Below are 115,343 nucleotides of genomic sequence, written 5' to 3'. Positions count from 1 at the left end.
CAGCCGGCGCATGACGGGGCCGATCCAGCTCCTGACGCAGGGCGCGCGGCGCATCGGGAGCGGCGATCTCGGCCTGCGGCTCGCGATCAAGACCGGTGACGAGCTGGAAGCGCTCGGCGACCAGTTCAACCGGATGGCCGCGCAGCTGCGCTATTCCTACGCGACGCTCGAGCGCAAGGTGGTCGAGCGCACCTCCGAACTGGAGAAAGCGCGCGATCAGGCCCTTGCCGAGCACGACGCCGCCGAGCGCGCGCGCAGCGTGGCGGTGGCGGCCAACGAGACAAAATCGCGTTTCCTCGCCGTCGTCAGCCACGAGCTGCGCACGCCGTTGAACGGCGTCATGGGCGTGCTGCAACTGCTCGACGACGGCAGCCTTGGCGAAGCGCAGCGGCGCCATCTCACGACCGCAGCCGCATCGGGTGAGACGCTGATCGCGCTGGTCGACGCCATCCTGGAATATGCGCGGCTTGAGGCCAGCACCGAGGCGCTGGAGCCGCGCAGCTTCCGCCTCGACCAGCTGATCGAGACGGCCGCCGACCTGATGCGTCCGCAGGCCCTCGGCAAGGGTCTGACCTTCGACCTTGCCTGCGATGTCTCGGTCGACACCTCCGTGCACGGCGACCCGGTCAGGCTCAATCGCATCCTGCTCAACCTCATGGGCAACGCCATCAAGTTCACGCCATCGGGCGGGATCGCCGTGAACGCGACCGCCGAGCGGCATGACGAACATATCCTGCTGCGCATCACCGTTCGCGACACCGGCATCGGCATCGCCCCCGACATGCACGAGCGGATCTTCGAGGACTTCGTCCAGGCCGACGACAGCATTGCACGACGGTTCGGCGGCACCGGCCTCGGCCTTGCCATCGCGCGCCGCCTCAGCCGCTTGATGGGCGGCGAGCTGACGGTGGAGAGCACGCCGGGCGCGGGCAGCACGTTCACGTTCGAGGTGCCGATCTGCGTGGCCGCGAGCGGTGTCGCGCAAGGTACGGTCGCGCCGCCATCGCGACCGCTCCGCGTGTTGCTGGTCGATGACGATCCCGTCAATTGCGAGGTCGGCGAAGCGATCCTGAGGCGGCTCGGCCATCATCCGACCATCGCGAGGAATGGCGCCTCCGCCATTGCTCTCGCCCGTGAGCAATCGTTCGACGTCATCTTGATGGACCTGCACATGCCCGACATGGACGGCGTCGAGGCGGCATCGCGGATCGGCAAGCTCGAGCTGCCGAGGATGCCGCGCATCATGGCCGTGACGGCGGACGTATCCTCCAGCGCGCGCGAACGGCTCACGGACGCAGGCATTGTCCGGGTCGTCAGCAAGCCGATCCTGATCAACGCGCTCCGCGAGGCGATCGAGGACGATCCGAAGGTCGAGCCGGCAGCCGTGCAACTCTCCGCGGGCGCACTGATCGACCGGCGCTTCCTCGACGACCAGCGGGAGCTGCTGGGGTCCGCACAAATCGCAAAGCTCCATCATTTGCTCGGAGAGACCAGCGAATGCCTTATCGACGACATCGCGAAGGCCGCGACATCCGGCGATCGGAAGCAACTCGCGCGATCCGCGCATCAGCTCGGCAGCGCAGCCAGCGCGCTCGGCCTCGTCCGCCTGTTCGAGCGCTGCCGCGAGGTCGAGCTTGCGGCGCCTTCGATGTCGCCGGCGGAGTACCAGAGTGCGGCTAATGAACTTGCAGCGCTTCTGCACGCATCGATATGGGCGCTCGGCGAGCTGCTCGCGTCAGCCGAGCCGCGGTCCGCCGGTTAGTGTGAGCGCGGCCGCATAAGCACACTCGCCTCATCCTCCCTCCCGAACCGCTCGACCAGAAAATCGATGAAAAGCCGCACCTTCACAGACAGATGCCGCGTCGGCGGATAGACCGCGTAGAGCGCGAGCGGCGGCGCGGAATAATCATCCAGCACCGTGCGTAGCTCGCCCTTCCTCAACGCATCTGCCGCGATGAACTCCGGCAGCAGCGCGATCCCCCTGCCCTTGATCGCGACATCGCGCAGCACCTCGGCGTTGTTGACGCAAAGCGACCATGCCGGCTGGATCCAGTGGTCGCCGTCCGCGCCGGTCAGCTTCCACTGGTTGCCGGTCAGCAGGAAGCCGTAAGTCAGCGAAGCATGCTCGCGCAGATCCTGCGGGTGCTTTGGCGTGCCGTGCCGCGCGAGATAGTCCGGCGAGGCGCAGATGGCCCGCCCCACCGGCATGATCTTTCGCGCGATCAGGCTGGACGATTCCAGTTCTGCGATCCGCAGCGTGACATCAAAACCGTCCTGCACGGGATCGAGCAGGTCGTCGCTGAGCACGATCTGGAGCTGAAGCTCGCCGTGACGCGCCATGAAATCGGCGAGCACCGGACCTAACCGCATCGTTCCGAACGACATCGGTGCGTTGACGCGGAGCAGCCCGCGCGGCGCCGACTGGGCCTGCGTCACCGCCTGATCGGCGGCCTCGATCTCCGAGAGGATGACGAGCGCGCGCTCGAAATAGCGCTTGCCGCTCTCGGTCGGGCTCGCATGCCGCGTAGTCCGGTTCAACAGCTGGACGCCGAGGCTCTCCTCGAGGTCGGCGACGTACTTGCTGATTGCCGAGCGCGACAGCCGCAACTGGCGACCCGCCTCGGCAAAGCTGCCGCTTTCGACCACCTTCACGAAGGCCCGCAGGCTGCTGAGCTTATCCAAGAGCGGCTTCCGCCGATTGTTTCCAAATCGTAGACATAGTCGTCATATTTGCATGGATTGTCTCCAATCCAAAGCGGAACAATATTTCCGACCAGAGCAAGACGCTCCCCGAACTTTGGAGGACGACAATGTCTGGACTGCACCATGTGACCGCGATCGCCGGCGACCCCATCCGCAATTTCGGCTTCTACACCCGGGATCTCGGCCTGCGCTTCGTCAAGAAGACGGTCAATTTCGACGATCCCGGCACCTATCACTTCTATTACGGCGACGAGACCGGCCGGCCCGGCACCATCCTGACCTTCTTCCCCTGGGCCGGCGTTCCGGCGGGGCGCCGCGGCGTCGGCGAGACCCATCAGACCGCGTTCCGCGTGCCGCAGCGCTCGCTCGGCTACTGGACCCAGCGCTTCACCGAAAAGGGCATTGCCTATGAGGCACTCGAGAAGCGCTTTGGCGAGTCCGTGCTGCCGTTCACCGACCCCGACGGCATGGCCCTCGCGCTGGTTGGAATTCCCGGTGCCGAAAGCGAACCCGGCTGGAGCAATGGCGACGTTCCGGCCGAGCATGCGATCCGCGGCTTCCACGGCGTGACGCTGCTGCTCGACAGTGCGGCGAAGACGGCCGCTGTCCTCACCGATGTGTTCGGCTTCAAGGAGACCGGCCGCGAAGGCTCGGTGATCCGCTTCAAGGTATCAGGCGATGCCGAGGGCAGCGTCGTCGACATCTACGAGGCCAAGGGCTTCTTGCGCGGGCATCAGGGCGGCGGCTCGGTGCATCACATCGCCTTCCGCGCGGCGGACGATGCCGAACAGGGCAAGATGGCGCAAAAGCTCGTGAGCAATCACGGCCTGCATCCGACCGAGCAGCGGGACCGCAACTACTTCCGCTCGATCTACTTCCGCGAGCCCGGCGGCGTGCTGTTCGAGATCGCGACCGACATCCCCGGCTTCGCCGTCGATGAACCCGTCGCGACGCTGGGACGAGACCTCAAGCTGCCGGGTTTCCTCGAAGCGCAGCGCAGGCAGATCGAAGCCGTATTGCCGAGCCTGGAAGAGAGCGTGTCATGACCGAGAGTACCTTCATCCATCGCTTCGAACCCGCGATCAGCGCAGGCTCCCCTCCGCTCCTGCTGCTGCATGGCACCGGCGGCGACGAGAACGATCTGCTCGGGCTCGGCAAGATGATCTCGCCTGGCTCGGCGCTGCTCTCGCCGCGCGGCCGCGTGCTCGAGCACGGCATGCCGCGCTTCTTCCGCCGTCTCGCCGAAGGCATCTTCGACGAGGACGATGTGCGGCGGCGCGCGCTCGAGCTCGACGATTTCGTCAGCGGGGCACGGACGCAATATGGAATCGCAGCGCCTGTCGCGGTCGGCTTCTCCAACGGCGCCAACATCGCAGCCGCGCTGTTGCTGCTGCAGCCGGAGGTGCTGGCCGGCGCAATCCTGCTGCGCGCGATGGTGCCGCTGTCGGATCCGCCCACGGCCGATCTTGCAGGCAAGCCGATCCTGCTACTGTCCGGGCAGACAGACCCGATCGTACCGCCCGGCAATTCGGCCAAGCTTGCCGCTCTGCTCGCGCAAGCGGGGGCGAGCGTGACCCACAGGGTCCTGCCGGCGGGCCATCAACTGTCGCAAGCCGACGTGACGCTCGCCCGCGACTGGATCGGCAAGGTCGACGCCAAGGCAGCATGAACCACGAGCGGCGCATCGTTACGAACGATGCGCCGCTCTTTTCACTCGAACCAGCCGCGCCGCTTGAACCAGATCAGCGGCAGAACGCCGCTTGCGATGATCGCGAGGCATGCCAGCGGATAGCCGAAGGTCCAGTCGAGCTCCGGCATGTGCTTGAAATTCATGCCCCAGATGCCGACCAGGATGGTTGGGGGGACGCCGACGACGGACACGATCGTCAGGATCTTGAACAGCTCGTTCTGCTGGATGTTGATGAAGCCAAGCACCGCATCCAGCAAAAGCTGAATCTTGTCCGACAATCTCGTCTCGTAATCGTTGAGCGAGGCGACGTCCTTCGACACCGCCTCGAGGCGCTTCTTCGAGGCTGCGGTGATCCACTCGCTGCCGACGTCGCCAGCAAACGACGCGATGCGGCCGACCCCAAGCAGAACGTCCCGCGCCTTGGCCAATCTGTCGGCCAACTCACCGATGTTTTCGAGCGCTTCCCGCATCCTGCGACTGGAATGGGCCAGCCGTTTGGTGCGAACGAGGCCGCCCTTGAAAACGCCCCGCGAAAGCCCGTCGACTTTCGCACCAAGATGCTCCAGGACATCGGCGCCGCGATCGACCATTGCTTCGAGCAAGCTGGTGAACACGCACATGCCGTTCTCGAGACTGTCGTCGGAGCCGATTCGCTCGCCGATGGCCTCGAAGATTGGCAGTTGGGCGAAACGCACCGTCACCAGCACGTGGGGACCGATGACGAAGCCCACCGGCGTGATCTCGGCCTCGCCGCCCTCGTCGGGCTGGACTGCAGGGGCGCTGAGATAAAGCGTGCCGTGGTCGAAGATCAGTCGGCTCGATGCTTCGATCTCGCTAAGGGAATCCTGGGACGGAATCCGTATTCCCAGCAGCCGTTCGACAAACTGTTTTTCCTCGTCGGTCGCGTTCAGCAGGTCGGCCCAGATGATCTCCGAGGGCATTTCCGTGCTGATGCTTCGCCAGTCATTTGACGGCCATCGATACAGTTTAAGCAAGAAACCGAACTCCGTGTGCCCCCCGGCGGCGGATCGCGCGGCAAGCTGCCATCCTGCGTCAAGCTAACGCATGAGGATTTCGATCGTTCAATGTCTGGAAATCGACGCAGAGCTGCGCTCGAAGGAAACGTGGCGACGTTGTTATAATGCTGCCATCGTGCCGGTGTTTTGCCCGACGCATCAAGGCCTCAGCTGTGGCGCATGATGCCGAGCGACCCCGCAACCCATTGAAATAGCTGGCCCCGTCTACTGTGCATGGGGTTGTTTTCGCGTATTTTGCTTGGCGTAGTCAAACCAATGGCCTCTTCCCGATGGAAGAGGCCATTGTCGAGGCGAACCTTCGATCTGTTCGAGCGCCCCTATTCCCAGGACCACGCCGAGAAATCGTTCTCGAACTGCGGGACTTCCTTCCAGACGCCCTTCAGCTTCTTGTTGATGACGGTCGGCCATTGCGGCTGGAACAGGTAGGCGGAGACAGCGTCGGTGGCCAGCATGCGCTGGGCGTCGCCGAGCAGCTTGGTGCGGGCGGCTTCGTCCGGCGTCGACACGATCTGCTTATAGAGCGCGTTGAAGGCCTCGTTGTTGTAACCGATGTAGTAGTCCGGCTCGGTGAGCTTGACGAGGTCGAACGGCTCGACATGACTGACGATGGTCAGGTCGAAATTATGCGGACCGTTGGGCGCGAACACCTGCGAGAGCCACTGCGCCCATTCGACGTTCTCGATCTTGGCGACGATGCCGACCTTGGCGAGCTGGGCCGCGACGATCTCTCCACCCTGCCGCGCGTAGGGCGGCGGTGGCAGTTTCAACGACAGCTCGAGCGGCGCGGTGACGCCGGCCTCCGTGAGCAACTTCTTGGCCTTCTCGGGGTCGTAGGGATTGACGCCGGTGGTGTCGACATAGCCGAGCGATCCCGGCGTATAGAAGCTGCCGATCGGCGTACCGAAGCCCTCGACGGCGCCGTCGATCAACGCCTTGCGGTCGATCGCGGCGAGGATGGCGCGGCGAACGCGGACGTCGTCAAGCGGCTTCTTGCGATGGTTGATACCGACGATGGTCTTGGCCCGGGAGCCGCCGATCAGCACCGTGAAGCGCGGATCGGACTTGAACTGGGCAACGACGCGGGTCGCGATGCGCGGGAATGCGTCGACGTCGTTCGAGAGCAGCGCCGCGGCCTGGGCGGCCGGATCAGAGATGAAGCGGATCGTCACCTTCGAGAGCTTGATCGCGGAGGCATTGCGATAATCGGCCCATTTGGTCAGCGTGATCGACGAGCCCTTGGCCCAGGCGCCAAGCTGATAGGGTCCGGTCCCGACCGGCTGGGTGACGTTGGTCGCCGCGCTCTTCGGCTCGACGATCGAGCCGCTCGCCTGTCCGAGCAGGAACGGCAGGTTCGGCTCGGAATATTTTAGCGCGATGACAACGGTGTCGGCATCGGGCGTCTCGACCTTCTCGAAAGCCTGGAACAGGCTCTTGTCCTTGTTGGTGCTGGTCGCGGCCGCGTTGCGTTCGAACGAGAACTTCACTGCCGCTGAATCAAACGGCTCGCCATTCTGGAATTTGACGCCCTTGCGCAGCTTGAAAGTGTAGGTCTTCAGGTCGGGCGATGCGGTCCAGCTCTCCGCCAGCAGCGGCGAGGTAGAACCGTCCTCGTTGATCTTGGTCAGCGTCTCGTAGATGTTGTAGAGCGTAACCTCGGCGATGGCAGCGGCGGCGGCATTGGTGGGGTCGAGCCCCGGCGGCTCCAGCGTCATTCCCATGACGACGCTGTCCTTCTTGCTCTGCGCCAGCACGGGCAAAGGCGCTGCCACCAGCGCGGCGACAAACGCGACGATCGATAGTTTCCTCAACATGCGTAACTCCCCGGCCTGTTCTATTCTTAAGCTCAACGCCAATCCGGCTCTGGACACTAACCTTCCACGACTGCCTGCGGCAACGCCATCACGGCCTCGGTCCTGTGGCAGGCGGCAAGGTGCCCCTCGCCCACCTTGCGTAACGCAGGCAGGGCTTCGCGGCAATGCTGGTCGGCGAGCGGACAGCGCGCGACATAGGGGCAGCCGGCCGCGGCCACCGATTGCGAGGCGATCGCCTGCCCCCCGCGCCTCCGCCGGCCGCCGCCGCCGGCGCGCGCCCGCGGCACCGCCTCCAGCAGCGCCCGCGTATAGGGATGGGCGCAATGCTCGAACAGGTCTTCGGGGCGGCCCTGCTCGACGACCCTGCCGAGATACATCACCGCGACCTCGTCGCAGAGATAGTCGACGACGGCGAGGTCGTGGCTGATCAGGACATAGCTGAGGCCGAACTGCTCCTGCAGATCCTGCATCAGGTTCAGCACCTGCGCCTGCACGGAGACGTCGAGCGCCGAGACCGGCTCGTCGGCGACGATCAGCTTCGGCTGGGTGATCAGCGCACGCGCAATGGCGATGCGCTGGCGCTGGCCGCCGGAGAATTCGTGCGGGTATTTGTCCATGTCGGCATCGCGCAAGCCGACTTGGCGCAGCGCCGCGGCGACACGTTCACCGAACGTGGCGCGATCGGCCCCCTCCAGCACCGTCAAGGGTTCCGCGACAATGCGCGCGATGGTCTGCCGCGGATCGAGCGAGCCGTAGGGGTCCTGGAACACCATCTGGAAGTCACGGCGGGCACGGCGTAGCTCATCGGCGGAGATGCGATTGAGATCTCGGCCGAGCAGCGTGACCTGCCCCGACGTCGGCCGCTCCAGCGCCATCACCAGCCGCGCGAAGGTCGACTTGCCCGACCCGGATTCGCCGACGATTCCGAGGCTCTTGCCCGCGGCAACCTGCACGTTCACGCCATTGAGCGCACGCACCTGCCCCGGCGGGCGAAACAGGCTTTCGCGCGGCAGGGCGTAGCGTTGCTCGAGATCCTTCACGTCGAGAAGCGGCGCAGCGGTCATGCGGTCAGCACTCCCTCGCGTTCCGACATCGAGATATCGGTCCTGATGCATCGGACGAAATGCCCGGGTCCAACGTCGATCATCGGCGGAAGTGCGGCGCGGCACCGGTCGATCACCAGCGGACAGCGGTCTGAAAAGGCGCAGCCGGAGGGCAGATCGGCAAGCTCCGGCACGGTGCCCGAGATCGTCTTCAGCCGCGTGCCCTTGCGCGCGCCGAGCTTCGGCCGGGCACGGAACAGACCCTGCGTATAGGGATGACCCATGCGGCGGAATACCTCGTCGGTCGGCCCACTCTCGACGACGGTGCCGCCATACATCACCATCATGCGCTGCACGTTCTCGGCGATGACGCCGAGATCGTGCGAGATCAGGATCATCGACATGCCGCGCTCCTCGACGAGATCGGCGATGAGATCGAGGATCTGGCCTTGGATGGTTACGTCGAGCGCCGTGGTCGGCTCGTCGGCGATCAGCAGATCCGGCTCGCAGGCGAGCGCCATCGCGATGGTGATACGCTGGCGCTGGCCGCCGGAGAACTGGTGGGGATAGGCATCGATGCGCCTGACAGCATCGGGCAGCCCGACGCGGTCGAGCAAGGCGATCGCCTCTTTGCGCGCTTGCGCGGCCGAATGGTTCCGGTGACGCCGCAGCGGCTCGGCGACCTGATGACCGATCGTATGCATCGGATTGAGCGCGGTCATCGGTTCCTGGAAGATCATGCTGATGCGGTTGCCGCGCAGCCTGCAATAGTCCGCGTCCGCAAGCCCGGCGAGCTCGTGGCCATCGAGCTTGATGCTGCCGGAGATCACTGCGCTATCGGGCAGCAGCCCCATCAGGGACAGCGCGGTGACCGACTTGCCGCAGCCGGACTCGCCGACCAGCCCCAGCGTTTCGCCGCGCTTCAGGGTAAAGCTGACACCGCGCACGGCCTGCGCAGGCCCGCGGCTGGTGTTGAGACCGACGCCGAGGCTATCGACCTCGAGCAGCGGCACGGCCTCTCGCTCGCCCATACTCATCGCTCCCGCGCCAGCCGGGGATCGAGCAGGTCGCGCAATCCGTCACCGAGCAGATTGAGGCCGAGCACCGCGATCGCGATCGCAGCGCCCGGATAGACCGCGAGCATCGGCGACTGGAACAGCAGCGTCTGCGCATCGTTGAGCATCCGTCCCCAGGACGGTTGCGGCGGCTGCGTGCCGAGGCCGAGATAGGACAGCGCGGCCTCGGCGAGAATGGCAAGCGCGAACTGGATGGTAACCTGCACGATCAGGATTGACAGGATGTTCGGCAGCACGTGCTCGATGGTGATGCGGAATGCGCCCTTCCCCGCGGCACGCGCGGCCAGCACGAATTCGCGCGCCCAGATCGCGTTGGCCGAGCCGCGCGTCAGCCGGGTCAGCGTCGGGATCTGGAAGATGCCGATCGCGACGATCGAGGTGACCATGCCGGGCCCGAACACCGCGGCCAGCATGATCGCGGAGAGCACGGCGGGAAAGGCGAAAGTGAAGTCGGAGAAGCGCATGATGATCTCTTCGGTCCAGCCGCGCCGGGCCGAGGCGAGCAGGCCCAGCGTGACGCCGAAGCTGAGACCGATGCCGACGGCAATGACACCGACCAGGATCGTGGATCGAGCGCCGGCCAGCAGTAGCGAGACGATGTCGCGGCCGAACGAATCGGTGCCGAGCCAGTGCGCGGCCGAAGGCGGCCGCAGCTTGGAGGCGATGTCGATCTCGTAGGGCGACCACGGCGTCCAAACCAGCGAAAGCAGCGCAGAGGCTAGCACCAGCAGGCTCAGCGAACCGCCGAGCACGAAGCTGCGATGGCGCAGCGCGCGGGCCCAGAAGGTCCTGGCCGGCAATCGGCGCGTCGCCATCGGCGCGTCAATCGGAGTGGTCAGGGGCGCACTCACAGGTCGTGCACCTTGATGCGGGGATCGATGAAGGCATAGAGCACGTCGACGATAAAATTGACGATGACGACCATGGTCGCCAGCAGCATCACGCAATTGCGCACCACGATCAGGTCGCGGTTGGCGATTGACTGGAAGATCAGGCGGCCGAGACCCGGCAGGTAGAACACGTTCTCGATCACGATGGTGCCGGCGAGCAAATTGGCGAATTGCAGCCCCATCACCGTCATGACCGGAATCATGGCGTTACGGAGCACGTGGCTCCACAGCACCTCCCTTTTGCCGAGCCCCTTCGCGCGCGCCGTTCGAACAAAATCCTCGCGCAGCACCTCGAGCACCGCCGAGCGTGTGACGCGCGCAAGGATCGCCGCCTGCACCACCGCGAGCGAGATCGCCGGCAGCAGCAGCGACTTGACGCCGAGCCAGATGCCATCCTCCCAGCCGGAAAATCCCCCCGCCGAGAGCCATTGCAGCCGCACCGCGAACAACAGCACCAGCAGGATCGCGAACCAGAAATTCGGCAGCGCGATGCCGATCTGCGTCAGCGACATCACGCCGACATCGCCGAGCCTGTTGTGGTTGGCGGCGGTATAGATGCCGGCCGTGAGCGCCAGCGTCACGGTGATCGTCATCGCCATGATCGCGAGCGGAACGGTCAGCACCAGCCGCTCCGCGATCAGGCTGGCGACCGGCGTGCCGTAGACATAGGAGTTGCCGAGATCGCCGACGACGAGCCCTTTGATCCATTGCAGATAGCGAACCGCCAACGGCTGATCCAGCCCGAGCTTGACCGTGAGCGCGCGCACCGCATCCGCCGAGGCATCGGCGCCCATCAGCATCTGCGCGGCGTTGCCGGGCAGCGCATCGAGCACGAGGAAGATGATCAGCGAAGCGCCGACCAGCGTCGCCAGCAAGGTCACCACTCGTCGGAGGACAAAGACGCTCATGCGCGCTCAGGCTCGAAGCTCACTTTGGGCACGATCAACACGTCCGGAAGCCGGAAGCAAGCCCGTTGCTGCGTGGGCGGGGCGTCATTCCGGCCAGCGGGACAGGAGATCGCTTGAAGCCTCGAACAGTGCGCTGACGCGCAGCAATTCGGCATCGGCACGGAAGTGCCCGACGAGCTGAAGCCCGATCGGCAGGCCGTCGCGGCCGAAGCCAGAAGGCAGGCTGATTGCGGGATGGCCGGTCATGTTGAACGGCATGGTCCAAGGGAACCAGTGAGGCCGGACGCTGTCGAAATGCGCTCCGTCGATCTCGATAGTTCCGAACAGATCCTGCTCGATCGGCAGCGCGGTGCGGGTGAGCGTCGGCATCGCCAGCAAGTGTCCCTGCGCAAGCAGCGATTGCACGCGGCGGAACAGCGCGGTGCGCGCGAACATCGCCTGCTGATAGTCGACGCCGCTGACCTCGGTCGCGAGCGAGAGTTGCCTGAGGAAGGCCTCGCTCAGTTCGTCGCTGTGCTCGGCCGCGAGTTTCGCAAAGCGCGTACGCCAGACCGTGTGGTTGATGGCGCGCCAGATCGGCTCGATGTCAAAACCGTCGCCGGAGAATTCCTCGAGCTCGGCGCCGAGCCCCGCCAGCCGGTCGAGGCTCGCCTTGAAGCTGGCTGCGACCTCGGCTGACGCCGGACGGCCCGGCGGTGTCAGGCAATAGAGGATCCGTCGCCCGCGCAGATCGCCGCGCGGGGCAGCCGTGCCGATGAAATCCGGCACGGGGACGCCGATCGACCAGGGGTCGCAGGCATCCTCACCTGACATCACCTGCATCATCAGCGCGGTGTCGGCGACGGTGCGGGTCATCGGCGTGACATAGGTCTGGTTGCCGAACACATCCAGCGCCTGGCTGTGCGGGATCACACCGTTGCTCTGCTTCAGACCCACCACGCCATTGCAGGCAGCGGGAATTCGCGTCGAGCCGCCGCCGTCGGTCGCGATCGCGAGCGGCGCGATGCCGCTGGCCACCGCGACCGCCGCGCCGCCGCTGGAGCCGCCGGACGAACGTCCGGCGTCCCAGGCGTTGCGGGTGCGGCCGAACAAAGGCGAATCCGTCAGGCACTTGCTGCCGAATTCCGGCGTCGTGGTCTTGCCGATCAGGATCGCGCCTTGGCTGCTCAACCGCGCCACCGCGACGGCATCCTCGGTCGGCACATTGTCCTTGTAGGGAACCGCGCCGAAGGTGGTCTTGACGCCCTTGGTGTTGACGATGTCCTTGACGGTGACGGGGATGCCGTGGAGCAGGCCGAGCTCCTCGCCGGCCATCACCTTGCGTTCGGCTTCGCGCGCGGCCGCCATCGCCTCGTCACCGCAGATCGTTATGAAGCAGTTCAGCTCGGGCTGGAGCGCCTCGGCGCGGGCGAGCACGGTACTGATGATCTCGACCGGCGAGACCCTCCTGCTGACAATGCGTTCGCGCAGCTCAGTGGCAGATAGGAAGCAGAGGTCGTTGCTCATGAGGACCGGCTCGCGTGAGGATGCGCGGGACCTTGCCAGCGCGGACCTGCCCTGTCCATTTCGGTGGACGCATGGAGGCAGTCCGCCGGGACATCTCAGGAACGACGTAAGCCGACCGTACGGCCTACCAATCCCCCCCGACGTCGTGGCTCCAAGGCGGATCGGCACCGGGACGGGTGCAGGTCAGCACGGCGCAATTGGCGGCAAAGGACAGCGACCGGCGGAGCTCGTCCGCGCCGATGCCCCCCAGTTTCTCTCGGGCAAGGCGTCCCTGCTTGTACAGGGCAAAGAGCAGCGCCGCCTGAAAGCTGTCACCCGCGCCGATCGTATCGGCGACCTCGACCTTTGGCGCGGCGACCTCGATGCGCCCTGTCCCCGCATGCCATGCGACGGCGCCATCGCGGCCGCGGGTGATGACAACGAGGCTCGTCCCCCGCCTGAGCATCGCGTTCGCCCGCTGCTCGTAAGGCTCCTCGCCGAAGAGATAGGCAAAGTCGACGTTGGACATCTTGATGAGATCCGCACGGCCAGCGAACTCGGCCATGCGCGCGAGATAGGCCGGCTTGTCCTTGATTAGATTGGGCCGGCAGTTCGGATCGAAGGAGATCGTCGATGACGCCCGCGCGTCCTCGATCAGCGCCATCGTCTCCGCCGCGCCGCGATCGTTGACGAGCGTGGTCGATCCGACATGAACGGCTTCCACATGCGCGAACGGAACAGTCCCACGCCGGTAGGTCCAGTTCCGCGTCGCGGTTTCGGAGTCGTAAAAGGCGTAATGCGACTCGCCCTCGACGATGCGGACGAAAGCGAGCGTGGTCTGGTGATCACTGCGGGTGGCGAGGTTGAGGTCGACGTCGGAGGCCGCCGCATGATCTGCGATCATCCGCCCGAACATATCGGTCGAGATGCCGCCGACGAAGCCGGTGGGCGCACCCAGCCGAGCCAGGCCGATGGCGACGTTGAGACAGGAGCCGCCAACCGCCGGCATCACCGCCTCGCGTCCTTGCGCATTTCGCGTCGGCACGAAATCAACCAGCGCATCGCCGCAGGATATCAGCATTCGCTTCGGCCTTCGGCAATCATTCCAGCGCAGAGTTGCTTCATCAGTCTGAGGCAAGCCTATCAGCAAGGGTGGCCACCATCCAGGGGCACCATGGGCCCCATCCGCGCCGGCTCAGTGCGCGACCTGCCGATAGATCGCCGGCAGCGCCGCGGGCAACCGCCTGATGTTACCGACGATGGCATAGCCGCCGCGCCCGAACAGGGTCGGGAAATAGGATTGCGCGGTTGCGTCCACCGTGACGCCGAAGGCGGCGATGCCGAGCCGGCGAGCCTCTTGAACCGATTTGCGGGTGTCTTCGAGCGCGAAGCGGCCCTCGTAATGATCGACGTCGTTCGGCTTGCCGTCGGTGAGAACGAGCAGCAGCTTCTTGCGCTGCGGCTGGCGGGCGAGCTCGGCCGCGGCGTGGCGCACCGCCGCGCCGATCCGCGTGTAATAGCCCGGCTTCAGCGCGCCGATGCGACGCTCGACTGTCGGGCTCATCGGCTCGCCGAAGGCCTTGACCGTCTCGAGCCGCACCCAGGACCGCCGGCGCGAGGTGAAGGTGAGGATGCTGTGGTGGTCGCCGCAAGCAGAAATCCCGTGGGCGAGCGCCAGCAGCGCCTCTTTCTCGACGTCGAGCACGCGGTAGCCGTCGACCCAGGCGTCCGTGGACAGCGAGACGTCGACGAGCAGCGTAACCGCAAGATCGTGCCCTTGCGGGCGCATCGCGACATGGATGCGATCGAGACCGCTGCTGCTGCCGGCGCGGAGATCGCACTGCGCACGCACCAGCGCGTCGAGATCGAGATCATGTCCGTCGACCTGGGCGCGCATCAATTCGTGGCGCGGCCGCAGCACCTCGAACCGGCGGCGCACTTGGCGGATGTGCCGGCGCATGGCGTCGTCGGGCCTCCAGCTCTCACCTTGCTCGGAGGCCGCACCCGCCAGCACGCGGCAATGATCGGGCAGATAAGATCGGCTGCGGTAATCCCATTCGGGGTAGGTGAGGTCCGCATTCAGCCGCGATTCATCGAGGGCCTCGGGCGGCAGGTCGAGATCGAACTTGAACCGGCTCGCCGGCTTGCCGGTGCGCCGGCTGAGCGTGATCTCCTCGAGATCGTCGGCCGCCTTCTGCGCGTCCTCGTCCTCACTGTCGTCCGAGGGACGGTCGACGTTGACCATCTCGGCCATGGCGAGGATCTTCTCGAAGCGGTTGAGCACGAAAGGATCGCGGCGATTCGCATCGTCCTCGCGCTCGCGCACCGCAAAGCGCTTGCGATCGTCCTGGGCCTCTGGCTCGGCACCCGGGGCACATTCGTCTTCGCCGGCATGCGCGGGCGAGAGCTCGCGCGTCCAGCAATCCCCCCATAGCGGGCACGGCAGGATCGAATGATAGCCCGGCGGCGCTTTGTCCGGCAGCGGACCCGTCCCCATCATCGCCGGCCACAATGTGCCCGCGGGCGACTTTCCAGCGCCAAGCAGGGCCAGCACGATCTGCTCGACCTCCTGCTCGATGCGCGGCAGGGGGCGGCGAGGCCGGGCCACGGCCGTTGCCGCGGCGAGCTGGGCGTAATCGGCGACGAGGCCGGGAAATTGCGTGAGCACGAACACCGCCGTCTCGCTCGCCCGGCGCAGGACCAGAAGATCCCGCCGCAGCGGATCGGCTTCCGTGATCGTCTCGATCGGCGCGGCTGCGAACCAGGCCGCAAGCCAGCGATAGAGCGCCGCATTCAACGCGCGGTCGGGAAAGATCGAGATGCGATCGGGGAGGAAGATGGCCGCAGCGTCACGGCCGGGCTGCTCCAATCGTTCGTCGCCGAGGCCGATGCGCTGGCGCCAGCCGAGACGGTGCCCCGATTTTCGCGCGCCTGCGCTTGCAATCTGCACCCCACTCTCACCGCCGAGTGCGCGGAACATCACCGCGAGCCGGCCCTTCACCTCGGTCAGTGCAATGGCGTGATCATCGTGAACCGGATAGCTCGCGGTGCCGCCGACCATCCGGTGCCAGGCGCGACCGACCGTCTCTTCCAGTTCGAGAAAGTCGAGCATGGCCGTGGCCTCACCCGATGACGGCGCGCGCGACGTCCAGCAGCGCCGCCTTCACGTCGGAATCGTCGGTAAGCGGCTCGATCATGCCCGCCAGCACGGCGTCGGCGATCGGCGTGCCCGCGGCGATCAAGGTCGCGCAATAGACCACGAGCCGGGTCGAGACGCCCTCCTCCAGATCGTGGCCCCTGAGCGCACGGAGCCGGCCAGCCAGCCCCACCAGCGGCCGCACACGCTCCGGTGACAGCCCGCTTTCGGCGGACACGACGGCGATCTCCTGCTCGGGCGGCAGGAAGCCGAATTCGATGGCGATGAAGCGCTGGCGCGTCGATGGCTTCAGCGCCTTCAGCAGCGTCTGGTAGCCGGGATTGTAGGAGACGACGAGCATGAAGCTGTTCGGCGCCACCAGTTCCTCGCCGGTCCGCTCCAGCGGCAGGATGCGGCGGTCGTCGGTGAGAGGATGCAGCACGACGGTGACGTCCTTGCGGGCCTCCACGACCTCGTCGAGATAGCAGATGCCGCCCTCGCGCACGGCGCGCGTCAGCGGACCATCGGTCCACACGGTGTCGCCGCCCCTGAGCAGATAGCGGCCGGTGAGATCGGCGGCAGTAAGATCGTCATGACAGGCAACGGTGTGGAGCGGCAGGCCCAGCCGCGCCGCCATATGCGCAACGAAGCGCGTCTTGCCGCAGCCGGTCGGCCCCTTGAGCAGAACCGGCAGACGACGTCGCCAGGCATGTTCGAAAAGCTCGCATTCGTTTCCGGACGGAACATAGGCCGGCAACGTGGGCGCCGAGGTCACCGTGTGAAAGGCAGCTTTCATGAGGTCTCTCCGGATTTTCCAGGAAGCAGGCGGCCGCGGCAAACGCGGCCGCCCTTTCTCGTTTACTCGGCCGGCTGCAGCGCGGCGGGAATGGTCGCCTGCTTCTCGCGGCCCGGCACCAGCACGGCCCAGACGAACATCAGCGCAGAAATCGCGACGAACACACCGGAGCCGAGTCGGACCCAGTAGAACATCGCGAGCTGGTCCTGCACGTCCATGTACCCCTGACCGAGCACGCGCTGGAGATGGACTTGGACCACGCCGGCAAAGGTCAGCGCGAAGGTCATGGTCATCATCGCCGTGCACATGATCCAGAAGCTCGTCATGGAGAGCCACTGGTTGTAGGGCGCGCGTCCCTTGAGTTGCGGGATCGCATAGGCCATCACCGACAGATTCAGCATCACGTAGGCGCCGAAGAAGGCGAGATGGCCGTGCGCCGCGGTGACCTGCGTGCCGTGGGTGTAGTAGTTCACCGAGGACAGCGTGTGCAGGAAGCCCCAGACGCCGGCACCGAGGAACGCCATCACCGAGCAGCCGACCGACCACAGCAACGCGGCGCGGTTCGGATGCTTGCGGCCGGCCTTCCAGGTCATCTGCACCGTGAAGAGCACCATGGTGAAGAACGGCGCAACCTCGAGCGTGGAGAACAGCGAGCCGATCCACTGCCAGTAGCCGGGCGCGCCGATCCAGTAGAAATGGTGGCCGGTGCCGAGAATGCCCGAGAACAGGGCAAGGCCGATGATGACGTAGAGCCACTTCTCCACGACCTCACGATCGATGCCGTTGAGCTTGATCATGAGATAGGCGAGCACGGAGGCCATGATTAGCTCCCAGACGCCCTCGACCCAGAGATGGACGACGTACCACCAATACATCTTGTCGACGGCAAGGTTCGCCGGGTTGTAGAAGGCGAACAGGAAGAAGATCGCAACGCCCCACAGGCCGAACAACAGGATGTTGGTGACCGTGGTCTTGCGGCCCTTCAGCGCCGTCATCGTGACGTTGAACAGGAACATCAGGCAGACGACGACGATGCCGACCTTGATAATGAAGGGCTGTTCGAGGAACTCGCGGCCCTCGTGATAGTGGAAGAGATAGCCGACCACGGCGACGCCGGCTGTGCCGAAGAACATCCAGAACTGGATCTTCGCCAATAGCGGGCTGTACAGCTCGGTCTCGGTCTCTTCCGGCAGCAGGTAATAGGTCGCCCCCATGAAGCCGATCAGCGACCACACGATCAGTGCGTTGGTGTGGATCATCCTGACGATGTTGAACGGCAGGAGGGTCGACAGTGTGTTGGGCAGGACGTAGATGGTTCCGGCGAGGAGGCCGAACAGGACCTGGGCCAGGAATAAGGTCAGCGCGCCGTAGAAATACAGCATCGCGACTTTCTGGGTTTGATATTTCATCTCGGGTTCTCTGTCTTGAAAGAGGAATTCGGCGGGCTCAGCCGGCCTTGTTCGGCGGCCAGCTCTGACGCTTGATCGTGCTGGTCCATTGCAGGAAATCGGCGAGATCGTTGAGTTCCTGATCGGTCAGGTTGAACTGCGGCATCTGCCGCCGGCCCTCTGCGCCCGAGGGCTGCGATTGCATCCAGGCCTTCAGCGTCTCGCGTGCAGCGGCCGGATCCTCCTTGCCGCCCCAGCGATCCCAGACGTTGCCGACCTCAGGCGCGAAATAGGCGCCCTCGCCCAGCAGCGTGTGGCAGTTGATGCAGGAGTTCTTCTCCCAGACGTGCTTGCCGCGGGCGACCGCGGACGTCAGCGTCGTGGCGTCCGTGGACGTCGTGGCCATGTAGTAATGGCTGTGCGCCGTCAGCCCTATGAAAATGGCGAAGAAGAAGGCCGAGCCGCCGTAGAAGACGTTCCGAGCGGCCGACTTGGTCAGGCGTTCAGCCATTGCCAATCCTTTCCGTGTGATTCCCGCGAAATAGCGATGCTGTGATTTATTGCCGAATGGCGCGGATCACTCTTTGTCGAGGCGCAAGGAACGCGTCAGATCAGGGCAACGACGGCCGATGCGAGCCAGGCGAACAACACCACGATGACAACCCAGGCGCTGACGATGCCGCGCCAAAGTACCGGCGCCGAGCGGAGATCGAGGAAATCGAGCACGATGCGGCGGCCCTTGACGGCGGCGAACGTCAGCAGCAAGGCATTGGCGAGCAAGGGACGCGACACCAGCGGCGGGACCAGAATGGTCGCGAGCGCGAGGCCGACCAACATGATCCAGGCGATGTCGAGACGATCCGGAATCACGGGTGCACCAGATAAATGATCGGAAACATGACGATCCAGAGCAGGTCGACCATGTGCCAGAACGCGGTTCCGGTCTCGACGCCGGCCGCCCGGGCACCCCGCGAAACTACGGCCAGGATCACGATGCCGAGGCCGACATGCAGGAGATGGAAGCCGGTGAGGAGGAAGTACAGCGTGAAGAATGGGCTGGTCTCCAGGCCGTTGCCCGACGCGATCTCGCCGGCATATTCGAACAGCTTGACCGCGATGAAGACACCGCCAAGGGCCATGGCGCCGAACAGCCAGCCGCGTGCACGCCCCCTTTCGCCCGCCCGCGCAGATGCCGTCGCGCGTGCGGCGGCCCAGCCGCTGGTCACGAGGACGATGGTGTTGATTCCGGCCAGATGCGCATCAAGCGTGGCCTGACCGGCGGCGAAGACCGCCGGGTGAAGTGCGCGCGCGACGACGAAAGCACCGAGGAACAATCCGAACGCGGCGAGTTCGCTGAAGATTAGCACCCAGATCATGGGATCGCCGGGAAGATCTTCCAGGATTCCCCAGCCGCTGTCCCGTCGTTCGCAATCCGTCGCCGACATCTGTCTTCCGCATCAAGTTCGCCGAACAGATATCCCACTTGTCCGGGCCCAACTTTGTCGCCGGACAAATAGTGCAACCAGTCAGAAGCGCGTTTGTGCTGCCGCAACGTTCCGCCCGGCCCGCCGTCATAGGGTGGATGTATCCGGCGGTTCCGCAAAACGGCGAGCGATTCGATGAGCGATGCACAAATCGGGCTGATGACCGCGACACCGATCATCATCGTCTTCGCCATCGTGCTTCGGCGAATGGGGGTGCTGTCGACCGTGGCAACGGTGTCAGCCGTGAGCCTCTCCGTCGCGATCGCGACGGTGCTGTTCACGACGCAATAAATTTGGGGAATGACGTCTCGCGCCCCGGGCGCAACGCAGCCGTAGGGTGGGCAAAGCATCCGCCATAAGCGGACGCGTGCCCACGTCTCGGTCCTCGATCGCGGACGCATGGTGGGCACGGCGCGTTGCGCCTTTGCCCACCCTCCGAGACCTTCAATGCGGCTAACGCCGCTGGTTGTACACGTCGATGCACACCGCCCCGAGCAGCACCAGACCCTTGATGACCTGCTGGTAGTCGATGCCGATGCCGAGGATGGACATGCCGTTGTTCATCACACCCATGATCATGGCCCCGACCACGGCGCCACCGACGCGCCCGACCCCGCCATAGGCCGAGGCACCGCCGATGAAGCAGGCGGCGATGACGTCGAGCTCGAAGCCGAGGCCGGCCTTCGGAGTCGCCGTGTTGAGGCGCGCCGCGAAGACGAGGCCGGCAAGCGCGGCGAGCACGCCCATGTTGACGAAGGTGAGGAAGGTCAGCCGCTCGGTCTTGATGCCCGACAGCTTTGCCGCCTTTGCATTGCCGCCGACAGCATAGACCTGCCGGCCAATCACGGTACGCCGGGTGACGAAGCCATAGAGTGCGATCAACGCGGTCATGATCACAAGCACGTTCGGCAGGCCGCGATGCGAGGCGATCAGATAGGTGAAATAGAGTACCGCACAGGCGAGCAGAACGCTCTTCCCCAGGAAGAACGCATACGGCTCGACCTCGATGCCGTGCAACTGCTCGCGCGAGCGGCCCTTGGCGCCGGCGTAGACCAGGCCGAGCGCCAGCACTGCACCGATCAGCATGGAGGTCGGATGCAGCGTGCCGGCCTCGGGCAGCAGTTCCGGAATGAAGCCGGACGACAGCTTCTGGAAGGTCGCCGGAAATGGCCCGAGTGATTGACCCTGCAGCACCGCCAGCGCGAGGCCCTTGAACACCAACATGCCCGCGAGCGTCACAATGAAGGACGGAATGCCGAAAAAAGCCACCCAATAACCCTGCGCCGCACCGATCGCCGCTCCCAGCACCAGGCAGGCAATGAAAGCGAGCGTGTAGTCGACCTTGTACGTCACCATCAGCACGGCGGCCACTGCGCCGACGAAGCCGGCGACCGAGCCGACCGACAGGTCGATATGGCCGGTGACGATCACCAGCAGCATGCCGAGCGCCATGATGACGATGTAGCTGTTCTGGAGCACCAGGTTCGTCAGGTTCAGTGGCTGCAGCAGCGTGCCGCCGGTCATGACCTGGAAGAACAGCATGATCGCGACCAGCGACATCAGCATGCCGTAGTTGCGCAAATTGTTCTTGATGAAGCTGCCGTGCCGGCGGTCCTCGGGCAGCGATACCGTCTTGTCGGTCATGGCTGCATTCCTCCCATTTCCGCCGCCGCGGACGCGGCGTTCCCGATGTTTCGTTCGTTGCGCATGATGGCACGCATGATCTTTTCCTGCGTCGCGTCGGCGCCGTTGAACTCGCCGACGAAGGCGCCGTCGTTCATGACGCAGATGCGATCGCAGATGCCGAGCAGTTCGGGCATCTCCGAGGAGATGACCACGACGCCGCGGCCGGCCTCCGCCAGCTCGTTGATGATACAGTAAATCTCGTATTTGGCACCGACGTCGATGCCCCGCGTCGGCTCGTCCAGGATCAGGACCTTGGGGTCGGTCATCAGCCATTTCGACAGCACCACCTTCTGCTGGTTGCCGCCGGAGAGCTGGCCGGTCTCCTGGTAGACGTCGGAGCAGCGGATGCGCATGCGCGTGCGATAGTCGCTTGCGATCTTCAGTTCCGCGATGTCGTCGATCACGCGTTTCGGTGCGACCTGATCGAGGCTGGCCAGCGTGATGTTCTTGCGGACGTCGTCGGCCAGGATCAGGCCGAGCTGCTTGCGATCCTCAGTGACGTAGGCAAGGCCCGCGTCGATCGCCGCCGCGACGCTCGGCAGCACCATGTCTCTGCCCTCGAGCCGGATACTGCCGCTGATATTGGTGCCCCAGGAGCGGCCGAACAGGCTCATGGCGAATTCGGTGCGGCCGGCGCCCATCAGCCCGGCAATGCCGACGACCTCGCCGCGCCTGACGCCGAAATTGACGTTCTTGATCACCTGCCGCTCGGGATGGATGGGGTGATAGACCGACCAGTTCGCGACCTCGAGCACGGGCTCGCCGATCTTCACGCTGCGCTCCGGGAAACGGTGGGCCATATCGCGATTGACCATGCTGCGGATGATGCGATCCTCCTGGATCGGCTCGGCGCGGCAATCGATGCTGTCGACGGTGCGGCCGTCGCGCAGCACGGTGATGTGGTCGGCGACCTTGGCGACCTCGTTGAGCTTGTGCGAGATCAGGATCGAGCCGATGCCCTGCTCGCGGAACGCCATCAGGCGTTCGAGCAGCGCGGCGCTGTCGGCCTCGTTGAGGCTCGCGGTCGGCTCGTCCAGGATCAGCATCCGCACCCTCTTCGAGAGCGCCTTGGCGATTTCGACCAGTTGCTGCTTGCCGACGCCGAGATCGGTGATCAGCGTATCCGGGGATTCCTTCAGACCGACCTGCGCCAGCAGCTCACGCGTGCGCCGGTAGACCTCGTCGCGGTCGATCACACCGAACTTTGAGGGCGGATGCGACAGGAAAATGTTTTCCGCGATCGACATCAGCGGTATCAGCGCCAGCTCCTGATGGATGATGATGATGCCGAGCGCCTCGGAATCGTTGATGTCGCGGAAGCGCCGCTCCTCGCCGTCGAAGACGATGGTGCCTTCGTAGCTGCCATAAGGATAGACTCCGCTGAGCACCTTCATCAGCGTCGACTTGCCGGCGCCGTTCTCTCCGACGAGCGCGTGGATCTGCCCGGCGTGAACCGAGAAATTGACGTCGCGCAGCGCCTGGACGCCGGCAAAGCTCTTGCTGACGTTGCGCATTTCCAGCATGGAGGTCATCGGATCACGTCCTCAGAGTATAGCGGCATCGTCATTGCGAGCGCAGCGAAGCAATCCAGACCGTTTCCGCAGCGGCAGACTGGATTGCTTCGCTGCGCTCGCAATGACGAAGTGCATAACCGATACTGCCCGTGTTGAAAGAGCCCCTCACCCCAACCCTCTCCCCGCAAGAACGGGGAGAGGGAGAGGAAAGAGAGCCTACTGGAACTGCGACTTCTTGTAGTAGCCGCTCTCGACTAGAACCTTCTCCCAATTGTCCTTGTAGACCACGACCGGCTTGAGCAAATAGGACGGCACGGTCTTGACGCCGTTCTCGTAGGTCTTGGTGTCGTTGACCGTAACCTGCTTGCCAGCAAGCGCGGCGTCGACCATGTCGGCGGTCACCTTGGCGAGGTCCCGGGTGTCCTTGAAGATGGTCGAATACTGATCGCCGCGCAGCATCGCCTTGATCGAGGGCACCTCGGCGTCCTGACCCGAAATGATCGGCATCTTCTGATCGGCGCTGCCATAGCCGACGCCCTTCAGCGAGGAGATGATGCCGATCGAGATGCCGTCATAGGGCGAAAGCACGGCGTTGAGCTTCTTGTTGCCGTAGTAGGCGCTGAGCAGATTGTCCATGCGGGCTTGGGCGGTGGCGCCGTCCCAGCGGAGCGTCGCAACCTTGTCCATGCCCATCTGGCCCGAGGCGACCACCAGCTTGCCGCTGTCGATATAGGGTTTCAGCACGCTCATGGCGCCGTTGTAGAAGAAGTAGGCGTTGTTGTCGTCGGGCGAGCCGCCGAACAGCTCGATGTTGAACGGACCCTTGCCGTCCTTGAGACCGAGGCCCTGCTCGATCGACTGCGCCTGCAAGACGCCGACCTGGAAATTGTCGAAGGTCGCGTAATAGTCGACGTCGGGCGTGCCGCGGATCAGGCGGTCGTAGGCGATCACGGTGATGCCCTTTGCCTTGGCCTGCTTGAGCACGTCGGACAGCGTGGTGCCGTCGATCGCGGCGATCACCAGAGCCTTCGCGCCCTTGGTCACCATGTTCTCGACCTGCGAGAGCTGGTTCGGGATATCGTCCTCGGCATATTGCAGGTCGGTGTTGTAGCCGCGCTCCTTCAGCACCTTGACCATGTTGTTGCCGTCGTCGATCCAGCGCGCCGAGGACTTGGTCGGCATCGCGATGCCGACGGTAGCCTTGTCCTGGGCGGAGGCGGTGAGGCCTGTGGCCATCGTCGCGGCGCCGGCCAGGGCCAGCGCGAGGAATGTCGTCTTCAGTTTCAGCATGTTTCACTCCCTTGGGTGCCAGATTGTTTCTTGATGTCGTCGAGAACTTGGTCGTAGACGGCTATCGTGTCTCCTATGCGAGCTTGACGTCAGGCTCCGCGCGACCGCGCGCGGATGCCTCTAGTAGAAAGGTGCAACCGGCTTGCGGATCGGCGGCGCGTGCGGCCGCATCCATATCCTGCCAGGCCGACGTGACGAGGAGACGCGACAGATCGGGGCCGACGAAAGCGGGGCAGCTCGCCTGTGTCGCCGGCACACTCAGTGAGCGCAGACGCTCGCCATGCGGAGAATAGACATCGACCCGGCTCGCGCCCCAGCAGGCACTCCAGATGTTCCCGTCGGCATCGCACACCGAGCCGTCGAGGCCGCCGATGCCGGTGTGGCGCAGCAACACCTCCGGCTCGCCGCGCGGCAGACCGGTCGCGGGATTGAGCGGCACGGCGTAGAGCACGGCGCGCGTTGTGTCGGTGAAATAGCCAATGCCGCCATCCGGCGAGAAGCAGATTGAATTGGGGATGCTGATGCCGGGAAACAAAGTCGAGATCTTGCCGCGATGGAGCGCGTAGATTGCGCCTGCCTTCGGCTCGGCCTTCTTGCCCATGGTCCCGATCCAGAACGTGCCGGACTGGTGCACGCGGCAATCATTGGAGCGCGTGTCGGGATTGTCCGCCTCGAGCGGAAGGAACGGCGTCATCGCGCCGTCGGCGAGCGTGCGGATATAGAGCCCGTCCTCGGCGACGATCAACTGCCGTTCGGCGTCGATGCGCCCAAGTGCGCTCGCCATCCGGCCGAGCGCGTGGACGCGGATCGCACCACTGCCGAGCTGCGCCTCGAACAAACGTCCCTCGCGAATGTCGAACCACCAGGCAGTATTGGTGGTCGCGTCATAAGTCGGCCCCTCGCCGAGATGGCAGGGATCTTTCGAGAGAATTGAGGTTGGGACCTGTTCCATCAGGGCGTCCTCACTGCAATGCGATAGACCGTGTGGTGACGATAGACCTGGCCGGGATCGAGGCGCGGGCTCGGGAAATCCGGCCGGTTCGGCGCGTCGGGCCAGATGTGCGGCTCGAGGCACATGGCGTCCGACTGCCGGATCAGCTTGCCGCCCTTCCCCGAGATCGTGCCGTCGAGATAATTGCCGGAATAGACCTGCAAGCCGGGCTGGTCGGTGAACAGCTCCATGATCCGCCCGGAGCGCGGCGCCTCCAGCCGCGCCGCGAGCGTGAGCTTGCCGTCGCGGGCAAGGCAGTAGGTGTGGTCGTAACCTCTGCCGTTGCGCAATTGCTCATCGCTTTGCCGGATCCGTTCGCCAACAGCCCGAGGCTCGCGGAAGTCGAACGGCGTGCCGGCAACGCTGCGCGGCGGTCCAGGCAGCGGAATGGCGGTAGGGTCGATGGCGAGGAAATGCTCGGCGGCGACCGTCAGCGTGTGGTCGAGAATGGGCGTACCCGACGTCGCGCCTTCGAGATTGAAGAAGCTGTGATTGGTCAAGTTGACGATGGTGGGACGGTCGGTCCGCGCCTCCATGGTCAGAGACAGCTCGGTCGGGCCGGTGACGCGATAGCTCAAGCACACGTCGAGCTTGCCGGGATAATTCTCCTCGCCATGCGGGCTCGTGTAGGTGAGCGTCACCGCGGGCGCCGCACCATCGTCGATCTCCGCGACCTGCCATAGCTTGCGATCGAATCCATCGAGCCCGCCATGCAGCGCATTCGGGCCGTTGTTGACGGCAAGCTGCACCGTCTCGCGCTCGAGCGAAAATTGTCCTTTCGCGATGCGGTTGGCGTAGCGGCCGACGGTGGCGCCGAAGAACTTTCGTTCCGCAAGATAGCCTGCGAACGCGTCATGCCCGAGCACGACGTCGTCGTGGCGGCCCTTCGCATCAGGCGCGATCAGCGCCTGCAACACCGCGCCATGGGTGATGATGCGCGCCTCGAAACCTCCCTCGCCGCGCAGCACGATGCGCTCGACCTCGCGGCCGTCGGGCAGCGTTCCAAAGACGTCTTTCGTGATTTTTGATGCGGCCATGTCTAATCCACAAACGGTTCGACGACGGTGCGCTTGCCGAGCAAGAAGGCGTCGGCGACGAGTCGAAGCGGTGCCAGATCGACATCGCTTGCGCCGGTCGCGGCGAGCGCAACGAAGCGCCGGTAAAGCTCCCGATATTCCTCGTCGGGCGCCTCGGCAACGGTCTTGCCCTCGATCGCCATGTGCCTGCCGCCGCCGGACAGCGTCATCCGGCCCTGCTCGGTTTCGACAGCGATATCCCAGCTCTGCGGCCCGGTCTGGCGGAAATCGAACTCGGCGGTGACAGGCAGGCCGTCGATGTCGGTCAACGTCAGGCTCGCTGCGATCGGAGCCTGGCAATTGGCGGGAAACGCCAGCTCGGCTGCGGTGACGAACACGGGCTTGGGCAGGATTTTGGTCAGGATCGACAGCGCGTTGATGCCGGGATCGAACACGCCGAGGCCGCCCGGTTCCCAGATCCAGCTCTGGCCGGGATGCCAGACGCGAACATCTTCCTTCCAGCTGATGTGCACCGATTTGACGCGTCGCGCCGCGAGCCATTCTCGCGCGGGCTCGACCGCCGGCGCATGGCGCGAATGCCAGGTCGCAAACAGCGTTCGCTTTGCCGCTGCCGCCATCGCGATCAGCGGATCGAGCTCGGCAACACCGATGCCGGGCGGCTTCTCCAGCATGACATGCTTGCCGGCAGCGAGCGCCGCGGCGGCTTGGGCGCGCCTCACCTGCGGCGGCGTGCAGAGCGAAACCGCATCGATCGGCGGCCCCTTTTCCAGCAGTTCCTCGATGGTGGCGAAATGCGGCAGCCCCGGCAGCGAGGCGTTGCGGCTGGCAATTGCGGTCAGCGTCGCGCCCGGCACCGCGGCGATCGCACCGACATGCTGGTCGCGTGCGATCTTGCCGAAGCCGACGATGGCGATGCGAAGTTCGGTCACGATCTCTCTCCGGACTGCACGGATGGCAACGCCGCGGCCGGAACGGTGTCGGTCACCGTACCATCGTGGCGGCGCATGCCGTTGTGAATGACATGGACCATCGCCTCCGAGGCGGCGTCGGCATCGCCGGCCGCAATCGCATCTACGATCTTCTGGTGCCAGAGCAGCACCGTGTCGCGGTCCTCCAATTCGACCGGCGCACTCAGCAGGAACGAGGCACGAAGCGCGGCCTCGATGACGTGCCCGATCGAGCGCATGAACAAATTGCCGGAGGCTCCCGCCACGGCGACGTGAAGCGCGAGGTCGGCATCGGCAAAGCCGACCGAGTCGGACGCTTCGAGCCGCATGCGCTCCATGCTGCGCCGAAGCTCGGTCAGATCCTCCTCCGACCGCTGCGCGGCCGCCAGCATCGCCGCGCGCGGCTCGACCGCGAGACGGATCTCGGCGAGGTCGTTGAGGAAACGCTTGTCGATGCCGGCATCCAGATGCCAGGCCAGCACGTCCGCATCGAACATGTTCCAGGCGCCGCGCTCGCGCACGACGGTGCCGACCCGCGCCTTGGTGGTGAGCAGCCCCTTAGCGACCAGCGTCTTCACGCTCTCGCGCAGCACTGGCCGCGACACGCCGAACATCGCGATCATCTCGGCGTCACCCGGCAGGCGCGTGCCCTCCGCATAACGGCCGGCGATGATGTCGACGCCGATCGAGCGAGCTACCTCCGCATGGTTGGAGTGGGCCCGCCGCGTCGGGATGACGACGATGCGCGAGGTCATGAGGCAGCTCCCGCGCGCTTCGTCAACGGCCGACGGGCCAGCGCGACCAGTCCCTGCTGCAAGGCAATAAAGCCGAACAGCAGGATTCCCGTCGCGATCTTGGTCCACCAGCTCGACAACGTGCCGTCGAAATTGATGTAGGTCTGGATCAGGCCCTGGATCAGCACGCCGAGGAAAGTTCCGATCACCGAGCCCTGCCCGCCCGAGAGCAGCGTGCCGCCGATCACGACGGCGGCGATGGTGTCGAGCTCGACGCCGACGGCCGAGAGCGAATAGCCGGCGCTGGTGTAGAACGAGAAGACGATGCCGGCGATACCTGCGAGCAGGCTCGACAGCATGTAAATCTTCACCGTCATCGTGCCGACGGCAACGCCCATCAGGCTCGCGGTCGCCCGGCTGCCGCCGAGCGCATAGACGTTGGCGCCGAACCGGGTGAGATGCAACAGCAAGGCGCCGCCGGTCACGATCACGAGCATGATGATCGCGATCGCCGTCAACCGTCCTCCACCCGGCAATCGCAAGGCGAAGTCCGACACGGTGGAATAGAGCGGCGCGGTGATCGGTATGGATTCGGTGGAGAGCAGGAAGCTTGCCCCGCGGGCCAGGAACATCCCCGCCAGCGTCACGATGAACGGCGGCAGATCGAAGACATGGATCACCGCGCCCATCGCAGCACCGAAGGCCGCCGAGAGTGCGAGGACGGCGACGAAAGCAACCAGCGGCGGCATGCCCCAGCGCTCGATCGCGAGCGCAACGAAGACGGTGGTGAAGCCGATCACCGAGCCGACCGAGAGATCGATACCGCCGGAGATGATGACGAAGGTCATGCCGGCCGCGACGATGCCGAGGAAAGCGTTGTCGGTGAGGAGATTGCCGACGACGCGGGTCGAGGCGATGTTGGGAAACTGCACCGCGCAGGCTGCGAAGCCCGCAACGAGCACGATCGCCGTGATGAGGGCAGGCGGCAGGCCTCTCATGCCTTCGTCCTCCGCAGCCGCGCGGCGATGCCGGCAAAACCGGTCAGCTTCGGCGATTGCAACAACAGCACCGTGAGCACCACCACCGCCTTGACCAGCAAGTTGAATTCCGGCGGATAGCCGGACAAAAGGATGCCGGTGTTCATCGTCTGGATGATCAGCGCGCCGAGCACCGCGAGCACGAGGCTGAAGCGGCCGCCGAACAGCGAAGTGCCGCCGATCACAACGGCCAGGATCGCATCGAGCTCGAGCCAGAGGCCGGCATTGTTGGCGTCCGCCCCCATGATGTCGGCGGCCGCGATCACGCCGGCCAGCGCGGCGCAGACGCCGCACCAGACATAGACCGACAGGATCATCGCACGGGTGCCGACGCCGGCAAGCTCGCTCGCACGCGCATTGCCGCCGGTCGCCTCGACCAGCAGCCCGAGCGCGGAGCCGCGCACGACCGCGCCGGTCAGGATGAGCATGCCGAGCGCAATCGCGACCGGCACGGGCACGCCGAGAATGGCACCGTTGCCGAGCCAGACCAGATCGGGCGACGAGAAGGTCACGATGCGCCCCTCGGTGATCAGCTGGGCGATGCCGCGTCCCGCCACCATCAGGATCAACGTCGCCACGATCGGCTGCATGCCGAGCACCGCGACCAGGAAGCCGTTCCACAGGCCGCAAATCAAGCCCGCGCCGAGCGCTGCCGCCAGAACCACGGCCAGACTGTGAGTGTCGGCGAGGCTCGCCGCGATCGCACCCGCGATTGCCATGATCGCACCGACCGACAGATCGATGCCGCGCGTCGCGATCACCAGCACCATGCCGAGCGAGAGCAGTGCCACCGGCGTGCCGCGATTGAGCACGTCGATCAGGCTGCCGAACAGACGCCCGTCCTGGAGGCGCAGGTCGAAGAATTGCGGCGACACCACGCGGTCGACCGCAAGGATGACGATCAATGCGAGGATCTGGGCGAGACCGCGGCGCGGCAACAGCGCTGTCATGTGTGGGCCTCAAGCGCAACAGCGACGCTATCGGCGGCAATGGCCGCGAGGATGTTGCCGACATCGACCGCCTCGCCCGCGAGTTCCTCGACATGGGCGCGGTCGCGCAGCACCACGACGCGGTCGGAATAGGTCACGATCTCGTCGAGTTCGGAAGAGATCACGAGCAGCGACAAGCCGTCGTTGCAGAGATCGCGGATCAGGCGGATGATCTCGGCATGCGCGCCGACGTCGATGCCGCGGGTCGGCTCGTCCAGCACCAGGAGCCGCGGCGAGGTCGCGAGCCAGCGCGCCAGCAGAACCTTCTGCTGGTTGCCGCCGGACAACAGGCCGACGGGGCGCTCGGGATCGGGCGGACGGATGTCGAGCATCTTGACGTAGCGGCGCGCGATCTCGTCCTGCTCGCGGCGCGACAGCGGGCGATGCAGGCCGCGCTTGGCCTGGAGCGCGAGCACGATGTTCTCGCGCACCGTGAGCTCGGCGACGATACCGTCGGTCTTGCGCTCCTCCGGGCAATAGCCGAAGCCGTGGCGGACGCCATCACGAGGCGACTGCAGCCGCACGGGCGCCCCCTCCACCCTCGCCTTCCCGCCATCGGCGCGCTCGGCGCCGAACACTAGCCGGGCCGTCTCGGTGCGCCCCGAGCCGAGCAAGCCGGCGAGGCCGACGACCTCGCCATGGCGCAGCTCGAGATTGAACGGGGCGACATAGCCGGCCTTGCCGTAATTCTCGAAGCTCGCGCAGACCTCGCGCACTCTGTGCTCGCCCGCCGATGCGCGCGCGCTGGTGGTCTCGGCCAATTCGCGGCCGAGCATCAGCCGGATCAGCTCGAGCCGCGGCAGCGAGGCGGTCTCGCGCTCGCCGACCAGGCGGCCGTTGCGCAATACCGTGATGCGATCGGATATCTCGTAGACCTGGTCGAGGAAATGGCTGACGAAGACGATGCCGATGCCGCGTTTCGCGAGCTGGCGCATGATGCCGAACAGGATCTCGACCTCGTGACGGTCGAGGCTCGCGGTCGGCTCGTCCAGGATCAGCACGCGCGCGGAGAGATCCACCGCGCGGGCAATCGCCGTAACGTGCTGGATGGCCACCGAATAATTGCCGAGCGGCGCGGCGACGTCGATATCGAGGCCGAAATCCGCGAGTAGCGCCTTGGCGCGACGGCGCATCTCGCCCTCGCGCACGATGCCGAAGCGCATCGGCTGGCGGTCGAGAAACAGGTTCTGCGCCACCGAGAGGTTCGGCAGCAGATTGACCTCTTGATAGACGGTGGCGATGCCCGCAGCCACCGCCGCCTTCGCCGAACGCGGCGCGATCGCTTCACCGCGGATCCTGACGATGCCGGCATCGCGCGGAAACACGCCGGTGACGACCTTGATCAGCGTGGACTTGCCGGCGCCGTTCTCGCCGAGCAGCGCATGGATCTCGCCGGCGCGCAGCGTGAAGTCGACCTCCTGCAGCGCGCGGGCAGCGCCGAAGCTCTTGCTGATCCCGCGTACCTCGAGAAGGGGCAGAGCAGGATCGGGGCTGTTCTGCATGGCAAATTCACTCCCACGGGTGCCCGCCTTTGAAGCGGACACCCAGCCTAGTCGTTCGTGCAGCGGTTTCGAAGGGGGATCGATCGCCTCAGTAACCGAGGCCCTTCTTGCTGTCGTAGATCTTCTGCGGATCGTCGGCTGCGGTATAGAGCTTGGACTCGGTCTGGATCCATTTCGGCGGAACCGTGCCCTTGCCCTTGAAGGCTGCGACGGCATCGAGCGCCGGGCCCGCCATGTTCGGCGTCAGCTCCACCGTGGCGTTGGCTTCGCCGGCAACCATTGCCTTGAAGATATCGGGGACCGCGTCGATCGAGACCGTGAGGATATCCTTGCCGGGCTTGAGACCGGCTTCCTTCATCGCCTGGATCGCGCCGACCATCATGTCGTCGTTGTGTGCGTAGACGGCGCAGAGGTTCTTGCCGCCGCCCTCGGCCTTGATGAAGCTTTCCATCACCTCCTTGCCCTTGGCGCGGGTGAAGTCTCCGGTCTGGCTGCGCACCACCTTCAGGTTCGCGTGCTTGGCGATCGCGGTGTCGAAGCCTTTCTTGCGGTTGGTGGCGACGCTGGCGCCGACCGTGCCCTGCAGCTCGACGATGTTGCAGGCCTTGGCCCCGACTGTCTTGGCCAGCCAGTCGCCGGCGACCTCGCCTTCATGCACGCTGTCGGAGGTGACGGCGGTGAGATAAAGCTCCTTGCCGGAGGGATCGATATCGCGGTCGAGCAGCACGACCGGGATCTTGGCTTCCTTGGCCTCCTTCAGCACCGAGTCCCAGCCGGTCGAGACCACGGGGGCGAGGAAGATCGCATCGACGTTCTGCGCAATGAAGGAGCGGATCGCCTTGATCTGGTTTTCCTGCTTCTGCTGCGCGTCGGCGATCTTGAGATTGACCTTGCGCTTGGCGGCCTCTTGCTTGGAGACCGACGTCTCGGCCGCGCGCCAGCCGGACTCCGATCCGATCTGCGAGAAGCCGATGGTGAGCTCGGCAGCATTCGCCGGCAGCGCGAGCAGCAAGGCGACCGTGGCGCTGGCCGCAAAGAGGGCTTTGAGGATCATCAGGCGAGTCTCCCAAGATGTTATCCGGGGCGCCGATTGGTAGCATGGCACCCTCAGGCCTGCCTTTGAGGCGGCGGAAGAGACTATTTCATGGAAGATGAGTTCCGACTAGTCATATTATTTGACTATTCGGAGCAAGACGCGCCAAGCAGCAGGGAGCGTTTCTAAGACACGCCAGGCGCGATTTTGTTCCAGCGATGCAACGGGAAGATGAGAGAGATTGCAGGTGGGTGCAGACACGGACACCGTCATGGCCGGGGGCCTGTCCCGGCCATCCACGCCTCACCTCGCGTGACAAAAAACGTGGATGCCCGCGCCCTTCGCCTCGCCGAAGCGGCTTCGGCCGCGCAGGCGGCACAAACCAGGGCGTGACGCCTCATAGACCTTCGCGTGGGAGGTCAGAGCCGGACGTAAAGCGTTAAATCAGCTTCCGCTGCGCCAGGTTCTTCATCAGCGCACCGATGCCGAAGGTCCAGGGTTCGCACTCGTCGCTGGTGCGCATGCGGTTGACGAGCTTGCCGAGTTGAGGCGCTGCGATCGTGACGATGTCGTCGCGCTTGTGGGTGAACCCCTGCCCCGGCGCATCACGATCCTTGACCGGCGCGAACATCGTGCCGAGGAACAGCACGAAGCCATCGGGATATTGATGCACCTTGCCGATGGTCTGCTCGACCAGATCGGTCGGATCACGGCTGATCTTGCTGATCGAGGAATGGCCGTCGAGAACGAAGCCGTCCGCTCCTTTCACGTTCAGGCTGATGTCGAGCTTGCGCGCGTCGTCGAGCGTGAAGCTGTCGTCGAACAGGCGCAGCAGCGGTCCGATCGCACAGGAGGCGTTGTTGTCCTTGGCCTTCGACAGCAACAGCGCCGAACGGCCCTCGAAGTCGCGCAGATTGACGTCGTTGCCGAGCGCGCCGCCGACGATCTTGCCGCGGCTCGACACGAACAGCACGAGCTCCGGCTCCGGGTTATTCCAGGTCGATTTCGGATGCAGGCCGGCATCCATGCCGGTGCCGACCGAAGACAGCGTCGGCGCCTTGGTGAAGACCTCCGCATCGGGGCCGATGCCGACCTCGAGATATTGGCTCCAGGCGTTCTGATCGATCAGCACCTGCTTCAAATGCATCGCCTGGTCGGAGCCTGGCTTGAGCTTGGAGAGATCATCGCCGATCAGCCGCGTCACTTCCTTGCGGATCGCTTCGGCCGAGGCCGGATTGCCCTTCGCGCGCTCCTCGATCACGCGCTCCAGCATCGAGATGGCAAAGGTGACGCCGGCAGCCTTCAGCGTCTGCAGGTCCACGGGCGCAAGCAGCCACGGTTTTTGGCGATCGCGCCGGTCCGGCGCCGTGTTGTCCACGATGGCGTCGAGATCGCCGATCCGCTCGCCCTTGGTCAGGCCAAGGGCCTTGGCCGGGTTGTCCTCTTCGCAGAGCGCGCTGATGGTCGGAAATCTTGCGGTAACGTCGAACAAGCCGTCGCCACGGACGGCGACCACGGCCGGACCGTTCGCCTGCGGCAGCCAGACGCGACCGGCGAGTGTGCCGCGTGTTCCGTCCTCGGGGAGAAGGTCTTTCACCGACAATGTCGTCATGGCCGCGCGCCCTCGTTGTTTCTCAGATCAGCCGCAGCCGATCACATTAGCGAAGACCAATAAACGTCTGGCAGGGGAAGTCCAGAGACCGCGGCGCTCACTTGAACCAGTGCACCAAGGCGATGCTGATGCCGAGCAGCAGCATCAGGGACAGCGTCACCGCGGCCGTCACCCGCCCGCCAACATTGGCAAGCACGCGGACGTCGACGCCGAGTCCGAGGGCCGCCATCGACACCACCGTGAGAAAGCTCGTGATCTTGGTCACCGGACCGACCACAGTCCCTGGCACGATTTCGAGGGAACGCAGGGTCGCCAGCGCCAGAAAGCCGAGGATGAACCAGGGCACGAGTCGGAAGAAGCCGACATTGGTCTTCTTGGCATCGCCCTGCCAGCGTGACGCCGCGAGCGACAGGCCGACGACGACCGGCCCGAGCATCAGCACGCGCATCAGCTTCACGAGCGTGCCGATCTGCGTCGAGACGAGCCCGGCCGGGACCGTCGCGGCCAGGACCTGCGGCACCGCATAAACCGTGAGGCCGGCGAGGATGCCGTATTGCGTGGCAGACAATTGCAACAGCGGAATCAGCAGCGGCAGGCCGAGCACCATCATCACGCCGAGGATTGCGGTGAAGGAGATCGAGGATGCGATCTCGTCATTGGTGGCACCGATGATCGGGGCCACCGCGGCGATCGCCGAATTGCCGCAGATCGAGTTGCCGCAGGCGATCAGGATCGACAGCCGCGTCGAGAGGCCCAGCATCCGGCCGAGACCGAAGGAGACGCACAGCGCAATCACCACGACAGCTGCGATCGACGCCAGCAGCGCGACGCCGGAAGCCGCGATAGCGGCGAAGCTGATCGAGGCCCCCAGCAGCATGACGGCGACTTCGAGAAGCTGCTTTGCGCTGAAGGCAATGCCGGCTTGCCAGCGAGGCGCGGGTTTCCAGAAGCTACGCAGGGCCATCCCGAGCAGGATCGCCATCACCAGCGCCTCGACATAGGGATGCTCGAAGACGCCAAGCTCCGCCCTTTCGAGCAGAGCGGAGACGCCCGCGACGGCGATACAGAGGAGGATGCCTGGAATCAGCGCGAAAATGCGGCTCGCGGCGGTGGCCGGCTTCGCATCGGCCGGGCTGGATGCTTGATTCTGCGACACAAATCTCTCCCAAGGGAGAAAGATTTATACGCAGCGCCGGCCCAATGGGGAATAAGTTTTCGACATATCAGGGCCGAGAGAAGTTCTGTCCTCAACCCGGAATAATCGGCCTCAGAAGATCAGGCTCTTGGCAAGCGAGGCCACCCGGCTGAACCCGTCATAGACGCCTGGCTCGAAGAATGCCGCACGCGCCAGCACGATTCCGGCCACCAGCGACCAGAACAGCCCGGTGCCGACCCGCAGCAGCAGCTTCGACGCACGCGACTTCGGCTGGTTATCCGCCGTCGCGGACACCAATTGCTCGCCGAAAGGCTCAAATCCAGTGCGTTCCATGACCGTCAATCCATCAATTTCTGATGGGAATGTCGTCGTTTCCCGTTCAAACGGCAATGGAAGCGATTGGCGTTTTTGCTCCTGCGCAGGGAAACTCCTTCCGCCGGAAGGACCCCAGACAACAGTTTTCTTCTTCTCGACTATTCGGACTCCGCCCGCCAGGCTCAGAGGGCCAGATAACGCCGGCGGATCGCCTCATTGGCTTTCAGCTCGTCGATTCCGGCGGCGTAGACGATCTGGCCCTTGTCGATGATCGTGGCGTGGCTCGCGAGCCCCAGGCAGAAATGCATGTTCTGCTCGGCAATCAGCACGGTCGATCCGATGCCCCGAAGCTGCCGCAACAGCTCGCCGATCCGCTGCACGATGATCGGCGCGAGCCCCTCGCTCGGCTCGTCCAGCAGCAGCAGTGCGGGGTTACCGATCAGCGTGCGCGCGATCGCCAGCATCTGCTGTTCGCCGCCAGAGAGACGCCCGGCGATACGATGGCGCAGCGGCTCCAGCAGCGGGAAGACCTCGTAGATGCGCTTGATCGGCCATTCGTCCTGGCCCTCCGGCCCCTTCTTGCGGCCGATGACCAGATTGTCCTCGACGCTGTGCTCCGGAAAGATCTGGCGGTCCTCCGGCACGAAGCCGAGACCGGCGCGCGCGATATGATGCGGCTTCCGGCCGGAGATCACGGCACCACGCAGGCTCACTTTGCCCCGCCGCGGCGGCGCCAGCCCCATGATCGCCTTCATGGTGGTGGACTTGCCGGCGCCGTTGCGGCCGAGCAGCGCCATGGTCTCGCCCTGCCGCACCGAGAGGCCGACGCCAAACAAGATCTGGCTGGTGCCGTAGTAGACGTCGAGATCGGCGACCTCGATGACGACAGCATTCATGCAGCCGCCCCCGCGTGCTCAGTACCCAGATAAGCCTCGATCACAGCGCTGTTGTTGCGGATCTCGTCGGGCGTGCCGGTAGCGAGAATGCGGCCATAGCAGAGCACGACGATTTTGGGCGCGATCTTGAACACGATGTCCATGTCGTGCTCGATGAAGACGACGGTGATTTTCTGGGTCTCCCAGAGTTCGCGCACCTTGTCGATCATGCGCCAGCGCTCTTCCGGCCCCATCCCGGCGGTGGGCTCGTCCAGCAGCAGCACTTTTGGTTCGAGCACCAGCGCCAGCGCGATGTCGAGGAGCTTCTGATCGCCATGCGAGAGCGTTGCGGCGGTGCGATTGCGCTTTTCTGCGAGTCCTAGCAGCTCCATCACGTGCTCAGCGCGGTCACACGTCTCGGGCAACGGAAAGCGCCTGTGCAGCACAGCGGAGGAGCGCTGGTCGGCGCTGACGGCGGCGAGCATGGTCTCCTGCACCGTCAGCGATTTGAAGATGCTGGCGACCTGGAAGGCGCGGCCGATGCCGTGGCGCACGATCTCCGGCGGCGAGCGGCCGGCGAGATCGACGCCGTCGAGTAGCACCTGGCCGGTGTCAGGCTTCAGGGCGCCGGTGATCAGATTGAAAAAGGTGCTCTTGCCGGCGCCGTTCGGACCGATCACCGCGGTGAGCGAACCGTCGGGGAAGTCGAGCGAGACATCGTTGGTTGCCTTCACGCCACCAAAGGATTTTGCGAGGTTGCGGATCTCCAGCATGGCTAGCGCCCCTCGCCTGCATCGCGCCGCTGCACAAACCATTCGGCGACGAAATCGAGGAGCCCCTTCCGCAAGCCGAGCGCGAAGAACAGGATGACCACGCCGAGCACGATGCCATGGTACTCGGTGAACCGCGTCACGGTGTCGTTGAGCAGCAGCAGCAGCACGGTGCCGACCATCGGCCCGAGGAAGGTCGAGACGCCGCCGAGCATGTTGATGAAGATGCCTTCGCCCGAGATGGTCCAATAGGCGAACTCCGGATAGGCGCCGGAGACGAACAGCGCCATCACCATGCCGCCCATGGATGCAAACACCGCCGCCAGCACGAACACGGTGAGCTTGGTGCGCCAGACGTCGATGCCGAGAAAGCTCGCGCGCGCGGCATTGTCGCGAATCATCCGCAGGGTGTAGCCGAACGGCGATTGCGCGATCTGGCGCATCGCGAGCAGGCCGAGGATCAGCAGGGCGCAGCTCGCGATGTAGAGATGGACGTGGTTGGCGAGATTGATCCCGAGGAATGCGGGACGCGGAATGCCGCCGCGCAGGCCCTGGTCGCCGCCGGTGAAAGAGGCCCACGACAAAATGGTCGAATGGATCAGCATCTGGAAGGCGAGCGTGACGAAGGCGAAATAGATCTCCTTGAGCCGCACGCAGATCGCGCCGATCACGGCCGCGATCACCGCCGTGATCGCCAGCGTCGCCACGAAGGCCACGGGAATGGGCACGCCGAGCTTCTGCATGATCAGGCCGAAACTGTAGGCACCAAGGCCGAAGAACATGCCATGGCCGAAAGAGGTCAGGCCGGTGTAGCCGACGAGCAGATTGAGCGAGGTCGCGAACAGGCCGTAAGCCGAGCAGCGGATGACGAAATCGAGCAGCGCCTTGCTGCCCGTGAACAGCGGCAGGCTCGCCAGCACGGCAAAAGCGATCAGCGCGATCAGGATGTCGCGATAGCGCCCAAGCGCGGCACCGCCGCGCACAGGCGCCAGCGTCCCGGCGCGTCCGGCCTCGAGCTCGGTCATGCCGCCTCCTTGCCGAACAGGCCGGTGGGTTTCGAGACCAGCACGATCACCATGAAGAGATACATCAGGCCTTCCGTGAACAGGGGAAAGCCGAGCGAACCGTAGGACCTGATCAGGCCGAGCAGCAAAGCGCCGATCAGGGCACCCAGGATCGAGCCCATGCCGCCGATCACGGTGACGATGAAGGATTCGATCAGCACCGAAAATCCCATCCCTGGGGTCAGCGAGCGCACCGGCGCAGCGAGCGCACCCGCGAGCCCCGCCAGCATGCCGCCGAGCGCGAAAACGCCGCCATAGATCAGGCCGGTGTTGATACCGAGCGCCGAGACCATGCCCGGATTATGCGCAGCAGCGCGGATCACCTTACCGATGCGCGTGCGCGACAGGCCCGCACCGAGCACGATAGCCGCAACGAGCGCGACGCCGATCAGCAGCAGGTAATAAGGCGGCACCACGCCGCCGGCGATGAACAGCGGCATCACCTGGAAGGCCGCCGGCATGCCCATCGCCTTGAATTCGGGCCCCCAGATCAGGCGCACGACATCGTCGAAGATCAGCACGAAGGCGTAGCAGACGAGGAGCTGCATCAACACGTCCGCACCATAGACACGGCTCATGAAGACGCGCTCGAAGATCAATCCGAGAATGGCCGTGCCGGCCGCCCCGGCCAGCATCGCGAGGGCAAAGCTTCCGGTGAACTGATAGGCCGTCATCGCGAAATAGGCGCCGAACATGTAGAACGCGCCGTGGCTGAAATTGACCACTTTGAGCACGCCGAAAATCAACGTCAGCCCGACCGCGACCAGGAACAGCAGCATGCCGATGATGAGGCCGCTGGTGGTTTGCGTCACCAGGCAGGCTGAGCTGGAGAGGCAACCGGCAAGCGCGTCGAGATCCACGGGAGCACTTTCATTGCGGCGCGCCCGATACGGCGCGGAAAACGAGACGGCGGAGACGGTCGCCCGTCTCCGCTGCGCATTGGATCAGGTGTAGCCCTTGCTCTTCTTCCACTCGGCCTCGAGCTCGAAGATCGTCTTCCAGTCGCCGGCCTTGACCTCCGGCACATACGGCTCCTGCGGGATCGTAGTGCCCCAGCCGATGGCGTAGCCGACCAGCGTGTGGTCGTCGCCGCGCATCGTCACGGTGCCGTCGGCGCCGAACGGGCACTTGATGGTGAGGCCCTTCAACGCCTCCGCGATCTTCTTGCCGTCGGCCGAGTTCGCCTTCTTGGCGGCCTCGGCGAGGAACATCACCGCGGTCGCGTTCTGCCACGACCAGTTGGTCGGATACTCGTTGTACTTCGCCTTGTAGGCATCGCCCCAGGCCGCGTTCTCCGGCGTGGTCGGAAACGTCTTGATGTAACGGTTGCCGGAGTGGATGCCCTTGGGCAGGTTCTTCACCACGGTGAGCGCGGTGTAGTCGGCCATGTTGACCGCGAACACCTCCATCTGGCTGAACATCGCGTAGATGTTGGCCTGGTCGATATAGGAGGTGAGATCGCCGCCCCACAGGCAGGAATAAAGCGCCTGCGGTTTGGCTTGCAGGATCTTGGTGACGACCTCGGTATAGTCGGGCTGGAACAGCTTTGGCCAGGATTCGCTGATGATCTCCACATCAGGCGCGAAACGCTTCAAATACAGCGTGAACTCGCCGGTGGTGTCGCGGCCATAGGCATAATCGGGCGAACAGGTCGCCCATTTCTTCAAGCCCTTGGTCTTGGCGATCGCGGCGGCGTAGCTGCCGCCGACGATGGAATCGTGGATGCCCTGGCGCACGCAGCGGAACGCGTTCGGGATGTGTTGCTTGGGATCGGCCGTCAGCGAGGACGCTTCCGAGCAGGTGTGGATGCAGAGCACGCCGAGATCGCGCGCGACCTCATGCACCGCGAAAGAACCCGAGGACGCCTCGCCGTCCAGCAGCAGCTCGCAGCCGTCGGTGTTGACGAGCTCGCGCGCGACACGCGCGGCTTCCTGCGGCTGGCCCTTGGAATCGCGGATCACCATCTCGATCTGCCGGCCGGCAAGGCCGCCGGCAGCGTTGACCTTCTCGACCTCGAGCATAACCGCGTTGCGCGAGGACGTGCCGAGCTGCGCCACGCGGCCCGACAGAATCGTCGGCATGCCGATCTTGATGGTCTTGGCTTGCGCACGCGCCACCCAGGGCGCGGCAACACTCATCGCACCGGCGCCCATCAGCGCCAGCGTTGAACGGCGGCTGATGCCCGGCGTGCGGGTTCTCGTCATTTTCCCCTCCCTCTGTCGGGTCGGCGTTTCCAAATCCCTGTCGGAGATCGTGTCGTCTCCGTAGCCTCAAGGATTTCAGAGGGTGGGGGGTGACGTCAAGCCAAAGATGAATTACGAGTCAGAATTCATCGAGTAGGCAACGAGGCCGCAAGCGGCCCAAAATCCGCGCAATGATCAATCTTTCGAGCTTCATCGCCTTTCATGCCCGGCGCTCGCCGGACCGGCCTGCGCTGAAATATCGCGGCGAGGAGCTTTCCTACGCGACGTTCGATGTGCGTGTCCGGACGGTGGCAGGCTGGCTCGCCGCGCAGGGCATCGGCGCCGGCGATGTCGTGGCGGTGCTGATGAAGAATAGCGCCGCATTCCTGGAGGTCGTCTTCGCCACCAGCCATCTCGGCGCGGTGTTCTTGCCGATCAACTTCCGCCTCTCTCGCGACGAGGTCGCCTACATCACCAGCAATTCCGGCGCACGGCTTCTGATCGTCGACGAGGAATTGGCCGCGAATGCCGCGGGCACAAGAATTGTCGTGCTCGACGAGGCCGCGCAGCAGAGTCTTACGCGTCTTGCAGGCGATGCGCCGCCCGCGCTGATGCATGTCCGCGCACCATCCGACCTGATGCGGCTGATGTATACCTCGGGCACGACCGACCGCCCCAAGGGGGTGATGCTCACATACGATAATTTCTACTGGAAGTCCGCCGACCAGACGATCGCGCTCGGCCTCAGCGCCGAGACGCGCCTGCTCGTCGTCGGCCCGCTCTATCACGTTGGCGCGCTCGATTTGCCCGGCATCGCCGTGCTCTGGCATGGCGGCTTCATCCGCATCGAACGCAATTTCGAGCCGGAGAGCGCGCTTGCGGCGATTGCCGAGGACAAGCTCAACGCCGCCTGGTTCGCACCTGTCATGACCAGTGCGATGCTCACCTGCCCGACGCGTGATCGCTACGACGTCTCCAGCCTGCAATGGGCGATCGGCGGCGGCGAGAAGACGCCGGAGCTGCGCATCCGCTCCTTCTCGGAATATTTCCACAATGCGCGCTACATCGATGCCTATGGCCTCACCGAGACCGTCGGCGGCGATACCTTCATGGAGGCCGGTCGCGAGATCGAGAAGATCGGCTCGACCGGGCGCGCCATCGCCCATGTCGAGATCGAGATCCGCGACGAGGACGGCGCCACGTTGCCGGCCAACGTCGACGGCGAGATCTGCCTGCGCGGCCCGAAGATCACGCGCGGCTACTGGAAGGATCCGGACAAGACGGCCGCCGCCTTCTTCGGCGACTGGTTCCGCAGCGGCGACGTCGGCTATCTCGACGAAGACGGCTTCCTGTACCTCACCGACCGCAAGAAGGACATGATCATCTCCGGCGGGGAGAACATCGCCTCCTCCGAGGTCGAACGCGTCATCTACGAGCTATCTGGGGTGCGCGAGGTCGCCGTGATCGGTCTGCACGACGCCCGCTGGGGCGAGCGGCCGGTCGCGATCGTCGTGCTGGCGGAAGGTACCAGCCTGGAGTTCCCTGCCCTCACCGAGCATTGTCGCGCCCGGCTCGCGAGCTTCAAAGTGCCGAAACAGCTGGTCATCCGCGACAGCCTTCCGCGCAACCCATCCGGAAAAATTCTCAAGCGCGTGCTGCGCGCCGAATTGGAGACCGTGGCATGACGCAAGGCCCAGCCACCGCGAAAGTCACAAAACTCAACCGCGTCGAGCGCAACGCCTGGACCAAGCAGAAGATCTTCGAGGCCGCCACCAAGGTCGTCGGCAAGCATGGCTATGCCGAAGCCTCCGTCGCCCGCATCACCGAGCAGGCCGGCGTCGCGCAAGGCACCTTCTACAATCATTTCGAGAACCGCCAGGAGCTGCTCGACCAGTTGCTGCCGAAGATCGGCCTCGACATGGTGGGTTTCATCCGCGCCCGCACCGGCACCGCGGATGCGGCGCGGCAGGAAATTTCACGCTTCTCCGCCTTCTTCGACTTCATCCGCGAGGTGCCGGAGTTCTTGCGCATCCTCAACGAGGCCGAGTTCTTCGCACCGATCGGTTATCAGAAGCATCTCGACAACATCTCGGTCGCCTATGTCCGCATTTTGCGTCGTGCGCGAGGCGCAGGCGCGATCGCGGATTACAGCGACGAGGAGTTCGAGGCGATCGTTCACATGCTGATGGGCGCGCGCGGCTATCTCAGCCGCCGCTACTCCTATTCGGCCGGCGGCGTCACCGCCGTCCCCGATCACGTCATTTCCGCCTATCGCAAACTGATGACGCGCGGCCTCTTCACCACGTCCGGAGACCAGGATACGCCATGAAGATCGAAGCTCCGCACAGGCCGCTCGACCTTGCCTCGACCATCGCGGAAGGCGACATCCGCTGCCTCCTGATGGTGCTGGTGCACATGACGGGCGATGAGAAATGGCTCGCGCCGCCATACTTGCCCAAACGCGATATCCGCCTGATCCCCGATCCCCAAGCCGGCGTGCCGCAAGAGATCCAGGACGAAATCCGGGCCGCTGTCGTCAGACTCTTTGCCGATGGCACGCCGAAGCCTGTCATCGCCGATCCCGGCGAAGAGCTGCTCTTGAAGATGATGCGCGCCTGCCTCGGCGAGAACGTCGCGCCGGAGTATGCTCCGCTGATGCGCGAGGAGATGGGTTTTGTGTCGCGCGAGCCGCGCTGGACCAAGCAGCCGTCGAACGACAAACTCGCCGAGCAGCACGTGCTGATCGTCGGTGCCGGCGTCTGCGCCATCGCGCTCGGCGTTGCGCTCGGCCATCTCGGCATCCCCTACACCATCGTCGAGAAGAACGCCGAGCTCGGCGGCACCTGGTGGATCAACCGCTATCCCGGCTGCGGCGTCGACACGCCAAACCACTCCTATTCCTATTCCTTCGGCTCGGGGAATGCATGGACCCGCTACTTCTGCCAGCGCGAGGAGTTGCTCGGCTATCTCCAAAAGGTCGCGGAGGAATACGGCATCCGCAAGCATCTGCGCGTCAACACCGAACTCACCTCGTCGCGCTGGGACGAAAGCAAGCGGCGCTGGATCTCGACGCTCAAAACCAGCAACGGCGAAGAGATCTTCGAATCCACCGCATTGGTCTCGGCCATCGGCCAGCTCAACGACCCCTCCCGTGCCCGGTTCAAGGGCGAGGACGAGTTCAAGGGAACGATCCTGCATTCGGCGCTGTGGTCCGATGACATCGACATCGACGGCAAGCATGTCGCCGTGATCGGCACCGGCGCGACCTCGATGCAGCTGGTGCCGTCGATCGCGGACCGCGTCGCCTCGGTCACGGTCTATCAGCGCAGCGCGCAATGGGCGCGGCCTGTGAAGGGCTATGCCGATCCGATCAGCGAGGGCGCGCGCTGGCTGCTGGTGCATCTGCCGTTCTATGTGCAGTGGTACCGCTTCAACATGTTCTGGCGCTATGGCGACGGCTTGCTGCCTTTCCTGCGCAAGGACCCGGCCTGGCCGCATCCCGAGCGGGCCGTCAACAAGGGCAACGACCGGCACCGCCAGGAGCTGACCGACTTCATCCTGTCGGAACTACAGGGCCGGCCGGACCTGATCGAGAAATGCGTGCCGACCTATCCACCCTACGGCAAGCGCATTTTGCTCGACAACAACTGGTTCAAGACCTTGAGGCGGGACAATGTCGAACTCGTCACCGACGCGATCGATCATTTCGACGAGACCGGCATCGTCACCGCCGACGGCCAGCACCGTCCCGCCGACATCATCGTGGTCGCCACCGGCTTCAAGGTGACGGAGATGGCGGCGCGCCTCAACATCAGCGGACGCGACGGCAAGGATCTGCGCGAAGCCTGGGGCCACGACAATCCGACCGCCTTCCTCGGTCTCACCGTACCTGATTTCCCCAACTTCTTCTGCATGCTCGGCCCGAACTCCGGCCCTGCGCATGGCGGCAGCGTCATCTTCCAGTCGGAATGCCAGAGCCGCTACATCTCGGCGTGTCTCGCCGAGATGATCGAGCAAGACGTCGAAGCGATCGATGTCCGCCCGGACGTGCTCGACGATTACGTCCGCAAGGTCGATGCCGAGCACGAGACCATGATCTGGACCCATCCGGGCATGAGCACCTACTATCGCAACGCGAGCGGACGCGTGTTTTCGGCCATGCCCTGGCGGTTCGTGGATTATTGGCGCATGACGCATGACCCGGATCTGGGGCAGTACCGGCTGACGAAAGCATAGAGGAACTCGCAGTGCCCAAGCCACTTGTGCGCATCTATACCGACTACAAGAGTCCCTACGCGTTCGTCGCCAACAAGCGGCTGTTCTCGCTCGAAGCAACGCAAGGTGTCGAGCTGGAATGGCTGCCCTATACGCTGCGCGTCGCCGAATTCATGGGAACGGTCGAGGAGCGCACGCCGCATTTCTGGCGCAAGGTCCGCTACGCCTATATGGACGCGCGGCGCTTCGCCAATGTGCAGGGGCTCGTCATGAAAGGACCACGGCGGATTTACGACGCTTTCTATTCCAGCGTTGGCATGCTGTTCGCCCAACATCACGGCTTCTTCCGGCCCTATCACGACACGGTGTTTCGCAAATTCTGGAGCCATGAGCTGGAGATCGACGACCTCGCCGCGATCGCGGATATCATCACATCGTGCGGCGGCTCGTCCGTCGAGTTCGAGGCCTATGTCAACGGCTCCGCACGCGCCGAGCACGATCGCATCATCGATGAGGCCGAGGCACTCGGCGTGTTCGGCGTTCCCACCATGGTATTCAACGGCGAGTTGTTCTGGGGCGGCGACCGCATCGACATGCTGATCGAACGCATCGAGCGGCCCGAGACCATCGAAACCGCTCTTGGCAGCCGGCATCGCAAGGAGATATAGCCGCCTTTACGCGGCCAACTCACTCCCCTCCGACTCAAACTCCAGCCCGAGGCTCTCCCAGCCAAGCGCTGACCTCGCCATCCGGCCGAAGAATCGGTCTGGAACCAAGCACCGCGTCATCCGTTGGGCGCTATCGGCCAGCGGCGGCAGCGGATGCGTGCGTCACTCCCACATTTTGCCCAGCTCGGCCTTTCCGCAGGGAAATAGCATATGGCCGACACGACGATCCCCGAACCCATTCCGATCAACCTCGTCGTCAATGGCGAAAGGCGCGCGCTCGAGATCGTGCCGTGGACCACGCTGCTCGATGCGCTGCGTGACCGTCTGGAGTTGACGGGCACAAAAAAGGGCTGCGATCACGGCCAATGCGGCGCATGTACCGTGCTGGTCGACGGAAGACGGGTCAATTCCTGCCTGACCCTCGCGGTCATGAAGGATGGCGCCGAGATCACGACCATCGAGGGTTTGGCCAGGGACGGCACGCTGCATCCCCTGCAGCAGGCCTTCATCGACCACGATGCCTTTCAGTGCGGCTATTGCACGCCGGGACAGATTTGCTCGGCCGCCGGCCTGTTGGCCGAAGGTCGTGCGCGAGATGCCGACGAGATCCGGGAGCTCATGAGCGGAAACCTCTGCCGCTGTGGCGCCTATCCCAACATCGTGGCTGCGATCGAGCAAGCAATGAGCCGGTCATGAACAATTTCGATTATTCCCGCGCAAGCGACGTTGCCGACGCCATTCGCCTGCTCACCGCCGATCCCGGCGCGAAGCTGATTGCCGGCGGCACCAACCTGATCGATCTGATGAAGGAGAATGTCGAACGGCCCTCGCGGCTCATCGACATCTCCCGCCTGCCGCTCCGCGCCATCGAGGAGACCGCCGGCGGCGGTCTGCGCATCGGCGCCTTGGTCCCGAATTCGGACCTCGCCTACCATCCCTTTATCGAGCAGCGCTACCCCCTCCTCGCCAGCGCCATCCTGGCCGGTGCCTCCGCGCAACTGCGCAACATGGCCTCGGTCGGCGGCAATCTGATGCAACGAACGCGCTGCGCCTACTTCTATGACACCACGACACCTTGCAGCAAGCGGAGCCCTGGCACGGGCTGCTCGGCGATGGATGGCCTCAATCGCAACCATGCAATCCTCGGCACCAGCCAATTTTGCATCGCGACGAATCCATCCGACATGAGCGTGGCACTGGCCGCGCTCGGCGCGCTGGTCCACATCGCAGGCCCCTCGGGTCAGCGCAGCATCGCGTTGACGGATTTCCACCGGCTTCCGGGCGACAAGCCTCATCTCGATACGAATCTCGGCAGCGGCGAGATCATTACGGCAATCGAGCTGCCGCCGCAGACATTCGTCCGAAACTACAGCTATCTGAAAATCCGCGACCGGCTGTCCTATGCCTTCGCCTTGGTCTCGGTCGCAGCCGCGCTCGAACTGGAGGGCAACGCGATCAGCGAAGCGCGCCTGGCGCTCGGCGGTGTGGCCCACAAGCCCTGGCGAAGCCTCGAGGCCGAAGCGGCATTGCGGGGCAAGGCGGCTACACCGGACCATTTCGGACACGCCGCCGACCTGCTGCTGCAGGGTGCGACTGCCGGTTCCCATAATGGATTCAAGATCGAGCTGGCCCGTCGCGCCATCGTGCGAACGCTGATGCAGGCCGCGAGTGCCACGCCGCAATCACAAGCTCACAAGAAGATCGCATGAGGGCCGGATGAACGCCTATGTCGGAACAGCAACGTCGCGCGTCGACGGCCGGGCCAAGGTCACCGGAGCCGCGAAGTACGCCGGCGAATTCAGCGCCAACGGCTTGGTCCATGGCTTCGTGGTGGAAGCCTCCATCCCGCGCGGTCGCATCGTGCGGATCGACACTGACGAGGCGCTGAAAGTAGCCGGAGTTCTCGACGTGCTCACGCACGCCAATCGTCCCCCCCTCGCGGACAAGGACGACGCCTGGAAGGACGAAGTGGCTCCTGAGGGTTCGCCGTTCCGGCCGCTTTACGACGACAGGATCAAGTTCAACGGACAGCCGATTGCGCTCGTCCTTGCCGAGGAATGGGAAACCGCGAAGTTCGCCGCTACGCTCGTGCGGATCGACTACGAACAGGATGAGTTCGTGACCGACCTCGAGGCCGAACGTGGCAGTGCCAACGAGATGGACAAGCCGCACAAGCCGCGCGGCGACGCCAAGGCAGCGCTTGCCGCCACCGGCTTGCGGCACGAGGCGGACTACCTCCTTCCGACCGAGCATCACAATCCGATGGAGCTCTTTGCGACGACGACGGTCTGGGATGACGGCAGGCTCACGGTCTACGACAAGACGCAAGGCGTTCAGAACGTGCAGAAATATCTCTGCAGCGTGTTCGGCAAGAAGCCCGACGAGATTCGCGTACTTTCGCCCTATGTCGGTGGCGCCTTCGGTTCTGGCCTGCGGCCGCAGTACCAGGTCGTGCTGGCGACGATGGCCTCGCTCGCGCTCAAGCGTTCGGTTCGCGTCGTGCTGACGCGGCAGCAGATGTACGGCCTGGGCTATCGTCCCATGACCATCGAACGCGTTGCGCTCGGGGCAGGTCCGGACGGCACGCTTGATGCCATCACCCACGAAGCTATCGCGATGACCTCACGCTACGAGGATTTCTCGCGCAACGACACGGGCTGGGCCGAGCAGCTCTACAAGAGCCCGAACACCTACTTTTCCCACAAGCTGGTCGATCTCGACGTTGCAACGCCGTGCGATATGCGGGCACCGGGCGCAGCAACGGGCGTTTGTGCGCTCGAGTGCGCCATGGACGAATTGGCGGTAGCGCTCAAGCTGGATCCGCTCGAGCTGCGGCTGAAATGCTACTCGGATCGCGACCAGAGCGAAGACCTGCCCTATACCAGCAAGCAGCTGCGCGAATGCTACGCCCGAGGCGCCGAAGCGTTCGGCTGGAGCCGCCGCGATCCCACACCCCGCTCCATGCGCGACGGCAAGGAACTCGTCGGCTGGGGCATGGCGACGGGAGTTTGGGAAGCACTGCAGATGCCCGTCGCCGTCCGCATCGTGCTGACGGCCAACGGCCATGCCGAGGTCTCCTGCGCCGCGTCCGACATCGGGACGGGCACATATACCATCGTGGCGCAGGTGGCGGCAGATGCCCTCGGGTTGCCTATCGAGAACATCAGCGTGCGGCTCGCCGATTCGACCTTGCCGCAAGCTCCCGTCGAAGGCGGCTCCTGGATGGCGGCATCCAGCGCGCACGCCGTGTTGGCAGCAGCCGAAGATATTCGCCAGGAGCTCGCGCGGCTTGCGAAGGCGATGCCGGATTCTCCGCTGGCTGACATCGACACGCACAATGTCACCTTGGCCAACGGCATGATCGCGAGTAATGGCAAGAACGCGGCTGCTGTCTCTATTGCCGACGTCATGCGTCACAGCAACCTCGAACGGATCGAGAAGGAGAAGCTGAACGAGTTCGCCGAGGACAAATCGCACGCCCGCAATACGCATTCGGCGGTTTTCGCCGAAGTGACGGTCGACGAGGAACTCGGCGTGATCCGCGTGACGCGGGTCGTGAGCGCGGTTGCTGCCGGCCGCATCCTGAACACGAAGACCGGCCGCAGCCAGATCATGGGCAGCGTGGTCTGGGGGATCGGAATGGCGCTTCACGAGGAAACGCAGATGGATCACCGCTTCGGCCGTATCATGAACGCGAACATCGCCGAGTACCACATTCCCGTAAATGCCGACATTCACGACATCAATGTCATTTTCGTCGACGAACCGGACGAGCGGATCAACAAGCTTGGTATCAAGGGGCTCGGAGAGATCGGCATCGTCGGCGTGCCTGCAGCAATTGCGAATGCGGTCTATCACGCCACCGGCAAGCGCATCCGGCGCTTCCCGATCACGCTGGACAAGCTGCTGGAGTGAAGCGGCCGGTCCAATCTTGCCGCGGCACTCGAGGCCTGTCATCCAGGTGTCATCGAATGTGCACAGAGCTGTATCTTCTGCACATTCGGGACAGACCATGGACTATTTCAAGCGCTTCAACTTCCTGTTCGCCGCACCCGCGTTCGATACCGATGACCTTGAGGGCATTCGTTTCAACCAGATCATCGAGGAGATCCAGCGCTCCGGTTTCGAGGTGGTCCGGGCCCGCAAGCTGGAAGATGCCGAGATGGCAGTGCAGACCGATGCCGCAATCGGCTGCATGGTGGTGGACTGGGGCAAGAAGGGATTGGAAGGCAAGACGTCGGCCCTGATCAATCTGATGCGGCGCCGCGGCCTCGATTTCCCGATCATCCTCCTGATCCGGCGCAAGCGCTTCGAGGACCTGCCGGTCGAGGTGCTCGACTTCATCGACGGCTATGTCTTCCTCTCCGAGGAAACCCCGCCCTTCATCGCCAAGAATCTGATCAGCCGGCTCAAGCAGTACGCCGAGACGCTGAAGACGCCGTTCTTCGGCGCCCTCGTCGACTATGCCGAAGAGGGAAACCAGCTCTGGACCTGCCCGGGCCACAATGGCGGCGTGTTCTACAACCGCAGCCCGATCGGCCGGGTCTTCGTCGAGCATCTCGGCGAATCCGTGTTCCGCGACGACCTCGACAATTCCGTGCTCGATCTCGGCGACCTCCTCACCCATGAGGGCCCTGCGCTGAAAGCACAGAAGGAAGCAGCAGCGATCTTCGGCGCAGAGAAGACCTATTTCGTGCTCAACGGCACCTCGACCTCGAACAAGGTCGCGCTCGGCGCCCTCGTCACCGACGGCGACCTCGTGCTGTTCGACCGCAACAATCACAAGGCCGCCCATCACGGCGCCCTGATGATCAACGGCGGCGTTCCGGTCTACGTGCCGACCATTCGCAATTCCTGGGGCCTGATCGGTCCTATGCGATGGGACGTGCTCGACGAGAAAGCGCTGCGCGAAGCGATCCGCAATCATCCGCTGGTCACGGACAAGGAGGCCTGGCGCAAGGAGCGGCCGTTCCGCGTCGCCGTCGTTGAGCAGTGCACCTATGACGGGACGATCCACAGCGCCGAGATGATCCTGAAGCGCATCGGCCATCTCTGCGAATACATCCTGTTCGACGAGGCCTGGGCAGGATTCATGAAATTCCATCCGCTCTATGCCGGGCGTTTCGCCATGGGGCTGACGAACCTTCCCCCGGAAGCACCGGGCATCATCGCGACGCAGTCGACCCACAAACAGCTTGCGAGCTTTTCGCAGGCCTCCCAGATCCACATCAAGGACCGCCATATCCGCGGCCAGAAGCGGCGCGTCGAGCACCGCCGCTTCAACGAAAGCTTCATGCAGCACGCCTCCACATCACCGTTCTATCCGCTGTTCGCCTCGCTCGACGTCGGCGCCCAGATGATGAAGGGCCGCTCCGGCGAGGTGCTGTGGGACGACACGATCCGCCTCGGCATCGAGCTTCGCAAGAAGATCCGCGCGATGCGCCGGGAGTTTGAGGAGAAGGAGCAGAACCCGGACCGGCGCTGGTTCTTCGAACCCTTCGTTCCCGACCGCGTCGCCATTCCCGATGTCGGCCGCCCCGGTGCCGCGCACAACGTTGCCTGGGAAACCCTCTCCACCGATGAACTCGCCACCAATGCCGCGCTGTGGCAGCTCTCGCCCGATACGAACTGGCATGGCTTTCCCGACCTCACGGAAGGTTTTGCCATGACTGATCCGAACAAGCTGACCCTGCTGACACCCGGATTCGACCGCACCACCGGCGCCTATGCCGAGCACGGCATTCCCGCACCGGTCGTCGCGCAATATCTGCGCGAGAACCGCATCGTGCCGGAGAAGAACGACCTCAACTCCCTGCTCTTCCTGCTCACGCCCGGCGTCGAAGCCAGCAAGGCCGGCACGCTGATCTCCGGCCTCGTCGCGTTCAAGAGGCTCCACGACGACAACGCGTTGCTGGCCGACGCCATTCCGGAGTTCTACCAGCGGCGGCAGGCGCGATATGCCGGCGTACGCTTGCGCGATCTCTGCGGCGAGATGCACCGCTTCTTCCGCGCGGCCGATGTCAGCACGCTCCAGGCGCGACAGTTCATGCCGGAGCACATGCCGGAGATTGCGATGTCGCCGCGCGATGCCGCCCGCTATCTGTTCAAGAACGATGTCGACTACCTCCCGATCGAGGCGATCGCGGGCCGCATCGCGACCACACCCTTTGTGGTCTATCCCCCCGGCATCGCCACCATCGTGCCCGGCGAGCGGCTGACGGAACGGGCGAAGCCCATGGTCGATTATCTCAAGATGTTCGAAGCCTGCTTCAACAATTTCCCGGGCTTCGATGTGGAAATCCAGGGCGTCTACAAGGAGATCGATGCCCAGGGGCGCATCGGGCTCTATACTTACGTCGTTGCCGAGTAGGTGCCGATGAACGAAACGTTTGCGCGCGCAAGCGACGAACAGGTTTGGGTCCGGCCGTCGCGCGAGAGCGATGTCGAGGCGATGCTGGCGATCTACCGCCATCACGTCCGCAATGGCGTGGCGCGCGAGGTCGAGGGAGCCGGCGCGCCCGAGCCGGACGATCTGCGCGACCGGCGCAAGAACCTCAAGCAGAGCCGCCTGCCGCATCTGGTCGCAACCTTACGCGGCGGAGTGGTCGGCTATGCCTATGCGGTGCTGTTCCGCAAGCGTCCGGCTTATCGTTACACGGCCAAGCATTCGATCTACGTCCACCACGAACAGCTCGGCCGTGGGGTCGGACGGCTGCTGTTGCAGGAATTGATCGATGCTTGTGCGGCTGCCGGCTTCCGCCAGATGATCGGCTATATCGATGCCGACAACGTGCCCTCACTGGCGCTGCACGAGCGGTTCGGCTTCGCGCGCGCCGGCCTGCTCAGCGGCGTGGCCTATCGCCATGGCCGCTGGTCCGACACCGTCATGGTGCAGCGATCGCTCGGTGCCGGGTCGACGGCGCCTCCACCGGTGACGGCGCCGGGCCGCTAGAGCATGATCCGGAAAAGTGCAGTGGTTTTCCGAAATATCATGCTCAAGCAATAGGCCTCACGACGGAAAATCAGCCGGTTTCACATGGATGCGGTCGGCATGCAGGGACCAGTGATGCAGCGCCTGGTCCTTGCAGAACCTAGCCTTAGCCCGCTCCCTGGCCTCGTTCTCATCGGCGGCGTCGATTTCCAGCGTACCCTGGCAAACCTCGCTCTGCCGGCCGTACTCGCCGAGCACGTTCTTCATGAACCTGACGACATAGATAGACATGGGACCTCCTGCGCCCCCCGGCGGCATTCTAATCCCATTTAAGCCGGACCGGGACAGGAGATTTTGATGCGGATCAAGGTCGGGCCATTCCTCGCCGCGCCGTTATCCCCGGAATGACAATCTGGCTGTTACCCCGGCATCACGCCGAACGCCTGCTTGAAGCGCTCCGCATAGCGCGGCCAGACCTCGGGATTGATGATGCGCGGCGGGCGCTTGCCGTCGAGCGTGTCCAGGACCTGCTCGGCGGCGATGCGGCCCATGTTCTGGCGCGCCTCGATGGTCACACCTGCGGTATGGGGGCTCGCCAGCACGTTGTCGAACTGGAGCAGCGGGTGCTCGGGCGGCGGCGGTTCCTTGGACCAGACGTCGAGGCCAGCACCCGCGATACGCTTGTCGCGCAGCGCCTGGAGCAGCGCATCCTCGTCGTGGATGAAGCCGCGCGCCGTGGTGATGAAATACGCATGCGGCTGCATCAGCCCAAACTCGCGCGTGCTGATCATGTTGCGGCTGCCCTTGTCGAGCGGGCAGGAGATCGAGACGAAATCGGCACGGCGCAACAGCTCGTCGAGTTCGACCTTCTCGCCGCCGCGCTCGGCCATCACTTCGGCCGACAAATACGGGTCGTAGGCCAGCACCTTCATGCCGAGCAGGCCCTTGCACAGCGCGGCGATGCGGCGGCCGACATTGCCGAGGCCGATGATGCCGACGGTCTTGTGTTCGACCTCGTTTCCGACCAGATCGTTGCGGTTGACGTTGGCTTCCCGGCGAAGCTTGCGATCGGACTGGATGATGCGCTTGGACAGCGTCAGCATCATCGCCAGCGCGTGCTCGGCAACCGAATGGGCATTGCCGCCGGACTGGTTGACGACCAGCACGCCCGCGTCGGTGCAGGCCTCGACATCGACGGGGTCGAAGCCCGCGCCATTGCTGGAGACCAGCAGCAGGTTCGGCGTGCGTTTCAGCAAGGCGGCATCGACATGGAAATGCGGGGCGAGTTCGTCCCGGGCGGCGCCGATCTGGTAGACATGCGCCGCGCTCATGATCGGCGCGTAGAAGTCCTCGGGGCTTTCGTTCTCGATGCGATCGAGCCGGACGTCAGGCCGCGCCTTCAGGATGTCGATATAGATCGGATTGGCCAAATATTTGACGTAGAAAACGCGCTTGCTGTTGACGGACATCAGGACCCTTCCGGCTATCGATGGAGATCCGCAAGGTCAGCGCCATGCGCGCCCGTCCGTGCCCCCTCCCGTTTTCTCATTGTCGCCGCTTATTGCACGGCGGTGCCGGCCTCGGCAGGCCGTCTGGCGCAGATCACGGTGCCGGCCCGGACATGTTGACAATCCCACCCGCTCCGTCAAGTTCGGATCGCCGCGACGGCCAGAACCAAGAAGCATGCGCGGCTCGAGAAAATAAGCCAAGGGAGGACGCGATGGCGGTTGCGGAACGGCAGGCGACGCCGGCGGCGGGCGACAGCAGCTGGCACGACATCGTCCTGCAGACCCTGAAGCGGAATGAGATCAGCCTCGTCCCTTACGTGCCCGACCGCGTGCTGACACCGCTGATCAAGAACCTGCACGCCGATCCGTTCTTCACCACCTTCGCCACCGCGCGCGAGGAGGAAGCCGTCGGCATCGTCTCCGGCGCCTGGATGGGCGGCCGGCGCGGTGCGGTGCTGATGCAGACCTCCGGTTTTGCCACGCTCGCCAACGTGCTCGCCTCGCTCGCGGTGCCCTACCAGATCCCGCTGATCATGTTCGTGTCCGAGCGCGGGACGCTCGGCGAGTTCAACTACGGCCAGTCGCTGGTCTGCCGCACCATGCGGCCGGTGCTGGATTCGCTGGCGCTGGAGCATCACACCATCACCCGGCTCGACGAGCTCGAATTCATCGCCGACCGCTCGATCAAGCAGGCCGTCACCACGCAGGCGCCGGTAGCGCTGATCCTCAACCCGCTGCTCACCGGCGGCAAGGTCTTCGACAAGTGAGGCGAGCCATGGACAATCGCAACACGAAGGTGATGAACCGCTTCGACGTGACCTCGCGCCTGATCGGCAAGCTCAAGCACGAGGAGGCCGTGATCGGCGGCATCGGCAACACCAATTTCGACCTCTGGGCCGCCGGCCACCGCCCGCAGAATTTCTACATGTTGGGCAGCATGGGCCTCGCCTTCCCGATCGCGCTCGGCGTCGCGCTGGCGCAGCCCGACCGCCGCGTCTTCGCGCTCGAAGGCGACGGCTCGCTGTTGATGCAGCTCGGCGCGCTCTCGACGATCGCGACGTTGAAGCCGAAGAACCTGATCATGATCGTGATGGACAACGGCATCTACCAGATTACCGGGGCACAGCCGACGCCCGCGGCCAGCGTCGCGGACATCGTAGCCATCGCGGCAGGCTCCGGCCTTGCGAGGAGCGCATGGGCCGCGGACGAGGAGGATTTCGAGCGCCTGGTCGAGGCGGCAATGTCCGCCACCGCGCCGAGCCTGATCGCGGTCCGCATCGACGACAAGCCCGGCGTCGGCGCCACAAGGCGCGATCCCGTGCAGATCCGGGAACGCTTCATGCAAGGGCTTGGCGTGCGCGAGCCGCTTTAATTTTTCGTCATTAACTACACGCCGATCTGATGGAAGGACGGTACCGGTCCGCTGCCGATCCGTGCTAAGCGAACCGGATGTCCATTTTGATACGTTCCTTTGCCTGGTTCCTCGCCGCCGCCGTGACTTTCGCCACCCTCGGTCCCCCCGGCCTGCGGCCACACTCCGACCTCGGCCAGGACGGCGAGCATGCGCTCGCCTTCATCCTGGTAGGACTGGCTTTCGGCCTGGCCTATCCGCAGCGGCGCGTTCTGTGCGCGGGGGCCGCGGTCGTCCTGATTGGCGTGCTCGAGCTGATGCAATTTTGGGCACCCGGACGCCACGCCCGGCTGGAGGATTTTCTGGTCGACGCACTCACCGCCAGCGCCGGCTTTGCGCTCGCGGCGGTCACCGATTGGGCGATGACCCGCTTTCGCCAAAGCGCCTCTGCAGCAAGCGAAGGCCCCGCGGAGTAGAACTCCGCAGGGCCCTTTTGCTCTTCTCGCCGAGGGTCGGCGTCGATCAGTCGATGATCTTGACCACGCGACGCGTGCGCGGCTCGACGATCACGCGGCGATCGTTCACCACCGCATAGCGATACTCGGTGTAATTCGGGACGGGGCGGAGCACCACGGTCGGCGGCAGCGGCTCACCAACCACGACGCGCTCCTCGACCACCACAGAGTCACTCCGCGGGATCCCGCCCAGAATTGCGTTAGGAATTTCCAGGCCGGCACCGACGGCCGCACCAACGGTGCCGCCGACCATCGCACCGATCGGTCCGCCGATGTCGCCACCCGCACGTGCGCCGTCCCTGGCGCCCTGTTCGGTCGTCGACTGGGCAAAGGCTGCACTCGACGCCAGAAGCGACGCGGCAACCAACGAAATCGCAAGACGGGTCTTCATCGAAAGCCTCCAGTGATTGTTGTGCGCCTTCAACCGCGACGCGGGAGCATTGTTCCGGTTCCCGCGTTCAAAGACGCCTCAAAACTGAAGACTGTTCCGGCGTAACAGTTCAGGCTGCCGCGATCTCGTGGCCCGCCATCAGTTCCAGGGCCCGTACCATCGCGGAATGATCCCAGCCCTTGCCGCCATGCGCGGTGCAGGCCGAGAACAATTGCTGCGCCACCGCCGTGCTCGGCAACGACAGGCCGAGCGTGCGCGCGCCTTCGAGCGCCAGATTGAGATCCTTCTGATGCAGCTCGATGCGGAAGCCCGGATCGAAATTGCGCTTCACCATGCGCTCGCCATGCACTTCGAGGATGCGCGAGGAGGCAAAGCCGCCCATGAGCGCCTGCCGCACCAGCGCCGGGTTCGCACCGGCCTTGGAGGCGAACAGCAGCGCCTCGCTCACCGCTTCGATCGTCAGAGCGACGATGATCTGGTTGGCGACCTTCGTGGTCTGCCCGTCGCCATTGGCGCCGACGCGGGTGACGTTCTTGCCCATCTTGTCGAAGACCGGCTTCATGGTGTTGAACGCCCGCTCCGGCCCGCCGACCATGATGGTGAGGCTCGCCGCCTTGGCGCCGACCTCCCCGCCAGACACCGGCGCGTCGAGATAGTCGGCCCCCAGCGCCTCGATCTTCCTGGCGAACTCCTTCGTCGCCAGCGGCGAGATCGAGCTCATGTCGACGACGATCTTGCCTTTCGAGATGCCGTTCGCAACGCCATCCTTGCCGAACAGCACCGCTTCGACATGCGGCGTATCCGGCACCATGATGATGACCACATCGGCCTCTTCCGCGACCTGCTTGGCCGACTTGCAGGCGATGCCACCCGCGGCAATCAGATCAGGCGCGACCGGCGCAACGTCGTGCAGGAGCACGCGATGGCCCGCGGCCAGAAGATGGCCGGCCATCGGCCGTCCCATGGTGCCAAGTCCGATGAAGCCGATATCGAGCATGTCTAATTTTCCTCAGGTCTCGAACGTCTGCGCGGCGTGCCACGAAAGCCCCTCCAGCGTCGTGGTGCGAGGCCTGTATTCGCAGCCGATCCAGCCGCGATAACCGATCGCGTCGAGGTGGCGGAACAGGAAGGGATAGTTGATCTCGCCTGTGCCCGGCTCGTTGCGGCCGGGATTGTCAGCGAGCTGGACGTGGGCGATTTGCGACAGATACTCCTGCATGGTGCGGGCGAGATCGCCCTCCATGATCTGCATGTGATAGATGTCGTACTGGATGAACAGATTGTTCGACCGCACTTCCGAGATCAACTGCACTGCCTGCTCGGTGCCGTTGAGGAAGAAGCCGGGAATGTCGAGCGTGTTGATCGGCTCCACCAGCAGCTTGATGTTTTCGCGCGCCAGCGTCGAGGCCGCAAAGCGCAGATTCCCCACCAGCGTCTCCTGAAGCTCGCGCGGATCAGCATCGACGGGCGCGATACCCACGAGGCAGTTGAGCTGCTCGCAGTCGATCGCCCTGGCGTAGTCGATGGCGCGGAACACACCGTCGCGAAATTCAGCGGCGCGATCAGGCAGGATCGCGATGCCGCGCTCGCCGCCGGCCCAATTGCCTGCCGGCAGATTGTGCAGCACCTGCGTCAGCCCGTGAGCTTCGAGCTGCTCGCGCAGCTGCGCCTTGTCGAAATCATAGGGGAAGAGATATTCGACCCCGGAGAAGCCTGCTGCCTTCGCCGCTGCGAAACGGTCGAGGAATGGCATCTCGTTGAAGAGCATGGTGAGGTTGGCCGCGAATTTCGGCATGATGCTTCTCCCCTATTCCGCCGGCTGCAGCACGCGGGTGGTGCCGACCTCATCGAGTGGCAGATCCAGCACCTCTTCGAATTCGACGATGTTGTCGATCTCGGTGCCCATCGCGATGTTGGTGACGCGTTCGAGGATGAACTCGACGACGACCGGCACACGATGCTTGGTCATCAATTCCCGCGCAGTCGCGAACGCGGCTTGCGCGTCCTTGGGGTCGGTGACGCGGATCGCCTTGCAGCCGAGGCCTTCGGCGACCGCGACATGGTCGACGCCGTATCCATTGAGCTCCGGCGCATTGACGTTCTCGAACGAGAGCTGGACGTGATAGTCCATGTCGAAGCCGCGCTGAGCCTGGCGGATCAGGCCGAGATAGGAATTGTTCACGACGACGTGGATATAGGGCAGGTTGAACTGCGCGCCGACCGCGAGCTCCTCGATCAGGAACTGGAAATCGTAGTCGCCGGAGAGCGCGACGATGTCGCGATTCGGGCACGCCGCACGCACGCCGAGCGCGGCTGGCAGCGTCCAGCCGAGCGGCCCAGCCTGCCCGGCATTGATCCAGTTGCGCGGCTTGTAGACGCCCAAAAACTGCGCGCCGGCGATCTGCGACAGGCCGATCACGGTGACGTAGCAGGTGTCGCGACCAAAGGCCCTGGTCATTTCCTCGTAGACGCGCTGCGGCTTGATCGGGACGTTGTCGAAATGGCTCTTGCGCAGCATGGTCGTCTTGCGATCGCGGCATGACGCGGGCCATGCCTGGCGCTCGCGGAGCCTGCCGGACCGACGCCACTCCCTGGCGACGGTGACGAACAGCTCGAGTGCGGCCTTGGCGTCCGAGACGATGCCGAGATCGGGATTGAACACGCGCCCGATCTGGGTCGGCTCGATGTCGACATGCACGAAGGTGCGGTCCTTGGTGTAGGTCTCGACCGAGCCGGTGTGGCGGTTGGCCCAGCGGTTGCCGATGCCGAGCACGAAGTCGGATTCGAGCATGGTGGCATTGCCATAGCGGTGGCTGGTCTGAAGGCCGACCATGCCGGCCATCAGCACATGATCGTCGGGGATCGCGCCCCACCCCATCAGCGTCGGCACGACCGGGACATTCGCGATCTCGGCGAATTCGACCAGCAGATCCGAAGCGTCGGCGTTGATGATGCCGCCGCCCGCGACGATCAACGGCCGTTCGGCCGCGTTGAGCATCTCCAATGCCTTCTCGACCTGTTTTCGCGTGGCAGCGGGCTTGTAGACGGGCAGCGGCTCATAGGTCTCGTCGTCGAACTCGATTTCGGCGAGCTGTACGTCGAGCGGCATGTCGATCAGCACCGGCCCCGGCCGGCCCGAGCGCATGACGTGAAAGGCCTGGCTGAACACGCGCGGCACCAGCGCCGGCTCGCGCACGGTGACGGCCCATTTCGTCACGGGCTTTGCGATCGACTCGATGTCGACGGCCTGAAAATCTTCCTTGTAGAGCCGCGCCCGCGGCGCCTGCCCGGTGATGCAGAGGATCGGAATGGAATCGGCGATCGCGGAATAAAGCCCGGTGATCATGTCGGTGCCCGCCGGCCCCGAGGTGCCGATGCAGACCCCGATATTGCCGGCCTTGGCGCGCGTATAGCCCTCCGCCATGTGCGAGGCGCCCTCAACATGCCGCGCCAGGATGTGCCGGATCGAGCCGCGTTTCTTCAGCGCCGAGTAAAGCGGGTTGATCGCGGCCCCGGGAACCCCGAAGGCGGTGGAGATGCCTTCCTTCTCCAGAATTCGCACGGCAGCATCGATAGCTCGCATCTTCGCCATATTGGACCTCGCTCGAGTTGCGTCAGCGAGCGGGATCATCGGGCGTGCAAGATGCGATCTCAACGAGAGCGATTTTATTTTCCACGATGCGGCAACCGCAGAAAAATTGCGGCAGCCTCAATCGGTTAGATGAAGAAATGCGTGAAAGCGCCTCACTCGTACAGCGGCGCCAGCTCCATCTGCGGCACCAGCACGAGACCTTTGTCGGTGATGCGAATTTCCGGAATGACCGATAGGGGAATCAAATTGAAGCCCATGTAGGGGATGGTGCAGCCGGCCTCAGCCCATTCCTTCTTCAGCGCCCTCACTTCTTCGGCGACCTCCGTGACGCGCTTGTCGGAGAGCAGACCCGCGATCGGCAGCGGAACCAGCGCCCTCACCTTGCCGTCGGCGACGACGCAGACGCCGCCCTGCTGGTCCTTGATGGCGGCGACCGCGACTTGCATGTCGCTTTCATTGGTGCCGGCGACGATGATGTTGTGACTGTCGTGACCGACGCTGGAGGCAACCGCGCCGCGCTTCAGGCCAAAGTCCTTGAGGAGGCCATAGGCAACATTGCCGGCGGATTTGCCGTGGCGCTCGACGACCGTAACGAAGCAGAGGCCGTAGCGCGCAAACAAGGACGGCCAATCCTTGGCGGCCTCGATCGCTACCTTCTCGTGGATCAGCGTGATACCCGGCAGCGCGGTCTTGATCGCGTTGACGGTGCAGGCCTTTGCCGGCAGCTCCGGCGTCAGCTTCATCGCCTTCGGTAGCTTCACCGTCGCATAAGCAGCCTTCGGATATTGATAGCGCTGCGACAGCGCCTGATCGAGGCGATCAGTGATCTTGCCGTGCTCGACCACGAGTTCGCCGCCATACCAGGTGCAGTGCGGCTTGAGCTGATCGTCCATCAGCACGAGATCGGCGCGGCGGCCGCCGCCGAGTCCGCCGATATCGCCATCCATGCCGAAGCGTGTGGCGCCATGCAGCGAGCCCATCGACCAGGCCTGCTCCGGCGACATGCCCGCCTTCACCGCCTCCCGCACCACCCAATCGAGGCCGAACATCAGCAGGTCGTCGGCATCGCGATCGTCGGTGCACACGGCCGTACGCTTGTGTGAGGCGCCGAGCTCGGTGATGGTGCGGATCGCCTGCGGCAGCGAGTGCCAGGGTGTCGTCGGCGGACCGCCGCGCAGGAACACCCAGACGCCGGCATCGAGCAGGTCGTCGGCGATGTCACGGTCGATCGCCTCATGGGTGTCGGTGACGCCGCTGGCCGCATAGGCCGCGACGAAGTCGCGGCCGTAAACATGGCCGGACACGGGACGACCGCGCTTCAAGGCAGCCGCAAGGATGGCGTGGCTGCGCTCGTCACCCATCGTGACCGGGACGAAATCCATCTTCTCACCGAGCCCCACGGCTTCGGGCCAACGGTCGAACAGGCCGGCGATCTTGTCCGGCGTGAGATCGCCGCCGGCCGTTTCCAACTCGGCCGACGTTGCCGGCACCGTGCTCGGCACCGTCAAAAAGATCGAAAGCGGCGCCTCGCGCGCGTCCTCCAGCATCGCCTCGACGCCGGCGACGTCCATGACGTTGCCGATCTCGTGGCTGTCGCAGAAGATCGTCGTGGTTCCGTTGAGCAGTGCCGCCTCCGCATAGGCGCAGGCCGTCACCATCGAGGATTCGATGTGGATGTGCGGATCGACCAGGCCCGGCGCGATGATTCCGCGTGCCGCGTCGTAGGTCGCGACATCACTCCAGACCTTCTTTGCCGTTCCGGCCGGCTTCACCGCAGCGATACGGCCGCCGGTGATCCAGACCTCGCGGTCCGCATGTATGCGCTCCGAATAGGTCGAGAGCACCCTCGCGCCGCCGATGACGAGATCCGGCGCGAGACGCGCGGAAGCGACATCGGCCAGACGCCGGGTCATCGCATGCAGCGGTGCGACGGCGAAGCGGGTGAGTTTGGTCATCGGAACCCTCGCATGGCGTTATGACCACGCGATGGTTACGCCCTGCGCAAGACCGGGCAAGCGCAAATATAACGGCAGGTCCTGCTTACGCTTTTGGCGGCGAACCGCCTGGCGTCCCCGACCTCGCAGGCCTGCGCGAGTTCCGCCGTCGCGGGGCTGGTGCGGCAGCGGGCTTGACCCGGATCCGCATCGACCTGCCATTCTGCTCGTCGATCTCGAAGGAATTCGTCTTGCGCACGAGGTCGCTCAACTTGCGGAAGCCGAACGTTCTCGGATCGAAATCGGAAGCGAGATTGGCCAGCTGGCGGCCGACCTCCCCGAGCGTCACCCAGCCGTCCTCGCTCTCCATCTGGGTAATGACTTTCTTGATGATGGGGGTCGCCGCATCAAGCGGTTGCAGCGACGCCGATCTCGAGGCGGCCTCCTGGGTGTTTGCCGGGACGGAAAGCAGGTTCTCCGTGTAGACGAACCTGCGGCAAGCCTGCCGGAAGCTTTCCGGCGTCTTCTGCTCGCCAAACCCGAAGACGTCGATGCCCTGCTCGCGGATGCGGGCGGCCAGACGGGTAAAGTCGCTGTCGGATGACACCAGGCAGAAGCCGTCGAACCGGCCGCTGTGAAGCAGGTCCATGGCGTCGATGACCAGGGTGATGTCGGACGCATTCTTTCCGGTCGTATAGGCGAACTGCTGCTGCGGGATGATGGCGTGCTTCGACAGGATGTCGGCCCATCCCCTGGACCTGGCATTGGAGAAATCGCCGTAGATGCGGCGAACGCTGGCCTCGCCGATCTTGGCGATCTCCTCGAACAATCCATCGGCGATTTTCGCCGACGCATTGTCGGCGTCGATCAGGACGGCGAGACGGGGCGAACGAAGTTCTGACGGCATGACGTTTCCCCACGAGATGAACGCAGCATCGAAAAATGCGTGCGCCTGGATGACTAATCCTCAGTCGCCTTGAACCGTCCGAGCCCCTTCAACACGAAGGGCGCCAGCAGCGCGATCAGTGCCAGCGCCAGCAGCGTCGCCGAGATCGGGCTCTGAAGCAGCGTCATGGGATCGCCGAGGCTGATGGCGAGTGCTCTGCGCAACTGGCTCTCGGCGATCGGGCCGAGGATCAGGCCGACGACGACGGGCGCAATCGGAAAGTCGAACCGACGCATAAGGAAACCAAGCACGCCGAAGCCTGCCAGCATCGACAGTTCGACCACCGACGGCTTGGCGGCGATGGTGCCCATGGTCGCGAACACGAGGATGCCGGCGTAGAGCCATGGCTGCGGGATTGCCAGCAGCCGCACCCACAGGCCAACGAGCGGAAGATTGAGCACCAGCAGCATGCAATTGGCGATGAACAGGCTCGCGATCAGGCCCCACACGAGGTCGGGCCGCTCGGCGAACAGCAGCGGTCCCGGGTTGAGGCCGTATTGCTGGAAGCCCGCCAGCATCATCGCGGCGGTCGCCGAGGTCGGCAGCCCGAGCGTGAGCAAGGGCACCAGCGTGCCGGCGGCAGAGGCATTGTTCGCGGCTTCCGGTCCGGCGACGCCCTCGATCGCACCCTTGCCGAATTCTTCCGGGTACTTGGTAAGTCGTTTCTCGCACGAATATGAGAGGAAGGTCGGGATCTCCGCGCCACCCGCCGGCAACGCGCCGATCGGGAAGCCGAACATCGTGCCGCGCAGCCACGGCTTCCACGACCGCTTCCAGTCTTCCTTGGTCATCCACAGCGAGCCGCGCACCGGCTCGAGCTTTTCCTCGCTGTGGTGGCGGCGCGAGGCGACGTAGAGCGCCTCGCCCACCGCGAACAGGCCGACCGCAAGCGTCGTCACCTCGACGCCGTCGAGCAGTTCAGGAACGCCGAACGCCAGCCGCGCCTGTCCCGTGAGCTTGTCGATGCCGACGAGGCCCAACGTCAGGCCGATGAACAGGCTGGTCAGGCCGCGGATCGGGGAATCGCCGAAGGTCGCCGAGACCGTGACGAAGGCGACGCACATCAGCGCGAAATAATCTTCGGGGCCGAAGCGCACGGCGAAATCGACCAGCCACGGCGCGAGAAAGGCGAGCCCGATGGTGGCGATGGTGCCGGCGACGAAGGAGCCGATCGCGGAGGTCGCAAGCGCCGGCCCGCCGCGGCCGGCCTTGGCCATCTTGTTGCCTTCGAGCGCGGTCGCCATCGAGGCGCTCTCGCCGGGCGTGTTGATCAGGATCGCGGTGGTGGAGCCGCCATACATGCCGCCATAATAGATGCCGGCGAACATGATGAGCGAACCGCCGGGGTCGAGCTTGTAGGTTACCGGCAACAGCAGCGCGACCGTCAGCGCCGGGCCGATGCCGGGCAGCACGCCCACGGCCGTGCCGAGGAACACACCGATCAGCGCGTAAAGCAGATTCATCGGCTGGACGGCGACCGCCATGCCGTGGGCCAGCGCGGCAAAGGTGTCCATCACAGCAGTCGCTCCAGCGGGCCGGTCGGAAGGCTGAGCGTGAGTAGCCGGTCGAACGCGAGATAGATCAGGATCGACATCACGAGGGCGATGATGCTGTCGACGAGAATGGCTCGGCGGCCGAACGCTGCCGACGTCGTCACGAACAGCGCCGAGGTCGCCAGGATGAAGCCGCCGCCGAAGCCGATGATGGCGATCAGCAGCGCAAGGCCGATGAGGATCAGAACTACGGGCACGGGATCGGCGCTCTCGCGCGCCGGCAGATTGCCGCGCAGCGCGTCGACGAAATTGCCGATCGCGAGCAGTGCAAGGCCACAGGCAATCACGACCGGCATCGCTTCCGGCCCCATCCCGTACATCGTGGTGGATGACAGGCCGCGCGCGTCGACGACCAGCACCGCGGCAAGGCCTGCGAGCAGGGCCGCGATGACGATGCCGGCGCGATCGACGCGCCGCGGCGGCTGGGCGGGATCGCCAGACGCGTGATCTTGGGTCATGATTTGACCAGGCCGACCGATTTCAGCACGTCGGTGACGCGCACGGTTTCCTTCTTCAGGAAGTCGGCGAAGGCGTCACCGCCGAGATAGGCGTCTTCCCAGCCCTTCTGCTTGAGGATTTCCTTCCAGGCGTCCGACTTCACCATCTTCTCGACCGCATCGCTCAGCGTCTTCTTCTGCTCGGGCGTGATGCCGGGAGGCGCCACCACCGAACGCCAGTTGGCGATCACGAGGTCGATGCCCTGCTCTTTGAAGGTCGGGATGTCGCTGCCCGCGATCCGCTTCTCCGAGGTCACGCCGATCGCGCGCAGCTTGCCGGACTTGATCTGCCCTTCATATTCGCTCATCCCCGAAATGCCCGCGGTGACCTTGCCACCGAGGATCGCCGCGAGCGATTCGCCGCCGCCGGAGAACGGGATGTAGTTGATCTTCTTGGCGTCGGCCCCGACCGCGCCGGCGAACAACGCCGCCATCACATGGTCGACGCCTCCGGCCGAGCCGCCGGCGAAGGTGACCTTGGCGATATCGGCCTTCACCGCGGCGGCGAGATCCTGCGCGGTCTTGATCGGCGAATTCGCGGGCACCACGATCACCTGGATTTCCTCGGTGAGGCGTGCAATCGGCGTCACCTGCTCCAGCGTCACCGGCGACTTGTTCATGGCGAGCGCGCCGACCATGACGAAGCCGTTGACCATCAGCTGGTTGCCGTCGCCCTTGGCACCGTTGACGAATTGCGCGATGCCGACGCTGCCGCCCGCGCCGGGAACGTTGACGACCTGCACGCTGCGCGCGACGCCCGCGGCGACCAGCGCCTGCTGCATGGAGCGCGCGGTCTGGTCCCAGCCCCCTCCGGGAGCCGCCGGCGCCATCAGCTTGAGCTCGAGCTGCTGGGCAAAAACGGGTGCCGTCGCCGCAAGGGTCAGCGCGATGGCTGCGCCGGCAAGGCGCGCGGAAAAATGGAACATGAGGACGCTCTCCAGGCTCATGCGGACGTTTGCCGCATTGTGTCGTTTGGTCGCATATCAACCAAAACGGCCGGGCCTGTCCAGCGACATCCCCTGGACGACGCGCGTGGTCAGCGGGGCGCCGGGATCGCCCCACCGAGGGCGACCGTCAGTTCGGCGGCGACGTCCCGGACGATTTGGCCGATTTCCGGCAACCTCTGATCGGTCATCCGGCTGGTCATGCCGGAGACCGAAATCGCCGCGAGCGGATCGGCACAGTCGTTGTAGACCACCGCTGCGACACAGCGCAGTCCCATGCAGGCTTCTTCGTCGTCGAGCGCAAAACCCTGCTTGCGAATCTTTTCGAGCTCCTTGAACAGGTCACTCGGTCGCACGATCGACTTCTCAGTCAGCCGGGGCATGCCGTGATGGCGGATGACGGCGCCGACGTCCTCGTCGGAATAGGTCGCGAGCACGGCCTTGCCGACGCCCGACGTCACCATGGGAACGCGGCCGCCGACCAGGGTCAGCGAACGCATTATCTCGCGGCTTTCCATGCGGGTCAGCACGATGATGAACTCATCGTCGACCACGGCGAGATTGGCGGTCTCGCGGGTGAGATCGCGCAGCTTTCGCAAGTAAGGAATCGCCTGCGCGGAAAAATTGCGCCGCCGCGCAAAGCTCGCGCCCACCGTGAAGGCGCGCGAGCCGACATGCCATTTGGACTGCGTGCGGTCGAGCTGCACGAAGCGGCGGCTCTCCAGCGTTGCCAGCAGGCGGTGCACGGTGGAGGCCGACAGGCCAGTGCGCACCGCGAGATCGCTGAGGCGATAACCTTCGTCATCCTCGGCCAGCGTTGCCAGGATCGACAGCGCGCGATCGACGGACTGCACGCCGCCGTCGCGCGTGTCGTTTTCGGCCTCCGATGATCGAGGCTCGAGCGATTTGCGCCGGATCACGTTCTTGCTCATCGCGACCTGACAGTTGTTACCTCTCCCCGCGCTTGCCCGCCGAAGCCTTGGCGAAGGCGGATGCGAGGAGAGGTGAAGTCTTCGTCTCAGAGCAGCCCTGCCCCGCGCGCCCATTTGTACTTGGCGCCGAGCACCTCGACCGGAAGCTCGGTCGAATAGGCGTAGGCCGGGATGCCGTTCTGGTAGAGATATTCGGCGGCTTCCTCGACCTCCACGTCGCCCGCGAGCGAGGCGACGATCGGCTTCACGAAGCCCTTGGCCTCCATCTCCTTCTTCACCTCGACCATGTTGCGGGCGAACACCATCGGCGGCGTGACGATGGTGTGCCAATAGCCGAGGATCAGCGAATGGATGCGCTCGTCGGAGAGGCCGAGCTTGACCGTGTTGACGTAGGTGATCGGCGGCTCGCCGCCGGTGATGTCCACAGGATTTCCGGCCGCGCCGAACGGCGGGATGAACTTGCGGAAGGCCGCGTCCAGATCCGCCGGCATCGACATCAGCGACAGGCCGTTGTCGACGCAGGAATCCGACAGCAGCACGCCGGAACCGCCGGCACCGGTGATGATCAGCACGTTCTCGCCCTTCGGCGTCGGCAGCACCGGCACGCCACGGGCGAATTCGAGCAATTGCCGCAGGCTGCGGGCCCGGATCACGCCGGACTGCGCCAGCACGTCCTCGTAGATCTTGTCGTTACCGGCGAGCGCGCCGGTGTGCGACGAGGCCGCCTTGGCGCCGGCCGAGGTACGCCCGGCCTTGAGCACGATGACGGGCTTCTTCTTGGAGACGCGCTTTGCCGCCTCCGCAAAGGCACGGCCGTCCTTGAGGTCTTCGCAGTGCTGCGCGATCAAATTGGTGTTCGGATCCTGCTCGAAGAAGGCGAGCAGATCGTCCTCGTCGATATCGGACTTGTTGCCGAGGCCGACGATGGCCGAGACGCCCATCTTGGCCGAGCGCGAGAAGCCGATGATGGCCATGCCGATGCCGCCCGACTGCGACGACAGCGCCGCGTGGCCCTTGACGTCGTAAGCGGTGCAGAAGGTCGCGCAGAGATTGGCCGGCGTGTAGTAGAAGCCGTAGATGTTCGGACCCATCAGGCGGACATTGTACTTCTGGCCGATTTCGACGATCTCGGCCTGCAATTCCGGCGCGCCGGCCTCCGCGAAGCCCGACGGGATCAGCACCGCGCCAGGAATCTTCTTCTCGCCGCATTCGACGAGCGCGCCGGCAACGAACTTCGCGGGGATCGCGAACACCGCCGTGTCGATCACCCCCGGCACGTCCTTGACGCTCTTGTAGGCCTTGTAGCCGAGGATCTCGGCCGCCTTGGGATGGATCGGATAGATGTCGCCCTTGTAGCCGCCGTTGATGAGGTTCTTCATCACGGAGTTTCCGATCTTGCCGTCCTCGGCCGAAGCGCCGACCACAGCAACCGCCTTCGGCTGCATGATGCGGCTCATGGCAGCAACGATCTCTTCGGTCGGGCGCGGCTTCGGCTTCGGTACATAGGCGAAGTCGACGACGATGCGCACGTCGGCGGCTGTTGCGCCCTTCGCCGTCGCGAACACCGGATTGAGGTCGAGCTCGACGATTTCAGGGAAGTCGGTGACGAGTTGCGAGACCTTGACGATGACATCGGCAAGCGCGTTGCGGTTGACCGCCTCGCCGCCGCGCACGCCCTTGAGGATCTCGTGCGCCTGGATGCCGTCGAGCATCGAGAGCGCATCTTCCTTGGTCGCGGGCGCGAGGCGGAAGGTAATGTCCTTCAACACCTCGACCAGCACGCCGCCGAGGCCGAAGGCGACCAGCTTACCGAACGAGCCGTCGGTGATCGAGCCGACGATCACTTCCGTGCCGCCGGCCAGCATCTGCTGCACCTGGACGCCGTCGATCTTGGCGTCGGCCTTGTACTTCCTGGCGTTGGAAAGAATGGTCTCATAGGCCTTTTCGGCGTCTTCGGCGGTCTTGAGGCCGACGATGACGCCGCCGGCTTCGGTCTTGTGGAGAATGTCCGGCGAGACGATCTTCATCACCACCGGGAATCCCATCGAGGAAGCCATCTTGCCGGCCTCACCGGCCGACTTTGCCACGCCCTCCTTGGGAACCGGAATGCCGTAGGCGTCGCAGACCAGCTTGCCTTCCGGGGCCGTCAGGCTGGTGCGGTTGTCCGCCTTGACCTGGTCAAGCACCTTGCGGACGGCATCTTTGGAATTGGACATGTGGCTTCTCCCTTGACCTCAGTTCGTTCTTTTCAAAGCGCGCGCGTGGATAGCGGCTGCCCATGATGCTTGCCATTCGCCGCGCTCTGTTCCATGTCGCGGAACGGAGCGGCACAAAGCCGAGATTACTCCGCCGCCTTGGATCAAAAATGGCTGGCGATGGCATTTGGTATGCCAGAAGCCAACTTGTCAAGCCGCGACACTTATTAGAATACTGCAAAAAATAGCCAGCTTGACATTCTGGCATTTGGTATGCCAAAAACTTTCCCGTTAATAATCCTGTAAAAGACGACTCCCACTGGAGGAGATTCGTCGTGTCACTGCGGAAACCAACCAAGGCGTTGCCGAACATGGCCGAGGCAGATATCGCAATCGTTCGTATTGCCCCGGAGTCGAGCTTCAAGAACAAGGCGTATGACGCCTTGAAGGAAGCCATCCTCAAGATGGACATCTACTCGACGCCCGAGCCGGTGATGCTGGACGAGCGCGCGCTGTCCGAACGCCTGGGTGTCAGCCGCACCCCGATCCGCGAAGCCATCGCGATGCTCGAGCAGGACGGTTTCGTGAAGACCGTGCCGCGCCGCGGCATCATGGTGGTGCGCCGGACCAAGAGCGAGATCGTCGACATGATCCGCGCCTGGGCGGCGCTGGAGAGCATGGCCGCGCGCCTCATCACCACCACCGCGCGCAAGAAGGACATCACGGCGCTGCGCGACTACTTCAAGGATTTCGGCAAGGACCGCCTGCCCGAGGATCACGTCGAGGAATATTCACGCGCCAACATCGCCTTCCACCAGGCGCTGATCTCCCTGTCGGAATCTCCGGTGCTGGTCGACCTCACCAACGACCTCCTGCTGCACGTGCGCGGCTATCGCCAGCTGACCATCGGACGCAAGGACCGCACCGCGACTTCGCTGCCCGAGCATATGGGCATGATCGAAGCGCTGGAGGCGCGCGACACCGAGCTCGCCGAAAAGCGCGCCCGCGATCACACCCTCGGCCTTGCCGCTTACGTCGAAGCGCACGGCCAGGAACTCTTCTAGCAACGTTCACCAGAAGGGCGAACAACTCGCCCCAGTATTGAGACCAGGGAGACAAGGCCCATGCTGAACACCGCGACCAAGTCCGAGGCACCGGGCACCGAGCAGGACCTGACGGATGGCTTCCATCTCGTCATCGACGCGCTCAAGCTGAACGGCATCACCACCATCTACAATGTGCCGGGCATCCCGATCACGGATTTGGGCCGCATGGCGCAGGCAGCCGGCATTCGCATGATCTCGTTCCGCCACGAGCAGAATGCCGGTTATGCGGCGGGCATCGCCGGCTATCTCACCAAGAAGCCCGGCATCTGCCTCACCGTCTCCGCGCCCGGCTTCCTAAACGGTCTCACCGCGCTCGCCCACGCCACCACCAACTGTTATCCGATGATCCTGATCTCGGGCTCGTCCGAGCGCGAGATCGTCGACCTCCAGCAGGGCGACTACGAGGAGATGGACCAGCTCGCGATTGCCAAGCCGCTGTGCAAGGCGGCCTATCGCGTGCTGCACGCCCAGGACATCGGCATCGGTCTCGCCCGCGCCATCCGCGCCGCGGTCTCGGGCCGTCCGGGCGGCGTCTATCTCGACCTGCCGGCAAAACTGTTCGGCCAGGTGATGAACGCCGATGCCGGCCGTAAGTCGCTGGTCAAGGTGATCGACGCAGCACCTGCGCAGATCCCCTCGCCGGCTTCGATCAAGCGCGCGCTCGACGTGCTCAAGGGCGCCAAGCGCCCGCTCATCATCCTCGGCAAGGGCGCGGCCTACGCCCAGGCCGACGAGGAGATCAAGACCTTCGTCGAAAAGAGCGGCATCCCCTTCCTGCCGATGAGCATGGCCAAGGGCCTCCTCTCCGACACCCATCCGCAATGCGCTGGCGCTGCCCGCTCGACGGTGCTGAAAGAGTCCGACGTCGTGCTGCTGATCGGCGCGCGGCTGAACTGGCTGCTCTCGCACGGCAAGGGCAAGAACTGGGGCGAAGCACCCAAGAAGTTCATCCAGGTCGACATCGAGCCGCGCGAAATGGACTCCAACGTCGAGATCGTCGCCCCCGTGGTCGGCGACATCGGCTCGGTCGTGTCCGCGTTCAACCAGGCAATGGCTTCGGGCTGGACCGCCCCGCCCGCCGAATGGACCAAGGCGATTTCGTCCAAGCGCGAAGAGAACGTCGCCAAGATGGCGCCGAAGCTCATGAACAACAAATCGCCGATGGACTATCACGGCGCGCTCGGCGTCTTGAAGAATGTCATCAAGGATCATCCCGAGGCGATCCTCGTCAACGAGGGCGCCAACACGCTCGACCTCGCCCGCGGCGTGATCGACATGTACCGGCCGCGCAAGCGTCTCGACGTCGGAACCTGGGGCGTGATGGGCATCGGCATGGGCCAGGCGATCGCCGCAGCGCTCGAGACCGGTCACCCCGTGCTCGCGGTGGAAGGCGACTCGGCGTTCGGCTTCTCCGGCATGGAGGTCGAGACCATCTGCCGCTACAATTTGCCGATCTGCGTCGTCATCTTCAACAATGACGGCATCTATCGCGGCACCGACGTCAACAGCGTCAACGCGGATCCCGCGACCACCGTGTTCGTCAAGGGCGCGCGCTACGACAAGATGATGGAAGCCTTCGGCGGCGTCGGCGTCAACGCCACCTCGCCCGACGAGCTCAAGCGCGCCGTCAACGAGGCCATGAAGTCCGGCAAGCCGACGCTCATCAACGCGGTGATCGATCCGGCCGCGGGTTCCGAGAGCGGCCGCATCGGCAACCTCAATCCGCAGAGCGTCTTGCAGAAGAAGAAGTAAGCGACCGCCGGGTCATTTCCCGCGCAGGCGGGGAATCCAGTAATCGCCGGACCATCCATTGTGGCGAGCACTGAGCCCAAACGAAACGACAACGAATACTGGATGCCCGCCTTCCCGGGCATGACGGAAACAGAGTGGTAACAGGAGCAACAGCATGACCAAAGCGCTCACGGGCGTTCGCATTCTCGACTTCACCCACGTTCAGTCCGGTCCGACCTGCACGCAGCTGCTGGCCTGGTTCGGCGCCGACGTGATCAAGGTGGAACGTCCGGGCGTGGGTGACATCACCCGCGGCCAGCTGCAGGACATCCCGAACGTGGACAGCCTGTATTTCACCATGCTCAACCACAACAAGCGTTCGATCACGCTCGACACCAAGAACCCCAAGGGCAAGGAAGTCCTCACCGAGCTCATCAAGAAGTGCGACGTGCTGGTGGAAAACTTCGGCCCCGGCGTGCTCGACCGCATGGGTTTCCCCTGGGAGAAGATTCAGCAGATCAACCCGAAGATGATCGTCGCCTCGATCAAGGGCTTTGGCCCCGGACCGTACGAAGACTGCAAGGTCTATGAGAACGTCGCGCAGTGCACCGGCGGCGCCGCCTCCACCACCGGCTTCCGCGACGGCCTTCCGCTCGTCACCGGCGCGCAGATCGGCGACAGCGGCACCGGCCTGCATCTGGCGCTCGGCATCGTCACTGCGCTCTATCAGCGCACGCATTCGGGCAAGGGCCAGCGCGTCACCGCCGCGATGCAGGACGGCGTGCTCAACCTCGCCCGCGTCAAGCTGCGCGACCAGCAGCGCCTCGCTCACGGCCCCTTGAAGGAATACAGCCAGTTCGGCGAAGGCATTCCGTTCGGCGATGCCGTGCCGCGCGCCGGCAACGATTCCGGCGGTGGCCAGCCCGGCCGCATCCTGAAGTGCAAGGGCTGGGAGACCGATCCCAACGCCTACATCTACTTCATCACCCAGGCCCCGGTCTGGGAGAAGATCTGCGACGTGATCGGCGAGCCGACCTGGAAGACCGATCCGAACTACGCCAAGCCGGCCGCGCGCCTGCCGCGCCTCAACGAGATCTTCGCCCGCATCGAGCAGTGGACGATGACCAAGACCAAGTTCGAGGCGATGGAAATCCTCAACAAGGACGACATCCCCTGCGGCCCGATCCTGTCGATGAAGGAGCTTGCCGAGGACCAGTCGCTGCGCGCGACCGGCACGGTGGTCGAGGTCGACCACCCCACCCGCGGCAAGTACCTCTCGGTCGGCAACCCGATCAAGCTGTCGGATTCCCCGAGCGACGTGGAGCGCTCCCCGCTGCTCGGCGAACACACCGACGAGATCCTGCGCTCGGTGCTCGGCTTCAGCGACCATCAGGTCGCCGACATCCACAAATCCGGCGCGCTCGACCCGCCGCAGAAGCAGGCCGCCGAGTAAGCGGGCTCATCAGAAAGAAAGGAAAGGCCGCCGGTTTCGGCGGCCTTTTTGTTCGGGCCGAAGGAACCCAACGCAGCCGGAGGCCGTTATTCTTTCGATCGGCGTACTTGGAAAGTTGGAGTGTGCGGGTACGGCGAGTGACCAAGCCTCGCGCCAGCCCCGCCCGACATTGAAGAATGATCCACTCTGCCGTTCTGAGGGTGACTAGCCAGTCCATATCGGCTTAAAAGCGGGAGGCGTCGTGTCCGGCGCTCGCGGGCCATGTCCATTGAGCCATGTCCATTGATCCATGCCCGTTGATCGAAGCGAGGTTGAAATGGTGAAGGACCAATCCCCTGATCGAGCCAAGCGCGAAGCAGACAAGGCGTTCAAGCCTGTCACGACGCAGAAGCCGATGAATGATTATGCGAAGGACCAGCACTCCCAGAACGAGAATCGCGAGCGGCTGAAAGCCGAGCGATTGGCGCGCGAGGCAGAGTCGAAAGGGCTTCCCGAATAGGAAGCATCCTGTCGCTGACGACCATCTGGGATCCGGCCAACCGAAGGCCGCCGAGATCGACGACTGAGGTCGATCTGAAGCGCAGTCGTTGTCCAAGCACGATCTTCTTCGGAAGCCGCTGCGCGCGTCTCTGACCAGGCGTTACAGCATCGAGAGGACAACGATGACGTCTTCGAGTTCCCCGGACGTCAGCCGGGTCCGCGCGATGCGCTCGAACTCGGTGCGGTGCTTCTGAAGATAGCTGAAGGCCTGTTTCTGCGTTTGATACGTCGTCGCGAGCCGGCACATCTGTCGGCCTGCACCAAGCGCGAGAAAAAAGGTGATTGTGCCACCACCGTCCGGTTTGGCTCTAAGCACGACCAGCACTCTCTAGCATGTGACCGGTCCTCTCCAGATGTCGTCAGGGGCGCTGCTGAAGTCGACTATTGCGGCGGCTTCTTCTTGCGTTTCGTCGGGGTCGGTGCCGGCAACGATGCGCGAAGGGTTGCGTCAGCCGCTTCCTTGGCTTGGCGCAGCTCCCGAAGCCTGGCCATGTTCTTGCGAACCTCGACCCCCTGCTTTTCGGCATCCGCCATCGCCCGCGCTCCTTCTTCAGCCGCCAGGCGCTGACGGTTGGAACGCGCGATACCTTCCGGTGACGGTTCGGCCGATTTCTTGGCGCTCATCCTTCACCCTGCTCCACAACAGACAAAACCCGCTCAACCTTACGATCGAGCGGGCAGCGTCACCGTTTCAGTACATCCGTGAAACGGCACCAAAGAACTCAAGCCAGCGAGAGATTCTCAGCGCTGACTTTGCCCCGCATCTTGTCGGTCTTGGCCTCGAAGTTGACCTTTTGGCCCTCAGCGAGACCCGCAAGACCAGCCCGCTCGACCGCGCTGATGTGAACGAACACATCTTGGCCGCCGTCGTCGGGCTGAATGAATCCAAAGCCCTTCTGGCCGTTGAACCACTTCACGGTACCTGTCGTCATTTTCTTCTCCAAAGCGCACAAGCGCACAGCCCACGTGACGTTCACGCGGAACCAATTCAACTCGTCGATGTCTCTGGAAAAGGAGCCCGCGGGCGCATTCAACAAGGCACAGCGGCTGAACGAACAACTCTTAGCGTATACCTCATCTCGCTCATTTGCAAGGCTACGCCGGACTTAATTGCCCGGGAGCTCGGCGGAACCGCATTCCCGTCGGAAGATTCAAGCTCGAACCGCCGTTGACGCGAGGATACCGCTGTATTCGCAAACGTCGATTATTGCCAGCTGGCTCAGCCGGCCGGGAGAGCATCGACATCATGCCCGCTCGCGGGCTTAGCGTATGGCGCCAGCAAACTGTTCGCGAAAGAACTGCACCACCGTCGCATTGAACTCGCGATGAAAGGCCACGCGGTCGAACCCCGCCGGCACGTCCGTGCAGATGCGCGGCACGGCCGCCGCAAGTGCTGTCGAGCAAGGCGCGAGAAACGCATAATGGCCGGCAGGCACGACGTGAACGTCAGGCTTGCCCGGCAGCCCCTCCGCAACGCGAGCGGTGCCCGAACCGACGCCGACACCGGGGCCGCCGAATTGCGACCGCCAGAACTGGAATGGCACCTTGACCACGGCGAGGTTCTCCCGCGTCAGCGTCGCCGGCGCGGGATCGACAATGACTGCAGCGCGGATTCTCGCGTCCTGCGCCGGATCAGGCGGCGACTCGCCGTTGTGGAGTTGCGCGCAAGCGCCTGTCGTCTCCTTGCAGAGAGTGGCTACCCTCGCAAAATCCGGCTTGGTCCCCATCAGCACGAAGCCGGTCGCACCGCCACTCGAGAAACCAAAGAACCCGACCTCAGCGGGATCGATCACCGCCCGGTCCTTCCAATTGTTCAGCATGAAATCGAGCAAACGAACGATATCCGCCGGACGCGAGCCCCAGAGGGACAGGGTATCGCGCCGCGAGGAATCGTTTGCGGTGTCGCCGGGATGGTTGATGGCCGCGACGATGAAGCCGGCATCGGCCAGCGCCTCCGCGGTGTCGTGATGCTGGCCAAACCAGCCGCCCCGGCCATGCGAGAAAATCACCAGCGGCAGCTTTGCACCCGTGACGGGACAATCCTTCACGCCCTTCAGGTCGAAATCGGCGCCGACTGAAAGGTTGCCCAGGTCCACATGCGTCGGCTCGGCCGTGCAAGGATACCAGATTGCGCCCGACAGCGCCGGATCGGACTGCAGCAATTGAATGCCCGCGGCCTTGGCAGGCGACCCAAGACAGCAGAGAATGACGGCAAAAGCCCCAAGCGACATGCGCAACGGAAGTCCCCCCGATTTCGCGCAGGAGTTGAACGAGGAACGAGAGCGGAATTGTGGCTTCCATCGATGACGCCTAGCCATGGGGGCTGATGTTGCTGCTCAGGATGGGAGGTAACTAATGTCACTGCTGGGCAAGGCCGCCGTCGCGATGTGGTGGAGTATCCGTTCCGACCAGCGCGCGGAGTTCGGCGACTGGCATTCGCATGAGCACTTTCCGGAGCGAATGAGCATCGCCGGCTTCCGGCGCGGGTCGCGCTGGACCAGCAAGACGGACGCGGAACGCTTCTTCGTACTCTACGAGCTCGAACAGTACGAGGTCCTCACCTCGACCGGATATCTCGACCGGCTCAACGCGCCGACGCCATGGTCGACCAAGATGATGCCGCATCATCTCGGCATGGTCCGCAGCCAGTGCCGGGTGGCGGCGAGCTTCGGCGGCGGGGTTGCGAGCTCGCTCGCGACCGTCAGGTTGTCGCCGGAAGCCGGACGGGATGCGGAGTTGCAGATGCGTCTCACAGAAGCGCTCGGCACATTGGCGCAGCGGCCGGGGCTGACAGGCGGCCATCTCCTCCTCACCGACACGCCCCGTACGGGCGCGCCTACGACGGAGCAGCAGATCCGCGGCAAGGACGGCGCCGCCGACTGGATCGTCCTGCTGTCGGGTTACGATGCGGATGTGGTCGAGGACGTGACCGCCGGCCAATTCTCGCCGTCATCACTTCGCGCAGCGGGCGCTCGCGAGAATATCCTGGTTGGCCGATTCAGGCTGTCACTCACGATGACGCCGCAGGATGTCGCAGCCACCTAGCAGATCGGCCGGACGACTTCCAAAAAAATCCAGAACGCCTGTCGGATCGGCGGCTTCGCGGTCGTCCTCGTGACATGAATGGGCCATAGACGCCAATCTTGAGACACCAATCTTGAGACACCAAAGTCGGGCCCATCAATTACTGAGGAGAACAACCATGCCCAGCACGATCCGCCTGCACCGCGTTCTCGCGACCAGCCCGCAAAAAGTCTATCGCGCCTTCCTGGAGGCCGATGCGATGGCGAAATGGCTGCCGCCGAACGGCTTCACCTGCACCGTGCATCATTTCGAGCCCAAGGTCGGCGGCACGTTCAAGATGTCGTTCCGGAATTTCACGACCGGCAACAGCCATTCGTTCGGCGGCGAATATCTCGAGCTCGTGCCCGGCGAACGTCTCCGCTACACTGACAGGTTCGATGATCCCAACCTGCCCGGTGAGATTGAGGTTACCGTGGTCCTGAACAAGGTTTCGGTCGGCACGGAAATGGACATCACGCAGGCCGGCATCCCCGATGTGATTCCGCCCGAGGCCTGCTATCTCGGCTGGCAGGAATCGCTGCGCAATCTGGCGAAGCTCGTCGAGCCGGAGATCAATGAGTAGCGACCACCAGGATTGAAGGGTGGGCAAAGCCCAGCGCGCCCACCGATGCTCTCTCAACCTGGGAAAGATGATGGGCAAGGCACTCCGCGCCTTCGACATCCGACGGCACCGAATGTGCGGTGTTGATGTGGGTCAAACCGGCAGAAGGACAAAGCGGCTAGGAGCAGAAGTCTTCCCTGCGAGCGTCGGAGGCGAGATGATGAGATTTGCTGTCGAATGGTTGATGGTTGTCGGTCTTGCCGCTGGTTTCGCGATCGCCGCCAGGGCCGAGGAAGTTGATATCGGCAAGGCGGAATTTCAGTCTTCGTGCGCGAGTTGTCATGGCGCCGATGCAAAGGGCAACGGGCCAGTCAGCGGGCAGCTCAAGACCACGCCTTCCGACTTGACCATGTTGGCTAGGAACAACAGCGGGGTGTTTCCCACCAACGCCGTGTACGAAACCGTCTATGGGTCGAAATCAGTTCCAGCTCACGGCACTCGTGAAATGCCGATCTGGGGCGAACGATTCAACCCCATCATCAACCTGCCCCACGCCGTCGATCCCTATTACTGGCAGAAAGCCGGGCCCCAGCAAAACCCGGAGGTCGTGGTGCGGACTCGCATTCTCGCCGTGATCGATTACCTGAACCGAATTCAGCAGAAATAACGACCGAACAGCGTCGCCGCAGGGACGCGGCTCGCCGCCTGTTATGCCCTCGCCTCAAGCCCACCGCCGGCAGTCCAGCGGTCGGGATCGGCGCTGTGGCCGATCAGCGCGAGGCCATAGGCGATCGACTCGAACTGGTCGCCCGACATCAGCCGTTCGTTGCCGAACCGCTCGGCGAACAATTTTCGCACCGCGGGCACGAAGGAGGTGCCGCCGGTCAGGAACACCTTCTCGATCTCGCGCGCGGTGACGCCGGCTTCGGCCAGCACCTTGTCGACGGTGGCTCCCAGCCGGGCGATGTCGTCGGCAATCCAGGCTTCGAAATTCTTTCGCGTAATTACCGCACCGATGTCGACGCCACCGCCCTTGAAGCGAAAATCGACATCGTCCTGCGCCGAGAGCGCGACCTTGGCATCGGACACCGCGCGGTACAGCGAAAAACCGAGGTCGAAATCGACGATGGTGATGAAATCCTCGAGCAGCTTCGGCTTCAAGGCGGTGCGCGCGAGCTCCCTGAGCTCGCGCAGATCGCCATTGCTCTTCATCATCGCCAGCTGATGCCAGCGCGCGAGGTTGGTGTAGTGGCCGCTGGGGATCGGCAGCACCTTGTCGAACGAGCGGAAGCTGGAGCCCTTGCCGAGCCGCGGCGAGACGACGTGGTCGACGATGCGGTAGTCGAACGTGTCGCCGGCGATGCCGATGCCGGCGTGTCCGAGCGGCTCGGCCCGAAGGGCTCCGCCTGTCCGCGAGAAGCGCATCACCGAGAAATCGCTGGTGCCGCCGCCGAAATCCGCAACCAGCACGGTGGCATCACGCTCCAGCCGGCGGGCAAAGGAGAACGCCGCGCCGACGGGCTCGTAGACGTAGCGCGCATGGCCGGCGCCCAGGCGCTCGAACGCGGCGCGGTAGCGCTGCATCGCCAACGCCTCGTCGGGATTGCCGCCGGCGAAGCGCACCGGGCGGCCGACCGTAATGTTGGACGTCTCGAAGCCGAACTTCTCGCCGCCGTGGCGCGCCAATGTCCGCAGGAACGCCGCCAGAATATCCTCGAACTTGAAGCGCTGCCGGAACACTTGCGTGGTCTGGAAGCTGGAGCTCGCAGCAAAGGTCTTGAAAGACTGCAGGAAGCGGTAGACGTGGCGTCCTTCGAGGAACGTCTCGATCGCCCAGGGGCCGCCCTCGGCCTGGGCGCCGGCGCCAGGCCGGTCCTCCCAGAAGCACAAAGCCGACACATAAGTGCTGTGGCGCTGTCCGCCGTGGTCGAAGCGGATGGCCTCGACCCGGCGATCGTCCGCCGCAATCGCGACGACGGTATTGCTCGTCCCAAAATCGATGCCGATCGAGACGGCGGGCGAGGCGCTCGACATGAACCACTCTGACCGTGACTGAAAAGGGGGCGAACCACTAACGGCTTTGGTTTGCGCTGCCAAGGCTGGTTTTGCTGCAGCGCATCAGAATCTGCACCCGCCGCACGTGATGAGCACATTCTGCTTCGATGTCTTCCAGCCGCGTTGTCTTGTGGAATTCCACAGCATCATCGGTTCCAGGGGACCAGCCGGCAGCTTTAAGCCCGATCCGGCCCCTTTAACGGAGTATTATGCTGCAATGCGGGAGCATACATGCTGCTATGCGATGGCATGCATGGACACTGGCATCTGGTATACGTAGATTGCCTTTCGAGATGAGACAGCACTACTGACTGTCTTGAGAAAGGGATTTCAGATGTCCAAGACCGCCACGATCGCTCTCGCCCCCACCGCATCGCTGTTCGCGCGCGTCATGGCCGCTGTCGACCGCTTCCTGATGGCGAGCGCCGAGATCTCGAATCACAACGGCGACCTGCCGCGTTTCGGCCTGTAACAAGGGCTTCCCCGCGCAGCCGAAACGGCACGCGGCCGGCAACCGTAGACGCTACGCTCGATCAATGGCCCCCTCGTTGGGGCCATTTTTTTGTTCGCGCTTCGCACCGACCACCACTGCGACGATTGGTCCGCCGATCTGGCCTGCCCTGCAATTGTGAGCCCGTTGGCATCTCGCATACCATTCGGCAACCGAAAACGAGCACGACCAAGGTGCCGGCGGGGATGCTGAGCGCAGGACGGGAACGGCCAAGGACATGGCACATCCGGCGATCCTGCCGGAGCCTTAGCCCAAAGGAGCGGATGCCGCGCCTTGTCTGCGCTCATAAACTTCTGGTTGGTGAGGCTGCAACGGGGATCGACCGCAAAGGTGACCCCAAGCGCGTGGATCCGGATGGGCTGACGCGAGCCGGCAAAAAGACGGCCGCGTTTCGACAGGGAGAGAAACGAGATGAAGTCATTCGTTCTGAATGTCGCTTTGGCGGCAATGGCGATGTCATGCGCCGGCGGCACTGCAGGCCTTGCGGCCTGGGAGCCGGTTCGTCCGGTCGAATTCATCGTGCCCGCGGGCACCGGCGGCGGCGCCGATCAGATGGCGCGAACCATCCAGGGCATCGTCACCAAGCACAATCTCATGAAGCAGCCGCTGGTCGTCGTCAACAAGGCCGGCGGTGCAGGCGGCGAAGGCTTTCTCGACGTGAAGACGTCGTCGGGCAATCCGCACAAGATCATCATCACGCTCTCGAACTTGTTCACGACGCCGCTGGCAACGGGGATTCCGTTCAACTGGAAGGATTTGAGTCCGGTCGCGATGCTGGCGCTGGATGAATTCGTGCTCTGGGTGAATGCCGAAAAGCCGTTCAACACCGTCAAGGATTACGTCGACGCCGCCAAGAAGGCCCCGAGCGGCTCGTTCAAGATGGGGGGCACCGGCTCGAAACAGGAAGACCAGATCATCACGGTGGGCATCGAGAAGGCGATCGACGCCAAGTTCACCTACATCCCCTACAAAGGCGGCGGCGAGGTCGCGGTTCAGCTCGTCGGCAATCACGTCGATTCCACCGTCAACAATCCGATCGAGGCGGTCGCTCAATGGCGCGGCGGCAAGCTCCGTCCGCTCTGCGTCTTCGACGCCCAGCCGATGGCTTATGACGAGCCGATCGCCGAGGGCAAGGCCTGGAAGGATATTCCGACCTGCAAGTCGCAGGGCCTCGCGATGGAATATCTCATGCTGCGCGGCATCTTCATGTCGCCCAAGGCGACCAAGGATCAGATCGAATATTACGTCGAGCTGTTCAAGAAGGTCCGCGCCACGCCGGAATGGCAGGATTTCATGAAGAGCGGCGCCTTCAACACGACCTTCCTGGCTGGAGCCGACTACGCCAAATGGATCGAGGCGGAGGAGAAGCGCCACGAAGGCCTGATGAAGGAAGCCGGATTCCTCACGCCGGGAAACTGATCCCCGAATTGAGCCGCGTCACCGACGACGGATGAGGACGCCGCTCGTCCTCCCGTCTGCCGCGAAACACCCGCGATTCCGCCTGGAGCTGTCATGACCGAACAATCCGAATCCGGCCCTGCCCACAAGACGCTGGAGATGGGCATGGCGCTGTTGATCGGCGCCTTTGGGCTCGTCGTGATCTTCGGCAGCATCAAGGCCGGCATCAACTGGGGCGCAGAAGGCCCGCGTGCCGGATTCTTTCCGTTCTATGTCGGCGCCGCCATCGTCGTCGCCAGCGCGATCAATCTCTGGAGCGCGCGACGCGACGACGACGGCCGCCGGTTCGCGGCATGGGGACAGCTTCGCCAGGTCATGAGCGTCGTCGTACCCACCGCGATCTATGTCGGCTCGATGCCGTTCATCGGCCTCTACGTCGCGTCGATGATCTTCATCGCCTGGTTCATGCGCTGGCTCGGCGGCTATCGCTGGCTGACGGTCACCGCGGTGGCGGTCGGAATGCCGGTGGTGACCTATCTCGTTTTCGAGCGCTGGTTCCTGGTCCCGCTGCCCAAGGGGCCGTTCGAGGAATGGCTCGGCTTGTAGAATGTAACAACTGCGCGCCGTCCCGTCACTGCTGCAGGATTCATCGATATGGAAGAGTTGGCCAACCTGTTTCACGGCTTTGCGGTCGCGCTGCAGCCCTACAACATCATGCTGATGATCATCGGCATCACTCTCGGGGTCGTCATCGGCGTGCTGCCGGGGCTCGGAGGCGCCAACGGCGTCGCGATCCTGCTTCCTTTGACCTTCAGCATGCCGCCGACATCGGCGATCATCATGCTGTCGTGCATTTATTGGGGCGCGCTGTTCGGCGGCGCCATCACCTCGATCCTGTTCAACATCCCCGGCGAGCCCTGGTCCGTGGCGACCACCTTCGACGGCTATCCGATGGCGCAGCAGGGCAGGCCCGGCGAAGCCCTGACCGCCGCTTTCACCTCCTCCTTCGTCGGCGCGCTGTTTGCCGTCATCATGATCACGCTGGTCGCACCGCTGGTCGCGGGCTTCGCCCTGCGATTTGGTCCGGCGGAGAAGTTCGCGGTGTACTTCCTCGCCTTCTGCAGCTTCGTCGGCCTCAGCAAGGAGCCGCCTTTCAAGACCATCGCGGCGATGATGATGGGCTTTGCACTCGCAGCGGTCGGCCTCGATTCGATCACCGGGCAATTGCGGCTGACCTTCGGCAGCACGGAGCTGCTCAACGGGTTCGACTTCCTGATCGCCGTGATCGGCCTGTTCGGGATCGGCGAGATTCTGCTGACCATGGAGGAAGGGCTCGCCTTCCGCGGCGGCAACGCCAGCATCAACCTTCGGGTCGTGCTTCAGACCTGGCGCGAGCTGCCCGCCTACTGGATGACCTCGCTGCGCTCCTGCCTGATCGGCTGCTGGATGGGCATCACGCCCGCCGGAGCGACGCCGGCATCCTTCATGAGCTACGGCATCGCCAAGCGCCTGGCGCGGCGCGGCAACAATTTCGGCAAGGGCGAGATCGAAGGCGTGATCGCGCCGGAGACGGCCGCGCATGCGGCGGGCACCGCGGCGCTGCTGCCGATGCTGTCGCTCGGCGTGCCGGGCTCGCCGACGGCTGCCGTGCTGCTCGGCGGCCTGCTGATCTGGGGCCTGCAGCCGGGGCCGATGCTGTTCGTCGAGCAGAAGGAATTCGTCTGGGGCCTGATCGCATCGATGTATCTCGGCAATCTCGCCGGCCTCATCGTCGTGCTCACCTGCGTGCCGCTCTTCGCCGCGATCCTGCGCGTGCCCTTCGGCATCATAGCCCCGCTCATCCTGGTGCTGTGCGCCATCGGCGCCTATTCGGTGCACAACAGCACCTTCGACGTGATGCTGATGCTGGTGTTCGGCGTGCTCGGCTATCTCCTGAAGAAGTGCAACTACCCGCTGGCACCTCTCGTGCTCGCCATCGTGCTCGGCGACAAGGCGGAGGAAGCCTTCCGCCAATCGCTGCTGGGATCGCAGGGCTCGCTTGGGGTGTTCTTCTCCAACGGCCTCGTCAGCACCATCATGGCGCTCGGTCTGGTCGCCCTGTTCTGGTCGGCGATCCAGGAAGGCTACAGCCGGCTGCGCATGTCGATGGCGTGAGGCGCGCACCGGCGGCCGCCGGACCCGACGCACGACAGAACTTCTGGAATATAGAATTCCAAGGATTAAGCGGTCACGGCGGCGCACCTACGTCTGCCACCGACCGAAGCCGAAGCTCTGAATACGCGGTTCCGGCAGCAGCTTGTGGCTCAGCCCCACGAAGACACTTCACGAAATCAATGCCTTGACCACAGGCGGCCGCGATTGGGCTTTACAATCGGGCTGCCATGCCGCATGTGATGAATCCGCGATATTTCGCCGCACCCTCCAGTCCGTCGCTTGAATCTTGGCATAATGAATACCAGGATGCGGGCCAGCGCACGCATAAAAAATGATCGGCGCGTTCGGGAGGGTTTTTATGACGGACATGGTGCAGTCAACAGCGGCCCCAGGTGTCGCGCGGGTCAGCGATGCCTATCGCTGGGCGCAATTGGCGGTTGGTGTGGCGGCGATGGTGATGATCGCCAACTATCAATACGGCTGGACGTTCTTCGTCCCCGACATCCAGAAGAAGTTCGGCTGGGATCGCGCGTCGATCCAATGGGCCTTTACCCTCTTCGTCCTGTTCGAGACCTGGCTGGTCCCGATCGAAGGATGGTTCGTCGACAAATACGGTCCGCGCCTCGTCGTGCTGGTCGGCGGCGTTCTCTGCGCCATCGGTTGGGCGATCAACGCGCAGGCCACCACGCTCAACGGCTACTATCTCGGCATGATCGTCGCCGGCATCGGCGCCGGCGGCGTCTACGGCACCTGCGTCGGCAACGCGCTGAAATGGTTTCCGGACAAGCGCGGTCTTGCCGCGGGCATCACGGCCGCAGGCTTCGGTGCGGGCTCCGCGCTGACCGTCGCGCCGATCCAGGCCATGATCAAGGACAGCGGTTTCCAGACCACCTTCCTCTATTTCGGCCTCGGACAAGGCATCATCATCTGCATCCTCGCCTTCTTCCTGCTCGCGCCGAAAGCGGGCCAGGTGCCGAACGTGGTGGCAAACGCCAATCTGCTGCAGACCCGGCGCAACTATCAGCCGACCGAAGTGCTGCGTCAGCCGATCTTCTGGCTGATGTACTTCATGTTCGTGATCGTCGGCGCCGGCGGCCTGATGGTGACGGCGAACCTGAAGCCCATCGCGGCCGACTGGAAGGTCGACAACGTCCCGGTCACGCTGATGGCGGTGACGATGACGGCAGTGACGTTCGCGGCCACGATCGACCGCGTGCTCAACGGCCTGACGCGCCCGTTCTTCGGCTGGATCTCCGACATGATCGGCCGCGAGAACACGATGTTCATCGCCTTCGGCATGGAAGGCTTCGGCATCTGGATGCTCTACCTCTGGGGCCACGATCCGATCTGGTTCGTGCTGCTCTCGGGTTTCGTGTTCTTCGCCTGGGGCGAGATCTACTCGCTATTCCCCTCGACCTGCACCGACACGTTCGGCGCCAAGTTCGCGACCACCAATGCCGGGCTGCTCTACACTGCGAAGGGCACCGCCGCACTGCTGGTGCCGATCGCCAACTACATGCAGCAATCGTCGGGCACGTGGGACAGCGTGTTCATCATCGCGGCCGGCGCCAACATCCTGGCTTCGCTGCTGGCGATTGCGGTGCTCAAGCCGTGGCGCAAGGTCGTGGTCGCCAACTCGACCGTCGCCTGACGCGCTCTCCATAGCTCTTCACCGAGCAGACGCCCGGCCTCGCGGCCGGGCGTTTTCGTTTGGCTACTCCCGGCTGGCCCAGGGACGGGAAACCGCAGATTTGTGACAATCCGCCGCAGTTAGGGCTTGCATTCTGGAATATCGTATACCAAGCTCAGCGAAGCGCTTGCGACGATAAGACACAATATTTGCGACACTGGGTCATCTTGCAATCCCACGTCGCAATCAATCAGCGCGTTGGGAGGTTCTTGATGATTTCCAGCACGGACGGCGCCGTCACGGCCGCGCCTCTTCGCACAGGTTTCCGCTGGCTCCAGCTCGCCATGGGCATCGTCTGCATGGCGATGATCGCCAACCTGCAATATGGCTGGACGTTGTTCGTCGATCCGATCGATCACGCCCACCATTGGGGCCGCGCCGCGATCCAGCTCGCCTTCACCATCTTCGTCGTCACCGAAACCTGGCTGGTGCCTGTCGAGGCCTGGTTCGTCGACAAGTACGGCCCGCGCATCGTCGTCATGTTCGGCGGCGTGATGATCGCGCTGTCCTGGATTCTCAATTCCTACGCCGACAGCCTTCCCCTGCTCTACACGGCCGCCGTCATCGGCGGCATCGGTGCGGGCGCGGTGTACGGCACCTGCGTCGGCAACGCGCTGAAATGGTTTCCCGATCGCCGCGGCCTCGCCGCCGGCGCAACCGCCGCCGGCTTCGGCGCCGGCGCCGCAATCACGGTGGTGCCGATCGCCAACATGATCGCATCGAGCGGCTACCAACACGCCTTCCTGAGCTTCGGCATCGGCCAGGGCGTGATCGTGTTCGTGCTCGCCTTCTTCATCCAGCCGCCGCGTCTGTCGATCCCGCCGAAGAAGAAGCAGCTCAATCTGCCGCAGACCAAGATCGACTTCACGCCGCCGCAGGTGCTGCGCGCCCCTATTTTCTGGGTGATGTACCTCGTCTTCGTCATGGTCGCCTCCGGCGGTCTGATGACCGCGGCGCAGATCGCGCCGATCGCGCACGACTTCAAGATCGCCGACACGCCTGTTACGCTCGCGGGCTTCCAGATGGCGGCGTTGACGTTCGCGATCTCGCTCGACCGCATCTTCGACGGCCTCGGTCGCCCGTTCTTCGGCTTCGTGTCCGACACGATCGGCCGCGAGAACACCATGTTCATCGCCTTCGGCACCGCAGCCCTCATGCTGTTGACGCTGTCGGCCTACGGTCACGTCCCGGTCGTGTTCGTGCTGGCGACCGCGGTGTATTTCGGCGTGTTCGGCGAGATCTACTCGCTGTTCCCGGCGACCTGCGGCGACACCTTCGGCTCGAAATTCGCAACCACCAACAACGGCATGCTCTACACCGCGAAGGGCACCGCTTCGCTGCTGGTGCCGCTCGCGAGCGTCATCTCGACCGCCTATGGCTGGAAGGCCGTGTTCGTGGTGGCCGTGGCGCTGAATGCGACGGCGGCGTTGACGGCGCTGTTCGTGATCAAGCCGCTGCGCCGCTCCTTCATCCTGGGCAAGGAAGCCGAGAGCGCGAATACCGCAACGACGAACGCCAAGACCGAGACGGCGTAGCGACCACACGCCATCGGATGGGTCAAAAGGGGCGCAGCGGTGCGCCCCTTTTTCTTTGGCTTCTTCGCCCTCACGCGTCCGGCAACGTCAGTATTGCTGTCGCAAGATTTTTCGGATCACCCAAACCAGCGCTTGACGATTGGCATTATGTATACCACACTTCCTCCAACATTCACCCAGGGAGGTTGCAATGCTGGTCGGAGACATTCTGCGCAAGAAGACGCCGCGTGTCGTCACGGTGCGGATGAACGAAACGGTGGGTATCGCCGCCAAGCTGATGCGGGCCAACAACATCAGCGCTCTCGTGGTCAAGGACGTGGTCCGCTCCGAGGGTAATACCGCCGTCGGCATGTTCACCGAGCGCGACGTGGTGCGCGCCGTTGCCGAGCACGGCGCGAACGCCGTCAACGTCAAGGTCTCGCAGCTGGTCTCGGTGCAGCAGCTGGTGTCCTGCAGCTCGAGCGACACGCTCGAGCAGGTCCGCCATTTGATGAACCGGCATCACATCCGCCATTTGCCTGTCATCGACGATTACAGCCTCGTCTCCGTCATCAGCATGCGCGACATCGCCGCTGCCGTGGACGAGGCCATCAACGGCGCGCCGCAAGCCGCCGCCTAAACGACGCACACTTCCCCTGTGACTACCGGCCCCGGCTCGGACCCTCCGAGCCGGACCGGATCCTTTGTCCCAAATTCCGGTCACCCGTGAGGATTCCATGAAGGTCTGCATCTACGGCGCCGGCGCGATCGGCGGATATCTCGGGGTTCAGCTTGCGCGCGCCGGCGCCGATGTCAGCCTCATCGCACGCGGCGCCCATCTTGCCGCCATGCGCGAGCGCGGCCTGACGCTGCTCGCCGGCGATGAGACGCACACCGTCGATCCGCGCTGCACCGACGATCCCGCCGAGCTCGGCGTGCAGGACTACATCATCATCACGCTGAAGGCGCATTCGATCACCGGCGTGATCGAGAAGATGCAGCCATTGCTCGGGCCGCACACCCGCATCGTCACCGCCGTCAACGGCATCCCCTATTGGTACTTCTACAAACACGGCGGCCAATACGAGAATTCGACGCTGGAAAGCATCGACCCCGGCGGGCGGCAATGGCGCGAGCTGGGGGCCGAACGCGCCATCGGCTGCATCGTCTATCCCGCCACCGAGATCGAGGCGCCCGGCGTGATCCGCCACGTCTACGGCAACAATTTTCCGCTCGGCGAGCCCTCCGGCGAGGTCACGCCTGACGTGCAGCGCCTCGCCGATTTGTTCGTCGCGGCCGGGCTGAAGGCGCCGGTGCTCGACCGCATCCGCGACGAGATCTGGCTCAAGCTGTGGGGCAATGTCTGCTTCAATCCCATCAGCGCGCTGACCCATGCGACACTCGACGTGATCTGCACCGATCCGTCCACGCGTGCGCTGTCGCGCGCGATCATGGTGGAAACGCAAGCGATCGCCGAAACCTTCGGCGTCAAATTCCGCGTCGACGTCGAGCGCCGCATCGAGGGCGCCCGCAAGGTCGGCGCGCACAAGACCTCGATGCTGCAGGACCTCGAGCGCGGCCGCCCGATGGAGATCGACCCGCTCGTCACCGTGGTGCAGGAGATGGGCCGCCTCACCGGCATCACCACGCCCGCGCTCGACTCCGTGCTGGCGATGGTGACCCAGCGCGCCCGCATCGCCGGCCTCTATGACGGCGTCTCGACACTTCACGATCCCCGCGCACTGGCGGTGGCGTGATGGCGGTCGAGACGAAGCAATGGCTGCGCTTCCGGAACAATGGCGCGACCGGATTCGGCACGCTGAGCCCATCCGGCATCAGCGTGCACGAGGGCGAGATGTTCGGCCGCAACGCCGCGACCGGCAAGATTCTGGCGCGGTCGGAGGTCGAGTGGCTCGCGCCCTGCGCGCCCAGCAAGATCGTCGCGCTCTGGAATAATTTCCACGCGCTCGCGGCCAAGCTGAACCAGCCCGAGCCGACGGAGCCGCTCTATCTGCTCAAGGCCACCACCAGCATCACGACACCCGGCGCCGTAATCCGCCGCCCCTCTTACTACGACGGCAAGACCACCTATGAAGGCGAGCTCGGCATCGTCATCGGCAGGACCTGCGCCCGCGTGTCACCGGCCGAGGCACACGGCTGCATCTTCGGCTACACCTGCGTCAACGACATCACCGCCAACGACATCCTGACCAGCGATCCCACCTTTCCGCAATGGGCCCGCGCCAAGGGCATCGACGATTACGGCCCGTTCGGCCCGGTCATCGCGACCGGCCTCGATCCGTCAAAGCTGACTGTCCGCACCATCCTCAACGGCGTCGAACGGCAGAACTATCCGATCTCGGACATGATCTTCAGCGCCGAGGTGCTGGTCTCCAGGATCTCCCACGACATGACCCTGCTCCCCGGCGACCTCATCGCCGTTGGCACCTCGGTCGGCGTCGGCGTGATGAAGGATGCCGCGAACACGGTGACGGTGGCCATCGACGGCATCGGCGAACTCACCAACGAATTCCGGCTGTAGCCGCCGACACCGTCCCGAAGACCGGATGAACGCAGCGACATCCGGGACGGGTCTTCGCGCGGTCCAGACTTATTCTCGCCGCAGCGCGGCAAAATTGATCCGGCGCAAATCGCGCCGGCCCGGCCGCCTTTATCCTCCCGGCAATAAATTTCTGAGGCCAGGGAGGACGCCATGACGAATGCATCTAATGCGCTTTTGTGGACGGCTATGTACTTTGCTCTCGCGTTCGGTGCGATCTTTGTAGTCTGGTTCGCCGACAAGATACGCTCGAGCATCCTCGGGAAATAATAGCGCGCACGACGCATAGCCCAGCGGGGCGCCATTCGGGGGCGGCTCTTCGCGTGGTCCCGCATACGCTCCTGCAGGTTGCGAACGCTGCTCGATCCGTGGTGGCGAGGGATGACGCGTGCGTGGGAAGGTCTGGCCGGGAAACCCGGCCCCCTTCCACGCCGCTTCACCCATCGGCCAACGCAACCAGCCGTGGATCGGGATCGCTCGTCCGGAGCAGTCCCACAAGCCACCACGCCGCCTTGCGCTCGGCTCCGCTCTTGGCAATCACGCCAAGATGTGTGCCGGCGTGAGGAATTCACGATGTGGCTGTTTTTCCTGGGTTGTACGGCTGGTGGCCATCGCGTTCCTCGCCCAGCCGGCATTTGGCTACGACATTGCCCACCTGCCCGCCTCGTTCGCGGCGCTTCCCATGCCGCAGCGCATCGCGACCGGCACCGTCGGGGCGATCGCGCTGGCGCTGATCGGGGCAACCACTTGGCGGTTGTTGCGCCAGGACCGCAGCCTGAACGCTGCGCGACCGCCTCAAGAAGACTCGCGAGGACGTCGTCGTCGCCCACGCCCTGCAAAACCATCTCGACGCCACCGTCCAGCACCTGATCGAGAGCGCCCTCCAAGAGGCCGTCTCTGCCCTTCACGACAAGCTGGGCGAGGTCGAGCAGCGCGCCCTGCTCCAGCAGGCCCGCAACCAGTCCGCCGACATGCACGATCAGCTCGCCGAAATCCGCCGCCGCCAACAGGCGTTGCGTGAGATGGTCGGCAAGGTCGCCACCAGCGCCGCGCGGTCGAGCCGGTCTTCACCGAAATCCGCGACCGCCAGAACCAGCTCGAACGCTCCCTGCACGACCTCGAGACCGACGACCGCAAGAACAACCTCGCTGACCGGCAGAGGGACATCGCGCGCGACGTGGCGGCGCTTCCGGGTCGGGTGAGCGCGGTGCAGGAGACGTTTGCGACCCTCAACCAGTACAAAGGAAGACCTCGCCCAATCCCACGCCGAGCTTGCGCCTCTGCGGTCGAGCGACGCTGGCATCAACGCCTTGATCGGCGAGCTCAGCCTCAGCCATGACCGCATGGCCAAGAGCATCGACGAGCTCGAGACCGGCGGCGAAACGCCGCTCGGCTCCCGCGTCGAGACGCTGTCGAAGAACAAGATCGAGATCGAGCAGCGCCTCGCCCGCGTCTTCGACAAATTCAACGCGCTCGATGCCTTGCGCAAGGACATCGGCGGCATCTTCGCGACGATCCGCAATAGCCTGAACTGGATCGGGTGACACTGACCCTGCACCGCAACAAATCGAGACCGCCAGCTATTCTCGGTTCACTCGGGCCGTGATACAATCTAGACGCGAGCATTTGGATTTCTGGTTTTTCGACTCGATCATCATTCCATCGCCGGCCGACACGCCGATGCCGGCCAACATTGATATTCGGAGGATGCGTCCATGGCCGCCCGAAGAGTCGCCAAGTCTGCCAAGAAGACCAAATCCAAAGCAAAGACGTCGAAATCAAAGGCCAAGGCAAAGGCCAAGTCGAAAAAGGCCGTGGCCAAATCCAGATTGGCCAAGAAATCCAAAGCAGCCAAGAAGTCTAGATCGGTCAAGAAGTCTAAATCGGTCAAGACTGCCAAGTCCAAGGCGAGCAAGAAAGCCGCCAAGGCGAAGAAGAGCAAGACCGCGAAGAAGAGCACGACCGGCGCGTCCAAGACGAAAAAGACCGGCACGGGCAAGCCTGCGAACAAGGCGGGCACGTCGACCAGGCCGCCAGCCACGACGCCGCCGGCCGTTCCCACGCCGGCAGTGACACCGCCCACCCCGTCGAATCCACCCCCGGGCGCGTCGGGCTTCCAGGTCGTTGGCACCAACGCCAATGCGCCTTTTTCGCTGAAACTGCATCGCGGCGACGGCATGACGCTGGTTGCGATGAACTGGAAGGCCGGCCAACCGCCGGCGAATTTCGTTGGCTTCGCGATCGAGTACCAGGAGCCCGGCGGCACCGCGTTCTTCGCGTTGAACAATCGGCTTGGCTTTCTCGACGCGGCGGGCACCGTCAATCCCCAAAAGCTTTCGACCCTGCAATCGCCGATCCAGAAATTCCGTTGGGTGCATTTCCCACGTAACGCCGAACTCGTCGGCGACTTCATCTATCGCGTCACGCCGATGTTCATGGATGCGCAAGGCACCCTCAGCAAGGGCGAGCCGCAGCAGGCGCCGATCCAGCTCGCGCGCGAAACCTATCCCGGCATCGCCAATGTCACCTTCACCCGCGGCTTCGTCTCGTCGCAGGCCTTCGTCGACCGCTATTTGGCGCATGGCCCGATCAACACGCTGGTGGCGCCGCTTGCCGCGCAGGGGCTCGACTTCAAGCCGACCCATCCCGACACGCAGGCCGCGCTGGCCTGGATGGGATTTGAGGCGCGCGGGGCGATCCTGCAAACCCTCGACGAGGCGATCGCCGACCATGCCGAGGTCCGCGTCGTCGCCTACGACCTCAATCTGCCTGAAATCCTCGACCGCCTCGTCCAGCTCGGACCGTCGCTCAAGATCATCATCGACGACAGCGACTCGCACGGCGACGGCGATTCCGCGGAAACTGCTGCGGAGAGCCGGCTGGTGGCCTCGGCCGGGCGCCAAAACGTGCTGCGCCAGCATATGGGCAATCTGCAGCACAACAAGACGATCGCGGTGAACGGGCCGACCGTGAAGAAGGTGGTGTTCGGCTCGACCAATCTGTCCTGGCGCGGCTTCTACGTGCAGGCCAACAACGCCCTGGAGGTGACCGGCCAGAAGCCCGTCGATCTCGCCTTCGAAGCATTCGACGGCTACGTCGCCCAGAGCAACAGCGCCGCAGGCTTCGGCGCGACGCCCTCGGCCGACTGGCAGGATCTCGGCCTTCCCGGCATCGATGCCAAGGTGGCGTTCTCGCCGCACAGCGCCGCCAACGCCAAGCTTGACGAGATCGCTGCCGACCTCAAGACCACGACGTCGTCACTGCTCTACTCGCTCGCCTTTCTATTCCAGACGGGCGGCTCCGTGCGTGACGCCATCGAAGACCTCACCAAGGACGACAATATCTTCGTCTACGGCATATCCGACAAGAAGGTCGGCGGCATCGACGTGCAGGACCCCAATGGAAACGTCTCGCCGGTGTTCGCCGCCGAGCTCGGCGCCAATGTGCCGGAACCCTTCAAGTCGGAGCCGACCGGCGGCACCGGCACGCGCATGCATCACAAGTTCACCGTGATCGACTTCGACAAGCCGACAGCGCGGGTCTATCTGGGATCGTACAATTTCTCCAAACCTGCCGATCGCCAGAACGGCGAAAATCTCCTGATCATCAAAGACCGGCGCATCGCCGTGTCCTACATGATCGAGGCGCTCAGCATCTTCGACCACTACACGTTCCGGGTCGCGGTCAAGCAGGCCAAGAGCAAGGGCGAGAGGCTGCATCTGGCGCGGCCGCCGGGCCCGGGCGAAAAGGCGTGGTTCGATGACGACTTTACCGTCGGACACAAGATCAAGGATCGGCTGCTGTTCGCCTGAAAGGTGACAACTTAAATCGCGGGACGGGTCGCCCGAAGTGAACCCATCCCGCGAACGGCTGCGGCGGCGTCAGGAGCCGCGCAACTGCGAAACATCCGTACACATCACATCTGCGCGCGCCCGATCAATGCCGCCAACATGTCCCGCGCGCGCCGCAACTTGGTCGCATTCCGCCGCCTTTCTTGAAGGCGTGTCTGGGGGCACGGCATGACCGTGTTTCGACCAAACCTTCTAGGGGTATCGCTGTGAAGAAGATTGTAATTGCTCTGGGTGCCACGCTTGCTCTGGTGACGGCTGCGAACGCCGCGGATCTGCCGCGCCGCCAGCCCGTGCCTGTCTATCCGGCCGAGCAGGCACCGATCGGCAAGATGCCGATTGGCAAAAGCCCGGTTGGAAAAGCCCCGATCGGCAAGGCGCCCGGCCCGGTCTCCGCGCGCTACTGAGACGCAGCGCAAAACCAGCGTAGGCGGCCGACAGTCGAGGGGCAAAGCGTGACGAACAAACCTGATCGATCGGGACCCTGCATTTTAGCGGGGGTCACTCTCGCGGCCATGATCGCGTGTACGACGCCCTCGGCCTCGGCCCATGAAGCGAACAAGCGCGTTGCCGACGCCAATGCGCTTGCCACGACAGAGTCCACGTCAAGGCCGGCGCCGCAATCGACGCGGCGCTCCGTCGCCCGCGCGGAGAAGGGTCCTTATTACGTCGACTTCCGTGCCCGCACGGCCGCGAGCTGGGGCCACGCCTTTGTCTGGTACGGCAAGACCAGCGAGAAGGCGGTCGAGGTCGCCGGCCTCACGCCCGCCGGCGACACGTTGACCTACGTGCTCGGCCACCTCACCTTCGTTCCATCGGAGACCGGTGCGAGCTACGGCGATCTCGATCCGGAATATCTGACCGCGAGCTACCGCGTCTATCTGAACGAGGCCGACGCCAGGCGCGTGTTTGCCTACATCAAGAAACTGCAGGCGAACTCGCCGGTCTGGAACGCCGAGACCATGAACTGCACCGGCTTCATCGGCGACATCGCCGAGTTCATGGGCCTCGAGGTTCCCAACCGCTGGCAGCGTCCCGAAAACTTCGTCAACCGCCTCAAGGAAATGAACGGCGGCCGCCGGATGGTGCGGCTGTCGGCGGAGTAGCTCTACCGTCATTGATGCCGGAGTGCCCTTGGTGCACCGGCCGCGTCCGGCGTGACGCCCTCGTTCGTCGGGCAAAACACCCCGTCAAATCCGCGACCCCGCCTGTCAATCCCCATCCGTCAAAATATTCCAATTTACCGAAATTCTGATTTGCCGTACAAGCAGCTCACCCTGGCCCAAGACGAGGGGCGGATCGCGATCGTCACGAACCGCGGGCCGGGGTGCGATGGACGCGACGGCGTCGGGCGCGAGCAGCCTTGCAGGGCGGGACACCGTGAGCAAGGCAGGCTTCGCGCATACGACCCGGCACCGACAGCGTCTTCGCATGGCTTCGGGGGCGAGCACACGCCACCCCTCGGATTCCCAGCGAGGACGTGCGCGGACGGTCAAGTCGTGTGGTCCTGGCGCCCGGGGTCTGTGCGTCAAGTCCTGTGGTGATGTGGCGGCCAACCGGTGCGCGCATCAGTCATCCGCGAGGCGACGGGGGCAATAGTGCAACGCTCCCCGGGGAGAGCGCGAAGTACGCCGTAAACCATCGCGCAGGGAAGGCCGGGCGTTCGGCTCACCTGTGGTCCACCCCGTGTGCATCTTTTTGCGCACGGACTTACGGGTGAAAGCCGGCGCCCGGCCTTCCCTGCGCCCTTGTCTTTCGTGAGGGCAACGCGACGAAGCAAAGCTCGGGCCGAGATGCCGCGAGAGCGCGAAGGCGTGCCCAGTGTTTGAAGAGCCGGATCGAGGTTATCCGTGCCCCAGGATTGTCCACGCCACGGAATCCTCCCCCTCCCTGCATGATCGCCCTGCCCCCACCGCACGCCCCGCTGATAGACTTTTGCCAACCCCGGCGGCATCCTCCACGCATCAACCGATAACAAGGCCTGCGCCGCCCAGGGGGAAACATCATGCTGCAGACACGGTTCACCAAACTCGTCGGCGTCGAGCACCCGATCGTCCAGGGCGGCATGCAATGGGTTGGACGCGCCGAGTTGGTTGCCGCCGTTGCCAATGCCGGCGCGCTCGGATTCATCACGGCGCTGACCCAGTCGACGCCGGAGGATCTGACCAGGGAAATCGCGCGCTGCCGCGACCTCACCGACAAGCCGTTCGGCGTCAATCTCACCATCCTGCCGGCGATCAAGCCACCGCCTTATGCCGAATACCGCGCCGCCATCATCGAAGCCGGCATCACCGTGGTTGAGACCGCCGGCAACAAGCCGCAGGAGCATGTCGACGAGTTCAAAAAGCACGGCGTCAAGGTCGTGCACAAATGCACCAGCGTCCGCCACGCGCTCTCGGCCGAGCGCATGGGCGTCGACGCCATCTCGATCGACGGCTTCGAATGCGCCGGCCATCCCGGCGAGGACGACACGCCCGGCCTGATCCTGATTCCCGCCGCCGCCAACAAGATCAAGATCCCGATGATCGCCTCCGGGGGCTTTGCCGACGCCCGCGGTCTCGTTGCGGCACTGGCGCTGGGCGCCGAGGGCATCAACATGGGCACGCGCTTCATGGCGACCAAAGAGAGCCCGATCCATCAGCTCATCAAGGAGAAGATCGTCGCCAATGACGAGCGCGAGACCGAGCTGATCTTCCGCACCATGCGCAACACCTCGCGCGTCGCCAAGAACGAAATCTCGACCAAGGTCGTCGCGATGGAGAAGGAGGGCGCGAAGTTCGAGGATATCCGCGAGCTGGTCGCGGGCGCCCGCGGCAAGATGGTGTATGCAACAGGCAATTCCGACGAAGGCATCTGGTCGGCCGGCCAGGTGCAGGGCCTGATCCAGGACATCCCGACCTGCGCCGAGCTCGTCTCCCGCATCGTGCGCGAGGCGGAAGCCATCATCCGCAGCCGGCTCGAAGGCATGATCGTTCATCCGAACGCGCAAGCCGCAGAATAGTCACTGCAAGAAGCGAGAGCAATCCATGAAAGCCTACGTCTACGGTCCCAACGGCGCGACAATCTCCGACGTCGCTCAACCAAAACCCAAGGGCACGCAGGTGCTGGTTCGCGTGCGCGCCTGCGGGCTCAACCGCGCCGACACCGGCATGCGCAAGGGCCACGCCCATGGCGCCGCCGGCGGTGCCGGCACCGTGCTCGGCATGGAATGGGCCGGCGAGGTCGCCGAGCTCGGACCTGATGCCAAGGGTATGAAGATCGGCGACCGCATCATGGGCTCGGGCGGCGCTGCCTTTGCCGAATACACACTCGCCGATCACGGCCGGCTGTTCCGCGCGCCCTCGAACATGAACTTCGAGGAAGCCGCCACCCTGCCCGTCGCGCTCGCGACCATGCACAACGCCGTCGTCACCGTCGGCGGCGTGCAGCCGGGCCAGAGCGTGCTGATCCAGGGCGCCAGTTCGGGCGTCGGCCTGATGGCGATGCAAATTGCAAGACTCAAGGGCGCGAAGCTCGTGATCGGCTCCTCAACCGATGCCACCCGCCGCGGCCGGCTGAAGGAGTACGGCGCCGACCTCGCGGTCGACAGCTCCGATCCCAAATGGGTCGACGAGGTCCTGAAGGCAACGAACGGCGAAGGCGTCGACCTCATCGTCGACCAGGTCTCGGGCAAGGTCGCGAGCCAGAACCTCGCCGCGACCAAGGTGAAGGGCCGCATCGTCAATGTCGGCCGGCTCGGCGGCACCCATGCCGATTTCAACTTCGACCTGCACGCCGCGCGCCGCATCGACTATGTCGGCGTCACCTTCCGCACCCGCACCATCGAAGAGGTCCGCGAGATCTTCGAGGAGGTCAGGAAGGACATCTGGGGCGCGGTCGAGTCGCGAAAGCTACAGCTGCCGATCGACCGGGTGTTCGCATTCACCGACATCGACCAGGCGTTCGAGCACATGGAGGCGAACAAGCATCTGGGGAAGATTGTCGTGACGGTGTGAGTGGTGCGGCAGCGGAACGAGAGCGGCATGGCCCCTCTCCCTCCGCCCGTCATGGCCGGGCATGACGGAGTTGGCATCCCGCTCCTGCAACTCACTCGCGACTACTACTGTGGATCATCACTTGATGTCCCGCCCCATGCTGCTAAATCCCCGCCATGACCTCCCAACACGATAAAACCTCGGTCGCCGCGATCTCGATCTTCGCCAGCGGCGGCATGGCGGCGGCCAAGTTCGCGGTCGGCATCGCGATCGGCTCGCTCGCTCTGATCTCCGAGGCCCTGCATTCCTCGGTCGACCTGATCGCGACCATCATCACCTGGGCGGTGGTGCGGGTGTCCGACAAGCCGGCGGACGAGGAGCACCATTACGGCCATGGCAAGCTGGAGAGCGTCTCGGCGCTGGGCGTCACCGCCCTGCTCTATGTGCTCGCCGGCGGCATCCTGGTCGAGGCCTACAGCCGGCTGCGCGAGGGAACCCCTCCGCCGACCATTTCGGCCGTGCCGTTCGTGGTGCTGGTGATCGACATTGTCGTCAATCTCTGGCGCGCCCGCGCCCTGCAGCGGGCGGCGCGCGAGACGCGGAGCCAGGCGCTCGCGGCCGACGCGCTGCATTTCGCCTCCGACGTGCTGGGCTCGTTCGCCGTGATCATCGGCCTGATCCTCGCCGCCCTCGGCTTCTGGTGGGGCGATGCCGCGGCGGCCGCGGCGGTCGCCGTGATGATCGCCCTGCTCGGCCTTCGCATGGCCGGCTCGACGGTGCAGACACTGGTCGACCGCGCCCCGGAGGGCGCGCACGAAAAGGCCACCGCCGCGATCCGGAGCGTGGCCGGCGTGATCGACATCGAGCGGCTGCGGGTGCGCATGGTCGGGGCGACCACGTTCATCGACACCATCGCCAAGGTGCCGCGGACCTACCCGATCGATCGCGTCGAGGACATCAAGCGCAACGCGCAAGCCGCTGTCGAGAAGGCATTCGGCGATACCGACCTCAGCTTCACCGCCGTTCCCGTTGCGCGCGACAACGAGACCGTGCGCGACCGTATCATGGTGATCGCGCACAATTCGGGCCTCGCCGTCCACCACGTCACGGTGCACGATCTCGGTGGCAAGCTGATCGTCAGCATCGATCTCGAGGTCGACGCCGCAATGCAGCTCGAGGCCGCCCACGAAGTCGCCAACACGCTCGAGCGCAAGATCAAGGTGGAGTTCGGCGAGGACGTCGAGGTGGACGTCCACATCGAGCCGTTGGAACCGGAACTTCCGTTCGGGGTCGATGCCACGCCGGAGCGGGTGCGGACCATCGCCGATGCACTGACCGAATATGCCGCCGGCGGCGAGATCCACGACATCCACAATGTGCGCGTCCGCAACACCGACGCCGGCGAGATCGTCAACTTCCACTGCCGCGCCACACCGTCGATGAGCGTGATCAAGGTGCACGAGCATGTCGACGCCATCGAGCGCGCGCTGCGGCTCGCGTTCCCGAACGTGAAGCGCGTGATCAGCCACGCCGAACCGCCGCGCGCGTGACGCGGCAAATGCGACGAAGAACGTGCGACGAGTCACACGTTCCCGTTTCGGACTCCTCGCGCGCGTATGTTTGCGGACGTGCAATGCGCAAACTGCGCGTTGGATAAGAATAATTTCGCGTTAACGATTCATTGACTCTCGACACCCCGCGAAAACTGGATTCAAATCGCTGTGATTCGGAAGCGATGTGGGGCTGCCTCCGAACTTCAGTTGCAAGCAGGTTTTTAGGGGGCCGAAGGCATGTCGCGTGCAGACGCCGCGAACGCGTGCGTCCAATCCGATTCGATCAAAGGATTGGCGCAGTCGATCGCGAAACCTGCCTATCATCGGCTCTTGATTGCAGAGCCGGCGCTTCGTCGCGCCGTGCCGACGCTCATCATCGCCTTTCTGATCACGATCTGCCTGGGCGCATTCGTGCAGGTCGTCGATCAGACCCGCCAGAAGCGGCTCGTGATCCGGCACGACATCTCGGCGCTGGCCGATCTGCTCGCCGAACGCGTCGACCGCCTCACCTCCGGACGGCAGGAGCGGCTCAAGAACATCGAGAGCCTGCCGGCGCTGCTGCCGGATATGATCCCGTCCTGGGGCGCAGCCTCGGGCCGCCACGTCGTCGTCACCTCGGCCGGCATCGACCGTCGCGTCCTCGCCCGCATCCCGATCGACAGCAGCCCCTCGGGCAACGACCGCCTGCTCGACGCCATCACGACGGCACAATTGCTCGCGGCGCCGACGCGCGACGGCGACGTCTCCGACATGACGCTGCCGAGTGGCAACGCCGCGATGGCGACCTCGCGGCAGATCAAGTCGCTGCCCGGCTTCGTCACCGTGATCCAGGAGCGCAACGAGCCGATCTGGGGCTCGGACGCAGCGCTCTCGGTGACGCTGTCGGCGACGACAGGCTTCGTCGTCCTGATCCTGGGCTTCGCCTTCCACTGGCAGTCCACCCGCGCCCGCGAAGGCGACCTCATCAACGACGCCGTGCGCGGCCGGATCGACACCGCGCTCAACCGCGGCCGCTGCGGGCTGTGGGACTGGGACCTGTCGCGCGGCCGGATCTTCTGGTCGCAATCGATGTTCTCGATGCTGGGCCTCGACGGCCGCCACGAGCTCCTCACCTTCGGCGAGGTCAACGCGCTGGTGAAGTCCGACGACATCGACCTGTTCGCGATCGCCGACCAGCTCATCTCCGAGAAGATCGACCACATCGACCAGACCTTCCGCATGCAGCATGTCGACGGCCACTGGATCTGGCTTCGCGTCCGCTGCGAGAAGACGCGCGGGGCGACCGATTCCAGCGTGCACCTGATCGGGATCGCCGTCGACATCACCGAGCAGAAGAGCCTCGCCGAGAGGACGGTGGAAGCCGATCTTCGTTTGCGTGACGCGATCGAGACCATTCCGGAAGCCTTCGTGCTGTGGGACGCCAGCGACCGCCTCGTGCTCTGCAATTCGCACTTCCAGCGCCTGCACAAGCTGCCCGACAGCGCCGTCATCCCCGGCACCTCCTACGAGACCGTGCTCGAGGTCGGCCGCATGCCGGAGGTGCGCACCCGCCACAACGAGACCGCTGCCCAGGGCCCCGGCGCGCGCACCTTCGAGGCGCAGCTCGACGACGGCAGCTGGCTCCACATCAGCGAGCGCCGCACCAAGGACGGCGGCTACGTCTCGGTCGGCACCGACATCACCCGTATCAAGGAGCACGAGCAGAAGCTGGTCGATAACGATCTACGCCTGCGTGCCACCGTCATCGACCTGAAGCGTTCGCAAGCCGCGCTGGAGCGCCAGGCGATCGAGCTCGCCGACCTCGCCGAGAAGTACCAGCGCGAGAAGACCCGCGCCGAGGAAGCCAACCAGACCAAGTCGAAATTCCTCGCCAATATGAGCCACGAGCTGCGCACGCCTCTGAACGCCATCATCGGCTTCTCCGAGATCATGGGCTCGGGCATGTTCGGCGAGCTGGGGAGCGAGAAGTATCAGGAATACTGCCAGGACATCCTGACCAGCGGCCACTATCTGCTCGAGGTCATCAACGACATCCTCGACATGTCCAAGATCGAGGCCGGCCGCATGAAGCTCGACATGGAAGAGCTCGACCTGGCGAAGACGCTCGCGGAATCCCTGCGGGTTGTCACCGGCCGGGCCCAGGACAAGCGCCTGACGCTCGATGCCGACATCGAGACATCAATCTCCGTCGTCGCCGACCGCCGCGCCACCAAGCAGATCATCGTCAACCTGCTCTCCAACGCGGTGAAGTTCACGCCCGACGGCGGACGCATCGTGGTGCGCAGCCGGCAGCTCGAAGACCGGATCGTGCTGATGATCGCCGACACCGGCATCGGCATCGCGCCGCATTCGCTAGCGCGGCTCGGCCGCCCGTTCGAGCAGGTGGAGAGCCAGCTGACCAAGACCTATCACGGCTCGGGCCTCGGCCTCGCCATCGCGCGCTCGCTGGCACAACTCCATGGCGGCTCGATGCGGCTGCGATCCAGGCTCGAGGTCGGCACCGTCGTGCGCGTGACCCTGCCGCGCGACGCGATCAAGGCGTCCAAGATATCGGCGGCGGCTTAGCCCCCTAGAGCTGCAGCGACGGCGCGACTTCGCGCGCGACATTGACCAGCGCCGCGATCAGCGGCGTCATCGGATCGCGCTGCGGGATCACCATGCCGATGCTGTAATTGACGTCGGGATCGGTGATCGGGATCGAGCGTACCGTGTCGGACAGGCCGAGCGTCTCGGCGAGCTTGGCCGGCATCACGCTCGCCCACCGCCCCGTCTTCACATGCGTGAACAGGACCAGCAGCGAGTTCGAGGTCAGTGTCGGCGTTGCCTCCGCGCCGACGGAGCGCAAGGCGCGGTCGATGATGCGGCGGTTCTGCATGTCGGGCGTCAACAGGCACAGCGGCACCTGCCCGACCTCCTTCCATGTCACCGTCTCGCGGTCGCCGAACATCGCATCCGGCGCGGTCAGGAGGCGATAGCTCTCATTGTAGAGCGGAATGGTGCGTACCTTGCCGATCGGCTCGTTCTCGATATAGGTCAGCCCCGCATCGACTTCGAGATTTTCCAGCAGCCCCAGCACTTCCGATGAAGTCGTCGAGCGGATGCTGAAACGCACCTCGGGATGCCTGGCGCGGAACGGCGTCGTCAGCGACGCCACCATGCCGAGCACGGTCGGGATCGCCGCGATGCGGATTTCGCCGGAGAGCTGATGCTTCAGCCCGTTGATCTCGTCGCGCATCGCGCGGGCATCGCCTACGATCCGCCGCGCCCAGTCGAGCGCGCGCTCGCCTTCCGGAGTGAACCCCTGGAAGCGGGAGCCGCGCTGGACCAGCATCACGCCGAGGATCTCCTCGAGCTGCTTGAGACTGGTCGACATCGTCGGTTGCGTCACGCCACAGACCTCCGCCGCGCGTCCGAAATGACGCTCCTTCGCCAGCGCCAGCAATAGTTCAAGCTTGTCGATCAACCGGGCGTCCCCTCGAATTCTGACCTGGCATGCAAGCTAGCACGCCGGGCCCGCACCAACACGCAAAAACCGGCAGCCGACCCAGCCTTCATCGACGATTCGTATCGAGCGATTGCGCTTGCAAATCGATCGGAATTCGCAATCGCCGCACGGGACGGCTTTATTGATCTTCGAATGATTCCAACTAGTTTGGCCCGAGGAAACGCTCAATTTGAGAACGAAGAATGACAGCGAGTTACGAACCTTGGGATGAAACGCGCGGCGCTGAAATCATCGCCGAACATGCCAACCAAGAGGGCGCGACGCTGGTCATCTTGCACGCGCTTCAGCAGGCGTTCGGCTATGTGCCGGAGGCGGCCATTCCCATGGTGGCGAAAGCGCTCAACCTGTCACGGGCCGAAGTTCACGGCGTCTTCACGTTCTATCATGATTTCCGCCACAAGCCGGCCGGCCGCCACGTGCTGAAGCTCTGCCGTGCGGAGGCCTGCCAGGCTGCGGGCGGCGATGCACTGGCTGCGCGCGCCGAAGCAAAGCTCGGCGTGTCGCTCGGCAGCACCACGCCCGACGACCGCGTCACGCTGGAGCCGATCTATTGCCTCGGCCTGTGCGCGACCGCACCGTCTGCGATGCTCGACGGCCGGCTGATCGGCCGACTCGACCAGAAGCGCCTCGATGCGTTGATCGTGGAGGCACAGCGATGAGCTTGCGTCTGTTCGTCTCACGTGACGCCGGTGCAATCGCCGTCGGCGCCGACGAAGTTGCTCTGGCGCTGGAGCAGGCCGCAGCCAGGCGCGGCGTGGCGATCGAGATCGTCCGGACCGGCTCGCGCGGGATGTACTGGCTGGAACCGCTGGTCGAGGTGGCGACGCCGCAGGGCCGGATCGCGTTCGGCCCGATCACGGAAGCCGATGTGCCGTCCCTGCTCGACGCGCTCTCGAACAACACGCCGCACCTGTTACGGCTGGGGGCAACCGACGAGATCCCCTGGCTGAAGCGCCAGACCCGCCTCACCTTCGCCCGCTGCGGCGTGATCGACCCGCGCTCGCTCGACGACTATCGCGCCCATGGCGGCTACAAGGGGCTGGAGCGCGCATTGTCGCTCGGCACGGATGCGACCCTCGACGAAATCATCGCATCGGGCTTGCGCGGTCGCGGCGGCGCGGGCTTCCCGACCGGCATCAAGTGGAAGACCGTCGCACAAGCCAAGGCCGACCGCAAATTCATCGTCTGCAACGCCGACGAGGGCGACAGCGGCACCTTCGCCGACCGCATGATCATGGAAGGCGATCCCTTCCTGGTGATCGAGGGCATGACCATCGCCGGCCTCACCGTCGGCGCGACCAAGGGCTACATCTATATCCGCAGTGAATATCCGCACGCGGTCGAGGCGATGAATGCCGCCATCGTCGCCGCCAGGCGCGGCGGCTATCTCGGCAGCAAGATCGGCGGTTCCACGTACCGCTTCGATCTCGAGGTCCGCGTTGGCGCCGGCGCCTATGTCTGCGGCGAGGAGACCTCGCTGCTGGAAAGCCTCGAAGGCCGCCGCGGCATCGTGCGCGCAAAGCCGCCACTGCCGGCGCATCACGGCTTGTTTGGCAAGCCGACCGTCATCAACAACGTGCTGTCGTTCGCGGCCGTCCCCTTCATCCTCGCCGAAGGCGCCAAGACCTACGCCGATTACGGCATGGGCCGCTCCCGCGGCACGATGCCGATCCAGCTGGCCGGTAATCTCCGCTACGGCGGCCTGTTCGAGACCGCCTTCGGCGTGACGCTCGGCGAGCTCGTCGACGACATCGGCGGCGGCACGATCACGGGCCGGCCGGTTCGCGCCGTGCAGGTCGGCGGGCCGCTGGGGGCCTATTTCCCGCGCGCGCTGTTCGACACGCCGTTCGACTACGAGGCCTTCGCCGCGCGCGACGGCCTGATCGGCCATGGCGGCATCGTCGTGTTCGACGACAGCGTCGACATGCGCAGGCAGGCGCGCTTCGCCATGGAATTCTGCGCGATCGAATCCTGCGGCAAGTGCACGCCCTGCCGGATCGGCTCGACCCGCGGCGTCGAGACCATCGAGAAAATCATCAACGGCGAACGCGTCCATGAAAACCTCGCGCTCGTCGAGGACCTCTGCAGCACCATGAAATTCGGCTCGCTCTGCGCACTCGGCGGTTTCACGCCTTACCCCGTGCTCAGTGCATTGAAGCACTTCCGGGAGGACTTCGTCCCGGTGCCGATCACGCTTCAGGCCGCGGAATAGGAGAGCAACGATGTCTCTGATCGAAGAAATCGACTTCGGCACACCGCGCTCAAGATCGGAAACGATGGTGACTCTGACCATCGACGGCAACGAGGTCACGGTGCCCGAAGGCACTTCGATCATGCGGGCCGCGATGGACGCCGGCCACCAGATCCCGAAGCTCTGCGCGACGGACATGGTCGACGCCTACGGCTCCTGCCGTCTCTGCCTCGTCGAGATCGAGGGCCGCGCCGGCACGCCGGCCTCCTGCACCACGCCCGTCATGCCCGGCCTCGTCGTGCACACTCAGAGCGAGCGGCTGAAGAAGCTGCGCAAGGGCGTGATGGAGCTCTACATCTCCGACCATCCGCTCGACTGCCTCACCTGCGGCGCCAATGGCGACTGCGAATTGCAGGACATGGCCGGCGCCGTCGGCCTGCGCGATGTTCGCTACGGCCATGAGGGCGAGAACCACGTCTTCGCCAAAAGCCACGGCTGTGACAACGACCACTGGATGCCCAAGGACGAGTCCAATCCCTATTTCACCTATGATCCCTCCAAGTGCATCGTCTGCTCGCGCTGCGTCCGCGCCTGCGAGGAGGTGCAAGGCACCTTCGCGCTGACCATCTCCGGCCGCGGCTTCGGCAGCCGCGTCTCGCCCGGCATGAGCGAGAGCTTCCTCGGCTCCGAATGCGTCTCCTGCGGCGCCTGCGTGCAGGCCTGTCCGACCGCGACGCTGACCGAAAAGTCCGTAATCGAGATCGGACAGCCCGAGCATTCGGTCGTCACCACCTGCGCCTATTGCGGCGTCGGCTGCACCTTCAAGGCCGAGATGCGCGGCGAGGAAGTCGTGCGCATGGTGCCGTACAAGGACGGCAAGGCCAACCGCGGCCATTCCTGCGTCAAGGGCCGCTTCGCCTGGGGCTACACCAACCACGGCGAACGCATCCTCAATCCGATGATCCGCGAACGGATCGAGGATCCCTGGCGCGAAGTATCCTGGGACGAGGCGTTCTCGTTCGCGGCCGCCAGGATGCGCGGCATCCAGGCGACATACGGCCGCGACGCCATCGGCGGCATCACCTCGTCTCGCTGCACCAATGAAGAGACCTATCTGGTGCAGAAGCTGATCCGCGCGGGCTTCGGCAACAACAATGTCGACACCTGTGCCCGCGTCTGCCATTCGCCGACCGGCTACGGTCTTGCCACCACCTTCGGCACGTCAGCCGGCACGCAGGATTTCGACTCGGTCGAGGACACCGACGTCGTCCTCGTGATCGGCGCCAATCCGGCCTCGGCTCACCCCGTGTTCGCCTCCCGCCTGAAGAAGCGGTTGCGCCAGGGCGCCAAGCTGATCGTGATCGATCCGCGCCGCACCGAGATGGTGGAATCACCGCATGTGAAGGCGCTGCACCTGCCCTTGATGCCCGGCACCAACGTCGCGGTCATGACGGCGCTGGCACATGTCATCGTCACCGAAGGCCTCGTCAACGAAGCCTTCGTGCGCGAACGCTGCGACTGGACCGAGTTCGAGGAATGGGCGGCGTTCGTCGCGCAACCGAACAACAGCCCGGAAGCCACCGCCATCCTCACCGGCGTCGATCCGAAGGACCTGCGCGAGGCAGCCCGCACCTACGCGACCGGCGGCAACGGCGCGATCTATTACGGTCTCGGCGTCACCGAGCACAGCCAGGGCTCGACCACCGTGATCGCGATCGCCAACCTTGCGATGGCCACAGGCAATATCGGCCGCCCCGGCGTCGGCGTGAACCCACTGCGCGGCCAGAACAACGTGCAGGGCTCCTGCGACATGGGCTCGTTCCCGCACGAGCTGCCCGGTTACCGCCACATCTCCGGTGATGCCGTGCGCGACCAGTTCGAAGCGCTGTGGAACGTCAAGCTCAACCCCGAGCCGGGCCTGCGCATTCCCAACATGTTCGACGCCGCGGTCGAAGGCACGTTCATGGGCATCTACGTGCAGGGCGAGGACATTCTGCAGTCCGATCCCAACACCAAGCACGTGGTGGCTGCACTGTCCGCGATGGAATGCGTCATCGTCCACGACCTGTTCCTGAACGAGACCGCGAACTACGCCCATGTCTTCCTGCCTGGCTCGAGTTTCCTCGAGAAGGACGGCACCTTCACCAACGCCGAGCGCCGCGTCCAGCGCGTGCGCAAGGTGATGACGCCGAAGAACGGCATGGCCGACTGGGAGGTCACCATCGGCCTCGCCAAGGCGATGGGCTTCGAGATGAACTACGGCCACCCATCCGAGATCATGGACGAGATCGCGGCGCTGACGCCGACCTTCGCCGGCGTCTCCTACGCCAAGCTCGACGAGCTCGGCTCGGTGCAGTGGCCCTGCAACGAGAAGGCGCCGGAGGGAACGCCGGTGATGCATATCGACGGCTTCGTTCGCGGCAAGGGAAAGTTCGTCGTCACCGAATATGTCGCCACCGACGAACGCACCGGCCCGCGCTATCCGCTGCTGCTCACCACGGGCCGCATCCTCAGCCAGTACAATGTCGGCGCGCAGACGCGGCGCACGGAGAACGTGGTCTGGCACGCCGAGGACCGGCTGGAGATCCACCCCCACGATGCCGAGCAGCGCGGCGTGCGTGACGGCGATTGGGTGCGGCTGAAGAGCCGTGCCGGCGAGACCACACTGCGGGCCGAGATCACCGACCGTGTCGCGCCCGGCGTCGTCTACACCACCTTCCACCATCCGGACACGCAGGCCAACGTCATCACGACCGACTATTCGGACTGGGCGACCAACTGTCCCGAATACAAGGTCACGGCGGTCGAGGTCTCACCCTCGAACGGGCCGTCGGACTGGCAGAAGGCCTATGACGCGCAGGCGCGGCAGTCCCGCCGCATCGCGCCGGCCGAGGCCGCGGAGTAGCCGCATGCATGTCCCGGTCCAGGCTATCGACCGCGAGACCTGGCGCGACGGTGTCGCGTCCGAGGGCACACGACTGATCCCTGAGGAGACGCCGCTGGCGCTGACTTACAATGGCGGCACCTATGCCGTCATGATGGGGACGCCGCAGAACCTGGAAGACTTCGCCGTCGGCTTCAGCCTGGACGAGGGCATCGTCAGATCGGTCGACGACATCCGGTCGTTCGAAGTGGTCCGCCTCGACGACGGCATTGAACTCAGGATGTGGCTTGCGCCGGGAGACGCCGCGTGCATTGGCGAACGCCGCCGCCACGTCGCTGGACCCACCGGCTGCGGTATCTGCGGCATCGAGTCCATTGCCGAGGCCGTACGCCCCGCAGCGGTCGTGCCGCACGGCCAGACCTTCACGCCCGAGCAGGTCATGGCGGCGATGCAGACGATCGCGCCGCTACAATCGATCAATCTGCAGACCCGCGCGGTTCACGCCGCCGCGTTCTGGTCTCCTGCAGGCCACATCGTCGCGCTGCGCGAGGATGTCGGCCGCCACAATGCGCTGGACAAGCTCTCCGGCGCCTTGGCGCGCAGCCGCACGGATGCGCGCCAAGGCATGGTGCTGCTGACGAGCCGCGTCTCGGTCGAGATGGTGCAGAAGACAGCCGCGATCGGCGCACCGGTGATGGTCGCGATGTCCGCGCCGACCGCGCTTGCGGTGCGCACGGCGGAAGCCGCCGGCATCACGTTGATCGCGATCGCCCGGCAGGACGGATTCGAGATATTTACGCATGGCGGCCGGATCGCCGCTCGCCATGCCACGGAGGTTGCCGATGTCGCCTGACCGCCTGATCTACATGGCCAACCAGATCGGCAAGTTCTTCCAGAGCCAGGGCCACAATAAAGCCGTGCCGGGGATTGCCGAGCACATCAAGAAGTTCTGGGACCCCCGGATGAAGCGCGCGATCTTCGCCCATCTCGACGCCGGCGGCGCCGGCCTGGAGCCTGATGTTCGCGAGGCGCTCACCTCGCTGAAAGCGGCGTCCCTTCCAGCAGCGCCCTGAACACGCGCCGCACCTCGCTCTGCGTCTCCTTCACACGCGCCTCCAGCGACGAGAAATCCGGCGCGTCGCCAGCCCGCGCCATCACGCGCTGCAGATCGGTACCGGCGGTTTCCGGCTTGAAGCGGTCGCTGACGCACAGCCGCAGGATCTGCGTAAGGTCGTGATAGAGCCGTGCGGCCGCGCGCAAGATCTCGGTCTCCGATTGCGGAAGCACGCCGAGCCTGCAGGCGTTGTCGAGCACCTGCACCGTGCTGACGTCGAGAATTTCCGGTCTATCGTGCGCGTGCACGAGCTGGAGATACTGCGCGATGAAGTCGATGTCGACCATGCCGCCGGCAGCGTATTTGAGGTCCCAGCAATCGGCCTCGCCCTTCTCCTGGGCGATCGCGCGCCGCATGTCGGCGACGTCGTTGGCGGTAACTGCCGGATCGCGGCGGCGGGTCAGGACATCGCGGATGACGCGCTCGATCCGCATCCGGAATTCCGGCGAAGCCGACACCACGCGGGCGCGCGTGAGCGCCATATGCTCCCAGGTCCAGGCCTCGTTGGCCTGATAATCCGCGAACGAGACCAGGCTCGAGGCGACGGGACCGGCGCGCCCTGAAGGACGCAGCCGCATGTCGATCTCGTAGAGCACGCCGTAATTGGTGCGCGTCGTGAACGCGCTGATCAGGCGCTGGGTGAAGCGGGCGAAATAATGCGCGCCCTGAAGCGATTTCGGCCCGTCGGAGTCCGGATGGTCGCCGTCGAAATCGTAAAGCAGGATCAGGTCGAGATCGGACGAGGCCGTCATCTCGCGGCTGCCGAGCCGGCCCATCGCGATGATCGCGGTCTCCTGCCCCTTGATGCGGCCGTGCTGCGCGGCGAAGCGGTCGGCAACGAGGCCGTGCACGGTGTGGACGATGCCCTCGGCGACATCGGCGAAGGCCGTGCTCGCCTGCTGCGCCGAGACGGTGCCGGAGAGAATCCGCGTGCCGATCAGGAACAGGCTCTCCTGCCCGAACAGGCGCAGGCGATCGAGGAACTCTTCGTAAGAGCCGGCGTCCTGCACGGTCGCGGCCAGCCGTCCCGACAATTCCTGCCTGTCCGGCATGGCGCCGAAGAAGCGCGGGTCGATCAGGCCGTCCATCAGTTGCGGCTGCCGCGCCAGCATCTCGCCGAGCCGGGGCGCTGCGCCCAGCACCAGCGCCACCAGCGCGACGAGATCGCGGTTCTGCCCGAGCAGCGTAATCAGCCGGCCCCCGCGCTGGAGCGCCCCGAGGAAATCATCGAACGCCACGACGGCGCGATCCGGCTCCTCGGCATGGGCAAGGCCGTCGATCAGGGCCGGAACGAACTCGACGAAGGCGCTGCGCGTCGCCTCGACGCGGAATACGCGATAGTCGCCGGTGATCCAGTCGCGCACCGTCTGCGCAACGGCGGCCGGCTTCTTGAAGCCGAGCGTAGCGAGGTGCTGGAGCAGGCGCGGATCGTCGGGACCCGCACTGTAGTCGAGCGCCGGCAGCTTGGCCGTGCCGGTCGGATCGTCGCCCTCGAACAGTTTTTCGTAGTGCCCCTGCACGATCTCGAGCTGCCGCAGCAGGTCGCTCGCAAAGGCTTCGCGACCCGGATAGCCGAAGAAGCGCGCAAAACGCTCGACCGCCTCTTTGTCTTCGGGCAGCGTGTGGGTCTGCTCGTCGGCGATCATCTGGAGGCGATGCTCGACCCGGCGCAGGAATTCATACGCAATGGTCAGCTCGTCGTGCGCCGTGGGTGTGATCCAGTTGCTGGAGGCGAGAATGTCGAGCGCCTTCAGCGTCGGCCGCACCCGCAATTCCGGATGGCGGCCGCCGGCGATCAATTGCTGGGTCTGCGCGAAAAACTCGATCTCACGGATGCCGCCGCGGCCGACCTTGACGTTGTGCCCCTCCACCGCGACCTCGCTCTGGCCGCGATAGGTCTGCATCTGTCGCTTCATGTCGTGGACGTCGGCGAGCGCGGCGAAGTCGAGATGCTTGCGCCAGACAAAGGGCGCGATCTCGGCGAGCAAAGCGTCGCCCGCTTTGGCGTCGCCGGCACAGGCCCGCGCCTTGATCATCGCGGCGCGCTCCCAGGTGCGCCCCTCCCGCTCATAATAGTTCAGCGCGGTGTCCCTGGAGATCGCCACCTGCGTCGAGGACGGATCGGGCCGCAGGCGCAGATCGACGCGGAACACATAGCCGTCATAGGTGCGCTGCTGCAGGATGCGCGCCATGCCCTGCGTCACCCGCACGAAGAACGGTTGCGGCTCGATGTCCGCCGCCAGCGTCGTCGAATCGGGATCGAAGAACACGATGAGATCGATGTCGCTGGAATAGTTCAGCTCGCCCGCACCCATCTTGCCCATCGCAAGCACGATCAGCCCACAGCCCTCTTCGGGAGCCTCGGGATTGGGCGGCAAAAGCTTGCCACGTGCGGCTTCCTGCCGCAGCAGGTATTGGAGCGCCGCCTGCACCGAGGAGACCGCGACATCGGTCAGCGCCGCCGTCACCCGCATCACCGGCCAGACCCCGCCGATGTCGCACAGAGCGGTGAGAAGCGCGGCCTCCGCCTTCATGCGGCGGAGCAGCCGCATCACCTCGGCTTCATCCGTCGCGGCCAGTACCCCGCCCCTCGCCTCCGCGATCAACGCAGGCAGATACGTATCCGGATCGCATTCGAGCAGCCGGATCAGGCGCAGCGGCTCAGTGCGCACCAGATCGAACAAATAAGGCGAAAATTCCGCGATGCCGGTCAAAATATCCCGCGCGAAGGGATGAGCCAGCAACGCTTCGAGACGGGCCAATTGCGCCGGCTCGAGCTCGGCCAGCCAATTGTCAAAAGGTCGCTCGTCGGTTGTGGAAGCGGCAATATGGGGAGCCTCCGCGAAGCGTGCGGCGAGGCTCTCACCATGCTTGTCCGCGTTTCCCGGCGCGGAGTGGTTCATGCCACCTTCTGTGGCACATCCGGTATTGGCGGAGCAACCCTGTCGCCGGCCCCGGCGCGCGCGGGCAGCACCAGCGTGGCGACGAGACCGGGCTGGGCATCGGCCAGCTTCAACTCACCGCCATGCAATGTCGCAACCGCCGAGGCGAGGCTGAGACCGAGGCCGGAGCCCGGCAGCGTGCGGCTTGCTTCCAGCCTCACGAATCGTTCGACGGCATGCGCGCGGTCGGCCTCGGGGATGCCGGGACCGCGATCAGTGACGCTGAGCAGCACCTTGTCGCCATCGCGCCTGGCTTCGATCGTGATCGGGCGAGCGTCCATGCTGACCACGGTTCCGCCGGTCTGTGCGACCGGCTTGCCGTATTTGATCGCATTCTCGACCAGATTGGCGAGCGCCTGGCTGACCAATTCGCGATTGGCGTGAACCGGTGTCGGCTCGGCCTTGACCTTCAACGTCATGCCGTCGTCCTCGGCGAGCGGCTCGTAGAGCTCGTGGATGCCTCCCGCGACCTCGGCGGCGTCGAAATCATCCATGTTGCCGCGCGCCTGCCCGGATTCGGCGCGCGCGATCATCAGCAGCGCGTTGAAGGTGCGGATCAGACCGTCGGATTCCTCGATGGTCCGTTCCAGCGCCGCGCGGTAATCGGCTTCGCAGCCCGATTGCGCCAGCGCCTCCTCGGCGCGGTTGCGCAGGCGCGTCAGCGGCGTCTTGAGGTCGTGGGCGATGTTGTCGGAGACCTCCTTCAAGCCGGCCATCAGCGCCTCGATCCGCTCCAGCATGGCATTGAGGTTTTCGGCGAGGCGGTCGAGCTCATCACCGCTACGGCCCACGGGAAGACGCCCGCTGAGATCGCCGGTCATGATGCGCTGCGCGGTCCCCGTCATGGCGTCGATGCGCCGGAGCACGCGGCGCGCGACGAAGATGCCGCCGCCGAGACCGAGCACGACGACGATCAGGATCGACCATTGCGCCGCCTTGGCGACGATGCCGAACAGGCGACGCCGCTCGGCGAGGTCGCGGCCGATCAGAAGCCGGAAGCCGTTTTCCAGTTCGGTGACTCGCACCAGCGCCCGATGGTCGCGGTCGTCGGCGTCCTCGATCCGCCGGTAAGCGGTCTCGGACCAGCCACGCGTGGCCATCACGCCAGGCGCCAGCGAGCCGACATTGCCGGCGATCGACTGCCCGGTCGGCGTGGTCACGAGATAGAGGTTGGCGCCCGGCCGCAGCGCCCGATACTCGATCGCCAGCACCAGGCCGCGCAGGCCACGGCGTCCATAGATCTCGGAGATCTCCGAGGTCTCGGCATTGACCGTCTGCGTGATTTCCTCGGTGATCAGGCGCCGCGTATTCCAGGCGAAATAGGCCAGCAGCGATGCCGCGAACATCGCGAACAGCAGCAGATAGACCAGCGTCAGCCGGAACGCCGTGGTGCGGACGAGTTTACCGAATGCCGTCACGGATCATGTACCCTACCTAGCGTGACAAGAAGCAACCGACTGCATCGCCATCGATACCGAAACTAACCAGATCGCTGCTGAGCTTACTCTTCATGACGAGCATGAATTTCCGGGCCTCAGGTTCAAAAACCAGCAGATAGCTTCTTTTGTCATCCGCGATCGCGATACAGGACTTTCTGTTCTTGTCGTCGTCTAGGACATCAATCCAATAGGGTTCAACAAGAGCCTCTTTAAACACGCGAAGCTCGCGCTCAACCTTTTCAGGAGGCCATGGATTCCCCACCGAGCCTTCTGGGACATGATACATGTACTCGTCGATTTCACGCTCGACGGTCCGCCTCAACTCCTGAAGGTCGAGTGAGTGGGCCATCGGAGTTAGAGTCCTTGTTTACCGAATGCCGTCACGGATCATGTACCCGGCGCCGCGGATCGTGTGCAGCAGCGGGCGCTCGAAGCCCTTGTCGATCTTGGAGCGCAGCCGCGAAATGTGCACGTCGATCACGTTGGTCTGCGGATCGAAATGATAGTCCCAGACGTTCTCGAGCAGCATGGTGCGTGTCACCACCTGGCCGGCATGCTTCATCAGATATTCGAGCAGGCGGAATTCGCGCGGCTGCAGCGTCAGCTCGTCCTTGCCGCGGGCGACGCGATGGGAGAGCCGGTCGAGCTCGAGATCGCCGACGCGGTAGAGCGTATCCTCGGCCGGACCGCCGCGGCGGCGCGACAGCACCTCGACCCGGGCCAGCAGCTCGGCGAAGGAATAGGGTTTCGGCAGATAGTCGTCGCCGCCGGCGCGCAGGCCCTTGATGCGGTCGTCGACCTGTCCGAGCGCGGAGAGAATCAGCACCGGTGTGGTGTTGTCCTGGTCGCGCAGCGCACCGATCAGCGACAGGCCGTCGCGCTTCGGCAGCATGCGGTCGACCACCAGCACGTCGTAATCGCCGTTTTCGGCCATGGCTAGGCCTTCCTCGCCGTCGGCGGCGTGGTCGGCAATGTGTCCGACTTCGCGAAATGCCTTCACGAGGTAATCGGCGGATTCGCGGTCGTCTTCAATGATGAGGAGGCGCATCGTGCGTTCGGCGGCGGTCAAGGAGGTCAACCTTCTCTAAACATGGCGCGAGCGGCAATCGCATGCAAGCCGAGTGGGAGACTCTGGCATCGAGAAAAAGGCGGGCGGTGAAGCTGGGGGGACTTCACCGCCCTAGGCCTTCCGACGGAGGGGGGCGTAATTCCACCGGAAGGTAGACTGGGGAAGCGAACGTTACGCTGCTCCCCCGAAGGGCGCCGGCGGCGGGGGCGACTGATGCCGGCGACACCCTTCATCTCGGAGGCCTTCTGGAGCCTCAGCCCTGGGTCAACCCTTGGCGAGGGGCACCGCGACGAAGCGCGACTGGCCGCCGCTCTTCACGCGCATCAGGACGCTGTTCTTGTTGTCGGTCCGCGCCGCGGTGATGGCATCCCGGACCTCGCCGGCCGTAGCCACGCTCTTGCCGCCGACTTCAAGAATCACGTCGCCTTCCTTGAAGCCGCGTTCGGCCGCGGCGCTCTTCGGGTCGACTTCGGTGACGACGACACCTTCCTTGCCGGCGCCGGCCACCGAATTGGCGGGGGCAACGGTCATGCCGAGCTTGGGGACGTCGGTGCCCTTGCTCGCACCCTTGCCGCTGTCATTGTCGTTGTCCGCTTTGGCCTCGACCGTGTTCGGCAATTGGCCGAGCGTCATGTTCACGACCTTGTCCTGGCCCTTGTGCAGCACGTTGAGCTTCACGGTCGCGCCGGGCGGCATGCCGCCAATGGTGCGGGCGAGCTCGCGGGCGTCCTTGACCGCCTCGCCGTTGACCGCCGTGATCACGTCACCGGACTCGATGCCAGCCTTCGCCGCCGGACCGTTGGCCTGCGGCTCCGCCACCAGCGCGCCTTCGGCCTTCTTCATGCCGAGGCTGTCGGCGATATCGGAGGTCACGGGCTGGATCTGCACGCCGATCCAGCCGCGGCTGACCGAGCCCTTGTCCTTGAGCTGGGCGACTACGCTCTTCACGGTGCTCGCGGGAATCGAGAACGCAATGCCCACGCTGCCGCCGGAGGGCGAGTAGATCGCCGTGTTGACGCCCATCACCTCGCCGTTGGTGTCGAAAGCCGGACCGCCGGAATTGCCCTTGTTCACGGGCGCGTCGATCTGGATGAAATCGTCATAGGGACCGTTGCCGATGTCGCGGCCGCTGGCCGAGACGATGCCGGCGGTCACGGTGCCGCCGAGGCCGAACGGATTGCCGACCGCAAGCACCCAGTCGCCGATCCGCGGCTTGGCGTCGGCAAGCTTGGCGAACGGGAAGTTCGAGCTGCCCTCGACCTTGATCAGCGCGAGGTCGGTGCGCTGGTCGGTGCCGATCACCTTGGCGGTGTAGGTCTTGCCGTCGTCGGTGGTGACCTCCACCTTGTCGGCGCCGTCGACCACGTGGTTGTTGGTCACGGCATAACCGTCAGCCGAGATGAAGAAGCCGGAGCCCTGGCCCTGCACGACGCGGCCACCACGGCCGCCCTTCGCGCCGGGGAAGCCGTCCGGACCGCCGAAGCGGCGGAAGAAGCGCTCCATCGGCGAGCCCGGCTGGAACGGCGAGGAGGAATCATCGCCGTCATCGTTGCTCGCGGTCTTCTCCTTGATGTTGACCTTCACCGAGATCACCGACGGCTTCACGCGCTCGACGACGTCTGCGAACCCGACCGGACGCTCGACCTTGCGAACCTCGTTATTGACCTGCGCATGCGCCGGGGTCGAGAACAGGTCGGCCGGCGATGTCGACGGGCTGAAGCCATAGACGGCCGCGCCGAGACCGGCGACGACCGAGGCCATCAGCGCGAACCTGCGCGCGGAGAACACCGACCGGCGCGGCTGCCGGAAGGACGGAAGGTTCGAGAGGTCGATACGGTCGGACATGCAGAGATCTCCAGGGCCTTGAAATCCATTTGGTGCCTGACGGCGGCACCTTACGATCCTGAAGATGGGGGCTCCCGCCTTACCGTGCGCTGGCGGCGGGGTTAAACTTTTGTAATGAAGGGGTGCCGCGGATGCGGCAGTTTAGCGCAGCCGAAAATCGTGACCTGACAGAAACTTAACCAGAGTTCCTAACGGCGTGGCAGGCGCCCTTCTTGGCGCCCTCAGCTCGCTCTGACGCTGACGATGAACTCGTCGACTTCGCGCTTCAGGGTCGCGGCCTGCTGCGAC

General features: G+C 64.6%; 105 protein-coding genes (2 of these 105 cut by a window edge). 45 read left to right on the top strand and 60 right to left on the bottom strand.

The annotated features are described in order from the left end of the window. Nucleotides 1-1,762, top strand: the 3' portion of a protein-coding gene (locus tag C7G42_RS17780) for a hybrid sensor histidine kinase/response regulator (RefSeq protein ID WP_106950235.1). 932 nt of this gene lie to the left of the window's left edge; only the last 1,762 of its 2,694 coding nucleotides appear in the window; the start codon falls outside the window, past its left edge; it ends in the stop codon at nt 1,760-1,762. Here the strand turns inward: C7G42_RS17780 and C7G42_RS17775 are convergent. Continuing rightward, nucleotides 1,759-2,682 (bottom strand): LysR family transcriptional regulator, encoded by a 924-nt coding sequence (locus C7G42_RS17775; protein WP_106950234.1) that lies wholly within the window; start codon nt 2,680-2,682, stop codon nt 1,759-1,761. The two genes, C7G42_RS17780 and C7G42_RS17775, sit on opposite strands and share 4 nt — an antisense overlap. 128 nt (nt 2,683-2,810) lie before the next feature. Here C7G42_RS17775 and C7G42_RS17770 point away from each other — a divergent pair, with 128 nt between their 5' ends. Then, a complete protein-coding gene (locus tag C7G42_RS17770; protein WP_106950233.1) occupies nt 2,811-3,749 on the top strand; it encodes a ring-cleaving dioxygenase in 939 nt (312 codons plus the stop codon). Continuing rightward, nucleotides 3,746-4,372: an alpha/beta hydrolase gene (locus C7G42_RS17765; protein WP_106950232.1), complete on the top strand. Its 627-nt coding sequence runs from the start codon at nt 3,746-3,748 to the stop codon at nt 4,370-4,372. Before C7G42_RS17770 ends, C7G42_RS17765 begins: the two co-directional genes overlap by 4 nt. A gap of 41 nt (nt 4,373-4,413) precedes the next feature. Here C7G42_RS17765 and C7G42_RS17760 read toward each other — a convergent pair whose 3' ends face one another. From C7G42_RS17760 to C7G42_RS17695, 14 genes are all read right to left on the bottom strand, one after another. Beyond that, the gene (locus C7G42_RS17760; protein ID WP_106950231.1) at nt 4,414-5,388 is read right to left on the bottom strand and encodes a magnesium transporter CorA family protein; all 975 of its coding nucleotides are present in this window, start codon (nt 5,386-5,388) and stop codon (nt 4,414-4,416) included. Nucleotides 5,389-5,747: 359 nt separating this feature from the next. After that, on the bottom strand, nt 5,748-7,241 hold the full coding sequence (locus C7G42_RS17755; RefSeq protein ID WP_106950230.1) for an ABC transporter substrate-binding protein: 1,494 nt from the start codon (nt 7,239-7,241) through the stop codon (nt 5,748-5,750). 56 nt (nt 7,242-7,297) lie between these two features. Further along, a complete protein-coding gene (locus C7G42_RS17750) occupies nt 7,298-8,305 on the bottom strand; it encodes an ABC transporter ATP-binding protein (RefSeq protein ID WP_106950229.1) in 1,008 nt (335 codons plus the stop codon). After that, complete coding sequence (locus C7G42_RS17745) at nt 8,302-9,315, bottom strand: ABC transporter ATP-binding protein (protein ID WP_199580964.1); 1,014 nt, start codon at nt 9,313-9,315, stop codon at nt 8,302-8,304. The genes C7G42_RS17750 and C7G42_RS17745 overlap by 4 nt, the downstream gene beginning before the upstream one ends. Before the next feature lie 2 nt (nt 9,316-9,317). Continuing rightward, nucleotides 9,318-10,211: an ABC transporter permease gene (locus C7G42_RS17740; protein WP_106950227.1), complete on the bottom strand. Its 894-nt coding sequence runs from the start codon at nt 10,209-10,211 to the stop codon at nt 9,318-9,320. Beyond that, nucleotides 10,208-11,158, bottom strand: coding sequence for an ABC transporter permease (locus C7G42_RS17735; RefSeq protein WP_106950226.1), 951 nt, complete (start codon nt 11,156-11,158; stop codon nt 10,208-10,210). The genes C7G42_RS17740 and C7G42_RS17735 overlap by 4 nt, the downstream gene beginning before the upstream one ends. An 84-nt stretch (nt 11,159-11,242) precedes the next feature. Next, nucleotides 11,243-12,664, bottom strand: a complete 1,422-nt coding sequence (locus C7G42_RS17730; RefSeq protein WP_106950225.1) for an amidase — start codon at nt 12,662-12,664, stop codon at nt 11,243-11,245. A 124-nt stretch (nt 12,665-12,788) separates the two neighbouring features. Beyond that, nucleotides 12,789-13,724, bottom strand: coding sequence for a carbohydrate kinase family protein (locus C7G42_RS17725; RefSeq protein WP_106950224.1), 936 nt, complete (start codon nt 13,722-13,724; stop codon nt 12,789-12,791). 114 nt (nt 13,725-13,838) lie between these two features. Continuing rightward, a complete protein-coding gene (locus C7G42_RS17720) occupies nt 13,839-15,755 on the bottom strand; it encodes a nitric oxide reductase activation protein NorD (RefSeq protein ID WP_106950223.1) in 1,917 nt (638 codons plus the stop codon). Nucleotides 15,756-15,765: 10 nt separating this feature from the next. Continuing rightward, nucleotides 15,766-16,575 carry a CbbQ/NirQ/NorQ/GpvN family protein gene (locus tag C7G42_RS17715; protein ID WP_106950222.1) on the bottom strand — a complete coding sequence of 270 codons (810 nt, stop codon included), beginning with the start codon at nt 16,573-16,575 and terminating at the stop codon, nt 15,766-15,768. A gap of 62 nt (nt 16,576-16,637) precedes the next feature. Then, on the bottom strand, nt 16,638-17,984 hold the full coding sequence (locus C7G42_RS17710) for a cbb3-type cytochrome c oxidase subunit I (protein ID WP_106950221.1): 1,347 nt from the start codon (nt 17,982-17,984) through the stop codon (nt 16,638-16,640). 37 nt (nt 17,985-18,021) lie between these two features. Further along, nucleotides 18,022-18,474, bottom strand: a complete 453-nt coding sequence (locus C7G42_RS17705; RefSeq protein ID WP_094975005.1) for a c-type cytochrome — start codon at nt 18,472-18,474, stop codon at nt 18,022-18,024. Between the two features lie 95 nt (nt 18,475-18,569). Then, the gene (locus C7G42_RS17700; protein WP_199580992.1) at nt 18,570-18,830 is read right to left on the bottom strand and encodes a cytochrome C oxidase subunit IV family protein; all 261 of its coding nucleotides are present in this window, start codon (nt 18,828-18,830) and stop codon (nt 18,570-18,572) included. Then, a complete protein-coding gene (locus C7G42_RS17695) occupies nt 18,830-19,408 on the bottom strand; it encodes a cytochrome c oxidase subunit 3 family protein (RefSeq protein ID WP_106950219.1) in 579 nt (192 codons plus the stop codon). Before C7G42_RS17695 ends, C7G42_RS17700 begins: the two co-directional genes overlap by 1 nt. Before the next feature lie 174 nt (nt 19,409-19,582). Between C7G42_RS17695 and C7G42_RS35325 the strand changes: the two genes are divergently transcribed. Continuing rightward, complete coding sequence (locus C7G42_RS35325; RefSeq protein ID WP_199580963.1) at nt 19,583-19,738, top strand: hypothetical protein; 156 nt, start codon at nt 19,583-19,585, stop codon at nt 19,736-19,738. Between the two features lie 162 nt (nt 19,739-19,900). Here the strand turns inward: C7G42_RS35325 and mmsB are convergent, their stop codons facing one another. From mmsB to C7G42_RS17600, 19 genes are all read right to left on the bottom strand, one after another. Beyond that, on the bottom strand, nt 19,901-21,091 hold the full coding sequence (mmsB, locus tag C7G42_RS17690) for a multiple monosaccharide ABC transporter permease (protein WP_106950218.1): 1,191 nt from the start codon (nt 21,089-21,091) through the stop codon (nt 19,901-19,903). Beyond that, nucleotides 21,088-22,665 (bottom strand): multiple monosaccharide ABC transporter ATP-binding protein, encoded by a 1,578-nt coding sequence (mmsA, locus tag C7G42_RS17685; protein ID WP_106950217.1) that lies wholly within the window; start codon nt 22,663-22,665, stop codon nt 21,088-21,090. The genes mmsB and mmsA overlap by 4 nt, the downstream gene beginning before the upstream one ends. A 198-nt stretch (nt 22,666-22,863) precedes the next feature. Continuing rightward, nucleotides 22,864-23,937, bottom strand: a complete 1,074-nt coding sequence (chvE, locus tag C7G42_RS17680) for a multiple monosaccharide ABC transporter substrate-binding protein (protein WP_106950216.1) — start codon at nt 23,935-23,937, stop codon at nt 22,864-22,866. A gap of 73 nt (nt 23,938-24,010) precedes the next feature. After that, nucleotides 24,011-24,889 carry an SMP-30/gluconolactonase/LRE family protein gene (locus tag C7G42_RS17675; protein WP_199580962.1) on the bottom strand — a complete coding sequence of 293 codons (879 nt, stop codon included), beginning with the start codon at nt 24,887-24,889 and terminating at the stop codon, nt 24,011-24,013. Next, a complete protein-coding gene (locus C7G42_RS17670) occupies nt 24,889-25,965 on the bottom strand; it encodes an aldose epimerase family protein (protein WP_106950215.1) in 1,077 nt (358 codons plus the stop codon). Before C7G42_RS17670 ends, C7G42_RS17675 begins: the two co-directional genes overlap by 1 nt. Before the next feature lie 2 nt (nt 25,966-25,967). Continuing rightward, nucleotides 25,968-26,894 (bottom strand): Gfo/Idh/MocA family protein, encoded by a 927-nt coding sequence (locus tag C7G42_RS17665; protein ID WP_106950214.1) that lies wholly within the window; start codon nt 26,892-26,894, stop codon nt 25,968-25,970. Further along, nucleotides 26,891-27,667 carry a FadR/GntR family transcriptional regulator gene (locus C7G42_RS17660; protein ID WP_106950213.1) on the bottom strand — a complete coding sequence of 259 codons (777 nt, stop codon included), beginning with the start codon at nt 27,665-27,667 and terminating at the stop codon, nt 26,891-26,893. Before C7G42_RS17660 ends, C7G42_RS17665 begins: the two co-directional genes overlap by 4 nt. Beyond that, the gene (gene yjfF / locus C7G42_RS17655) at nt 27,664-28,644 is read right to left on the bottom strand and encodes a galactofuranose ABC transporter, permease protein YjfF (RefSeq protein WP_106950212.1); all 981 of its coding nucleotides are present in this window, start codon (nt 28,642-28,644) and stop codon (nt 27,664-27,666) included. Before yjfF ends, C7G42_RS17660 begins: the two co-directional genes overlap by 4 nt. Next, nucleotides 28,641-29,633 (bottom strand): ABC transporter permease, encoded by a 993-nt coding sequence (locus C7G42_RS17650; RefSeq protein WP_106950211.1) that lies wholly within the window; start codon nt 29,631-29,633, stop codon nt 28,641-28,643. The genes yjfF and C7G42_RS17650 overlap by 4 nt, the downstream gene beginning before the upstream one ends. Continuing rightward, entirely contained in the window at nt 29,630-31,174 is a 1,545-nt protein-coding gene (locus C7G42_RS17645) for a sugar ABC transporter ATP-binding protein (RefSeq protein WP_199580961.1), read from the bottom strand. The genes C7G42_RS17650 and C7G42_RS17645 overlap by 4 nt, the downstream gene beginning before the upstream one ends. A gap of 88 nt (nt 31,175-31,262) precedes the next feature. Beyond that, on the bottom strand, nt 31,263-32,228 hold the full coding sequence (ytfQ, locus tag C7G42_RS17640) for a galactofuranose ABC transporter, galactofuranose-binding protein YtfQ (RefSeq protein ID WP_106950209.1): 966 nt from the start codon (nt 32,226-32,228) through the stop codon (nt 31,263-31,265). A 418-nt stretch (nt 32,229-32,646) separates the two neighbouring features. Next, nucleotides 32,647-33,819: a fumarylacetoacetate hydrolase family protein gene (locus tag C7G42_RS17635; RefSeq protein ID WP_106950208.1), complete on the bottom strand. Its 1,173-nt coding sequence runs from the start codon at nt 33,817-33,819 to the stop codon at nt 32,647-32,649. Between the two features lie 97 nt (nt 33,820-33,916). Then, a complete protein-coding gene (locus tag C7G42_RS17630) occupies nt 33,917-34,975 on the bottom strand; it encodes a YeiH family protein (RefSeq protein WP_106950207.1) in 1,059 nt (352 codons plus the stop codon). Between the two features lie 111 nt (nt 34,976-35,086). Further along, nucleotides 35,087-35,308 (bottom strand): hypothetical protein, encoded by a 222-nt coding sequence (locus C7G42_RS17625; protein ID WP_106950206.1) that lies wholly within the window; start codon nt 35,306-35,308, stop codon nt 35,087-35,089. 164 nt (nt 35,309-35,472) lie between these two features. Next, entirely contained in the window at nt 35,473-36,186 is a 714-nt protein-coding gene (locus tag C7G42_RS17620; RefSeq protein ID WP_106950205.1) for an ABC transporter ATP-binding protein, read from the bottom strand. Next, a complete protein-coding gene (locus tag C7G42_RS17615; protein WP_106950204.1) occupies nt 36,183-36,938 on the bottom strand; it encodes an ABC transporter ATP-binding protein in 756 nt (251 codons plus the stop codon). Before C7G42_RS17615 ends, C7G42_RS17620 begins: the two co-directional genes overlap by 4 nt. Nucleotides 36,939-36,940: 2 nt before the next feature. Further along, the gene (locus C7G42_RS17610; RefSeq protein WP_106950203.1) at nt 36,941-37,960 is read right to left on the bottom strand and encodes a branched-chain amino acid ABC transporter permease; all 1,020 of its coding nucleotides are present in this window, start codon (nt 37,958-37,960) and stop codon (nt 36,941-36,943) included. Continuing rightward, nucleotides 37,957-38,859, bottom strand: coding sequence for a branched-chain amino acid ABC transporter permease (locus tag C7G42_RS17605; RefSeq protein ID WP_106950202.1), 903 nt, complete (start codon nt 38,857-38,859; stop codon nt 37,957-37,959). The genes C7G42_RS17610 and C7G42_RS17605 overlap by 4 nt, the downstream gene beginning before the upstream one ends. An 84-nt stretch (nt 38,860-38,943) precedes the next feature. Continuing rightward, complete coding sequence (locus C7G42_RS17600; RefSeq protein WP_106950201.1) at nt 38,944-40,203, bottom strand: ABC transporter substrate-binding protein; 1,260 nt, start codon at nt 40,201-40,203, stop codon at nt 38,944-38,946. A 170-nt stretch (nt 40,204-40,373) separates the two neighbouring features. Between C7G42_RS17600 and C7G42_RS17595 the strand changes: the two genes are divergently transcribed. The 9 genes from C7G42_RS17595 to C7G42_RS17555 all read left to right on the top strand — a co-directional run bounded on the left by C7G42_RS17595 (nt 40,374) and on the right by C7G42_RS17555 (nt 52,017). Further along, nucleotides 40,374-41,867: an AMP-binding protein gene (locus C7G42_RS17595; RefSeq protein ID WP_106950200.1), complete on the top strand. Its 1,494-nt coding sequence runs from the start codon at nt 40,374-40,376 to the stop codon at nt 41,865-41,867. Beyond that, on the top strand, nt 41,864-42,511 hold the full coding sequence (locus C7G42_RS17590) for a TetR/AcrR family transcriptional regulator (protein ID WP_106950199.1): 648 nt from the start codon (nt 41,864-41,866) through the stop codon (nt 42,509-42,511). Before C7G42_RS17595 ends, C7G42_RS17590 begins: the two co-directional genes overlap by 4 nt. Further along, nucleotides 42,508-44,418 (top strand): flavin-containing monooxygenase, encoded by a 1,911-nt coding sequence (locus C7G42_RS17585; RefSeq protein WP_106950198.1) that lies wholly within the window; start codon nt 42,508-42,510, stop codon nt 44,416-44,418. The genes C7G42_RS17590 and C7G42_RS17585 overlap by 4 nt, the downstream gene beginning before the upstream one ends. An 11-nt stretch (nt 44,419-44,429) precedes the next feature. Beyond that, the gene (locus tag C7G42_RS17580; RefSeq protein WP_106950197.1) at nt 44,430-45,065 is read left to right on the top strand and encodes a 2-hydroxychromene-2-carboxylate isomerase; all 636 of its coding nucleotides are present in this window, start codon (nt 44,430-44,432) and stop codon (nt 45,063-45,065) included. A 210-nt stretch (nt 45,066-45,275) separates the two neighbouring features. Then, nucleotides 45,276-45,761, top strand: coding sequence for a (2Fe-2S)-binding protein (locus C7G42_RS17575; protein WP_106950196.1), 486 nt, complete (start codon nt 45,276-45,278; stop codon nt 45,759-45,761). Further along, on the top strand, nt 45,758-46,774 hold the full coding sequence (locus C7G42_RS17570) for an FAD binding domain-containing protein (protein ID WP_106950195.1): 1,017 nt from the start codon (nt 45,758-45,760) through the stop codon (nt 46,772-46,774). The genes C7G42_RS17575 and C7G42_RS17570 overlap by 4 nt, the downstream gene beginning before the upstream one ends. A 7-nt stretch (nt 46,775-46,781) precedes the next feature. Then, nucleotides 46,782-48,980, top strand: a complete 2,199-nt coding sequence (locus C7G42_RS17565; protein ID WP_106950194.1) for a xanthine dehydrogenase family protein molybdopterin-binding subunit — start codon at nt 46,782-46,784, stop codon at nt 48,978-48,980. A gap of 97 nt (nt 48,981-49,077) precedes the next feature. Further along, nucleotides 49,078-51,435, top strand: coding sequence for an Orn/Lys/Arg family decarboxylase (locus C7G42_RS17560; RefSeq protein ID WP_106950193.1), 2,358 nt, complete (start codon nt 49,078-49,080; stop codon nt 51,433-51,435). A 6-nt stretch (nt 51,436-51,441) separates the two neighbouring features. Continuing rightward, complete coding sequence (locus C7G42_RS17555; protein WP_199580960.1) at nt 51,442-52,017, top strand: GNAT family N-acetyltransferase; 576 nt, start codon at nt 51,442-51,444, stop codon at nt 52,015-52,017. 57 nt (nt 52,018-52,074) lie between these two features. Here the strand turns inward: C7G42_RS17555 and C7G42_RS17550 are convergent, their stop codons facing one another. Beyond that, nucleotides 52,075-52,287 (bottom strand): hypothetical protein, encoded by a 213-nt coding sequence (locus tag C7G42_RS17550; protein ID WP_106950191.1) that lies wholly within the window; start codon nt 52,285-52,287, stop codon nt 52,075-52,077. Nucleotides 52,288-52,415: 128 nt separating this feature from the next. Next, a complete protein-coding gene (locus tag C7G42_RS17545) occupies nt 52,416-53,465 on the bottom strand; it encodes a hydroxyacid dehydrogenase (protein ID WP_106950190.1) in 1,050 nt (349 codons plus the stop codon). Nucleotides 53,466-53,716: 251 nt separating this feature from the next. On the opposite strand from C7G42_RS17545, the gene C7G42_RS17540 reads away from it, so the two are divergent. The 3 genes from C7G42_RS17540 (at nt 53,717) to C7G42_RS17530 (ending at nt 55,331) form a co-directional block, all read left to right on the top strand. Then, nucleotides 53,717-54,271 carry a thiamine pyrophosphate-binding protein gene (locus C7G42_RS17540; protein ID WP_106950189.1) on the top strand — a complete coding sequence of 185 codons (555 nt, stop codon included), beginning with the start codon at nt 53,717-53,719 and terminating at the stop codon, nt 54,269-54,271. Between the two features lie 8 nt (nt 54,272-54,279). Continuing rightward, nucleotides 54,280-54,876: a thiamine pyrophosphate-dependent enzyme gene (locus tag C7G42_RS17535; protein WP_199580959.1), complete on the top strand. Its 597-nt coding sequence runs from the start codon at nt 54,280-54,282 to the stop codon at nt 54,874-54,876. Between the two features lie 77 nt (nt 54,877-54,953). After that, nucleotides 54,954-55,331, top strand: a complete 378-nt coding sequence (locus tag C7G42_RS17530) for a VanZ family protein (RefSeq protein ID WP_106950187.1) — start codon at nt 54,954-54,956, stop codon at nt 55,329-55,331. 46 nt (nt 55,332-55,377) lie between these two features. On the opposite strand, the gene C7G42_RS17525 is transcribed toward C7G42_RS17530, so the two are convergent. The 11 genes from C7G42_RS17525 to C7G42_RS17475 all read right to left on the bottom strand — a co-directional run bounded on the left by C7G42_RS17525 (nt 55,378) and on the right by C7G42_RS17475 (nt 68,375). Then, nucleotides 55,378-55,761, bottom strand: coding sequence for a DUF1236 domain-containing protein (locus C7G42_RS17525; protein WP_106950464.1), 384 nt, complete (start codon nt 55,759-55,761; stop codon nt 55,378-55,380). A 109-nt stretch (nt 55,762-55,870) separates the two neighbouring features. Next, entirely contained in the window at nt 55,871-56,758 is an 888-nt protein-coding gene (locus tag C7G42_RS17520; protein ID WP_106950186.1) for a 2-hydroxy-3-oxopropionate reductase, read from the bottom strand. 12 nt (nt 56,759-56,770) lie between these two features. Then, nucleotides 56,771-57,556 carry a hydroxypyruvate isomerase gene (hyi, locus tag C7G42_RS17515; protein WP_106950185.1) on the bottom strand — a complete coding sequence of 262 codons (786 nt, stop codon included), beginning with the start codon at nt 57,554-57,556 and terminating at the stop codon, nt 56,771-56,773. A gap of 12 nt (nt 57,557-57,568) precedes the next feature. Then, nucleotides 57,569-59,353, bottom strand: a complete 1,785-nt coding sequence (gene gcl / locus C7G42_RS17510; protein ID WP_106950184.1) for a glyoxylate carboligase — start codon at nt 59,351-59,353, stop codon at nt 57,569-57,571. 152 nt (nt 59,354-59,505) lie between these two features. After that, on the bottom strand, nt 59,506-61,308 hold the full coding sequence (locus C7G42_RS17505; protein ID WP_106950183.1) for an adenine deaminase: 1,803 nt from the start codon (nt 61,306-61,308) through the stop codon (nt 59,506-59,508). 85 nt (nt 61,309-61,393) lie between these two features. After that, the gene (locus C7G42_RS17500; protein WP_106950182.1) at nt 61,394-62,194 is read right to left on the bottom strand and encodes an NYN domain-containing protein; all 801 of its coding nucleotides are present in this window, start codon (nt 62,192-62,194) and stop codon (nt 61,394-61,396) included. Nucleotides 62,195-62,247: 53 nt separating this feature from the next. Further along, nucleotides 62,248-63,747: a tripartite tricarboxylate transporter permease gene (locus tag C7G42_RS17495; protein WP_106950181.1), complete on the bottom strand. Its 1,500-nt coding sequence runs from the start codon at nt 63,745-63,747 to the stop codon at nt 62,248-62,250. Further along, on the bottom strand, nt 63,747-64,244 hold the full coding sequence (locus tag C7G42_RS17490; RefSeq protein ID WP_106950180.1) for a tripartite tricarboxylate transporter TctB family protein: 498 nt from the start codon (nt 64,242-64,244) through the stop codon (nt 63,747-63,749). The genes C7G42_RS17495 and C7G42_RS17490 overlap by 1 nt, the downstream gene beginning before the upstream one ends. Next, nucleotides 64,241-65,209: a Bug family tripartite tricarboxylate transporter substrate binding protein gene (locus tag C7G42_RS17485; RefSeq protein WP_106950463.1), complete on the bottom strand. Its 969-nt coding sequence runs from the start codon at nt 65,207-65,209 to the stop codon at nt 64,241-64,243. Before C7G42_RS17485 ends, C7G42_RS17490 begins: the two co-directional genes overlap by 4 nt. Before the next feature lie 110 nt (nt 65,210-65,319). Further along, nucleotides 65,320-66,159, bottom strand: a complete 840-nt coding sequence (locus C7G42_RS17480) for an IclR family transcriptional regulator (protein WP_106950179.1) — start codon at nt 66,157-66,159, stop codon at nt 65,320-65,322. Between the two features lie 86 nt (nt 66,160-66,245). Further along, on the bottom strand, nt 66,246-68,375 hold the full coding sequence (locus tag C7G42_RS17475; RefSeq protein ID WP_106950178.1) for an acetate--CoA ligase family protein: 2,130 nt from the start codon (nt 68,373-68,375) through the stop codon (nt 66,246-66,248). A gap of 350 nt (nt 68,376-68,725) precedes the next feature. Between C7G42_RS17475 and C7G42_RS17470 the strand changes: the two genes are divergently transcribed. The 4 genes from C7G42_RS17470 to C7G42_RS17455 all read left to right on the top strand — a co-directional run bounded on the left by C7G42_RS17470 (nt 68,726) and on the right by C7G42_RS17455 (nt 73,143). Beyond that, entirely contained in the window at nt 68,726-69,418 is a 693-nt protein-coding gene (locus C7G42_RS17470; protein ID WP_199580991.1) for a GntR family transcriptional regulator, read from the top strand. A 60-nt stretch (nt 69,419-69,478) separates the two neighbouring features. Then, entirely contained in the window at nt 69,479-71,212 is a 1,734-nt protein-coding gene (gene oxc, locus C7G42_RS17465; RefSeq protein WP_106950176.1) for an oxalyl-CoA decarboxylase, read from the top strand. A 154-nt stretch (nt 71,213-71,366) separates the two neighbouring features. After that, entirely contained in the window at nt 71,367-72,644 is a 1,278-nt protein-coding gene (frc, locus tag C7G42_RS17460) for a formyl-CoA transferase (RefSeq protein ID WP_106950175.1), read from the top strand. 316 nt (nt 72,645-72,960) lie between these two features. Then, nucleotides 72,961-73,143: a hypothetical protein gene (locus C7G42_RS17455; RefSeq protein WP_106950174.1), complete on the top strand. Its 183-nt coding sequence runs from the start codon at nt 72,961-72,963 to the stop codon at nt 73,141-73,143. 141 nt (nt 73,144-73,284) lie between these two features. Here C7G42_RS17455 and C7G42_RS17450 read toward each other — a convergent pair whose 3' ends face one another. The 4 genes from C7G42_RS17450 to C7G42_RS17435 form a co-directional block, all read right to left on the bottom strand. After that, on the bottom strand, nt 73,285-73,500 hold the full coding sequence (locus tag C7G42_RS17450; protein ID WP_502694215.1) for a hypothetical protein: 216 nt from the start codon (nt 73,498-73,500) through the stop codon (nt 73,285-73,287). 65 nt (nt 73,501-73,565) lie between these two features. Continuing rightward, nucleotides 73,566-73,808, bottom strand: a complete 243-nt coding sequence (locus C7G42_RS17445) for a transcriptional regulator (protein WP_094975058.1) — start codon at nt 73,806-73,808, stop codon at nt 73,566-73,568. A 98-nt stretch (nt 73,809-73,906) separates the two neighbouring features. Further along, nucleotides 73,907-74,116 carry a cold-shock protein gene (locus tag C7G42_RS17440; RefSeq protein ID WP_028143038.1) on the bottom strand — a complete coding sequence of 70 codons (210 nt, stop codon included), beginning with the start codon at nt 74,114-74,116 and terminating at the stop codon, nt 73,907-73,909. A 330-nt stretch (nt 74,117-74,446) separates the two neighbouring features. Further along, complete coding sequence (locus tag C7G42_RS17435) at nt 74,447-75,415, bottom strand: alpha/beta hydrolase family protein (RefSeq protein ID WP_106950172.1); 969 nt, start codon at nt 75,413-75,415, stop codon at nt 74,447-74,449. Between the two features lie 124 nt (nt 75,416-75,539). On the opposite strand from C7G42_RS17435, the gene C7G42_RS17430 reads away from it, so the two are divergent. The 3 genes from C7G42_RS17430 to C7G42_RS17420 all read left to right on the top strand — a co-directional run bounded on the left by C7G42_RS17430 (nt 75,540) and on the right by C7G42_RS17420 (nt 77,476). After that, nucleotides 75,540-76,229 (top strand): hypothetical protein, encoded by a 690-nt coding sequence (locus C7G42_RS17430; RefSeq protein ID WP_106950171.1) that lies wholly within the window; start codon nt 75,540-75,542, stop codon nt 76,227-76,229. Between the two features lie 157 nt (nt 76,230-76,386). Beyond that, nucleotides 76,387-76,830, top strand: coding sequence for an SRPBCC family protein (locus C7G42_RS17425; protein ID WP_106950170.1), 444 nt, complete (start codon nt 76,387-76,389; stop codon nt 76,828-76,830). 196 nt (nt 76,831-77,026) lie between these two features. Next, the gene (locus C7G42_RS17420) at nt 77,027-77,476 is read left to right on the top strand and encodes a c-type cytochrome (RefSeq protein ID WP_106950462.1); all 450 of its coding nucleotides are present in this window, start codon (nt 77,027-77,029) and stop codon (nt 77,474-77,476) included. Between the two features lie 41 nt (nt 77,477-77,517). Here the strand turns inward: C7G42_RS17420 and C7G42_RS17415 are convergent, their stop codons facing one another. Continuing rightward, nucleotides 77,518-78,843 (bottom strand): Hsp70 family protein, encoded by a 1,326-nt coding sequence (locus tag C7G42_RS17415; RefSeq protein WP_106950169.1) that lies wholly within the window; start codon nt 78,841-78,843, stop codon nt 77,518-77,520. 355 nt (nt 78,844-79,198) lie between these two features. Between C7G42_RS17415 and C7G42_RS35320 the strand changes: the two genes are divergently transcribed. From C7G42_RS35320 to C7G42_RS17370, 9 genes are all read left to right on the top strand, one after another. Next, nucleotides 79,199-79,336, top strand: a complete 138-nt coding sequence (locus C7G42_RS35320) for a hypothetical protein (protein ID WP_199580958.1) — start codon at nt 79,199-79,201, stop codon at nt 79,334-79,336. A gap of 450 nt (nt 79,337-79,786) precedes the next feature. Continuing rightward, nucleotides 79,787-80,794, top strand: a complete 1,008-nt coding sequence (locus C7G42_RS17405; protein ID WP_106950168.1) for a Bug family tripartite tricarboxylate transporter substrate binding protein — start codon at nt 79,787-79,789, stop codon at nt 80,792-80,794. A 93-nt stretch (nt 80,795-80,887) separates the two neighbouring features. Beyond that, complete coding sequence (locus tag C7G42_RS17400; RefSeq protein ID WP_106950167.1) at nt 80,888-81,379, top strand: tripartite tricarboxylate transporter TctB family protein; 492 nt, start codon at nt 80,888-80,890, stop codon at nt 81,377-81,379. 48 nt (nt 81,380-81,427) lie between these two features. After that, nucleotides 81,428-82,927, top strand: coding sequence for a tripartite tricarboxylate transporter permease (locus tag C7G42_RS17395; protein WP_106950166.1), 1,500 nt, complete (start codon nt 81,428-81,430; stop codon nt 82,925-82,927). Nucleotides 82,928-83,285: 358 nt separating this feature from the next. Further along, nucleotides 83,286-84,578, top strand: a complete 1,293-nt coding sequence (oxlT, locus tag C7G42_RS17390; protein ID WP_106950165.1) for an oxalate/formate MFS antiporter — start codon at nt 83,286-83,288, stop codon at nt 84,576-84,578. A gap of 251 nt (nt 84,579-84,829) precedes the next feature. Continuing rightward, on the top strand, nt 84,830-86,152 hold the full coding sequence (oxlT, locus tag C7G42_RS17385; RefSeq protein WP_106950164.1) for an oxalate/formate MFS antiporter: 1,323 nt from the start codon (nt 84,830-84,832) through the stop codon (nt 86,150-86,152). A 190-nt stretch (nt 86,153-86,342) separates the two neighbouring features. Then, on the top strand, nt 86,343-86,771 hold the full coding sequence (locus tag C7G42_RS17380) for a CBS domain-containing protein (protein ID WP_106950163.1): 429 nt from the start codon (nt 86,343-86,345) through the stop codon (nt 86,769-86,771). A 97-nt stretch (nt 86,772-86,868) separates the two neighbouring features. Next, the gene (locus C7G42_RS17375; RefSeq protein WP_106950162.1) at nt 86,869-87,888 is read left to right on the top strand and encodes a 2-dehydropantoate 2-reductase; all 1,020 of its coding nucleotides are present in this window, start codon (nt 86,869-86,871) and stop codon (nt 87,886-87,888) included. Continuing rightward, a complete protein-coding gene (locus C7G42_RS17370; RefSeq protein WP_199580957.1) occupies nt 87,888-88,673 on the top strand; it encodes a fumarylacetoacetate hydrolase family protein in 786 nt (261 codons plus the stop codon). The genes C7G42_RS17375 and C7G42_RS17370 overlap by 1 nt, the downstream gene beginning before the upstream one ends. A gap of 997 nt (nt 88,674-89,670) precedes the next feature. Here C7G42_RS17370 and C7G42_RS35850 read toward each other — a convergent pair. Further along, nucleotides 89,671-89,994, bottom strand: a complete 324-nt coding sequence (locus C7G42_RS35850; protein ID WP_245427773.1) for a hypothetical protein — start codon at nt 89,992-89,994, stop codon at nt 89,671-89,673. Between the two features lie 7 nt (nt 89,995-90,001). On the opposite strand from C7G42_RS35850, the gene C7G42_RS35845 reads away from it, so the two are divergent. The 8 genes from C7G42_RS35845 to C7G42_RS17325 all read left to right on the top strand — a co-directional run bounded on the left by C7G42_RS35845 (nt 90,002) and on the right by C7G42_RS17325 (nt 100,631). Next, entirely contained in the window at nt 90,002-90,235 is a 234-nt protein-coding gene (locus C7G42_RS35845) for a hypothetical protein (protein WP_245427771.1), read from the top strand. A 171-nt stretch (nt 90,236-90,406) separates the two neighbouring features. Next, a complete protein-coding gene (locus C7G42_RS17360; protein WP_106950160.1) occupies nt 90,407-92,503 on the top strand; it encodes a phospholipase D-like domain-containing protein in 2,097 nt (698 codons plus the stop codon). 245 nt (nt 92,504-92,748) lie between these two features. After that, nucleotides 92,749-92,946 (top strand): hypothetical protein, encoded by a 198-nt coding sequence (locus tag C7G42_RS17355; RefSeq protein WP_502694212.1) that lies wholly within the window; start codon nt 92,749-92,751, stop codon nt 92,944-92,946. A 48-nt stretch (nt 92,947-92,994) separates the two neighbouring features. Beyond that, nucleotides 92,995-93,645 carry a hypothetical protein gene (locus C7G42_RS17350; RefSeq protein WP_106950159.1) on the top strand — a complete coding sequence of 217 codons (651 nt, stop codon included), beginning with the start codon at nt 92,995-92,997 and terminating at the stop codon, nt 93,643-93,645. An 899-nt stretch (nt 93,646-94,544) separates the two neighbouring features. After that, the gene (locus tag C7G42_RS17340) at nt 94,545-95,540 is read left to right on the top strand and encodes an NAD(P)H-dependent flavin oxidoreductase (protein WP_106950157.1); all 996 of its coding nucleotides are present in this window, start codon (nt 94,545-94,547) and stop codon (nt 95,538-95,540) included. Between the two features lie 25 nt (nt 95,541-95,565). Further along, on the top strand, nt 95,566-96,534 hold the full coding sequence (locus C7G42_RS17335) for a quinone oxidoreductase family protein (RefSeq protein WP_106950156.1): 969 nt from the start codon (nt 95,566-95,568) through the stop codon (nt 96,532-96,534). Between the two features lie 155 nt (nt 96,535-96,689). Continuing rightward, nucleotides 96,690-98,063, top strand: a complete 1,374-nt coding sequence (locus C7G42_RS17330; protein ID WP_106950155.1) for a cation-efflux pump — start codon at nt 96,690-96,692, stop codon at nt 98,061-98,063. A 240-nt stretch (nt 98,064-98,303) separates the two neighbouring features. Further along, nucleotides 98,304-100,631 carry a PAS domain-containing sensor histidine kinase gene (locus C7G42_RS17325; protein ID WP_106950154.1) on the top strand — a complete coding sequence of 776 codons (2,328 nt, stop codon included), beginning with the start codon at nt 98,304-98,306 and terminating at the stop codon, nt 100,629-100,631. Nucleotides 100,632-100,635: 4 nt separating this feature from the next. Here C7G42_RS17325 and C7G42_RS17320 read toward each other — a convergent pair whose 3' ends face one another. Next, nucleotides 100,636-101,529, bottom strand: coding sequence for a LysR family transcriptional regulator (locus C7G42_RS17320; RefSeq protein ID WP_106950153.1), 894 nt, complete (start codon nt 101,527-101,529; stop codon nt 100,636-100,638). 224 nt (nt 101,530-101,753) lie between these two features. Between C7G42_RS17320 and C7G42_RS17315 the strand changes: the two genes are divergently transcribed. The 5 genes from C7G42_RS17315 to C7G42_RS17295 are packed head-to-tail and all read left to right on the top strand — an operon-like array spanning nt 101,754 to nt 107,719. Beyond that, nucleotides 101,754-102,230 (top strand): formate dehydrogenase subunit gamma, encoded by a 477-nt coding sequence (locus C7G42_RS17315; RefSeq protein WP_106950152.1) that lies wholly within the window; start codon nt 101,754-101,756, stop codon nt 102,228-102,230. Further along, the gene (locus C7G42_RS17310; RefSeq protein ID WP_106950151.1) at nt 102,227-103,783 is read left to right on the top strand and encodes a formate dehydrogenase beta subunit; all 1,557 of its coding nucleotides are present in this window, start codon (nt 102,227-102,229) and stop codon (nt 103,781-103,783) included. Before C7G42_RS17315 ends, C7G42_RS17310 begins: the two co-directional genes overlap by 4 nt. Nucleotides 103,784-103,793: 10 nt before the next feature. Next, nucleotides 103,794-106,667, top strand: a complete 2,874-nt coding sequence (fdhF, locus tag C7G42_RS17305) for a formate dehydrogenase subunit alpha (protein WP_106950150.1) — start codon at nt 103,794-103,796, stop codon at nt 106,665-106,667. A 4-nt stretch (nt 106,668-106,671) separates the two neighbouring features. Continuing rightward, complete coding sequence (fdhD, locus tag C7G42_RS17300; protein WP_106950149.1) at nt 106,672-107,499, top strand: formate dehydrogenase accessory sulfurtransferase FdhD; 828 nt, start codon at nt 106,672-106,674, stop codon at nt 107,497-107,499. Next, nucleotides 107,489-107,719, top strand: coding sequence for a formate dehydrogenase subunit delta (locus C7G42_RS17295; RefSeq protein WP_162308463.1), 231 nt, complete (start codon nt 107,489-107,491; stop codon nt 107,717-107,719). The genes fdhD and C7G42_RS17295 overlap by 11 nt, the downstream gene beginning before the upstream one ends. Here the strand turns inward: C7G42_RS17295 and C7G42_RS17290 are convergent. The 6 genes from C7G42_RS17290 to C7G42_RS17265 all read right to left on the bottom strand — a co-directional run. Next, nucleotides 107,679-110,663, bottom strand: coding sequence for a bifunctional [glutamine synthetase] adenylyltransferase/[glutamine synthetase]-adenylyl-L-tyrosine phosphorylase (locus tag C7G42_RS17290; RefSeq protein WP_106950148.1), 2,985 nt, complete (start codon nt 110,661-110,663; stop codon nt 107,679-107,681). The genes C7G42_RS17295 and C7G42_RS17290 overlap by 41 nt on opposite strands. After that, nucleotides 110,660-112,120 (bottom strand): sensor histidine kinase, encoded by a 1,461-nt coding sequence (locus C7G42_RS17285; protein ID WP_106950147.1) that lies wholly within the window; start codon nt 112,118-112,120, stop codon nt 110,660-110,662. Before C7G42_RS17285 ends, C7G42_RS17290 begins: the two co-directional genes overlap by 4 nt. Before the next feature lie 16 nt (nt 112,121-112,136). Next, complete coding sequence (locus C7G42_RS17280; protein WP_106950146.1) at nt 112,137-112,490, bottom strand: hypothetical protein; 354 nt, start codon at nt 112,488-112,490, stop codon at nt 112,137-112,139. A gap of 18 nt (nt 112,491-112,508) precedes the next feature. Further along, a complete protein-coding gene (locus C7G42_RS17275) occupies nt 112,509-113,189 on the bottom strand; it encodes a response regulator transcription factor (protein WP_038947105.1) in 681 nt (226 codons plus the stop codon). 285 nt (nt 113,190-113,474) lie between these two features. Continuing rightward, a complete protein-coding gene (locus C7G42_RS17270; RefSeq protein WP_106950145.1) occupies nt 113,475-115,055 on the bottom strand; it encodes a Do family serine endopeptidase in 1,581 nt (526 codons plus the stop codon). Between the two features lie 221 nt (nt 115,056-115,276). Then, on the bottom strand, nt 115,277-115,343 hold the final stretch of the coding sequence (locus tag C7G42_RS17265; protein ID WP_106950144.1) for a methyl-accepting chemotaxis protein. Its footprint extends 1,277 nt past the window's final position; the window shows 67 of its 1,344 coding nt (coding positions 1,278-1,344); its start codon lies beyond the right edge, outside the window; the stop codon is at nt 115,277-115,279.

The sequence above is a fragment of the Bradyrhizobium sp. MOS003 genome, from assembly GCF_003020125.1.
GTDB lineage: Bacteria > Pseudomonadota > Alphaproteobacteria > Rhizobiales > Xanthobacteraceae > Bradyrhizobium.
The sequence above is the reverse complement of the archived record's forward strand: the minus strand, read 5'-3'. Positions and strand labels throughout refer to the sequence as shown.

Excerpts from the sequence above, each read along its gene's own strand:
- fdhD (WP_106950149.1), top strand. The coding sequence starts at position 106,672 with ATGCATGTCCCGGTCCAGGCTATCGACCGCGAGACCTGGCGCGACGGT.
- C7G42_RS17575 (WP_106950196.1), top strand. The coding sequence starts at position 45,276 with ATGGCCGACACGACGATCCCCGAACCCATTCCGATCAACCTCGTCGTC.
- C7G42_RS17735 (WP_106950226.1), bottom strand. The coding sequence starts at position 11,158 with ATGAGCGTCTTTGTCCTCCGACGAGTGGTGACCTTGCTGGCGACGCTG.
- C7G42_RS17400 (WP_106950167.1), top strand. The coding sequence starts at position 80,888 with ATGACCGAACAATCCGAATCCGGCCCTGCCCACAAGACGCTGGAGATG.
- C7G42_RS17670 (WP_106950215.1), bottom strand. The coding sequence starts at position 25,965 with ATGGCCGCATCAAAAATCACGAAAGACGTCTTTGGAACGCTGCCCGAC.
- C7G42_RS17650 (WP_106950211.1), bottom strand. The coding sequence starts at position 29,633 with ATGACAGCGCTGTTGCCGCGCCGCGGTCTCGCCCAGATCCTCGCATTG.
- C7G42_RS17275 (WP_038947105.1), bottom strand. The coding sequence starts at position 113,189 with ATGCGCCTCCTCATCATTGAAGACGACCGCGAATCCGCCGATTACCTC.
- C7G42_RS17660 (WP_106950213.1), bottom strand. The coding sequence starts at position 27,667 with ATGACCTCGCGCATCGTCGTCATCCCGACGCGGCGGGCCCACTCCAAC.
- C7G42_RS17485 (WP_106950463.1), bottom strand. The coding sequence starts at position 65,209 with ATGTTCCATTTTTCCGCGCGCCTTGCCGGCGCAGCCATCGCGCTGACC.
- C7G42_RS17525 (WP_106950464.1), bottom strand. The coding sequence starts at position 55,761 with ATGAAGACCCGTCTTGCGATTTCGTTGGTTGCCGCGTCGCTTCTGGCG.
- C7G42_RS17440 (WP_028143038.1), bottom strand. The coding sequence starts at position 74,116 with ATGACGACAGGTACCGTGAAGTGGTTCAACGGCCAGAAGGGCTTTGGA.
- C7G42_RS17395 (WP_106950166.1), top strand. The coding sequence starts at position 81,428 with ATGGAAGAGTTGGCCAACCTGTTTCACGGCTTTGCGGTCGCGCTGCAG.
- C7G42_RS17600 (WP_106950201.1), bottom strand. The coding sequence starts at position 40,203 with ATGACGAGAACCCGCACGCCGGGCATCAGCCGCCGTTCAACGCTGGCG.
- C7G42_RS17585 (WP_106950198.1), top strand. The coding sequence starts at position 42,508 with ATGAAGATCGAAGCTCCGCACAGGCCGCTCGACCTTGCCTCGACCATC.
- C7G42_RS17705 (WP_094975005.1), bottom strand. The coding sequence starts at position 18,474 with ATGGCTGAACGCCTGACCAAGTCGGCCGCTCGGAACGTCTTCTACGGC.
- C7G42_RS17405 (WP_106950168.1), top strand. The coding sequence starts at position 79,787 with ATGAAGTCATTCGTTCTGAATGTCGCTTTGGCGGCAATGGCGATGTCA.
- C7G42_RS17310 (WP_106950151.1), top strand. The coding sequence starts at position 102,227 with ATGAGCTTGCGTCTGTTCGTCTCACGTGACGCCGGTGCAATCGCCGTC.
- C7G42_RS17290 (WP_106950148.1), bottom strand. The coding sequence starts at position 110,663 with ATGAACCACTCCGCGCCGGGAAACGCGGACAAGCATGGTGAGAGCCTC.
- hyi (WP_106950185.1), bottom strand. The coding sequence starts at position 57,556 with ATGCCGAAATTCGCGGCCAACCTCACCATGCTCTTCAACGAGATGCCA.
- C7G42_RS17545 (WP_106950190.1), bottom strand. The coding sequence starts at position 53,465 with ATGTCCGTCAACAGCAAGCGCGTTTTCTACGTCAAATATTTGGCCAAT.
- C7G42_RS17360 (WP_106950160.1), top strand. The coding sequence starts at position 90,407 with ATGGCCGCCCGAAGAGTCGCCAAGTCTGCCAAGAAGACCAAATCCAAA.
- C7G42_RS17755 (WP_106950230.1), bottom strand. The coding sequence starts at position 7,241 with ATGTTGAGGAAACTATCGATCGTCGCGTTTGTCGCCGCGCTGGTGGCA.
- C7G42_RS17505 (WP_106950183.1), bottom strand. The coding sequence starts at position 61,308 with ATGACCAAACTCACCCGCTTCGCCGTCGCACCGCTGCATGCGATGACC.
- C7G42_RS17520 (WP_106950186.1), bottom strand. The coding sequence starts at position 56,758 with ATGCTCGATATCGGCTTCATCGGACTTGGCACCATGGGACGGCCGATG.
- oxc (WP_106950176.1), top strand. The coding sequence starts at position 69,479 with ATGCTGAACACCGCGACCAAGTCCGAGGCACCGGGCACCGAGCAGGAC.
- chvE (WP_106950216.1), bottom strand. The coding sequence starts at position 23,937 with ATGCTGAAACTGAAGACGACATTCCTCGCGCTGGCCCTGGCCGGCGCC.
- C7G42_RS17610 (WP_106950203.1), bottom strand. The coding sequence starts at position 37,960 with ATGACCGAGCTCGAGGCCGGACGCGCCGGGACGCTGGCGCCTGTGCGC.
- gcl (WP_106950184.1), bottom strand. The coding sequence starts at position 59,353 with ATGGCGAAGATGCGAGCTATCGATGCTGCCGTGCGAATTCTGGAGAAG.
- C7G42_RS17475 (WP_106950178.1), bottom strand. The coding sequence starts at position 68,375 with ATGTCCAATTCCAAAGATGCCGTCCGCAAGGTGCTTGACCAGGTCAAG.
- C7G42_RS17720 (WP_106950223.1), bottom strand. The coding sequence starts at position 15,755 with ATGCTCGACTTTCTCGAACTGGAAGAGACGGTCGGTCGCGCCTGGCAC.
- C7G42_RS17270 (WP_106950145.1), bottom strand. The coding sequence starts at position 115,055 with ATGTCCGACCGTATCGACCTCTCGAACCTTCCGTCCTTCCGGCAGCCG.
- C7G42_RS17370 (WP_199580957.1), top strand. The coding sequence starts at position 87,888 with ATGGCGGTCGAGACGAAGCAATGGCTGCGCTTCCGGAACAATGGCGCG.
- C7G42_RS17555 (WP_199580960.1), top strand. The coding sequence starts at position 51,442 with ATGAACGAAACGTTTGCGCGCGCAAGCGACGAACAGGTTTGGGTCCGG.
- C7G42_RS17375 (WP_106950162.1), top strand. The coding sequence starts at position 86,869 with ATGAAGGTCTGCATCTACGGCGCCGGCGCGATCGGCGGATATCTCGGG.
- C7G42_RS17330 (WP_106950155.1), top strand. The coding sequence starts at position 96,690 with ATGACCTCCCAACACGATAAAACCTCGGTCGCCGCGATCTCGATCTTC.
- C7G42_RS17695 (WP_106950219.1), bottom strand. The coding sequence starts at position 19,408 with ATGTCGGCGACGGATTGCGAACGACGGGACAGCGGCTGGGGAATCCTG.
- frc (WP_106950175.1), top strand. The coding sequence starts at position 71,367 with ATGACCAAAGCGCTCACGGGCGTTCGCATTCTCGACTTCACCCACGTT.
- C7G42_RS17495 (WP_106950181.1), bottom strand. The coding sequence starts at position 63,747 with ATGGACACCTTTGCCGCGCTGGCCCACGGCATGGCGGTCGCCGTCCAG.
- C7G42_RS17315 (WP_106950152.1), top strand. The coding sequence starts at position 101,754 with ATGACAGCGAGTTACGAACCTTGGGATGAAACGCGCGGCGCTGAAATC.
- C7G42_RS17540 (WP_106950189.1), top strand. The coding sequence starts at position 53,717 with ATGGCGGTTGCGGAACGGCAGGCGACGCCGGCGGCGGGCGACAGCAGC.
- C7G42_RS17340 (WP_106950157.1), top strand. The coding sequence starts at position 94,545 with ATGCTGCAGACACGGTTCACCAAACTCGTCGGCGTCGAGCACCCGATC.
- C7G42_RS17335 (WP_106950156.1), top strand. The coding sequence starts at position 95,566 with ATGAAAGCCTACGTCTACGGTCCCAACGGCGCGACAATCTCCGACGTC.
- C7G42_RS17595 (WP_106950200.1), top strand. The coding sequence starts at position 40,374 with ATGATCAATCTTTCGAGCTTCATCGCCTTTCATGCCCGGCGCTCGCCG.
- yjfF (WP_106950212.1), bottom strand. The coding sequence starts at position 28,644 with ATGAGAGGCCTGCCGCCTGCCCTCATCACGGCGATCGTGCTCGTTGCG.
- oxlT (WP_106950165.1), top strand. The coding sequence starts at position 83,286 with ATGACGGACATGGTGCAGTCAACAGCGGCCCCAGGTGTCGCGCGGGTC.
- C7G42_RS17565 (WP_106950194.1), top strand. The coding sequence starts at position 46,782 with ATGAACGCCTATGTCGGAACAGCAACGTCGCGCGTCGACGGCCGGGCC.
- oxlT (WP_106950164.1), top strand. The coding sequence starts at position 84,830 with ATGATTTCCAGCACGGACGGCGCCGTCACGGCCGCGCCTCTTCGCACA.
- ytfQ (WP_106950209.1), bottom strand. The coding sequence starts at position 32,228 with ATGATCCTCAAAGCCCTCTTTGCGGCCAGCGCCACGGTCGCCTTGCTG.
- C7G42_RS17455 (WP_106950174.1), top strand. The coding sequence starts at position 72,961 with ATGGTGAAGGACCAATCCCCTGATCGAGCCAAGCGCGAAGCAGACAAG.
- C7G42_RS17745 (WP_199580964.1), bottom strand. The coding sequence starts at position 9,315 with ATGGGCGAGCGAGAGGCCGTGCCGCTGCTCGAGGTCGATAGCCTCGGC.
- C7G42_RS17635 (WP_106950208.1), bottom strand. The coding sequence starts at position 33,819 with ATGACGACATTGTCGGTGAAAGACCTTCTCCCCGAGGACGGAACACGC.
- C7G42_RS17675 (WP_199580962.1), bottom strand. The coding sequence starts at position 24,889 with ATGGAACAGGTCCCAACCTCAATTCTCTCGAAAGATCCCTGCCATCTC.
- C7G42_RS17420 (WP_106950462.1), top strand. The coding sequence starts at position 77,027 with ATGATGAGATTTGCTGTCGAATGGTTGATGGTTGTCGGTCTTGCCGCT.
- fdhF (WP_106950150.1), top strand. The coding sequence starts at position 103,794 with ATGTCTCTGATCGAAGAAATCGACTTCGGCACACCGCGCTCAAGATCG.
- C7G42_RS17715 (WP_106950222.1), bottom strand. The coding sequence starts at position 16,575 with ATGAAAGCTGCCTTTCACACGGTGACCTCGGCGCCCACGTTGCCGGCC.
- C7G42_RS17560 (WP_106950193.1), top strand. The coding sequence starts at position 49,078 with ATGGACTATTTCAAGCGCTTCAACTTCCTGTTCGCCGCACCCGCGTTC.
- C7G42_RS17295 (WP_162308463.1), top strand. The coding sequence starts at position 107,489 with ATGTCGCCTGACCGCCTGATCTACATGGCCAACCAGATCGGCAAGTTC.
- C7G42_RS17625 (WP_106950206.1), bottom strand. The coding sequence starts at position 35,308 with ATGGAACGCACTGGATTTGAGCCTTTCGGCGAGCAATTGGTGTCCGCG.
- C7G42_RS17325 (WP_106950154.1), top strand. The coding sequence starts at position 98,304 with ATGTCGCGTGCAGACGCCGCGAACGCGTGCGTCCAATCCGATTCGATC.
- C7G42_RS17430 (WP_106950171.1), top strand. The coding sequence starts at position 75,540 with ATGTCACTGCTGGGCAAGGCCGCCGTCGCGATGTGGTGGAGTATCCGT.
- C7G42_RS35325 (WP_199580963.1), top strand. The coding sequence starts at position 19,583 with ATGAGCGATGCACAAATCGGGCTGATGACCGCGACACCGATCATCATC.
- C7G42_RS17730 (WP_106950225.1), bottom strand. The coding sequence starts at position 12,664 with ATGAGCAACGACCTCTGCTTCCTATCTGCCACTGAGCTGCGCGAACGC.
- C7G42_RS17435 (WP_106950172.1), bottom strand. The coding sequence starts at position 75,415 with ATGTCGCTTGGGGCTTTTGCCGTCATTCTCTGCTGTCTTGGGTCGCCT.
- C7G42_RS17470 (WP_199580991.1), top strand. The coding sequence starts at position 68,726 with ATGGCCGAGGCAGATATCGCAATCGTTCGTATTGCCCCGGAGTCGAGC.
- C7G42_RS17425 (WP_106950170.1), top strand. The coding sequence starts at position 76,387 with ATGCCCAGCACGATCCGCCTGCACCGCGTTCTCGCGACCAGCCCGCAA.
- C7G42_RS17490 (WP_106950180.1), bottom strand. The coding sequence starts at position 64,244 with ATGACCCAAGATCACGCGTCTGGCGATCCCGCCCAGCCGCCGCGGCGC.
- mmsB (WP_106950218.1), bottom strand. The coding sequence starts at position 21,091 with ATGACCGACAAGACGGTATCGCTGCCCGAGGACCGCCGGCACGGCAGC.
- C7G42_RS17535 (WP_199580959.1), top strand. The coding sequence starts at position 54,280 with ATGGACAATCGCAACACGAAGGTGATGAACCGCTTCGACGTGACCTCG.
- C7G42_RS35320 (WP_199580958.1), top strand. The coding sequence starts at position 79,199 with ATGTCCAAGACCGCCACGATCGCTCTCGCCCCCACCGCATCGCTGTTC.
- C7G42_RS17480 (WP_106950179.1), bottom strand. The coding sequence starts at position 66,159 with ATGAGCAAGAACGTGATCCGGCGCAAATCGCTCGAGCCTCGATCATCG.
- C7G42_RS35850 (WP_245427773.1), bottom strand. The coding sequence starts at position 89,994 with ATGCCAGCGTCGCTCGACCGCAGAGGCGCAAGCTCGGCGTGGGATTGG.
- C7G42_RS17590 (WP_106950199.1), top strand. The coding sequence starts at position 41,864 with ATGACGCAAGGCCCAGCCACCGCGAAAGTCACAAAACTCAACCGCGTC.
- C7G42_RS17530 (WP_106950187.1), top strand. The coding sequence starts at position 54,954 with ATGTCCATTTTGATACGTTCCTTTGCCTGGTTCCTCGCCGCCGCCGTG.
- C7G42_RS17620 (WP_106950205.1), bottom strand. The coding sequence starts at position 36,186 with ATGAATGCTGTCGTCATCGAGGTCGCCGATCTCGACGTCTACTACGGC.
- C7G42_RS17570 (WP_106950195.1), top strand. The coding sequence starts at position 45,758 with ATGAACAATTTCGATTATTCCCGCGCAAGCGACGTTGCCGACGCCATT.
- C7G42_RS17415 (WP_106950169.1), bottom strand. The coding sequence starts at position 78,843 with ATGTCGAGCGCCTCGCCCGCCGTCTCGATCGGCATCGATTTTGGGACG.
- C7G42_RS17550 (WP_106950191.1), bottom strand. The coding sequence starts at position 52,287 with ATGTCTATCTATGTCGTCAGGTTCATGAAGAACGTGCTCGGCGAGTAC.
- C7G42_RS17645 (WP_199580961.1), bottom strand. The coding sequence starts at position 31,174 with ATGCAGAACAGCCCCGATCCTGCTCTGCCCCTTCTCGAGGTACGCGGG.
- mmsA (WP_106950217.1), bottom strand. The coding sequence starts at position 22,665 with ATGACCTCCATGCTGGAAATGCGCAACGTCAGCAAGAGCTTTGCCGGC.
- C7G42_RS17750 (WP_106950229.1), bottom strand. The coding sequence starts at position 8,305 with ATGACCGCTGCGCCGCTTCTCGACGTGAAGGATCTCGAGCAACGCTAC.
- C7G42_RS17500 (WP_106950182.1), bottom strand. The coding sequence starts at position 62,194 with ATGCCGTCAGAACTTCGTTCGCCCCGTCTCGCCGTCCTGATCGACGCC.
- C7G42_RS17710 (WP_106950221.1), bottom strand. The coding sequence starts at position 17,984 with ATGAAATATCAAACCCAGAAAGTCGCGATGCTGTATTTCTACGGCGCG.
- C7G42_RS17615 (WP_106950204.1), bottom strand. The coding sequence starts at position 36,938 with ATGCTGGAGATCCGCAACCTCGCAAAATCCTTTGGTGGCGTGAAGGCA.
- C7G42_RS17280 (WP_106950146.1), bottom strand. The coding sequence starts at position 112,490 with ATGGCCCACTCACTCGACCTTCAGGAGTTGAGGCGGACCGTCGAGCGT.
- C7G42_RS17770 (WP_106950233.1), top strand. The coding sequence starts at position 2,811 with ATGTCTGGACTGCACCATGTGACCGCGATCGCCGGCGACCCCATCCGC.
- C7G42_RS17445 (WP_094975058.1), bottom strand. The coding sequence starts at position 73,808 with ATGAGCGCCAAGAAATCGGCCGAACCGTCACCGGAAGGTATCGCGCGT.
- C7G42_RS17380 (WP_106950163.1), top strand. The coding sequence starts at position 86,343 with ATGCTGGTCGGAGACATTCTGCGCAAGAAGACGCCGCGTGTCGTCACG.
- C7G42_RS17765 (WP_106950232.1), top strand. The coding sequence starts at position 3,746 with ATGACCGAGAGTACCTTCATCCATCGCTTCGAACCCGCGATCAGCGCA.
- C7G42_RS17725 (WP_106950224.1), bottom strand. The coding sequence starts at position 13,724 with ATGCTGATATCCTGCGGCGATGCGCTGGTTGATTTCGTGCCGACGCGA.